Annotated in this window: 98 protein-coding genes (2 of these 98 cut by a window edge); 39 read left to right on the top strand and 59 right to left on the bottom strand. The window is 54.2% G+C overall.

Annotated elements, in window-relative coordinates; genetic code table 11:
• Nucleotides 1-347, bottom strand: partial view of a Gfo/Idh/MocA family oxidoreductase gene (locus OS190_RS13725; protein WP_267159286.1) — the 5' portion only. Its footprint begins 844 nt before the window's first position; the window shows 347 of its 1,191 coding nt (coding positions 1-347); it begins with the start codon at nucleotides 345-347; the stop codon falls past the left edge of the window.
• Nucleotides 337-1,293 carry a PDR/VanB family oxidoreductase gene (locus OS190_RS13720; RefSeq protein WP_267159285.1) on the bottom strand — a complete coding sequence of 319 codons (957 nt, stop codon included), beginning with the start codon at nucleotides 1,291-1,293 and terminating at the stop codon, nucleotides 337-339. The genes OS190_RS13725 and OS190_RS13720 overlap by 11 nt, the downstream gene beginning before the upstream one ends.
• A gap of 112 nt (nucleotides 1,294-1,405) precedes the next feature.
• Here OS190_RS13720 and OS190_RS13715 point away from each other — a divergent pair, with 112 nt between their 5' ends.
• Nucleotides 1,406-2,668, top strand: coding sequence for a Rieske 2Fe-2S domain-containing protein (locus OS190_RS13715; protein WP_267159284.1), 1,263 nt, complete (start codon nucleotides 1,406-1,408; stop codon nucleotides 2,666-2,668).
• Between the two features lie 50 nt (nucleotides 2,669-2,718).
• On the opposite strand, the gene OS190_RS13710 is transcribed toward OS190_RS13715, so the two are convergent.
• The 16 genes from OS190_RS13710 to OS190_RS13635 all read right to left on the bottom strand — a co-directional run bounded on the left by OS190_RS13710 (nucleotide 2,719) and on the right by OS190_RS13635 (nucleotide 20,631).
• The gene (locus OS190_RS13710; protein WP_267159283.1) at nucleotides 2,719-3,873 is read right to left on the bottom strand and encodes an acyl-CoA dehydrogenase family protein; all 1,155 of its coding nucleotides are present in this window, start codon (nucleotides 3,871-3,873) and stop codon (nucleotides 2,719-2,721) included.
• Between the two features lie 206 nt (nucleotides 3,874-4,079).
• Nucleotides 4,080-4,868 carry an SDR family NAD(P)-dependent oxidoreductase gene (locus tag OS190_RS13705; RefSeq protein WP_267159282.1) on the bottom strand — a complete coding sequence of 263 codons (789 nt, stop codon included), beginning with the start codon at nucleotides 4,866-4,868 and terminating at the stop codon, nucleotides 4,080-4,082.
• 30 nt (nucleotides 4,869-4,898) lie between these two features.
• Entirely contained in the window at nucleotides 4,899-6,446 is a 1,548-nt protein-coding gene (locus OS190_RS13700) for a class I adenylate-forming enzyme family protein (protein ID WP_267159281.1), read from the bottom strand.
• 53 nt (nucleotides 6,447-6,499) lie between these two features.
• Nucleotides 6,500-8,056 carry a class I adenylate-forming enzyme family protein gene (locus tag OS190_RS13695; RefSeq protein ID WP_267159280.1) on the bottom strand — a complete coding sequence of 519 codons (1,557 nt, stop codon included), beginning with the start codon at nucleotides 8,054-8,056 and terminating at the stop codon, nucleotides 6,500-6,502.
• Nucleotides 8,049-8,693, bottom strand: a complete 645-nt coding sequence (locus OS190_RS13690) for a TetR/AcrR family transcriptional regulator (RefSeq protein WP_267159279.1) — start codon at nucleotides 8,691-8,693, stop codon at nucleotides 8,049-8,051. Before OS190_RS13690 ends, OS190_RS13695 begins: the two co-directional genes overlap by 8 nt.
• 37 nt (nucleotides 8,694-8,730) lie before the next feature.
• Nucleotides 8,731-10,014, bottom strand: coding sequence for an alpha/beta hydrolase family protein (locus OS190_RS13685; protein WP_267159278.1), 1,284 nt, complete (start codon nucleotides 10,012-10,014; stop codon nucleotides 8,731-8,733).
• A gap of 26 nt (nucleotides 10,015-10,040) precedes the next feature.
• The gene (locus OS190_RS13680) at nucleotides 10,041-11,384 is read right to left on the bottom strand and encodes a TRAP transporter large permease (RefSeq protein WP_267159277.1); all 1,344 of its coding nucleotides are present in this window, start codon (nucleotides 11,382-11,384) and stop codon (nucleotides 10,041-10,043) included.
• A gap of 1 nt (nucleotide 11,385) precedes the next feature.
• Complete coding sequence (locus OS190_RS13675) at nucleotides 11,386-11,931, bottom strand: TRAP transporter small permease (RefSeq protein ID WP_267159276.1); 546 nt, start codon at nucleotides 11,929-11,931, stop codon at nucleotides 11,386-11,388.
• Nucleotides 11,932-11,994: 63 nt separating this feature from the next.
• Nucleotides 11,995-13,068: a C4-dicarboxylate TRAP transporter substrate-binding protein gene (locus tag OS190_RS13670; protein WP_267159275.1), complete on the bottom strand. Its 1,074-nt coding sequence runs from the start codon at nucleotides 13,066-13,068 to the stop codon at nucleotides 11,995-11,997.
• A 237-nt stretch (nucleotides 13,069-13,305) separates the two neighbouring features.
• A complete protein-coding gene (locus OS190_RS13665) occupies nucleotides 13,306-13,926 on the bottom strand; it encodes a 3-isopropylmalate dehydratase small subunit (protein WP_267159274.1) in 621 nt (206 codons plus the stop codon).
• Nucleotides 13,923-15,350, bottom strand: coding sequence for a 3-isopropylmalate dehydratase large subunit (locus tag OS190_RS13660; protein WP_267159273.1), 1,428 nt, complete (start codon nucleotides 15,348-15,350; stop codon nucleotides 13,923-13,925). The genes OS190_RS13665 and OS190_RS13660 overlap by 4 nt, the downstream gene beginning before the upstream one ends.
• Before the next feature lie 5 nt (nucleotides 15,351-15,355).
• A complete protein-coding gene (locus OS190_RS13655; RefSeq protein WP_267159272.1) occupies nucleotides 15,356-16,522 on the bottom strand; it encodes an enolase C-terminal domain-like protein in 1,167 nt (388 codons plus the stop codon).
• A 45-nt stretch (nucleotides 16,523-16,567) separates the two neighbouring features.
• Nucleotides 16,568-17,503 carry a ketopantoate reductase family protein gene (locus tag OS190_RS13650; RefSeq protein WP_267159271.1) on the bottom strand — a complete coding sequence of 312 codons (936 nt, stop codon included), beginning with the start codon at nucleotides 17,501-17,503 and terminating at the stop codon, nucleotides 16,568-16,570.
• A gap of 34 nt (nucleotides 17,504-17,537) precedes the next feature.
• The gene (locus tag OS190_RS13645; protein WP_267159270.1) at nucleotides 17,538-19,049 is read right to left on the bottom strand and encodes a tripartite tricarboxylate transporter permease; all 1,512 of its coding nucleotides are present in this window, start codon (nucleotides 19,047-19,049) and stop codon (nucleotides 17,538-17,540) included.
• A 42-nt stretch (nucleotides 19,050-19,091) separates the two neighbouring features.
• Nucleotides 19,092-19,586: a hypothetical protein gene (locus tag OS190_RS13640; protein WP_267159269.1), complete on the bottom strand. Its 495-nt coding sequence runs from the start codon at nucleotides 19,584-19,586 to the stop codon at nucleotides 19,092-19,094.
• Nucleotides 19,587-19,653: 67 nt separating this feature from the next.
• Nucleotides 19,654-20,631, bottom strand: coding sequence for a Bug family tripartite tricarboxylate transporter substrate binding protein (locus OS190_RS13635; RefSeq protein WP_267159268.1), 978 nt, complete (start codon nucleotides 20,629-20,631; stop codon nucleotides 19,654-19,656).
• 119 nt (nucleotides 20,632-20,750) lie between these two features.
• Between OS190_RS13635 and OS190_RS13630 the strand changes: the two genes are divergently transcribed.
• Nucleotides 20,751-21,875, top strand: coding sequence for a LacI family DNA-binding transcriptional regulator (locus OS190_RS13630; RefSeq protein WP_323370711.1), 1,125 nt, complete (start codon nucleotides 20,751-20,753; stop codon nucleotides 21,873-21,875).
• Between the two features lie 45 nt (nucleotides 21,876-21,920).
• On the opposite strand, the gene OS190_RS13625 is transcribed toward OS190_RS13630, so the two are convergent.
• The 7 genes from OS190_RS13625 to OS190_RS13595 form a co-directional block, all read right to left on the bottom strand.
• On the bottom strand, nucleotides 21,921-23,081 hold the full coding sequence (locus OS190_RS13625) for an acetyl-CoA C-acetyltransferase (protein ID WP_267159266.1): 1,161 nt from the start codon (nucleotides 23,079-23,081) through the stop codon (nucleotides 21,921-21,923).
• Nucleotides 23,082-23,300: 219 nt separating this feature from the next.
• A complete protein-coding gene (locus OS190_RS13620; RefSeq protein ID WP_267159265.1) occupies nucleotides 23,301-24,491 on the bottom strand; it encodes an acyl-CoA dehydrogenase family protein in 1,191 nt (396 codons plus the stop codon).
• A gap of 577 nt (nucleotides 24,492-25,068) precedes the next feature.
• Complete coding sequence (locus tag OS190_RS13615) at nucleotides 25,069-25,368, bottom strand: PAAR domain-containing protein (RefSeq protein ID WP_267159264.1); 300 nt, start codon at nucleotides 25,366-25,368, stop codon at nucleotides 25,069-25,071.
• Between the two features lie 131 nt (nucleotides 25,369-25,499).
• A complete protein-coding gene (locus OS190_RS13610) occupies nucleotides 25,500-25,700 on the bottom strand; it encodes a hypothetical protein (RefSeq protein WP_267159263.1) in 201 nt (66 codons plus the stop codon).
• The gene (locus tag OS190_RS13605; protein ID WP_267159262.1) at nucleotides 25,697-26,509 is read right to left on the bottom strand and encodes a hypothetical protein; all 813 of its coding nucleotides are present in this window, start codon (nucleotides 26,507-26,509) and stop codon (nucleotides 25,697-25,699) included. Before OS190_RS13605 ends, OS190_RS13610 begins: the two co-directional genes overlap by 4 nt.
• A 39-nt stretch (nucleotides 26,510-26,548) precedes the next feature.
• Nucleotides 26,549-28,666: a type VI secretion system Vgr family protein gene (locus OS190_RS13600; RefSeq protein ID WP_267159261.1), complete on the bottom strand. Its 2,118-nt coding sequence runs from the start codon at nucleotides 28,664-28,666 to the stop codon at nucleotides 26,549-26,551.
• Nucleotides 28,667-28,869: 203 nt separating this feature from the next.
• The gene (locus OS190_RS13595; RefSeq protein WP_267159260.1) at nucleotides 28,870-29,817 is read right to left on the bottom strand and encodes a glucokinase; all 948 of its coding nucleotides are present in this window, start codon (nucleotides 29,815-29,817) and stop codon (nucleotides 28,870-28,872) included.
• Between the two features lie 69 nt (nucleotides 29,818-29,886).
• Between OS190_RS13595 and OS190_RS13590 the strand changes: the two genes are divergently transcribed.
• Nucleotides 29,887-31,215, top strand: a complete 1,329-nt coding sequence (locus OS190_RS13590; RefSeq protein WP_416237409.1) for a cytochrome-c peroxidase — start codon at nucleotides 29,887-29,889, stop codon at nucleotides 31,213-31,215.
• Here OS190_RS13590 and OS190_RS13585 read toward each other — a convergent pair.
• Entirely contained in the window at nucleotides 31,212-32,699 is a 1,488-nt protein-coding gene (locus tag OS190_RS13585) for a CRTAC1 family protein (protein WP_267159259.1), read from the bottom strand. The genes OS190_RS13590 and OS190_RS13585 overlap by 4 nt on opposite strands.
• Nucleotides 32,696-33,958, bottom strand: a complete 1,263-nt coding sequence (locus tag OS190_RS13580; protein ID WP_267159258.1) for an ROK family protein — start codon at nucleotides 33,956-33,958, stop codon at nucleotides 32,696-32,698. The genes OS190_RS13585 and OS190_RS13580 overlap by 4 nt, the downstream gene beginning before the upstream one ends.
• Before the next feature lie 226 nt (nucleotides 33,959-34,184).
• Here OS190_RS13580 and xylF point away from each other — a divergent pair, with 226 nt between their 5' ends.
• The 5 genes from xylF to xylA all read left to right on the top strand — a co-directional run bounded on the left by xylF (nucleotide 34,185) and on the right by xylA (nucleotide 40,170).
• Nucleotides 34,185-35,219 carry a D-xylose ABC transporter substrate-binding protein gene (gene xylF / locus OS190_RS13575; RefSeq protein WP_267159257.1) on the top strand — a complete coding sequence of 345 codons (1,035 nt, stop codon included), beginning with the start codon at nucleotides 34,185-34,187 and terminating at the stop codon, nucleotides 35,217-35,219.
• Nucleotides 35,220-35,374: 155 nt separating this feature from the next.
• Nucleotides 35,375-36,670 carry a sugar ABC transporter permease gene (locus OS190_RS13570; protein WP_267159256.1) on the top strand — a complete coding sequence of 432 codons (1,296 nt, stop codon included), beginning with the start codon at nucleotides 35,375-35,377 and terminating at the stop codon, nucleotides 36,668-36,670.
• On the top strand, nucleotides 36,670-37,419 hold the full coding sequence (locus OS190_RS13565; protein WP_267159255.1) for an ATP-binding cassette domain-containing protein: 750 nt from the start codon (nucleotides 36,670-36,672) through the stop codon (nucleotides 37,417-37,419). Before OS190_RS13570 ends, OS190_RS13565 begins: the two co-directional genes overlap by 1 nt.
• Nucleotides 37,419-38,852, top strand: a complete 1,434-nt coding sequence (xylB, locus tag OS190_RS13560) for a xylulokinase (RefSeq protein WP_267159254.1) — start codon at nucleotides 37,419-37,421, stop codon at nucleotides 38,850-38,852. Before OS190_RS13565 ends, xylB begins: the two co-directional genes overlap by 1 nt.
• A 22-nt stretch (nucleotides 38,853-38,874) precedes the next feature.
• Nucleotides 38,875-40,170, top strand: a complete 1,296-nt coding sequence (gene xylA / locus OS190_RS13555; protein WP_267159253.1) for a xylose isomerase — start codon at nucleotides 38,875-38,877, stop codon at nucleotides 40,168-40,170.
• A 143-nt stretch (nucleotides 40,171-40,313) separates the two neighbouring features.
• Here xylA and OS190_RS13550 read toward each other — a convergent pair whose 3' ends face one another.
• Genes OS190_RS13550 through OS190_RS13540 form a run of 3 tightly spaced genes read right to left on the bottom strand, consistent with a single transcriptional unit; the run spans nucleotide 40,314 to nucleotide 43,214 of the window.
• A complete protein-coding gene (locus tag OS190_RS13550) occupies nucleotides 40,314-41,621 on the bottom strand; it encodes a TRAP transporter large permease (RefSeq protein ID WP_267159252.1) in 1,308 nt (435 codons plus the stop codon).
• Complete coding sequence (locus OS190_RS13545) at nucleotides 41,611-42,156, bottom strand: TRAP transporter small permease (protein ID WP_267159251.1); 546 nt, start codon at nucleotides 42,154-42,156, stop codon at nucleotides 41,611-41,613. Before OS190_RS13545 ends, OS190_RS13550 begins: the two co-directional genes overlap by 11 nt.
• 11 nt (nucleotides 42,157-42,167) lie before the next feature.
• Nucleotides 42,168-43,214: a TRAP transporter substrate-binding protein gene (locus OS190_RS13540; RefSeq protein WP_267159250.1), complete on the bottom strand. Its 1,047-nt coding sequence runs from the start codon at nucleotides 43,212-43,214 to the stop codon at nucleotides 42,168-42,170.
• Between the two features lie 249 nt (nucleotides 43,215-43,463).
• Here OS190_RS13540 and OS190_RS13535 point away from each other — a divergent pair, with 249 nt between their 5' ends.
• On the top strand, nucleotides 43,464-44,225 hold the full coding sequence (locus tag OS190_RS13535) for an IclR family transcriptional regulator (RefSeq protein WP_267159249.1): 762 nt from the start codon (nucleotides 43,464-43,466) through the stop codon (nucleotides 44,223-44,225).
• A gap of 24 nt (nucleotides 44,226-44,249) precedes the next feature.
• Complete coding sequence (locus OS190_RS13530; RefSeq protein ID WP_267159248.1) at nucleotides 44,250-45,383, top strand: alpha-hydroxy acid oxidase; 1,134 nt, start codon at nucleotides 44,250-44,252, stop codon at nucleotides 45,381-45,383.
• A 32-nt stretch (nucleotides 45,384-45,415) separates the two neighbouring features.
• On the opposite strand, the gene OS190_RS13525 is transcribed toward OS190_RS13530, so the two are convergent.
• From OS190_RS13525 to OS190_RS13515, 3 genes are all read right to left on the bottom strand, one after another.
• Entirely contained in the window at nucleotides 45,416-45,790 is a 375-nt protein-coding gene (locus tag OS190_RS13525; protein WP_267159358.1) for a MarR family winged helix-turn-helix transcriptional regulator, read from the bottom strand.
• A 97-nt stretch (nucleotides 45,791-45,887) separates the two neighbouring features.
• Entirely contained in the window at nucleotides 45,888-46,322 is a 435-nt protein-coding gene (locus OS190_RS13520; protein WP_267159247.1) for a MarR family winged helix-turn-helix transcriptional regulator, read from the bottom strand.
• Nucleotides 46,323-46,392: 70 nt separating this feature from the next.
• On the bottom strand, nucleotides 46,393-46,815 hold the full coding sequence (locus tag OS190_RS13515; protein WP_267159246.1) for an acyl-CoA thioesterase: 423 nt from the start codon (nucleotides 46,813-46,815) through the stop codon (nucleotides 46,393-46,395).
• A 475-nt stretch (nucleotides 46,816-47,290) separates the two neighbouring features.
• Here OS190_RS13515 and OS190_RS13510 point away from each other — a divergent pair, with 475 nt between their 5' ends.
• The 8 genes from OS190_RS13510 (at nucleotide 47,291) to OS190_RS13475 (ending at nucleotide 56,854) form a co-directional block, all read left to right on the top strand.
• A complete protein-coding gene (locus OS190_RS13510) occupies nucleotides 47,291-48,319 on the top strand; it encodes a TRAP transporter substrate-binding protein (RefSeq protein WP_267159245.1) in 1,029 nt (342 codons plus the stop codon).
• Nucleotides 48,320-48,321: 2 nt separating this feature from the next.
• Nucleotides 48,322-48,840 carry a TRAP transporter small permease gene (locus OS190_RS13505; protein WP_267159244.1) on the top strand — a complete coding sequence of 173 codons (519 nt, stop codon included), beginning with the start codon at nucleotides 48,322-48,324 and terminating at the stop codon, nucleotides 48,838-48,840.
• Complete coding sequence (locus tag OS190_RS13500) at nucleotides 48,840-50,153, top strand: TRAP transporter large permease (protein ID WP_267159243.1); 1,314 nt, start codon at nucleotides 48,840-48,842, stop codon at nucleotides 50,151-50,153. Before OS190_RS13505 ends, OS190_RS13500 begins: the two co-directional genes overlap by 1 nt.
• 109 nt (nucleotides 50,154-50,262) lie before the next feature.
• On the top strand, nucleotides 50,263-53,775 hold the full coding sequence (locus OS190_RS13495; protein ID WP_267159242.1) for an indolepyruvate ferredoxin oxidoreductase family protein: 3,513 nt from the start codon (nucleotides 50,263-50,265) through the stop codon (nucleotides 53,773-53,775).
• 49 nt (nucleotides 53,776-53,824) lie between these two features.
• Nucleotides 53,825-54,520, top strand: coding sequence for a fumarylacetoacetate hydrolase family protein (locus OS190_RS13490; RefSeq protein WP_267159241.1), 696 nt, complete (start codon nucleotides 53,825-53,827; stop codon nucleotides 54,518-54,520).
• Entirely contained in the window at nucleotides 54,517-55,164 is a 648-nt protein-coding gene (maiA, locus tag OS190_RS13485; RefSeq protein WP_267159240.1) for a maleylacetoacetate isomerase, read from the top strand. The genes OS190_RS13490 and maiA overlap by 4 nt, the downstream gene beginning before the upstream one ends.
• Before the next feature lie 38 nt (nucleotides 55,165-55,202).
• Complete coding sequence (locus OS190_RS13480) at nucleotides 55,203-56,288, top strand: cupin domain-containing protein (protein ID WP_267159239.1); 1,086 nt, start codon at nucleotides 55,203-55,205, stop codon at nucleotides 56,286-56,288.
• Nucleotides 56,285-56,854, top strand: a complete 570-nt coding sequence (locus OS190_RS13475) for a maleylpyruvate isomerase N-terminal domain-containing protein (RefSeq protein ID WP_267159238.1) — start codon at nucleotides 56,285-56,287, stop codon at nucleotides 56,852-56,854. Before OS190_RS13480 ends, OS190_RS13475 begins: the two co-directional genes overlap by 4 nt.
• Nucleotides 56,855-56,888: 34 nt before the next feature.
• Here the strand turns inward: OS190_RS13475 and OS190_RS13470 are convergent, their stop codons facing one another.
• The 4 genes from OS190_RS13470 to OS190_RS13455 all read right to left on the bottom strand — a co-directional run bounded on the left by OS190_RS13470 (nucleotide 56,889) and on the right by OS190_RS13455 (nucleotide 63,366).
• Entirely contained in the window at nucleotides 56,889-58,649 is a 1,761-nt protein-coding gene (locus OS190_RS13470; protein WP_267159237.1) for a SulP family inorganic anion transporter, read from the bottom strand.
• A gap of 104 nt (nucleotides 58,650-58,753) precedes the next feature.
• Complete coding sequence (locus OS190_RS13465; RefSeq protein ID WP_267159236.1) at nucleotides 58,754-60,382, bottom strand: alkaline phosphatase family protein; 1,629 nt, start codon at nucleotides 60,380-60,382, stop codon at nucleotides 58,754-58,756.
• A 72-nt stretch (nucleotides 60,383-60,454) separates the two neighbouring features.
• Nucleotides 60,455-61,486, bottom strand: a complete 1,032-nt coding sequence (locus tag OS190_RS13460; RefSeq protein ID WP_267159235.1) for a TAXI family TRAP transporter solute-binding subunit — start codon at nucleotides 61,484-61,486, stop codon at nucleotides 60,455-60,457.
• A gap of 20 nt (nucleotides 61,487-61,506) precedes the next feature.
• A complete protein-coding gene (locus OS190_RS13455; RefSeq protein WP_267159234.1) occupies nucleotides 61,507-63,366 on the bottom strand; it encodes a TRAP transporter permease in 1,860 nt (619 codons plus the stop codon).
• Nucleotides 63,367-63,481: 115 nt separating this feature from the next.
• Here OS190_RS13455 and OS190_RS13450 point away from each other — a divergent pair, with 115 nt between their 5' ends.
• Nucleotides 63,482-64,261, top strand: coding sequence for an IclR family transcriptional regulator (locus OS190_RS13450; protein WP_323370710.1), 780 nt, complete (start codon nucleotides 63,482-63,484; stop codon nucleotides 64,259-64,261).
• A gap of 113 nt (nucleotides 64,262-64,374) precedes the next feature.
• On the opposite strand, the gene OS190_RS13445 is transcribed toward OS190_RS13450, so the two are convergent.
• Nucleotides 64,375-64,875 (bottom strand): MarR family winged helix-turn-helix transcriptional regulator, encoded by a 501-nt coding sequence (locus tag OS190_RS13445; RefSeq protein WP_267159232.1) that lies wholly within the window; start codon nucleotides 64,873-64,875, stop codon nucleotides 64,375-64,377.
• Nucleotides 64,876-64,991: 116 nt separating this feature from the next.
• On the opposite strand from OS190_RS13445, the gene OS190_RS13440 reads away from it, so the two are divergent.
• The 4 genes from OS190_RS13440 to OS190_RS13425 all read left to right on the top strand — a co-directional run bounded on the left by OS190_RS13440 (nucleotide 64,992) and on the right by OS190_RS13425 (nucleotide 71,449).
• A complete protein-coding gene (locus OS190_RS13440) occupies nucleotides 64,992-65,531 on the top strand; it encodes a VOC family protein (RefSeq protein ID WP_267159231.1) in 540 nt (179 codons plus the stop codon).
• Between the two features lie 68 nt (nucleotides 65,532-65,599).
• Nucleotides 65,600-66,955 (top strand): homogentisate 1,2-dioxygenase, encoded by a 1,356-nt coding sequence (gene hmgA, locus OS190_RS13435; protein ID WP_267159230.1) that lies wholly within the window; start codon nucleotides 65,600-65,602, stop codon nucleotides 66,953-66,955.
• A 45-nt stretch (nucleotides 66,956-67,000) separates the two neighbouring features.
• Complete coding sequence (fahA, locus tag OS190_RS13430) at nucleotides 67,001-68,251, top strand: fumarylacetoacetase (RefSeq protein ID WP_267159229.1); 1,251 nt, start codon at nucleotides 67,001-67,003, stop codon at nucleotides 68,249-68,251.
• A gap of 306 nt (nucleotides 68,252-68,557) precedes the next feature.
• Nucleotides 68,558-71,449, top strand: a complete 2,892-nt coding sequence (locus OS190_RS13425; protein WP_267159228.1) for a response regulator — start codon at nucleotides 68,558-68,560, stop codon at nucleotides 71,447-71,449.
• A gap of 139 nt (nucleotides 71,450-71,588) precedes the next feature.
• Here OS190_RS13425 and OS190_RS13420 read toward each other — a convergent pair whose 3' ends face one another.
• Nucleotides 71,589-72,272 (bottom strand): hypothetical protein, encoded by a 684-nt coding sequence (locus OS190_RS13420; RefSeq protein ID WP_267159227.1) that lies wholly within the window; start codon nucleotides 72,270-72,272, stop codon nucleotides 71,589-71,591.
• 384 nt (nucleotides 72,273-72,656) lie between these two features.
• Between OS190_RS13420 and OS190_RS13415 the strand changes: the two genes are divergently transcribed.
• Nucleotides 72,657-73,148: an MgtC/SapB family protein gene (locus tag OS190_RS13415; RefSeq protein ID WP_267159226.1), complete on the top strand. Its 492-nt coding sequence runs from the start codon at nucleotides 72,657-72,659 to the stop codon at nucleotides 73,146-73,148.
• Between the two features lie 71 nt (nucleotides 73,149-73,219).
• Here the strand turns inward: OS190_RS13415 and OS190_RS13410 are convergent, their stop codons facing one another.
• Nucleotides 73,220-75,733, bottom strand: a complete 2,514-nt coding sequence (locus OS190_RS13410) for a cation:proton antiporter (protein ID WP_267159225.1) — start codon at nucleotides 75,731-75,733, stop codon at nucleotides 73,220-73,222.
• Nucleotides 75,734-75,851: 118 nt separating this feature from the next.
• On the opposite strand from OS190_RS13410, the gene OS190_RS13405 reads away from it, so the two are divergent.
• Both OS190_RS13405 and mgtE read left to right on the top strand, forming a co-directional pair.
• On the top strand, nucleotides 75,852-77,513 hold the full coding sequence (locus OS190_RS13405) for an alpha/beta hydrolase (protein ID WP_267159224.1): 1,662 nt from the start codon (nucleotides 75,852-75,854) through the stop codon (nucleotides 77,511-77,513).
• A gap of 53 nt (nucleotides 77,514-77,566) precedes the next feature.
• Nucleotides 77,567-78,898 carry a magnesium transporter gene (mgtE, locus tag OS190_RS13400; protein WP_267159223.1) on the top strand — a complete coding sequence of 444 codons (1,332 nt, stop codon included), beginning with the start codon at nucleotides 77,567-77,569 and terminating at the stop codon, nucleotides 78,896-78,898.
• A 27-nt stretch (nucleotides 78,899-78,925) separates the two neighbouring features.
• Here mgtE and OS190_RS13395 read toward each other — a convergent pair whose 3' ends face one another.
• Complete coding sequence (locus OS190_RS13395) at nucleotides 78,926-80,200, bottom strand: MFS transporter (protein WP_267159222.1); 1,275 nt, start codon at nucleotides 80,198-80,200, stop codon at nucleotides 78,926-78,928.
• A gap of 118 nt (nucleotides 80,201-80,318) precedes the next feature.
• Complete coding sequence (locus OS190_RS13390; protein WP_267159221.1) at nucleotides 80,319-81,602, bottom strand: MFS transporter; 1,284 nt, start codon at nucleotides 81,600-81,602, stop codon at nucleotides 80,319-80,321.
• A gap of 510 nt (nucleotides 81,603-82,112) precedes the next feature.
• Between OS190_RS13390 and repA the strand changes: the two genes are divergently transcribed.
• From repA to repC, 3 genes are all read left to right on the top strand, one after another.
• Nucleotides 82,113-83,312: a plasmid partitioning protein RepA gene (repA, locus tag OS190_RS13385; protein ID WP_267159220.1), complete on the top strand. Its 1,200-nt coding sequence runs from the start codon at nucleotides 82,113-82,115 to the stop codon at nucleotides 83,310-83,312.
• The gene (gene repB, locus OS190_RS13380; RefSeq protein WP_267159219.1) at nucleotides 83,312-84,280 is read left to right on the top strand and encodes a plasmid partitioning protein RepB; all 969 of its coding nucleotides are present in this window, start codon (nucleotides 83,312-83,314) and stop codon (nucleotides 84,278-84,280) included. The genes repA and repB overlap by 1 nt, the downstream gene beginning before the upstream one ends.
• 234 nt (nucleotides 84,281-84,514) lie before the next feature.
• Nucleotides 84,515-85,567, top strand: coding sequence for a plasmid replication protein RepC (gene repC / locus OS190_RS13375; RefSeq protein WP_267159218.1), 1,053 nt, complete (start codon nucleotides 84,515-84,517; stop codon nucleotides 85,565-85,567).
• A gap of 999 nt (nucleotides 85,568-86,566) precedes the next feature.
• Here the strand turns inward: repC and OS190_RS13370 are convergent.
• Nucleotides 86,567-89,062 (bottom strand): hypothetical protein, encoded by a 2,496-nt coding sequence (locus OS190_RS13370; RefSeq protein WP_267159217.1) that lies wholly within the window; start codon nucleotides 89,060-89,062, stop codon nucleotides 86,567-86,569.
• A 41-nt stretch (nucleotides 89,063-89,103) separates the two neighbouring features.
• Nucleotides 89,104-89,625 carry a hypothetical protein gene (locus tag OS190_RS13365; protein WP_267159216.1) on the bottom strand — a complete coding sequence of 174 codons (522 nt, stop codon included), beginning with the start codon at nucleotides 89,623-89,625 and terminating at the stop codon, nucleotides 89,104-89,106.
• A 108-nt stretch (nucleotides 89,626-89,733) separates the two neighbouring features.
• Between OS190_RS13365 and OS190_RS13360 the strand changes: the two genes are divergently transcribed.
• The 10 genes from OS190_RS13360 (at nucleotide 89,734) to OS190_RS13315 (ending at nucleotide 103,636) form a co-directional block, all read left to right on the top strand.
• Nucleotides 89,734-90,315 carry a tetratricopeptide repeat protein gene (locus OS190_RS13360; protein WP_267159215.1) on the top strand — a complete coding sequence of 194 codons (582 nt, stop codon included), beginning with the start codon at nucleotides 89,734-89,736 and terminating at the stop codon, nucleotides 90,313-90,315.
• A 20-nt stretch (nucleotides 90,316-90,335) separates the two neighbouring features.
• Complete coding sequence (locus OS190_RS13355) at nucleotides 90,336-91,088, top strand: hypothetical protein (RefSeq protein ID WP_267159214.1); 753 nt, start codon at nucleotides 90,336-90,338, stop codon at nucleotides 91,086-91,088.
• Between the two features lie 360 nt (nucleotides 91,089-91,448).
• Nucleotides 91,449-92,948, top strand: a complete 1,500-nt coding sequence (locus OS190_RS13350; RefSeq protein ID WP_267159213.1) for a hypothetical protein — start codon at nucleotides 91,449-91,451, stop codon at nucleotides 92,946-92,948.
• 114 nt (nucleotides 92,949-93,062) lie between these two features.
• Complete coding sequence (locus OS190_RS13345; protein WP_267159212.1) at nucleotides 93,063-96,746, top strand: hypothetical protein; 3,684 nt, start codon at nucleotides 93,063-93,065, stop codon at nucleotides 96,744-96,746.
• Between the two features lie 33 nt (nucleotides 96,747-96,779).
• Complete coding sequence (locus OS190_RS13340) at nucleotides 96,780-99,905, top strand: hypothetical protein (RefSeq protein ID WP_267159211.1); 3,126 nt, start codon at nucleotides 96,780-96,782, stop codon at nucleotides 99,903-99,905.
• 136 nt (nucleotides 99,906-100,041) lie between these two features.
• Nucleotides 100,042-100,251, top strand: coding sequence for a hypervirulence associated TUDOR domain-containing protein (locus OS190_RS13335; protein WP_267159210.1), 210 nt, complete (start codon nucleotides 100,042-100,044; stop codon nucleotides 100,249-100,251).
• A 482-nt stretch (nucleotides 100,252-100,733) separates the two neighbouring features.
• Nucleotides 100,734-101,663 carry a DUF1403 family protein gene (locus OS190_RS13330; protein ID WP_267159209.1) on the top strand — a complete coding sequence of 310 codons (930 nt, stop codon included), beginning with the start codon at nucleotides 100,734-100,736 and terminating at the stop codon, nucleotides 101,661-101,663.
• A gap of 118 nt (nucleotides 101,664-101,781) precedes the next feature.
• Nucleotides 101,782-102,249 (top strand): antitoxin Xre/MbcA/ParS toxin-binding domain-containing protein, encoded by a 468-nt coding sequence (locus OS190_RS13325; protein WP_267159208.1) that lies wholly within the window; start codon nucleotides 101,782-101,784, stop codon nucleotides 102,247-102,249.
• The gene (locus OS190_RS13320) at nucleotides 102,246-102,731 is read left to right on the top strand and encodes an RES family NAD+ phosphorylase (protein WP_267159207.1); all 486 of its coding nucleotides are present in this window, start codon (nucleotides 102,246-102,248) and stop codon (nucleotides 102,729-102,731) included. The genes OS190_RS13325 and OS190_RS13320 overlap by 4 nt, the downstream gene beginning before the upstream one ends.
• Nucleotides 102,732-102,916: 185 nt before the next feature.
• Nucleotides 102,917-103,636, top strand: coding sequence for a LuxR family transcriptional regulator (locus OS190_RS13315; protein WP_267159206.1), 720 nt, complete (start codon nucleotides 102,917-102,919; stop codon nucleotides 103,634-103,636).
• Between the two features lie 44 nt (nucleotides 103,637-103,680).
• On the opposite strand, the gene OS190_RS13310 is transcribed toward OS190_RS13315, so the two are convergent.
• The 15 genes from OS190_RS13310 to OS190_RS13240 form a co-directional block, all read right to left on the bottom strand.
• The gene (locus OS190_RS13310; protein WP_267159205.1) at nucleotides 103,681-104,181 is read right to left on the bottom strand and encodes a hypothetical protein; all 501 of its coding nucleotides are present in this window, start codon (nucleotides 104,179-104,181) and stop codon (nucleotides 103,681-103,683) included.
• A gap of 51 nt (nucleotides 104,182-104,232) precedes the next feature.
• Complete coding sequence (locus OS190_RS13305; RefSeq protein ID WP_267159204.1) at nucleotides 104,233-104,850, bottom strand: 4'-phosphopantetheinyl transferase family protein; 618 nt, start codon at nucleotides 104,848-104,850, stop codon at nucleotides 104,233-104,235.
• 3 nt (nucleotides 104,851-104,853) lie between these two features.
• A complete protein-coding gene (locus OS190_RS13300) occupies nucleotides 104,854-105,594 on the bottom strand; it encodes an outer membrane lipoprotein-sorting protein (protein WP_267159203.1) in 741 nt (246 codons plus the stop codon).
• Nucleotides 105,587-106,801, bottom strand: a complete 1,215-nt coding sequence (locus OS190_RS13295) for an ABC transporter permease (protein ID WP_267159202.1) — start codon at nucleotides 106,799-106,801, stop codon at nucleotides 105,587-105,589. Before OS190_RS13295 ends, OS190_RS13300 begins: the two co-directional genes overlap by 8 nt.
• Complete coding sequence (locus OS190_RS13290; protein ID WP_267159201.1) at nucleotides 106,798-107,523, bottom strand: ABC transporter ATP-binding protein; 726 nt, start codon at nucleotides 107,521-107,523, stop codon at nucleotides 106,798-106,800. Before OS190_RS13290 ends, OS190_RS13295 begins: the two co-directional genes overlap by 4 nt.
• Nucleotides 107,510-108,127 carry a hypothetical protein gene (locus OS190_RS13285; RefSeq protein ID WP_267159200.1) on the bottom strand — a complete coding sequence of 206 codons (618 nt, stop codon included), beginning with the start codon at nucleotides 108,125-108,127 and terminating at the stop codon, nucleotides 107,510-107,512. The genes OS190_RS13290 and OS190_RS13285 overlap by 14 nt, the downstream gene beginning before the upstream one ends.
• Entirely contained in the window at nucleotides 108,124-108,594 is a 471-nt protein-coding gene (locus OS190_RS13280; protein WP_267159199.1) for an acyl-CoA thioesterase, read from the bottom strand. The genes OS190_RS13285 and OS190_RS13280 overlap by 4 nt, the downstream gene beginning before the upstream one ends.
• The gene (locus tag OS190_RS13275; protein WP_267159198.1) at nucleotides 108,591-111,005 is read right to left on the bottom strand and encodes a beta-ketoacyl-[acyl-carrier-protein] synthase family protein; all 2,415 of its coding nucleotides are present in this window, start codon (nucleotides 111,003-111,005) and stop codon (nucleotides 108,591-108,593) included. Before OS190_RS13275 ends, OS190_RS13280 begins: the two co-directional genes overlap by 4 nt.
• Nucleotides 111,002-111,751 carry an SDR family NAD(P)-dependent oxidoreductase gene (locus OS190_RS13270; RefSeq protein WP_267159197.1) on the bottom strand — a complete coding sequence of 250 codons (750 nt, stop codon included), beginning with the start codon at nucleotides 111,749-111,751 and terminating at the stop codon, nucleotides 111,002-111,004. Before OS190_RS13270 ends, OS190_RS13275 begins: the two co-directional genes overlap by 4 nt.
• 12 nt (nucleotides 111,752-111,763) lie before the next feature.
• Nucleotides 111,764-112,426: a hypothetical protein gene (locus tag OS190_RS13265; RefSeq protein WP_267159196.1), complete on the bottom strand. Its 663-nt coding sequence runs from the start codon at nucleotides 112,424-112,426 to the stop codon at nucleotides 111,764-111,766.
• Nucleotides 112,427-112,452: 26 nt separating this feature from the next.
• Nucleotides 112,453-113,529, bottom strand: coding sequence for a 3-oxoacyl-ACP synthase III family protein (locus OS190_RS13260; RefSeq protein WP_267159195.1), 1,077 nt, complete (start codon nucleotides 113,527-113,529; stop codon nucleotides 112,453-112,455).
• Nucleotides 113,529-113,816, bottom strand: coding sequence for an acyl carrier protein (locus OS190_RS13255; protein WP_267159194.1), 288 nt, complete (start codon nucleotides 113,814-113,816; stop codon nucleotides 113,529-113,531). Before OS190_RS13255 ends, OS190_RS13260 begins: the two co-directional genes overlap by 1 nt.
• Before the next feature lie 100 nt (nucleotides 113,817-113,916).
• Entirely contained in the window at nucleotides 113,917-114,357 is a 441-nt protein-coding gene (locus OS190_RS13250) for a 3-hydroxyacyl-ACP dehydratase FabZ family protein (RefSeq protein ID WP_267159193.1), read from the bottom strand.
• Complete coding sequence (locus OS190_RS13245) at nucleotides 114,354-114,800, bottom strand: hypothetical protein (protein ID WP_267159192.1); 447 nt, start codon at nucleotides 114,798-114,800, stop codon at nucleotides 114,354-114,356. The genes OS190_RS13250 and OS190_RS13245 overlap by 4 nt, the downstream gene beginning before the upstream one ends.
• A 22-nt stretch (nucleotides 114,801-114,822) precedes the next feature.
• On the bottom strand, nucleotides 114,823-115,343 hold the 3' portion of the coding sequence (locus OS190_RS13240) for an acyl-homoserine-lactone synthase (protein ID WP_267159191.1). It continues 154 nt past the right edge of the window; 521 of the gene's 675 nt are visible here — the last part of the coding sequence; its start codon lies beyond the right edge, outside the window; the stop codon is at nucleotides 114,823-114,825.

Raw genomic sequence — 115,343 nt, 5'->3', positions numbered from 1 at the left:
CCGGCCCGCGCCGCTGTGATGATACGGCCCCCTTCGGAAAGGTTGATGGCCAGCGGTTTGTCGACCAGAAGATGTTTGCCCGCCCCTGCCGCCAGCACTGCGTGATCGCCGTGGAATTCATGAGGGCTGGCAATATAGACCGCTTCGATGCGGGGATCTGTGCAAAGCTCTTTTATGTCGGAATAGGTTTTGCCGCCGAAATCTGATTCAAAGGCACTGCGGCTTTCGGCGCGAGGTTCGGCGGCGGCCACAAGCCGAAAGCGGGGATCGGCGCGAAACGCGGGCAACATCAAGACAAAAGCCCGGCCCAGCCCGACAACACCCAGACGGATCGGTTCAAAGGTCAAGGACCAGACCTCCTGATTTTGCGCGCGAAACGCAAATCATGATGTGATCTTCTTTCTCTTCCTCCATCAAAACCATGTCGCGATGGTCCACATTCCCGGCCAGAAGCTTGCACTTGCAGGTGCCACACGTACCGCTTTCACAGGAGCTGACCGTTGGAAGTCCGGCATTTCGCAAGGCTTCAAGAATCGACAGGTCTTTGGGAATGGTGACCTTTTTCCCTGATTTCTTCAATTCCACCTCAAAAGCGGTGTCGTCGGCCCTGACAACTTCGACAGGTTTGAAATCCTCAAAATTCACCTGACCTTCAGGCCAGTGCCCAGATATGGCGCGGATTTCTTCCATCAGGGGATTAGGGCCGCAACAATAGACAAGCAGTTTTTTGGGTTCTTCAAAATGATCCCAGAAATCGTATATCTGTTCGGGGTCGCCTTCGTCGTGGTACACCATCAACCGGCCTTCAAAGGCTTTGGTCAATTCAGGCAGATAGGCGGTTTCGGCCGCCGAGCGGGTGCAATACAGAATCTTGAATGGTTTGTTCTGGCGTGCCAGGGCATGCGCCATGGCATAGATCGGCGTAATGCCGATCCCCCCCGCGATAAGCAGATATTCCGCCCCCTCGCCCAGTTCAAAACTGTTTTCTGGCGGGCTGATCCGCAACTGGGATCCTACATCCGCCATATCATGCATGGAGCTGGAACCGCCACGGGACTGCGGTTCCCGTTTCAGGGCAATCTTGTACTGGCTCAGGTCTTGGCAATCGCTGGCCAATGAATAACGGCGCATCGCACCCGAAGGGGTTTGCACCGTGATATGGGCACCGGCGGTGAAAGCAGGCAACAGATTAGAAGTGACAGGTTCAAGGGTGAACTCACAAATTTGCGCCGTCAGGTCGCGGCGCGCGGCAACCCTGACGTCAATCATACCTGATTGGATTTCCGCCGTCATGTTATCGTCCCGATGATTCATCTTGCAATTACTTAGGATCCTAAGTAGTTAGAGTCAATAGGCGAGTTGATTCAGATCATCGATAGCCCGATTTTGAGACTTGGAGAGATCAATGCTGACACGCGAAGAAAACGACCTGCTGACCTCTGTGACGAAGGATGCACCGATGGCTCAGTTGATGCGCCAGCACTGGACTCCGGTTTGTCTGATTGAAGAAGTTGCCGAAGCGGATGGTAAACCTTTGAAGGTTGAGGTGTTGGGAAACAGTTATGTGGCCTTCCGTGATACCAAAGGGCGTTTGGGCATGCTTGATGAACTCTGCCCGCATCGAAAGGCATCACTTGTCTTCGGGCGGAACGAGGATTGTGGTTTGCGGTGCCTCTATCATGGCTGGAAGATGGACGTTGATGGCAATGTGGTGGCCATGTCTTCCGAACCTGAGGGCAGCCCTTTGATGTCCAAGGTCAAGGCGCGGGCCTATCCGGTCAAGGAATGGGGTGGTTTTGTCTGGGCGTGGTTGGGCGAACCGGATGACGTGCCAGCGTTCGATCCCCCTGCTTTTGCCCCCCGTGAAGACACCCCGATCGCAATTTTAAAAATCCGCATCCCCGCTAATTGGGCGCAGATTCACGAAGGCCAGATTGATAGCGCCCATTCCTCGTCGCTTCATTCTTCAGATATGAAACCCGCACGGGTAGAGGGCGCGGCTGCTGATGAAAAAGCCTGGTATCGCCCTTCGACGGATAAATCGCCCAAGATGCAAACCCAGACAACCAGCTACGGATTTCATTATGCAGCGATCCGCAAACCGATCAAGAATGCCGCGACCCATAACTATCTGCGCATCACAGAATTCGTAGCCCCCTATTATTCCCTGATCCCGCCGAACAACAACTATAACGTTGCCAGTGTCATCGTCCCGATCAACGACACTGAAACAGCCTTCCATTTCATCGCATGGGGCGATCGTCACACACCCACCACAGAGGAATGGCGCCGATTCAATCATGCAGTTCCCGGCGAAGATCTGGATGAGAAATGGCGTAGCAAACGCACCCTGGATAACAATTTCCTTCAGGACCGTCAGGCCATGAAGGACGGAAACTTCACGGGAGTGCCGGGCATCCCGAACCAGGATATCATCATGTGGGTCAGCATGGGACCACGGGTTGAACGCAGCACAGACATTCTGGGCGCATCCGATCTGGCCATCGTGGAATTCCGTCGCTTGATGGTAGATGCCGCCCGTAAGGTTGCCGAAGGCGGCACAGCTATTGGAACCGGATCAGAGCGGGTACGGCAAGCCTCTATCGCTTCCCATGAAGGGGTTTATGCCAAAACCGTTGACTGGCGCACGCTGGTCGGTTCAGAATAGACAAAACCGTTGCAAGACATGCTGGGTTTCGGCTCCGTCGGTCAGCGACGTTACTTGCGCCGTTCGTCCAGCCCCATGGCACGGCCGATAATCTCTTTCATGATCTCAGAGGAGCCGGCATAAATCCGACTGATCCGCGCGTCACGGTAGTGGCGGTTTATTTCATATTCATCCATGTAACCCGCCCCGCCGTGAAGCTGTAAACACGTGTCCACCACCTGCGCTTCCACGTCCGAGGTAAACAGTTTCACCTCCGCCGCCATTTCCGCGCTGAGGTTCTTTTCAACATGTTCGATCACGCAATGATCCACCATCGTCCATGCGGCATCAAGCTGGGTGCGCATCTCAGCCATTTTGAATCGCGAGTTCTGGAAGGTGCCGATAGGTCTGCCAAAGGCTTTACGCTCCATGATGAACTCTTGCGTGATTTCAAGCGCCCGTTCCGCGCGGGCCACGAATTGTATGGCACCCCCCAGTCGTTCTTCGGCCAGATTGATCATCAAAGCGCGAAAACCTTGCATCGGATCGCCCAACACATTTTCCTTGGGGATTTTCACATCCTGAAAAAACAGCTCGGATGTGTCCTGCCCGCATAAGCCCAGCTTCTTCAGATTCCGGCCACGATCAAACCCTTGCATACCGCGTTCTACCAGAAACAATCCTATGCAATGAGTCGCGGCGGGATCGGTGCGTGCCGCAACCACAACCAGATCGGCCAGTTGTCCATTGCTGATGTAGGTTTTTGCACCATTCAGAAGCCAATGATCGCCCCTGTCTTCTGCCCGGCTTGTCAGACCAGCAAGGTCAGAGCCGGTGCCCGGCTCCGTAAGGGCAATCGCGAGGATGCACGCGCCTGACACGATTCCGGGCATGAAACGGCGCTTTTGGTCCTCACTGCCTAGATTATGGATATAAGGAGCCACAATGCGGCTGTGCAGCGCCATCTGGAAGCTGCTGTCAACGCGGGTCAACTCCTCGATCAAAATCTGGTCAAAGCGGAAATCATCCAGCCCGAGCCCGCCATATTTCTCTTCTGCAAACATGGCAAGATAACCCGCCTCACCCGCCTTGAGCCAAATTTCCCGATCCACCATGCCTTGCGCGTGCCAGTGATTGATGTTGGGACGGATATACGCACCGATCCATTTGCGCACACTGTCACGAAAAAGGACATGCTCTTCATCAAAGATGCGCCGCCGGATCATGTCGCCAGCTCCCTGGCGATCGAACAAGGCCATGAGACCTGTCTGCTATTTGCAATTGTCAGACCCCAGGGCGTAGGCAGCGAGGCGTTGTTGGTGACCTTCTTCATTCCGGTTTCGTTCTCCATTGCGCTCCCAGACACTCAGCTTGACCTGCGTTCGCGCATCATCTGATCTGCGTTGCCGAAAGGCGGTGCCCGTCAGCAAGGCTATCGCGCGCTATAGCCGCCATCCATGACCAGTTCGGTCCCCGTCATGAAACGGGATTCATCGGAGGCAAGGAACAAAGCGCCGCTTGCAATCTCCTCTGCCTGCCCGATGCGTCCAATCAGGTTGCGCGTTTTCGACATTTGTTTATGCGCTTCTCGGGTCATGCCGCGCTGCGCGAGATTTTGATCGAACATCGCGGTTTCGGTGCTGCCGGGATGCAGCGAATTGCAACGAATGTGCAAACCGCGCTCCGCCACTTCCACGGCAACGGATTTGGACAAAACGCGCACGCCTCCCTTTGTCATGGTGTAAAGAGTGGTATTGGCCGTCCCGATCATCCCTGCCGTAGACGACACATTGATGATCGATGCCCAGGGCAAATCCCCATCGCGCTGTTTCATATGCTCCACAGCGGCGCGGCAACCCAGAAACACCCCCTTCAGATTGACCGCCACCAAACGGTCAAATTCTTGTACTGAAGTGTCTTCGATGGGCGCTACGAACAACAGTCCGGCGCAGTTCATCAGCACGTCAACCCGTGCAAAGCGCGTCAGGGCAGACTGAAACGCTTCCCGCCAGCTGTCAGCCTTGGTCACATCTAAACGCAGGGCAATGGCCGCACCGCCCTTGTCACGAATGGAGCGCGCAACCTCCTCTGCACCTGCGTGATCCAGGTCGGCGAGCACCACTTGTGCCCCTTCCTCGGCAAACATCCGGGCGCTGGTCGCTGCGATACCACTGGCGGCGCCGGTAATCATCGCTGTACGCTCGTCCAGTCTGCCTGTCATATTGGAGTCCTTTCCCGCGCGGACATCGTGTCAGGCATCCTGCTTTATCGCGGCCAGATATTGCGCCCGCAGGTCTTTTTTCACGATCTTTCCGGCAGCCGATAACGGCATTTCGCTCACGAATTCATAACTGCGCGGCACCTTGTACCCGGCGATTTGCGAACGGCAGTGGGCATCCAGCACTTCTGGAGACAACAACACGCCCTCGTTTGGCAAAATCGCGGCGTGAACCCGCTCCCCCCATTCTGCGTCGGGGACACCGATCACCGCACAAAGTGACACTCCGGGATATTTGGACAGTACGTTTTCAACTTCAATCGAATAGACATTCTCGCCCCCCGAGATGATCATGTCCTTGACTCGATCAACCACATAGAGAAACCCGTTTTCATCAAAACGTCCCGCATCGCCGGTGTGCATCCAGCCGTCTTTCAAGGCTGCTTGGGTCTCTTCCGGCTTGTTCCAGTAGCCAAGCATGACCGTAGGACCGCGCACCACGATTTCACCTACCATCCCCTGTGCTACTTCCTTGCCTGTCTCATTGACAATCTTGATCTCTGCGGTGCTGATGGGACGCCCCGCAGAGCGCATCTGCGCAGCGTCCGGGTCGGCAACATGATCCTGTGGCGCGAGAGTGGTCACCACCGGGGCGCATTCGGTCTGCCCGTAAACCTGCAGGAATCCCGCTTGAGGAAATACGTCCATGGCGCGCCGCAAGAGTGTGATATCCATGGGTGCCGCCCCATAGCGGATTGATCGGAGTGAAGACAGGTCGCGCGTGGCAATATCGGGGTGGTCCACCAGCCAACGTAGCATCACCGGCACCACGAAAATATCGCCGATTGCTTCCCTTTCAATCAGGCGCAGGGCTTCGCCCGGATCATAATGGGATGTGGTGACCTGCGGTGCTCGGCGCAGGGCAAATTGCCAGACGGCCGCCAGCCCACCCACATGAAACAGTGGCGCGATGTGCAGCCCGGGAGCGTCCTTGCCATGATCTGCGGCCGCAGTCAGGGCCAGTGCATCAGCGACCAGGTTGCCATGGGATAGCATAACACCTTTCGGGGCACCTGTAGTACCTCCTGTGTATAAAATAGCGGCCAGATCCGTACCCTGGCGTATTTCATCAGCCAGGGGCTGCGTCTCCGCAATCAGGGTTTCGTAATCTACCGCCTCTGCCACAGGGGTTTTGTCCAAACGGATAATAGTCAAAGGAACGTTGCACAGAGCTCGCAGGGTTTCGACCATTGGGGCAAAGCTGTCATCGACGATCAGGATTTGGGTGTCGCTGTCGTCAAGAGAATAGGCAATCTCGCGTGCGCTCCAGCGGGTGTTGACAGGATTGAGAACCCCACCGGCCCAAAGCGTGGCATAGATATATTCCAGAAAACGGTCGGAGTTATGGGCCAACATCCCCACACGCGCGCCAGGGACAAGACCAAGCCCGCGCAGACCCCCCGCAAGCAATTCCACCCGGCTTACAAACGTCTCATTGCTTTGACGGCGATCCCCGTGGATGGAGAAAATCCCTTGGGGGCATTCGCGCCGTGCCTTGTGCAATGGTTGCGTCAGATACATCTCACACTCCTTTGTTTCCTGATCCGACGACGATTGACCCCGCCGCCGCAGCGTCACACGTTCAGCGAGGATGCAAAAGCCTCTCGCATTTCCCGTTTCAAGACCTTTCCCAAGGCATTTCGTGGCAGATCCTCAACAAACCGCAGGTCATGGATACGCTGATATTTTGCCAGACGCTGGTTGGCCCAATCCTTGATCTCATCGGCTTGGCTTTTCATCTCGCGGGCGGGAATGACAAAGGCGACAGGCCGTTCGCCCCATTTCTCGTCAGGGCTTTCGATCACGGCAACGTCACGCACATCCGGATGTTCGCCCAATACGGCCTCAAGATCGGTTGGATAGACATTGAGACCACCCGAAATGATCATGTCTTTCTTGCGATCAAGGATCTGGACAAACCCTTGGGCATCCATTCGTCCAATGTCGCCCGAGCGCATAAAGGAACGCCCCATGGGATCACGCCAGATGGCGCTTTCGGTGGCCTCGGGTCGATTGTAGTAATGGGTCATCAAGCCGGGGCAATATCCGCATAACTCGCCATCGCTTCCCGGGGGCAGAACCGCTCCGTCCGGCCCGATCACCACAAACTCCGTTCCCAGAATAGGCGCGCCGACAGAGTTGGCACGGGTTGCGTGATCTTCGGGCCGCAGCAAGGTGGCTGCCCCTTCGGTAAAACCATACAGCTCGTAAAATGCGTTCCCGACGAAATCGATCCAGCGCCGCTTAACATCCGGACGCAGGGGTGATCCGGCGGACAAGACGGTGCGCAGGGAAGATACGTCATGTTTTTTAAGATCGTCTTCTTGAAGAACCATCAAGATCTGGCTTGGTACCAGAAAGGTATGGGTGATCTTTTCCTCTGAGACATTGTGCAAAAGTTCTGCCGGATCAAACCCCGCCAGCAACCTGACAGTGCCACCGGCAAAAAGCGTGGGCACAAGCATGATCCATGACGCAGCAGTATACAGCGCCGTGCTGATCGCGGTGCGGCTGTGCGGCCCGAACCCCATCTCTACCGCGTTCGAGATTGCAAAGAAACTGCGCGCCCGTTGGGAATGAACCACACCCTTGGGCAGCCCGGTAGTGCCCGAACTGTACATGATGCTGAAAGGATCGCCCGGCGCAAACCGGATCTCGGGGGTTAGAGGGCTTGCATCCCTGATAAACCTGTCAAAAGCCACCCAGCCATCGGCCTGCCACCCCAGCGCCACGCGCCAGTCTTCGGCGAGATCGGGCAGATGCCGCGCAACCGCCTTGACCTGTTCCTGAAACTCGGCCGAAGCGACCAATGCCCGTGCCCCGGAATCCCGCAGCAGCACCGTAAGCTGGTCATCGGTCAGCATCGTGCCACAGGGAACCAGTATCGCGCCTGCTCGAACGCAACCAAACATTGTGGCAATACATTCCACCGACGGACCCATGAGAACCGCGACCCTATCGCCCTTTTGCAATCCGTCGCGCAGCAACGCGTTGGCGATACGGTTCATCAGGGTATCGAACTCTTCCCATGTCAGGCTGGCATCGTCACAGACAATCGCTGATTTTTTCGGGCTGCGCCGGGCGTGACCAGCAAATACATCCGTAAGAAAGAGATGAGCGTCGTCAAACATGGTCGTTCTCTTGTCTTGGCGGGACATGGGACGCATGAGGTGGGTGGATTCCGTCACGCAACTGACGCACCGTTCGTCGTGCGATGGTGGTCGGGTCAAGACTGCCATCGGCCTGAAACCAAGCGGTGGTCCAGTTCAAAGAGCCCAAAAGCTGCATTCGAAAGATGAAAGGATCAATATGGGCTGGCAGGTTAAGCTCAGAGATCAGTCTTTTGATGATGGTCTCATAACTGTCCCGTTGCTGCACCAGTCTGGCACGTACGTCATCTGACACGTCGGGGAACTGGGGCGATATGATCGTGCGATAGCCTTCGGTGCACAGCAGGGCTTCGCAATGGGCAACCGCCGCCGCCTCTAACTTGTCCCATGGATCACTGGCATCCATCGTTGCAGCAGCCGTGGCCGTCAAGGCCGAAATGATCCGCAAGCCCCGCTCGTGAGTAGCGCAAAACAATTCCTCCTTTGACAGGAAATGATGATAAAGCGCAGGCGCTGAAATGCCCAGTTCTGCCGCGATCTGGCGCACCGATGTGCCATCATAGCCTTTGGCGCCGAATATTCTTGCTGCGGCGTCCAAAATCTGGTCGCGGCTCGAGGGTGGCGTCTCGGCCGTTGTTGTAGTTTCTGAATCTTTCATCTCGTGGTCCATGTCTCTTGTTTCCCGTCCAGAGCGATCAAGCGGCAACGCGCTCTTGAACCCATGGCAGCAGCCGTTCCATCAGCGCGTCTAACGAGGCGCTGTCGTTCTGGCCCTGTTCGGGTTCAAAATAATGCAGTGCATTCGGGAAATCCCAATAGTCTTTGTCCTTTGCGCCGAGCGACTCCAGAATGCTACGCGAATGAGTGTTGGGAAACACGTCGAGATCTTTACCCGCATGGATAACCAATGATGGGATCGTCACCTTGGGCGCGGTGAGATGGGTGTTGGCATTGGATGAAAGGCCCGACCAAGTGGACAACCATGCGTGCGGGGTCTGGATACGAGCAAAGCCACGGTGCTGGAAATTCATCAGGTCGGGGCGCTCACTCAACAGTGAACCGTAGTCCCTCGGCGATGGATCGAGACTGTTGTCAACATAATGCAGGTTTGCCATGGTCCGGTAGATGATCATCAGCGGCTCGAAAGCCTGCTGGCGCATTATCTGGCGCTGCATATCAGGATCGAGCCGGTTGAACCCCGCGTCCTGATGCACCGCCTCGGCCTGCTGGGCCTCTGCGATCATCTCATGGGCCAGATTGTCGAGCCTGCGAACCCGTTCCAGTTGTGCTGTGCGGTAGCGCTGCACAAACTCGGGAGAATAGCGGTTCCATTCGGGGGCCGGCTTGAACCCGTTGGCAGGGTCATACATATCCAGCGATCTGTCCGTAAGCATGGGGCGGCTTTCGTCGATCACCGCAGGGTCAATGGTCTCGTTTATTATCAACCCCTGCCCTGTATGGGCAGCCATATAGACAAGGGCATCACCCTCGGGCATTTCCGCGTCCACAAGTCCGGTCGGGCGGCCTCCGGGTGTGTATGCGATACGGTCCTTTGGTGCGGTGCTTGCCTGCGACTGGTAGAACGAAAACAGCGAACCGCCTCCGGAATTACCCAGCAACAGGATACGTTCAACTCCGCAATCCTCTTTGAGCCAACGCATATAGCGCGCAATATCAAGCAGGAGCTTTTCATGCACGCAATCCATGTCATTATTCACAGAACGAAGATTGGCACCAAGACAGCCATACCCGGCCTTGAGAAAGGCCGGATAGGTGTGATGGGTGGAAAAGTCGACCCGTGGATGGGCCGCAATGACCACCGCTTTGGGGCGCGGGTTTGACTTGGGCGTCCAGAAAACGCCGCGAATATCGGCACCATCCACTGCGTTCAGGCGAACCGGCGTGCCCGTCACATCCTGGGGTGGGATTCTGAACCGGATTTGTGAGCCGTTCCAATAAGTCTTGGACAGGAGCCGCATGATCTATGCCTCCACTTCTTTTGCGTTCAACGCATGGTTAACGGGATGGTGAGCGAGATGATCGGGAATGCCACCAACAAGGCCAGAACGATCAGATCTGCCACAAGAAACCGGGCAATTCCGGCAAAGATCGTATGGGTCTGAATCTGGTTGCCAATGACACTTTTGATAACGAAGGCGTTGAGCCCGACAGGCGGGGTGATCAGGCCGATTTCCAACAGCTTCACAACGATCACGCCAAACCAGATCAGGTTCAGGTCCATGCCTTCAACCAACGGGATCACGAAAGGAAGGGTTAAAAGCAGAATGCCGATGGGATCAAGAAACATTCCAAGCACCAGATAGATCAGGCAGATGGCAAACAGCATTTGCCATTGTTCAAGATCGAGGCTTTGCATCAGGTCTACGGACCATGGCATGATCCTTGTCAGGGCGACAAAGGACACGAACATCTTGGCACCAAAGGCGATCAGAAAGATCATTGCTGTCTGATAGGCCGTTTGACGCAGCGAATCCACGAAGGCGGCCCAGGACAACCGGCGCAGCACAACCCCGATCAGTACCGCCGCGGCCGCACTGACTGCCGCCGCTTCGGTGGCGGTGAAGAAACCCCCATAGATGCCGCCCAGAATGATGCCAAAGACTACAAGCGCGGGCCAAGTATTATAGAGCGCCTTCATCCGTTCGGCCCGTGTGAAGGTTTCTTCTGACATGGGTGCCTCGGCAGGATTGATGCGGACCCAGACCAAAACGACAATGACAAAAGCCACCAGGGACAATAGCCCTGGCAGTATCCCGGCCATCAGAAGTTTGGCGATGGATTGCTCGGTGAAGATACCATAAAGGATAAACGGGACGCTGGGAGGAATAAGAGAGCCGAGCGTGCCCCCCACCGCAACCGATGATGTGGCGATGCGCGGGCCATATCCGGCGCGCAACATCTCTGGTGTGCAAATCCGTCCCATGGCGGCGGCGCAAGCAACGCTTGACCCCGTCAAAGCCGAAAAACCACCACAGCCAACGATCGAGGCAATGGCCAGCCCGCCCGGAAGCCGGGACATCCAAATGCGGGCCGCATTGTAAATATCCGTCGTAATCCCCGAATGATAGGCAATATGGCTTAACCCGATGAACAGGGGCACCATCGACATTTGGAAAGAATGTACAAAGTTGAAACTATTGGCCGTCAACAGCGGAACAACCGCGCGAAAGCCAAATGCAAAGTCCACTTGTCCGCCCGGTGGCCACGCATAAAACAGGAAGGTACATCCTGCCGCGACAGCTCCGAGAGAGAATGCAATGGGCACGCGAAGGATCAATAGGACCAGAACCAGAACCATACCCATCCCGCCGAGAACAAAAGGATCCATATCAGTTTGCCTGTTCGTGTTTGGGCCCGCGTATTGCAAGCACTGCGTCGGTTGCAGCCAGAAAGACGAGTCGGATGGACATCAGCAGGAATGCCACGAAAAAGGTTGTGCGAGAGGGCCATTGTGGCCAGTGCAACAGCCCATCGTAATAGGTCATGATGATGATCGAGTGTTTCGCCATGGTCCAGGAAGCCCAGCACAGGGGAAAGATCATCATCATTCCCACCAGCGATGCCAGCAGACGCAACATCGCTTGGCCCCGCTCACCCACCCAGTTGGTAAAAACTTCAACCACGATATTGCCTTGCGTTGCTGTGACCGTTGCCCAGGACAGAGCGACGATAGCAACCACAAGATCGCCGATCATGATGTTGTCGTCGGGAATCGCGCGTCCTGTGAGCATACGCAACGAAATGGAGAAAACTGCCAGCGCACCCAAAATGGCAACCGAGGTTGCAGAGAACCAGAACGCCAGATTTTCAAAAATTCGAAGAATAGAATTGGCACGGGGAAAAACCGAATTGGCATTTGTATAATCAAGCTGCATGATCGCACTCCCACTGCGAAGGTTGGTCAAGAGACCGCTTGCGGACCAAGCGGTCTCTTTGGATCATCTTTCCCAGGGATAGCCTTTGGATTTCAGCTCGGCGTCGTATTTTTCCACCAAAGCCTTGAAGTTGGCGAATAGATCCTCTGCCGGATAGCCCGCTTCGGTAGTTGTTTCCAGCCAACCTGCGTTATAGACTTCACCCGCCTTGGCTAGCGTCGCAATATCAGCCTCCCCAAGCTCGGTAACCTGCATTGAAAAGTCGCTGTCAAGGGTGTTCATCTTTTCAAGGTTTGACTCTACGTCCCCCGCAAGTCGCTCGCTGTAATTGTCAACAAACTCCGAGCCGGCTTCACGGACGATCTTTTGCTGTTCCGGGCTGAGCCGTTCAAAACTGTCTTTGTTCATCACGATTCCGAAACCAAGGATTTGGCCGAGATTCAGCAGGATAATCTGATCGGTCACTTCGTGCTGGCGATAAGGAATGACGCCCTGAACATATTGCTGATTACATTGGACCAACCCGTTGTCGAGCGCCGAATAGACATCTTCCTGACTCATTGAAATGACATTGGCGCCAAGCGATGACAGCACTTCACCATAAGACCCCGATGCGCGGATTTTCACTTCCTTGAGATCCTCCAGTGTCTTGATGTCGGCTCCGTTGCAGATCAGTTGGACCGGACCGGTGGACTGATTTGCGATGTAAACGAGGTTCAATTCGTCAAACATTTTTTGCAAAGTAGGGTTTGTGGTGGCCAGCTCATACATGGCCCGCATACCGACCCAAGGATCAACGCCGACCAAGGGCAGATCCCCCACGCTATAAGCTGTAAGTTCCTTGGGCGTATAGGCCGCGATAACCTGTCCGATGTCCGCAGCCCCGCTGCCGATGCCCGATACGTTCGCCGCATGCCCCATCAGGGCACCCCCGAAGTAAAACTGGAATGAAATTTCTTCGCCGGTTCGCTCTTTCACCTGGTCCGCAAACCAATGATAGGTTGCCGCTCGCGACCCGCGATCGGCGCTTCCTTCGGTCCATCGCAGCAAGGTCTCGCCAGTAGCGGTTTGCGCCGCTCCAAGTGCAACCGCCAAGCAAAGTGGGGTTAGATACCGTCCTTTAAGCAGATTTAACATCGATTCCTCCCGTTCGATTAGAACTTATTAATAATTCACCTTAACAAGCGTTAAGTTGACTGCCAAGTAACTTGTTCACAGTTCCAGTGTTTATTTATTTTTCAATTGCTTAAACAAAGATAAGTTGTGCCGCTCCAAGGTGAAGCAGCCTTTATCGCCGACCAGATTCTGCGCAGTCCTACAGCTTAAATCGGTAACTTTTCCTCTTTGGCGCAGGGGTGTTCCTATTGACGGGGCTCAGGTCGTCCCTGTTTTGATCGGATTGATTACAGGCAATTCTTGTAGCTTTGTGCGAGTATGTTCCGCTGCGTCCAACAGAACGTTAAGGGAATCCCATGACCCACTGACCAGGCGTTGCTTGCGCCCTTCTTCCAGCGCCGCCGAAAATTGCCTTTGGCCCGCGAAGATGACCCCTTTGGCAATATCAACAGTGATACACTGAGTTGGAAATTCACGGCATAGATCTTGTAACTTCGCTTCATCTTTTGCGGCGACCTCTACACAGGGAAGCCCGATGGACAGGCAATTTCCAACAAAGATTTCGCCAAAGGATTGCCCTATGATGGCGCGGATCCCATACCGGTAAAGCGCTTGCGGCGCATGTTCGCGCGATGAGCCGCATCCAAAATTGCGCCCCACCACCAGAACCGATGCCTCTTTGTAGCGCGGATCATCAAAAGGATGGGGCGTCGCGCCCGCAGTCCGGGCCATTTGCCTGAGACTTTCAAAGACATGGGTCTCCATTCCCTGAAAACTCGTCAACTTGAGATAGCGGGACTCTATTATTTGGTCCGTGTCGATATTATTTCCCGGAAGCGGAAGGCCGCATCCCGTTACCGCAAGGATGGGACCTGTCATTTGTGGCCTCCTGAACCGGGTTCGGGCATCCGTCCATCAGTGATTTTGCCAGCAAGGGCAGCCGCCGCAACCATCACAGGAGACATGAGATAGGTGCGCCCCATGGGGGAACCCTGGCGCCCGCGAAAGTTCCGGTTGGACGAAGAAGCGCAAACCTGTAGCCCCACCAGCTTGTCGGCATTCATGCCGCAACACAGCGAGCACCCGGCGTCACGCATCTCAAACCCCCTGTCAGCAAAGAGCCGGTCCAGACCCTGCGCAATCGCCGCTTCACGCACGTTGCGAGACCCCGGCACAATCAGAGCCCGCACGCCAGATGCGACGCGGCGATCACTTTGCCGCAAAAAATCCGCCACCGCTTCGAGGTCGGACAACCGGCCATTTGTGCAAGAGCCGATGAAAGCAATATCAATAGGAATTCCCATGACCGACTGGCCAGATGCCGCCCCCATAAAATCCATCGCCGCGCGCCATCCGTCGATTTCTTCTCCTGCCTGAGCAAGATCAGGCAGGGGTTCATCCACCGGAACCGACTGATCGGGGGATGTGCCCCATGTTACCATCGGGCGGATGTCTTCGGCGTGGAAAACAACTTCGTCATCCCAATAGGCTTCCGGGTCTGAGGCAAAGCTCAGCCAACGGGCCGCCGCTTGTTCCCATGTGGCGGCACCAGGCGCATAGGGGCGGTTGCGCAGATAGACCAGGGTGGTTTCATCGGGGTTCACATACCCACACCGAGCCCCCCCCTCGACGGCCATGTTGCAAAGGGTCATACGTTCGTCCATCGAAAAGCCTGAGATGGTCGTGCCGCAAAATTCATAGGCATAGCCCAGCCCACCCTTGGCCCCCAGTCGGTGGATGATATGCAAGGCCACATCCTTGGCAAAAACTCCTGATGGAAGTTTTCCCTCCACCGCAATACGGCGCGTTTTCAATTTTTCGGCAATCAGGCTCTGGCTCGCCAGCACGTCCCGCACCTGAGATGTCCCGATGCCAAAAGCGATAGTGCCAAAAGCTCCATGGGTGGAAGTGTGGCTGTCGCCACAGGCAATCACCATTCCCGGCTGTGTCAAACCCTGTTCGGGGGCGACAACATGGATGATGCCATGTAGCCCTTTCATGGGGTCGAAATAGGTGACTTCATTTTCCTGCGTGTTCCGGCCCAACAACTGGACTTGGGCCTCGCACAAAAGGTCATCGAACTTGCGTACATCGCCACCGGTAGAGATCGAGTGATCCGCACAGGCGAAGGTGCGATGCGGCGCGGCCAGGGGCAGCCCCCGCTCACGCAGTTCGTCAAAGGCTTGCGGGCTGCTGACCTCGTTCACAAGGTGCAGGTCGACAGCCAGTTGATATTGATTGTCGGCCACTTCCCGCACCACATGGAGGTCAAAGACTTTTTGGTAGAGCGTTCTTGCCATCATTTTTCCTAAGCCATCAAACGCCGGATTGCCGCGGCAATTTCCGGTTTTTCCTCCAAGCCAAAGCCCGGCGCATCACTGGGTTGCACGGTTCCATCCGTCACGGGACAACTGTCGGGGTAGCCCCCGAACGGTTTGAATACGCCGGGATAGGCTTCGCATCCGCCAAGGCCAAGCCCGGCCACGATATGCAGGTTGATCAGATGGCCGCCATGGGGAAAGACCTGTGCGCGATCAAAGCCACGGCTTTCCAGCAACTCCAGAATGCGGAAATATTCGGTCAGCCCATAACTCAGTCCCGCATCCATCTGGAAAATATCCCTGCCCGACCGCATGCCTCCGAAGTTCAGCAGATTGCGTACGTCTTGCAGCGAAAACAGGTTTTCCCCAGTTGCGATCGGTCCATCATAGCAATGGGCCATTGCCTGATTGAGCGCATAATCCAGTGGGTCGCCGATCTCTTCGTACCAGCGCAGGTTATAGGGCGCAATTCGCCGTCCGAAGGCCAACCCACCGGGGAGATCAAAACGCCCGTTGGCATCCACCGCGAGATGGGCACCCGATCGGGCCAGCTTGAGCGCTTCTTCAATACGTGCCAGATCCTCAGACTCTGTTGCCCCGCCCACCTTGATCTTGAATGCATCAAAGCCAAGATCGAGATACCCCTGCAATTCATCGCCAAGGGTTTTGCCTGACCCGGTGCCGTAATAATAGCCGCCCGCCGCATAAACTGGGACAGGCACCAATTTGGCCGAGCGTCCGCAGGCCTCTGCAATGGCGGCATATGCAGGGCGGTCATCCAGCTTTGCGTTCAGATCCCAGACCGCCAGTTCCAGCGCACCTACAGCCGAGGCGCGATCCCCATGTCCGCCGGGTTTTTCATTCTTCATGGCCACCGCATAGACTTTGGCCGGATCAAGTTGACACCCGTCCTCCCCTAGCAGGCTATCCGGCGTGGCCGCCAGAATCCGGGGGCGAATCCGGTCAAGAAGGATGCCCCGTTGTGCGTATCTCCCGATCGAGTTGAAGCCAAAGCCCACCACGGGGCGGCCACCGCGCATAACATCACTGACAATTGCTACAAGTGAAACGTCGTGATCATCAAAAGAAACAACCGCATTAGAAATTGCGCCCTCCAGCTTGACACTGTGGGTTCGGATATCGGTGATTTTCATGCGCGAGTTCCCAGTGCCGGATGATGGCTCGATCCGGCCGACTGCTCAAGATTTCTGATTGGCGACAATTTTTCGCTCCTTCATCCTGACGAGCCGGGTCAGAGTCTCATTCACCGGTGCCTGCAGGCCCAGTTTGGCCGCCTCGCGCGGGATCGCACCGTTAATATAATCTATTTCGCTCAGCCGCCCGGCTTCGTGATCCAGCAACATGGAGGGCTTTGCCAAAGGCATACGCCCAGCAAAAGCGCGCACATGTGCAACAGGATCTGGTATGTCGATTGCAATCCCGCGTGCGATTGCGATCTGGGCAGCTTCAATCGCGGCGGCGCGGCTGATAGGCCCGAGTTCGGGGTCGTCCATGGCCTCGCCCACGGTCAGTCCTGTCAGAGCGCAGGGCGCGCTATAGGCGACGTTGCAGATCAATTTGTCCCATTGCATTGCAGAAATGTCCTGCGCCGCCTCTGTGGTGAAACCGGCACGTTGCCAAAGATCGACGACTTGTTCGATCTTTGCAAAAGCAAGCCCGGCATAAGCACCGATGCGGATAACCTGCATTCCATTGTGATGGGCCTGTCCCGGCCCAAGCAAGGCAGCGCCGAAACCACCCGCAATGCCAACCATAAGGCGATCGGGATCAAGTGTTCGGACAACATCATCTGCTGCCCCCAGGCCGTTTTGGATCGTCAGAACAAGCGTATGCTCACCTATCAGAGTTTGCGATATCCGCGCCGCTTCGCCAGCAGCGGCGGATTTCACTGCAAGAACCATCAGATCCACGGTTTCACCCTGTGGCGCGGTTTCAAAGGCGCGCACCTGCACCTTTCGATGACCGCTCGCACCGTCTACAACAAGACCGTTACGGTTAATTGCCTCTACGTGATCAGCCCATTTGTCGACTACCAGAACATCATTCCCGCAATCGGCAAGAAGACCAGCATAGATGGAACCCATGGCACCACATCCAATCACTGCAATCTTCATTTTCAGTCCTCCTTAAAACAGGGTGTACGGCGCCTCAGGGCGTCGCCCTCCCGCGGTCGCGCAGCACGCGGATAATTGTCGTTACCAAACTGAATCCCAAGAGTGAGAGAAGCACGAGAGACACAGGACGTGCTAAAAAGATCCACAGGTCTATCCGACCGAAGGTCTGATAGGTGCGCAGCAGTTCGGCATCGAGGATCGGACCCAGAACAATGCCCAGAACCACCGCAATCAGCGGGTAGTCAAAACGCCGCAACAGGATGCCAAGGGCGGCGAAAATCGCCATCAGCACCACATCGAACATCAGCAAGTGCACGGCGTAGGTGCCTGCAATAGAAAATATTGAAATCACCGGAATCAACACCTGCGTCGGAATGCGCACGATCTTCGCTGCCCAGAATGACACCAACAGCCCCATTCCCATCAGACAGATAGAGGTCACAAACTGCGCCAGCATTACCCCGTAAACCAGATCCGGCTGTTCCATGAACAGGCGTGGACCTGGGATGAGCCCTTGCAACATCAGGGCGCCGATCAGAACAGCCGTTGCCAGACCGCCGGGAATACCAAGCGCCAGCATCAACGCAAGCGCGCCGCCCTCAGAGGCATTATTGGCCGCTTCCGCACTGATCAAGCCCTCTGGTGCGCCCTTGCCAAACTCCTCTGGTGTGGCAGAGGCTCGTTTGGCTTCATTATAGCTCACTACGCTGGAAATCGTCGCCCCCGCACCGGGCAAGGCACCGATAATTACGCCCAATCCGCACGAGCGCAGCAAAGCCGCGGGATAGGCAAATGCGGTACGAAACCCTCTCAACAACTGGGAGAGCGCCGACCCAGGCACATTCATATCCCCATCGGCCTTTTCGGTCACATGGGATTTTTGCAGCATGTAAAACAGTTCCGAAAACCCGATCAATCCGATCAACGCCGGGATGATCGAGATGCCATCCATCAATTCGAAATAGCCAAAGGTTCCCCGGATGGCACCGGTTGAAGACATGCCCGTTGTACTGATCAGTACACCAAACATTCCCGCGATCATCGCTTTGAGAAAACTCTTGTCCAGTGAGGCAATGATCGTCAGTCCCAGCACCCCTACAAGGAACATTTCGGGCGGCCCGAATTTCAACGCCAATAACACGATCAGGGGCATCACCAGAATAAGGAAGAAGGAACCGACCAGATTTCCCGTAGCGGACGCCGCAACAGAAGTGCCAAGGGCCTCGTAAGCGCGCCCTTTCTGGGTCATTGGATAGCCCTCAAGCCCTGTCATAATGGCTTGAGGTGAACCGGGAATATTCAACAGGATTGCGGAGATCGACGCCCCGAAGTTTCCGCCCGCATAAACCGCCGTCAAAAAAACAATGGCCACAAGCGGACTCATCGGGAAGGTCAGAGGAAGCATCACACTGATCGCAAGGGGCGTACTAAAACCGGGTATGGCACCGGTCACAATACCAAACAGCAGACCCAGAAGAAGCATTCCGAACAAATGCCACTCCATCAACAGCGAAGCGCCCGCACCGATGGACCCAATATCAAACATTGAGTTCTCGTTTATTATTACAAGGGCGCAGGGGGACGGGCATCAGAACAGCATCCCGGTCGGCAGGCGAAGGTTAAGGTAATGTTCCATCCCCACCCAAAGGGTGCTGACCAAAATGCTTGGCGTGAACACAAGAACCAAGGGCGATCTCACACCCAGGGCAAGCAGCAAAGCCAGACAATAAGCGAAAGTGGTTGTGACAAAGCCAAACTGGGGAATGCCCCAGATACAAACGGCGGTCAGTACTACAAAGGCGACTGACTTCACCGGATCAACAACGGTTGACGGATCGGCGGGACTCTCGCGGTAATCGCTTTGGCTGGTGCGCAGAATTTCCAGCAGGCGAAACCCAGCGAAAGCCAGACAACACAGCAAAAGCAGCCAATAGACCGGACCAATCAGCAAAAGATTTGTCTCCGGGCGGGGCAGTCGTGCGACACTGATGTAGTATTGGGACGCATAGCCAAGCAACAACACGGGAACGATCATTTCACCGGCAAACCGCAGCCACGGGTTTTGAGATTTGGACTCTGTCATAATAGCCTCGTCAATCTATCGAACTGCTTCGGGGCTGGAACGCCCGAAGCAGAAGGTATTGCATCAGTTACTTATTGGTCAGGACATCCTTGAACCGAATAACAACGGTTTCCATGGATTTTGCCTGCTCTGTCGATGCATCCGGTCCCATATAACCAGAGATCACATCCGTTCCGGTTTCCTTCAGATAGGTCTGATAGACTTCACTTTCGAAGGTGGATTTGTAGCTCTCGACAAGTTGCGCAAAGGCTTCGGGTTGTTCTTGTGCAAATGTGCCATGAACCGCCACGAACCGGCTATCACCAATTTGCGGGATATTCAGCCCTTCAAAGGCTTTGGCCACCGGTGCTGCCCCGTCAAGTCCGGGGAAAGGTTCAGGGGAAGCAACCGCAAGAACCTTGACCTGATCCCCCAGAGATCTGTCTCCATAAGCGCCTGAAATCGTCGCATCGCTGTGGTTGCCAAGCATGTTTGTGCGCAATGCACCACCACTGTCAAAGGTGACGATACGAACGTCCAGATCAAGTTCTTGCAGCAAGGCCAGCCCAAACAACGAGGTACCACCGCCAAGGATCATCGCCACCGATAGCTCTCCGGGTTTTGCACGGGCTTCGGATACGAAATCTTCAATCGTATTGAACCGAGAAGAAGCGCTCACCACGACATCGCCAAAGTCACGCTGTTCAAAATTGACAAAGGCGAAGTCATCCAGGGAAAAATCCGCGTTCTGAACTACGGTATTCATACTTAGTGTTGGCTGAATCCCGACAAACAAGGTGTGGCCGTCCGCAGGCGCGTTCAAAAAGGTCTTTGCCCCCAGTAACCCGCTGGCACCGGGGCGGTTCTCGACGATGATGGACACCCCATCAAGGTTGTTTTCCCAATGCTGTGCAAGACCCCGCGCGAAACGGTCGATCGAACCTCCCGCGCCGAAGGGAACGATCATTGTGATATTCTTGCTTGGCCAGCTCTCGGCAAATACCGGGCCTACCATAGACATAATCCCAAACACCGCGGCAGCGGCTAATCCCTTTAATTTAAACATTGCTAAGTTCCTCCCATTCAGCATCACTTCGCAACCAAAATGGGTCGCAAACTAACGTTGCTATCATATGCACACGTGTGCATTGCTTTCAATATCCCTAGCCATCATGTTGTGTCAAGATGGAAACGCGAACCGATCTCAGCTTTGAGGCGAGAAGAAGAAGGCAAATAATGACCGACAGCGGCAGACGGGTTACAATCAAGGACATTGCGCAGCGGCTTGGCGTTTCCCACGCAACGGTATCACGCGCATTGAACGCATCGCCTCTGATCAGTGAGGACACCAAGGAACGAATCCGCAATATGGCCGCCGAGATGGGCTATGTTCCGGATACCGCAGCGCGGGTTATGCGGGGCGAACCATCCAATATCGTCGGCTTCATCCTGCCCGATGTGCAGAACCACTTTTACAGTGCAATTGCAAAGGTTCTTGCCGAGGCCGTCTCGGCCATGGATTTGCAACTGGTACTTGCCATTTCCGAAGATGATCCGGAACAGGAATTGCGGCATGTTTCCGAATTGCGCCGTGCACGGGCGCGGGGGATCGTGATCACCCCGGTCGCCGGAATGTTGGCTGAAACGGCTGCTATGTTATCGGAAATGCCGGTAGTGCAGCTGGTACGCTCCCACCCGAATATTACAGCAGATGTGGTGACCGCGCAGGATGAAAATGCCACACGCTTGTCAACGCAACATCTTCTGTCACTTGGTCACCGGCGGATCGCATACCTCGGTGGAGGCCTCGAAACCCTGAGTACCGGCAATCATCGAATGGAAGGCTATCTTGCGGCCATGGGTGCGACCGACGGGGCGGTAGCAGAATTCCGACTGGTGCCACCACATCCTGAAGCGGGATATCATGCCGCAATGGAACTTTTACGCCAGCGCCCGCCGCCCAGCGGTCTAGTGATTGGCAGTTCGCAACTTGCACTTGGCGCGCTGCGTGCGATTCGTGAATGTGGCCTGTCGGTCTGTGATGACATCTCTTTGGTCAGTTACGACGATCCGGATTGGCACCAGCTTTGGGGTCCCGGCATCAGCACCATTCAACTGCCCATTCGGGACATGGCTCTTTTTGCGGCGGGATTGGTCTGTGCACCGCAAACACCACCCGCAAATGCCGAAGCCAGTCGGGTCGAGCAATTGACCAGCGGTCGGCGATTTTCCTTTCCGGTAAAGCTGGTTGAACGAGGCAGTTGCAAAGTCCAGACTGCGCCCAGGACCGCCATGGTTGACCGCCCCTAAAAACAGCGCGGTTCCCTTGGCGCGCAGGTCACGCCCAGATCGGAATCACACTGCTTCGAGTATGGTGACATTGGCAATTCCGCCACCCTCGCACATGGTTTGAAGCCCGAGTTTCTTGCCCCGCGCATGCAATGCGTGAACAAGTGTGGTCATCAGTTTCGCCCCGGACGCCCCCAGGGGATGACCCAATGCAATGGCGCCGCCGTTCACGTTCAGCTTTGCTGGATCGGCACCTGTCACCTGAAGCCATGCCAGCGGCACCGGTGCAAAGGCTTCGTTGACCTCGAACAGGTCGATGTCGTCGATTTTCATGCCTGCACGTTCCAGCGCCCGCGCGGTGGCGGGAATCGGTTCTTCCAGCATGATGACCGGATCACCGGCGGTGACGGTCAGATTTACGATCCGTGCAACCGGCGTCAGGCCATACCGTTTCAAGGCCGTTTCGCTGACCACCAGAACCCCCGCTGCGCCATCGCAAATTTGCGATGCATTAGCGGCTGAAATGACACCCCCTTCCTGCAGCAAGCGGACACTACCAATGCTTTCCAAGGTCGCATCAGCACGAATACCTTCGTCCACACTATGAAGTCCTCCATCCACCGCGAGGGGCAGGATTTCCTTGTCAAAAGCCCCTTGTCGGGTCGCTTCCGCCGCGCGTTTATGGCTTTCCAGAGCAAAGGTATCAAGAGCCTCCCGGTCAAACCCATATTTCTGCGCGATCATCTCGGCACCAATGAACTGGCTAAAATCCCTGGTGCCAAAACGCTCAGCGATCCGGCCAGAAAACGGCCCCTGCCCCAAGCCCTCTTTCTGGTGCAGCGACACGTTAGAGAACATTGGCACCCGCGTCATGCTTTCGACACCCATGGCGATCACTACATCCTGTGTGCCTGACATGACCGCTTGCGCGGCGAACTGCACCGATTGCTGCGAGCTTCCGCATTGCCGATCGATGGTCACCGCAGGTACAGATTGGGGCAAACGGGACGCCAGGACGCAGTTGCGGCCAAAGGCGAAGGCTTGTTCGCCAGCCTGTGTTACACAGCCTACGATCACATCATCCACCGCTGCGGGATCAATACCAGAACGGTCCACGAGGGCATTGATCACTTCTGCCCCCATATCCGCCGGATGCCAACCCGCCACAGCCCCCCCGCGGCGGCCCCCTGCGGTGCGCACTGTCTCTACTATGTAGGCTTCGGCCATTTTAATTTCCTTTCATGTAACTTGGTTTACAGTGCGCAAGAAACGCGCGCACCCCACGAGGCGGCTTGTTTGAATATAAGATTGGATTGCGCCTTTAAGTAAAACACCTCAAGGGCCCCCATAAACCTTTGGCATTCCGGTTCATCCAGTGATCCAGCGCCCTAACATCGAATGCACAACCCATGCAGGCCGCCGTCACCCCGGTATTCGTTGCCGTGGTCATGACGGGTTCTTGCTTTTCCAGTCCCGTTTGATTTTCTTGGCGAGGGACCATTTGTGTACCTCTGTTGGGCCGTCATAAATACGAAATGCGCGGATCTCGCGAAACACCTGTTCGACGATTGTATCTTCGGTCACGCCCTGCCCGCCCATGACCTGAACACAACGATCCGCCACCCGCATCAATGCTTCGGAAACGGCAACCTTGGTCATGGAGCTTTCAGCCGTTCCCAAGACACCGGTGTCCAGTATATCCGCGCACCAATATATCATCAGTTCCGATTGTTTCAGGTCGATCAGGTTCTCAGCCAGCATGAAACCAACACCTTCGTGATCGACAAGCTGTTTTCCAAAGGCCATCCGGCGATTGGCATAATCGGTAGCGATCTCATTGGCACGAATGGCAGCGCCCAGCCAGCGCATGCAATGGGTCAGACGTGCCGGCGACAGGCGTACCTGTGCATAGCGAAAGCCTTCACCACTTTCACCCAGCATCTGACTGGCGGGCAGCCTCAGATTGTCAATCGTCACAACAGCATGTCCGCCGGGCATGGAACTGTCGATGGTGTCCATAACCCGATCAACCCGGATGGCCGGGTCCGGCAGATCGGTCAGGAACATACAGGCCCCCTGATCGGATTTCGCCATGATGATACCCATTCCAGCACCCATGGCACCGGTGATAAAGCATTTGCGCCCGTTAATGACCCAGTGATTGCCATCCGGATGACAGGTTGTCTGCATCATCATGGGATCCGACCCCGCGCCTCCGTCTTCGGCAGGTTCGGTCATGAAGAAGGCAGAACGTATCTTTCCAGCGACCATCGGGTCCAGAAAACGTGTTTTCATTTCGCCAGAGGCAACTTTGCCCAGAAGGTACATATTGCCCTCATCCGGTGCGCTGACGTTGCAGGCAACGGGTCCAAGCGGGGAAAGACCGGAACGGATCAAAACACAGGCTGTTTCACGGTGTGTCAGATGAGAGCCATCCGCGAGGATATTTGGCGTGAGCACCCCGGCGGTGCGCGCGGACTCTTTCATTTCATTGGCCAAAGCGTCACTGGGACCATGCCCGTCACGGCGCCGGTCTTTCTCATAAGGGACGATTGTCTGACGCACAAAACTTTCAACCCTGGACGCAATGTCCAAGGCTCGATCTGTCATGCCGGAATTTTCAAGTGTAAAGCTCATTCTGGTGCCATCCGTATTGCGCCGTCCAGACGGATCATCTCGCCGTTCAGCATGGGGTTTGTGATGATGGGCTCCACCATCTGTACAATTTCCTTGGGATCGCCAAGGCGCGGGGGGAAGGAAACTGCTGCCCCAGCCTGCTTGGCAGCGTGGCCAAAAGCGGTGTCAGAAACAACCCCGGAATGAGTGTCATGACCCGATTAGGGATCCTCGCATTAATCTCGTTTCTTGGAAGGGTTGTGGTATTGGAGATTGTGTCTGCCATAAAGCGATCTAACGACAGGCATATTCGAAAGACGGCCTTGCCGAGAAGTACTAACAATACCTGACATGTCATCGACGCAACCACAGTCCAACGAACATGCGTATGCATTTCAGACGCCAGTTTTTGAAGAATTGACCTGAAACCCCTCCTGATGTCGTCGGGGAGCGCAGCGGTTCAGTTCATCGGGGTGTGATCCGATCTTGTCTTGCAAGGCGTTCGGCCAGACGGCGGAAAAACAAACGAACTGTCACCACAGGGCTTTCCCTACAAATGGGTGTAGTGGCTCAACCCTCAAAACTTTAGGCCAATCCCCTAGTCGCCAAAAAACACATCGCCCGATCCAACAGTCGCACTGCCGCCGCAGGAAATACCGTCACCGACGCGCCCTGCAGGTTTTCCATTTACGAATACCGTTCCCGATCCGCCGGACAGGCTACGCGCATGCGGTGGTGCCGGACAGGTGGCGCATCCGTGCGGCGCATAGGGGTCGCCTTGCCGTACAACCGCGGTACTGTTTGCAAAGACATCCGGCGACGCGCCAATCGACTCTGTCGGTGGAAAATGACAGGAATGGCCTGAACCTATATCACCAAGGCGGGTAACTTTGGGCATGAATTCTCCTGTTTCGACCGGGTCACAAGCTTCAGGTTTAGACTCTGCCTAAATTGGTTCACCAAGATTAGCAGCTCTAACCCAAAGTTCAAATCCGACTGTAGCCCCGTTACCTGTCACATTGAATGAGCCTAGCGTCGAAACAACAACAAGGGCCCCAGAGCCGCAACCAGCACAGCCGGAACGAAGATCAACCAGACCTTAAGCGGTGCGCTCTTGTAGTCCGCAACCTCTGGTAGAGAAAAAACCACGACAATCATCGCAATACAAATCGCACCCACCAAGAGCACACGCCAGGCAGTAGAAAACAAAAGTCGCAAAAGCTTCTTCATGGTCCGAACTCAATCGTTTCATTCTGCGGCAGGTTGTTTAACGCTTCCGATGGGGAGGTGAAATATTCCTCGAGCCAAATCACAACCCGATTGATCAGCGCATATTCAGCATCATCAATCTGAATCGCTTCCGGGTGTTCCCGCAGATGGGCAATCAGTTGAAAATAAGTGGGCGGCCCAAGCATATGGGCAAGATTGAACATGGTGTCATCCCCTGTCAGCAGCGCATTTATCAGGAAATGCGGACCAACGATATGACCAGTCAAATCACCCTGCGTCCGGTTTTCAGCCACTGCGATGCATGCGCGCACCGCTGCACCGGCCATTGAAGCAAAAAAGTTATGCGATGCAAGCGCAGCCTTGGTGGCCAGGTTCGGGGCCAAACGGCCACCAAAGGAATATATATTGAAGGACAATATTGTCCCGCCAACCTGCCGCGCTGCGAGTTGCCACAGTAGTTTGCTGCGTAGATCTGTCTCATAGTAGAGCAGTAGCATCTGGATCGCTATTCGGCGGTCCGAGGCGCGGTGCAACGAGGCCGCGTTGTCCATAAAGATACGCGCAAGTCCCTCTGCATTTTCCCGGGGTCGGGTCGACCATATATCAAAAGCCCCCATGCGCGCGGCCGTGTACCACCAGGCGACATTCACGTCGATAGGATGACTGACTGCTGCCCGCATGCCGCTGCCAACATAATCGACCGCCCGGTCCAGCAGTGGTTCCGCCTGGCTACGCGCGGCGTCGATAATGAAATCATCCTCTCCTATGGTAACCGTGATCGTCCCGCCGTTGTCTGTGGGGATTTCCACGACAAGCTCATTCCCGCCATCTCCGCCCATGCTGCCCTCTTAGTTCAGATTAATCTTGGTTGCCCGTACGTTCACATTACCTCCGGCTGTGAGATTCATGTCGCCGCGTGCGTCGAAATGAACGTTGCGGCCGCGCACGTGGACATCACCCTGCTTTGTAATGACGATACGCGCGTTTTCGGTGTTCACATAAATGTCGCGGCCTGATCGCAACGACACGGATTTACCGGCCGTCATATCCAGATCACGGGTTGCGGACAGATCGATATCATCACCCGCTTCCAACTGAACATCCTTGCCTGCATGAGCACGCACACTTTTTGACGCACGCAACATGACACTCGCCCTTGAGACAATCGTAAGCATTCCCTTTGCCAGAATACTGAGCAAACCACCACTCTTGGGGCCGTCGAAAAGGGTTTTCGACTTGGACAACAACGGATCCCGCAACCCGTCTTCACCCAGATTCAAATATTGCTGTACATCCATATCCGCGGCACTGGTGCCAACCGAAATGATGGCGTCACCAAGGACGCGATTGGAAAAATCGCCTTTGATCGTTTCACGGCTGTCATGATGGACTACCTTAATATCGGTCCCTCCGATATTCTGGACCCTGTTCTCGCGAACCCGGACCGAAAAGTCCTTTTCTGCCCGCAAGTATACTTCTTCCAATCCGTTTTTGTCCTCAAATCGCAATTCGTTAAAACCCGTACCTTGATGTGTGTCTGTCTTGAATGTGGAACGGGTCTTATGTGCTGGCAGGGTGTAGGGCACTTCGTTCGCTCCATTATAGACACACCCCGTAACCAGTGGTTTGTCAGGATCGCCCTCGAGAAATTCGACAACCACCTCCATGCCGATGCGCGGGATGACCATCCCGCCCCACCCTTTCGAAGCCCAGTTCTGAGAAACACGACACCGCATGGAATAGGCTTTTTCCAAATCCCAATGGAAGTGCACCAATATGCGACCATATTCGTCGCAATCAATCTCGCCCTCGCCAACCACCACGGCGGTTTGCGGGCCGTACACCACCGGAACATGCGTCTTGCGTTCGGGTGCCAAGGGCACTGTCACAGGCATTAATATATATTCACCGGTGTAGGCGTAGTTCACCTCCGCAGATGCCCCGCCTGATCCATATCCGTCAGAAGTATAGGTGTGTCGCGCCACGAGACACAGTGAATTCGTTCCTGTAACCCCTTCAATAAGATCGCCAGTCAGAACCACTGTCATGCCCGCACGCAAAGAAGTACAATCACCCAAGGCGCGGTGGCGTGCACCTTGCCCGCGTTCTTGTCTGAGGCGCAGCCCCACAACGACACTGCCACGTTCCGGATCAAGATAATCACCGGGCCAGTCATAGCTTTCGGTTTGACCCTGAGCATAGGCCGCATCACCCAGACGATCTACTTCCTGAGCGGTACGAGGCGTCTTGAAATTATACTCCGTCAGGCGCATCGCACCGGTTGTCATCCTGCGTTCGGGCTGCCATTCCCAAAAATGTTCATGCCCCGTATTGGCCGAACCCAATGCAGGCTTATACTCTCGCTCAACACCTGGCAGAGGATCGTGACTTTCAATCGTGTCGGTTAAAACCAGAGTATGCGACCCCAATTTGTGGGAAAAATGATAGGAAATTCCAAACCGCTCCATCAATCTGGTCGCAAAAGCCAGATCGCTTTCTCGATATTGCACAGTATATTCAAGGCTAGGGTAGTCGTTGACCAACCGCACCAACATGGCCGGATCACCCAGACCTCGATAAGGTAACAGCAATTCCTCGATGATCTGAACCACCGTTTTGTTATGAAATATCCGCTGGTTTCGTCGTTGTCCCGCAATCCAGATCCATGGCCGCAGGGTCAGAACATACCGTTGACCGTTCTCTTCCACGCCCAACCAGCGAGTCTGTGTAACAATGCCGTCAAACAGTTGCGTGCTGTCATTCTGGCTGTCGATCTCAATACTGGCATGGGTGCCGATCAACTGATCAAAATCAATATTGGACTGCAACGACAGAGCTTCGACATGATATTCAAACAGGCCATTGACATAGTCGGACCCGTCAAAGCGCAATAACACCAACACATCCTTGCCAAGATCCGTTGTCAGGCGCCCAATCCGGGTATCCTGTTGAAAGAGGGCAGTCATGTCAGAACCTCGTCAATCAATTTAGCTAAAGTTCAACAAAATCTTATCAGTATGAAAGGTAATATCCACCTTCGGTTGCGGTGTAGAGAGGTTTTTGCCATCAGATGCAAAAGTCGACCCAGATTGCGGCATCATTTCAACCCTTGTGCTGAAAACCAGAAATCCAGTTCTCTCTATCATGGCTGGGCAACGACCGCGGATATTCAGAGGAGTTCGACCTGATCTAGTGCTGCCAGACACCCAATGAGAGCGGCGGCATCATCCAGGACAATCGCCTTTGGTATGGCATGATTCAAATTGCCTACCTTACCCGCGTTTGCATCGCTCTTTGTCAGGTTGGCGTGAAACTCTGGCCTTAAAACACCACGCGCCACACTTCCGGCAAAGTAGACGCCATTCATCGGCATATAATAATAGGCCAGTTCATTGCTAAGTATGCCCAGCAGCTCTGAATAGAGCGTCAGAGTATTTTCAGCCGCCTGATCCCCGGCCAAATATGCCTCAACGATGTCTTTCGCGCTTTTGGCTTCTTCTTTGCGTGCCTGATGAAATGACGCAAGACCTCCACCGGAGAACAGATGTTCCAATGTAGCAAACCCATCCGCGGCTTTGCCAATCACATCTTTCAGCGCAACTTTCAGGGGAACGGGCAGTGCGGCATGGCCCATCTCTACTTCCAGACAGGCCACTGTCCCGTTGCGCTGATGTTGGACCGGACAGAGATTAAACCCCGTACCGATCCCGACCACCAGGGACTGCCCGTTTGACACAGCCCCAATGGGACCGGCCAAGGCATTCAGGCTTTCTTTCGGCAGGCGCGGCAGGGCATGACCCAAAGCGGTGAGATCATTCATCAACAATGCCTTTGAACACCCGAATTCTGTTTGGATTTGGGTTGTTGCAATATGCCAATCGCGGTTGGTCAACCGCCCTTCTCCGCCGCGAACCGGCCCCGCCATCGCCACACAACACTCCTCGATCTGAGGTAGCTTTAATGAGTCTACATACTTTCTGATCAGGGAATAAAAGCTGCCAAAGTCAGCATTTCGATAGTGCCGCACGTTTGCAGCTGTACCATTTTCAGCAACAGCCACACGGGTATTTGTCCCACCCACATCAGCCAGCAACAGTGTCTTTGCACCCGGCGTCATGCGCGATACACTCCGCATGCTCTGATGCGAAAAAAGACAGACCATAGTTTTACGGATTCATACCACATCATGCGTCATGCCCTTTTGTTTCCCGTTCTGTTTCTGATCGCTGGAATGAGCGTTGCTCTGGGCGATCCGCTGCCTGCGCCGATCACTGACGATCTCTTTGCCCCCATTGATCCGGCTGAAGCCGCATTGGGCCAATTGTTGTTTTATGATCCGATCCTGTCGGGCAACCGCAATATCGCCTGCGCAACATGCCATCACCCCAAATTTGCCACCGCTGATGGTGTGGCGCTGGCAATTGGTGAAGGTGGCATCGGCCTTGGGCCAGATCGACATGCCGACCCAGCGCATATGCCTGACGAACGCATTCCGCGCAATGCACCCGCCCTGTTCAATTTGGGAGCCCATGAATTCACCACAATGTTCCACGACGGGCGCCTGCAAGCTGACCCTGCCCAACCCGGTGGATTTCGTACGCCGATGGACACAGATATGGTCACTGGTTTTGCGTCGGTTCTGTCGGCCCAGACCATGTTCCCGGTGCTGAGCAGTGCCGAGATGGCAGGCAGTTTTCGCGAAAACGAAATTGGCCGCGCTGTACGCCAGGGGCTGATCACCGGCAAGGGCGGTGCCTGGGATTTGATTGCGCGGCGGGTGGCCGATGTGCCTGCCTATGCACAACGTTTCCGGGCGCTTTACCCGCATATCAACAGTGGAACGGACATTGCCTTTACCGACATTTCCAACGCAATAGCCGCCTTCATGGCGTTTGAATGGCGCTCCGATACTGCTCCTTTTGATGCGGTTCTGCGCGGTGAAACCAAACTTGACGGTGCGGCTTTGCGCGGCATGAACCTGTTTTACGGACCTGCCAATTGCGCCACATGCCACAGCGGCCCATTCCAGACCGACCACCGTTTTCACGCAATGGGTGCGCCCCAGATCGGTCCCGGCAAAATCGCCCCTTTCGAAAACCATCATGGTGACGCGGGGCGCTATCTTGTTACCGGTGATCCCGCCGACATGTTTGCATTTCGCACACCATCCCTGCGCAATGTCGTGTTGACGGCGCCCTATGGTCATGCAGGCGGCCATGCAGAACTGCGTGATTTCATTGCCGCTCATGCAGATCCCCTGAGAGGTTTGCAAGAGTTCGACCCGGCCAATGTTCACTTGCCTGATCTGCCCAGTGATGATTTCACAGTGATGCAGGACCCCGAACAGGTCGATGCCATCGCCGCCTCTGTTACAACGCCCGCTGTCACGCTCACCTCGCAAGACATCGATGACATTCTGGCATTTCTTGATACCCTCACCGATCCCGTCGCCATTCGTGGACGGCTTGGTATCCCTGCGGCGGTACCCAGCGGTTTGCCTGTACCACGCCATTAACTGCCTTTCTCAAGCGTAGCGGTCTCGCCGGCCTGGACACGATAGGCACCGATGGAACCATCGGGCCATCTGACAACCACCTGCGCTGCAACGCCCTGCCCCAGACCGAAATGCAGCGGAAGTGCCTGACCTCCTGCATGCCCACCGCCGACCAGTTTTTGCATCGATTGAATGTTTTCACCAACAAACAGGTCCACCCGTGCTCCGACAGCGTCACGGTTTCCACCAAGCTGTTTCAATTTGATCCTGACCCAGTTTCCCGCATCAGGTGTTTTGTTGCGGTACAATTCCATCGGTGCACGCCTGTTCATGACCAGCAGATCGAGCTTTCCGTCATTGTCGAAATCCGCCAATGCGGCACCGCGTGACCGGGCCAACGACGCAACGCCTGCTTGGGCGGCGGCTTCAACAAAGGTTCCACCTGCTTGTTGCATCAACAGGTTGTTGGGATCACGCATCGCCATTCCTGGCATCTGGTCAACATTGCCTTTTGCAATGAACAGATCAGGCAAACCGTCATTATTCACATCCCCGAATTCCGCATGCCACCCCGTTGAAGGTCGCCCGTCACCGCCCATGTGGGGGCGGTGGGCATAGGTGCCAATGTCGAAAGGTGCAGCGCGATAACCATCGCTCTTCGCAAGTTGCAAAAGTTGATCCCCCATTGAAGTCAGCACAATTTCGTCACGGCCATCTCCGGTGATGTCGCGCGATGCGATGCCCATGCCCCAAACCGAAAGGTCTGGCCAACCGTCTTCAGTGGTCAGAAACCGCTTTTCAGCGATGTCCCACATCTGTTCTTTTCCGCCGGATACATAATAATGCCGGTCGTTGGAAAACCTCAGCCGGTGCAACCCCCAGGCATCCCGCGCTGCCAGAAGGGACAAGGTACAATAACCGGGTGACAGGGGGCTGCTCACATACCCCTGCGCAGCAGGCGTCAGAAGCGTATTGTCGTCACAAGCCTCAAAGGGCCCGTTGGGGTCCAGTCGATCGACATAATTGCCAACCGCCATTTGTGGGCGGTCGCCTCCTTCTTTCCACCAGGCGGTAAAGGCCGTGCTCCAGCGGTCTTCAGCCACAAAACCCATGGCCTGCGTCGCATTTTCGAAACGACAATCACCCTTGCCGCGCAAAACGACATTTGCACCCACCCGCAGAACAAAAAGATCCATGAACCCGTCCGCATCAATATCCAGTGGATAGGCACCACTCACCCCGGTCAGCCTGGGCGATGCAACAACCTCAAACTCAAAGTTCCCATTGTTATGCATCAATCTTGCCGGTTGCGTGCCACCAGCTGCATACAGGTCTGGCAATGCATCACCATCACAATCAAAGACCGCGACACCGCCGCCGACGAAATGTTCCCATCCGCCAGAATAGATATGCTCGGGCAATCCCTCTGAGCGATCCTCAAACTGAACCTGTGCAAAGGCCATTTGCCCCAGCATGCAAAGCGTGAATATGAACCAATTTCTCATATTGCAGCCTCGGTCTTGAAAATGGCGTCTGTGACCTGTGCGAGGGCGCGCGCGGTAGCACCGCGTGCCCAATCCAGATCAGCATGAGGATGCACTTCTACCAAACAAGGCATGTCGCCGCGCGATAACGTCAGAGCCTGCACATCCCGTAAAACATCACCATCATACATGAAATCATAGGTCATACGCTCACCTGACAGGATAACCAGGGCCGGATCAAACAATTGAACCACGTTTGACAATCCCAACGCCAGAAACCGGCCTGCCCGTTGGAATATCTTTTGTGCCGCGGTATTGCCTGCAGCAGCTTCGTCAAAAAGCGTCCCTAACAAGGATTGAAAGCTGATGTTCTTATCCAGGGGCAGATTCAACGCTGTTGCCGCCTCCCGTACCAAGGCATAATCTGAAATATAGGCTTCGAGGCAACCGCGCTCACCACATCTGCAAAGGGCACCATCCAGCTGGACCTTGGTATGACCCAGCTCCAATCCCATACCAAATGAGCCGCGATAGAGTCTGTTGTTCAACACCAGGCCCATGCCCACCCCATTTTCAATCGTAATAACGGCAAAGTCACTTTTTGCGCGCCCCGACCCAAACCACAGTTCCGCCAAGGTCAACATATTGGCGTCATTTTCAAGCACCACAGAACGACCAAAGCGTGCTTCGGCCGCTGCACCGAACGCCTGATCACGGGAGTTAAGCAAGGGTGACCAACGTACCAATCCATGCGCATGATCAATCAGGCCTGCCATACCAATGCCAATACCTTTAACCTTGTTCATGGGCGTATTGGTCTGCGACAGCAACATGTCAATCAGTCTCGCAACCTCGTCCAACAGCGTTGTTGCCGGGCGGCTGGTGGGCAAGGAAGGTAAACTGGCATTACTTATCATCGCACCTGTAAAATCAGCCAGAACCGCTGTGTGTCCTGTATCCCCCAGTTTGATCCCGATCACAAAACCCGCTTGAGGCACAATCTCAAGCGCGACTCGCGGGCGTCCCCGGCTATTGTCACGCTCAAGCCCTGCCACTTCGCGCAGCAACCCTGCGCGGATCAGATCAGCCGTCAATGTGGTCGCCGAACCTGGACTGATTTCAAGCGCGCGGCTGATATCACTACGGGCAGTATTGCCCTGCGCACGAACATATTCGAACACTCTTTGACGCAGTGGCTTTTGTTGGTGCGACTGATTGCCTAGCATGGGGCCACAGCCCTCAAGTTGAGTTTCGGCTGCGAAATCGCTTGTACCGCTCATAAGTTTCCCAACTAAAATAAATATCGGTGCATATGACAAAAGAAGCCAGTTCCTTGCAGATATTGATCTGAAATTCGTCGAAAAGAAAGCATTTTTCTCGCGGATTACTAAGTGCTCGTCATTTTTATTTTGACAACTGAAATAAATAAGACATTGTTAACCTAACCGGGCTACCGACTCGGGCTCTCTCCCCCCTTGGGAGGGAAAATGATTCTGGGAGGAACACATGAAAAAATTTATTGCAGCAGCTGCCGTGGCTGTCGCGGGCTTTGCGTCCGCCGCATTTGCTGACGGCCACAGTCTGACAGTCGGGGTCAGTTGGTCCAATTTTCAGGAAGAGCGCTGGAAAACCGACGAAGCTGCTATCAAAGGTGCACTCGATGCCGCCGGTGCCGCATATTTGTCCGCAGACGCGCAGTCGTCTTCGGCCAAACAGCTTTCCGATGTAGAAAGCCTGATCGCCCAGGGTGTTGATGCCTTGATCATCCTCGCGCAGGACAGCGCAGCAATCGGCCCTGCCGTCGAAGCCGCCGCAGCAGAAGGCATCCCCGTGGTCGGCTATGATCGCCTGATCGAAGACTCTCGGGCCTTTTATCTGACTTTTGACAACGTCGAAGTTGGTCGCATGCAAGCACGCGCCGTTCTGGCTGCTGCGCCAAAGGGTCGTTATGTCATGATCAAGGGCTCGCCGACCGATCCGAACGCTGACTTTTTGCGCGGTGGACAGCAGGAAGTGTTGCAGGCTTCAATCGACGCCGGTGACATCACAATCGTTGACGAAGCCTATACCGATGGCTGGCTGCCCGCCAATGCACAACGGAATATGGAACAGATCCTGACCGCAAACGACAACGGCGTTGATGCGGTCGTAGCCTCCAACGATGGCACCGCCGGCGGTGTCGTTGCTGCGCTCACGGCACAGGGCATGGAAGGTATTCCAGTCTCAGGCCAAGATGGTGATCATGCGGCCCTGAACCGCGTTGCTCTGGGAACGCAGACGGTTTCAGTTTGGAAAGATGCCCGTGAATTGGGCAAGGCCGCGGGTGAAATTGCTGTGGCTCTGTCAAAGAACGATGGCGACCTGACGTCAATTGACGGCCATGTTGTCTGGGAATCCCCGGCGGGCACGAAACTGACTGCCAAGTTCCTCGCCCCGGTCCCCGTGACCAAGGACAACCTGACCGTCGTGACAGATGCCGGATGGATTGACCAAGACAAACTGTGCCAAGGTGTCTCGGACGGCCCGGCACCCTGTAACTAAAGCCAAAAGGGGGCGGCCAATTTGCGTCGCCCCTATCCGGCCATGGTTCCAAGCCTGTACCAGACAGCCCCAGGCCTCTCCAAATCCTTTCCTGCATTTCAATCGCCCCTGGTTCCTATGGGGATCCTATCGTGCACAACTGCAAGGCCAGCCCGATGACTGATCAGACCTCTGATACAACCACCTCTGCCCCGCGCCGCAGCCTCCTTGCCACACTAGAGGTAGACACGCGCCTGATGGGTATGATCGGCGCCTTTATTCTTGTCGCTGTGGTGTTCAATATCCTCACCGATGGCAGGTTTCTGACGCCGCGCAACATTTTCAACCTGACAATCCAGACAGCATCAGTCGCCATCATGGCTACCGGCATGGTGTTCGTAATCGTTACCCGACATATCGATTTGTCCGTTGGTGCCGTGCTCGCCGCCTGTTCGGCGCTCATGGCGATGACACAGGTGCGTTTTCTTCCCGGTATGGGGTTCGAAATTGGCCATTGGGCCATTCCATGGATCGCCATTGGAGCGGGATTGATCCTTGGTAGTGCAATCGGTGCCTTCAATGGTTGGCTGATCGGCTATCAGGGCATTCCCGCCTTTATCGTCACACTTGGCGGCTTTCTGATCTGGCGCAATGTCGGTTGGTATCAAACCAGCGGCCAAACCATAGGGCCGCTCGACAAGACATTTATGACCTTCGGTGGCATCAACGGCACTCTTGGCGGTCCATTGAGTTGGGGACTTGGTATTCTTGCCATTCTTGCGAGCCTTCTGATGATTTTTCGCGCGCGCCAAACAAAGATCGCCCATGGTTTTCCTGTCAAACCTATGTGGGCGGAGCTAAGCCTTGCAGCCTTCTGTACGATCTCTATCGCGGGCTTTGTGGCGATTCTAACAAATTATTCCGTCCCCGAACGTGTCGTCGCCCGTGACCCTTCCAAATTCGGTTGCGAAGTCGCGGAGGGTTGCACGCCTGTCTACGGCTTGCCCATCTCGGTTCTTTTGCTCGTCGCCATTGCGATCATCATGACAATTATCGCACGACGCACCCGGTTTGGTCGCTACATTTTTGCTACCGGTGGCAATCCTGATGCCGCTGAATTGTCAGGCATCAACACGAAAATGTTAACCGTGAAAATATTTTCACTCATGGGTGCCCTATGCGCCATCTCGGCGGTAGTGGCCTCGTCACGGTTGGCCAACCACTCTAACGATCTGGGCACCCTGGATGAATTGCGTGTCATTGCCGCCGCGGTGATTGGCGGCACCGCGCTCTCTGGCGGGATCGGCACCATTTACGGCGCAATCCTCGGAGCACTCATAATGCAATCCTTACAATCGGGCATGGCCATGGTTGGCGTTGATGCCCCGCTACAAAACATCGTTGTCGGTGCCGTATTGGTTTTTGCGGTGTTTATCGACATTCAATATCGCAAACGCACAGGAGCAAAATAATGGAAACGCCCCTTGTCGAAATGAGAAATGTCTCAATAGCCTTTGGCGGTGTACAGGCGGTCGATAACGTGAGCATCAGTCTCTACGCAGGCGAAGTTGTCGGTCTGTTGGGTCATAACGGTGCAGGCAAGTCGACCCTGATCAAAATGCTGTCTGGAGCCTACAAGATGGACAGCGGCGAGATTCTGATCAACGGCAAGAAGGTTTCCATCACTAGCCCCCGCGATGCCCGCAACCATAATATCGAGACAATATACCAAACGCTTGCCCTCGCCGATAACCTGGACGCTGCCTCCAATCTGTTTCTAGGCCGCGAACTTACGACAACCCTCGGGTTTGTAGATGATGACCGGATGGAGGCCGAGACCCGTAAGATCATGTCCCGCCTCAACCCGAATTTCAAGAAATTGAAAGTGCCTGTCTCGGCGCTTTCGGGCGGCCAGCGCCAATCAGTCGCCATTGCCCGCGCAGTTTATTTTAACGCCAAGATCCTGATCATGGATGAACCGACAGCCGCATTGGGTGTACATGAAACCGCCATGGTTGCCGAACTAATCCAGGAATTAAAAAACCAGGGGCTCGGCATATTCCTGATCTCTCACGACACACGCGAAATGATGGATCTGTGTGATCGTGTTTCGGTGATGAAAAACGGCAGAATGGTAGGCACCGAACGCGTCGCAGACGTGACCGAAGACGACATCCTGTCAATGATCATTCTTGGCAAGAACCCGAAAGTGGCAGCCTGATGTTTATCGGTCTCGATCTGGGTACTTCTTCGCTCAAAGCGATCCTGATCAATGATGAACAGAACATTCTGGCTGAACATACTGTTCCCCTGACAGTTCAACGCCCACATGATGGTTGGTCCGAACAGGATCCTGCCAGTTGGTTCGATGCGGCCGAGAATGCCCTGAATGCCTTGGCCGCGATCACTGACTGCCGCACCGTCACTGGGATCGGCCTGTCGGGCCATATGCACGGCGCCACCCTCTTTGATGCTCAGGACGTGCCTTTGCGGCCCTGCATGTTGTGGAATGATACCCGTAGTTATGTTGAGGCCGATGAAATGGACAACACCGCATTGTTCAGACAGACAACCGGAAACATCGTTTTTCCGGGTTTCACGGCACCAAAGGTTGAATGGCTGCGCAGGAACGAACCCGATATTTTTGACCGGGCAACAAAAATTCTATTGCCAAAAGATGCATTACGTCTGTTCCTGACTGGCGAAAGCGTCTCGGAAATGTCTGACGCTGCTGGGACTGCCTGGCTTGATACGGGCAAGCGGGACTGGTCTGAGGCCTTGCTGGATGTCTGTCACCTGACCCGTGCCCATATGCCCGCCCTTGTCGAAGGCTCTGCACCTTCAGGCAAGCTGCGTCCTGCTCTTGCCGCAATCCTGGGTGCGGATAATGTCACAGTCGCCGGGGGTGCAGGGGACAACGCCGCCGCGGCAATCGGTGCTGGAGTGATCGATGACGGCACTGCTTTCCTATCACTTGGTACTTCCGGGGTGCTGTTTGCCGCGAATAATGCCTATCGCCCCTCTCCTGCCAGCGCTGTTCACAGCTTTTGCCATGCTGTTCCGGATACATGGCATCAGATGGGTGTTATTCTGGCTGCGACCGATGCTTTGGAGTGGTTGGCGCGATTGACCGGCCAGACGACCATGACCCTGACTGAGGATCTTGGTGCGCTAAAAGCGCCTGCACCAACCCTGTTTTTACCCTACTTGGGCGGCGAACGCACACCGCATAACAATGCACAAATCAGAGGGCAGTTTCTTCATCTGGATCACGCAACTGACGCTGCCGCTGCGACACGCGCTGTTCTTGAAGGTGTTGCATATGCCTTTGCCGATTGCCGCGATGCTCTGGTCGGTACAGGCACCCGACTCCAAAGTGCGCTCGCGCTTGGTGGCGGTGCAAAATCCGATTATTGGTTACAGGTATTGGCGACCGTACTGGACATTGAACTACATCGCCCTGCCGCAGGTGAATTCGGCGCGGCTCTGGGCGCTGCCCGATTGGCCATGATGGCAACAATCGGAGCCGACCAAAGCATCGCTACGATGCCACCGATCGCATCCAGTTTCGAACCTAATCAGACTCTGAAACAGGCGTTTGCCGAGGCGCACCATCGTTACCAATCTGCTTACTCGGTCGTCAAAGACCTCTGACCTACTCCAAGGAACCCTTTCCATGAGCCATTTTTTTTCCGACCTTGCCCCTCTGACTTTTGATCCAAATGCCGATGGCATTGCCTTTCGTCACTACAATCCGGACGAGATCGTTCTGGGAAAACGGATGGAGGATCATTTGCGGTTTGCCGTAGCTTATTGGCACAGCTTTGCCTGGCCCGGTGGTGATCCCTTTGGTGGGCAGACCTTTGAACGCCCCTGGTTTGGCGAGACCATGAAGGACGCCCGCCTCAAGGCGGACATCGCATTCGAAATGTTCGACATTCTGAATGCGCCGTTTTTCTGTTTCCATGATGCCGATATCCGGCCTGAAGGAGCCAGTTTTGCTGAAAGCGAACGCAACTTCCGTGAAATCACTGATATTTTCGCATCAAAAATGGAAAACCACAAAACCCGTCTGTTGTGGGGCACTGCAAATCTGTTTTCCAATCGCCGTTTCATGTCAGGTGCAGCATCCAATCCTGACCCCGAAATCTTTGCATGGTCGGCAGCAACGGTAAAGCTTTGTATGGATGCAACACATGCCTTGGGTGGCGAGAATTACGTGCTCTGGGGTGGTCGCGAAGGATATGAAACCCTCTTGAACACCGATCTTGCACAGGAAACGGAACACATGGGCCGTTTTCTCAACAAAGTGGTAGAATACAAGCACAAGATCGGCTTCAAAGGGGCGATCTTGATCGAGCCTAAGCCGCAGGAACCGACCAAACACCAATATGATTACGACGTGGCAACCGTTTATGGTTTCCTAAAAAGGTACGGGTTGGAAAACGAAGTACAGGTCAATATCGAACAGGGTCATGCCATTCTTGCGGGCCATAGTTTCGAACATGAAATAGCCTTGGCTAATACCCTGGGAATCTTCGGGTCTATCGACATGAACCGTAATGATTATCAGTCGGGTTGGGACACGGATCAGTTCCCCAATAATGTACCTGAGGTGGCACTGGCTTATTACGAAATTCTCAAGGGCGGAGGTTTTACCAAGGGCGGCACAAACTTTGATGCCAAACTACGGCGTCAGTCCCTGGATCCGAATGATCTGATTGCCGCCCATGCAGGAGCAATGGACGTTTGCGCCAGAGGTTTCAAGGCGGCCGCCGCAATGCTGGAAGATGGCCTTCTCGAAGCGGAGCGCGGCAAACGCTACGCCGGCTGGAAAACACCCGAAGCCGCAAAGATGTTATCAATGGATTTAGAAAGCGTCGCGAAACTTGTTGATGTTGATGGTCCCGGCCCGCAACCGCGGTCCGGACGACAAGAGATCCTCGAAAACATCGTCAACAGATATGTGTAGCAAAGAGGCAATCTTCCTCTTTCCTACAGGCTGTCAATGTTTCCATTTTCTCTGATCAAACAAAGCACTCATTGGGTTAAACAGATCTGCTCACGACATCGGCCCGGAACGATACTGTGCATTTCCATTTCTCGATCAAGACCTTAACCAAGGCCAAGCCAGTTTGGAAGCCATACGACCAATGCAGGCAGGAACAGGATCAAGACAACACGCACCGCATCAGCCGCGATAAAGGGTAGGATGCCGCGTGAAACCTTTCCTATGGTCAAGGTTGGCGAAACACCCTGGATAACAAAGAGGTTCATGCCGATAGGTGGCGTTATCAGTCCGATTTCCACCACCGAAACCAGGAGGACCCCAAACCAGACCGGATCATAGCCAAGACCCGTTACAACGGTGAATGCAGGGACAACTGTCAGCAGGATCATAGACAGACTGTCCATAAAACAGCCCAAGACCAGGTAGAACAGGAGCAAGATCAGAATAACACTTATCGGGGCAAAGCCCTGAGTTGTGATCCAATCGACCAAGGCCTGCGTCATGCCACTTGCTTCAATGAAAAAATTGAATAACGCTGCTCCGATCAGGATAAGGAAAATCATTCCCGTCATGGATGCGGTCTCAAGCATACCTCGACGCAGGACATCCAGCGTCAATCTCCCGCGCAGCGCGGTGAAGAGCACAGCACCACCAGCACCGACAGCGGCAGCTTCGGTCGGCGAGAAAATGCCGGCATAAATACCGCCGATTACCAGAACAATCAGTGCGACTGCGTCCCACATTTGCAGCAGATAAGGCCCGCGTTTCGCCCAGGCGATACGTTCGGTTTTCGGGCCGAGTTCCGGCTTGCGCCACACCTGCAAGCGGATCGATAGAACATAGAGTAACGCAGCCATGATGCCAGGAATCATGGCTCCTGCGAACAGCGCACCGATGGATTGCTCGGTCATCAATGCATAGATCACCAAAAGGATCGAAGGTGGAATAAGCACGCCAAGCGTTCCGCCTGCAGCAACGGCGGCACCCGCGAGGCTATCAGAATAATGCCGGCTTGCCATCTCTGGCAAGGCGACTCGCCCCATGGTCGCACAGGTGGCCAAGGAAGAGCCGCTGATCGCGCCAAAAACTGCGCAGGCACCGATGGTCGCTGAGGCAAGACCGCCGGGACGGTGACCGGCAAAGGCAACGATCCCTTTAAACAGGTTTTCGGAAAGGCCCGAATAGCTGGCAAAGACTCCCATGAAAATGAACAGCGGCACCACAGAAAGGCCATAGGGCTCAATCGCTTCGAAAGGCAGGCTGGCCATCACATAATTTGCGGTGGTCCAGTCTTCGAGAAGCAAGACACCAATTACACCAATGCCCGCCATGGCCAGTGCGACGGGTACCCTCAGCAAAACCAGAACAAGTGCCGCGAGGAAACCCAGGAGGCCAGACAGTTCAAGCGCCATCAATCGGCTCCTTTGCAACAAGAAGTTTGGCTGCACTCAGCAGACACACCAGAACTGAGAGAAACAGACCGATAACCAATGCGCTCCAATACAGGATCATCGGGATCGCAAGATCCTGGGATACATCGCCATAGGTATTGATCTCGACCGCCCGCCCCCATGTCAACCAGAGAAGAAATGACAACAGCACAGCCCCAAACAAGGCAGCGCAAACGTCAAGAAACACCTGCATCCGTTTGCTGAGAAAATTGCCCAGCAGATCGACCTTTACATGAGCACCTTTCATGAAGGCATAGGGGATGGACAGTGAAGCAGCGACAACAACACTGAGTTGTGTCAGGTCTACGGCACCAATGAACGACCCTCCCCCGATCCTGCGCCAGATAATGTCACCGACAACCACAATGATCGCAATCGTGAGCACGGTAATGCCAAACATTGCACCGATCATCGTGATCCTCTCAAGCAACCGCTCGATCCAGAGGATCGCCGAAAGTTTCGGCGATCCCGGTTCAGTCAACTGGGGTTGGGTCATCCTGTCTCTGCCTACGCCGCGTCGAACTGTGCAATCAGTTCTTGCGCACGCGCATAAATTGCGTGTGGGTCGGCAACGCCTTGGTCTTTCAACCCGTCAAGGAAGCTGTTTGTCATCGGCTCCAGGCTCGCCTTCCAGGCGGCACGGGTTTCTTCATCAACTGCGATAATCTCATTACCCCGGGCAATGGCATCTTCGCGGCCGCGTGCATCCCAGGCATTCCACCAATCGCCCATCTTTGCGACCAGCGCATCACCCGTCATATCGTCCAATACTTCGCGCACATCATCTGGCAACGAGGCATAGGTTTTCTTGTTCATCACAATGTGGAAACCAGCGGCGTAAGCATTCGCATCCGTATGGTACTTTAACAGTTCGTTTGCACGGATTGCGCCAACAAGATCCCAAGTGGTGATTGCACCGTCCAAGGAACCTTTTTGCAGGTTCTCATAAATCGCCGAAGGTGGCATCCCGACTGGCGAAGCGCCGAGACTCTCAAGCATGGCGGAAACCGCCGGGCTTGGCGTACGCAAGCGCAGGCCTGCGAGATCTTCGAGCGTCCGGACCGGTTTATCCGTGGTATGGATCAATCCGCCATTGTGGACCATCAAACCAAGCAGGTGGAAATTGTCATACTCGTCGCCAAAGGCACCTTCTTTGTACAGTTCCCACATCGCTTTGGAACCGGAGCCGGCGCTTTTCACAAGGAAAGGCATCTCCATGATCGAGCTCGCTACAAAGCGGTCACGTGGAATACCGTTCAAACCCAATGCAATGTCGACAACGCCGGCGCGTACCTGATCTGCCTGGCGATCAATCTTGCCAAATGCAGTTGTCGCATCCAGAACCTCGACCTCAACCTTGCCACCTGTCCGCTCCGTCAGCTCTGCGCCGAAAGGCGCCATGAAATCCTTGGTGAAACCGTGCATGGGCGGCAGGTAGTTGCTCATCTTGAGTTTGATTTCTGCCTCGGCAAATGCCGGCCGGGCGATTGCGGCAACGGCCAAGCTGGCTGCACCTGTTTTCAGCGCGGTTCTTCGATTCATTCTGAGTGTCATGGGTCTCTCCCTGTTCTGCCCCTTTTATAGGGTTTCAATTGTGCTGCTGCGGGGATGCAACAGACCGGTTCATGTGGCGTGACGCCGGTGCGGGTGCCCGATAGCAAGGTCACCTAATATTCGATGCATTGGCTGAAAATCCATCAATGAAGAATCTCCTCGCAATCTCCTCTAGCATTGCGTAATGTATATCGCAATGCGTAATCATTTTTCAGTTTCAATTTGGCAAGGCAAAGAGTTGGCAACACGATGGGCAAGAACCTGCAAACAGATAACCGCCGTAGCAGCGTCCAGGCGGTAGACGTCGCCGCAACGGTTCTGAATGCAATGTGTGACCTTCGGCGACCGGCCCAGTTGAAAGACATCGCCGAAATAGCCGGGCTTCAGTCGGCCAAGGCACACCGTTATATGACCAGCCTCGTCGCTGCGGGGCTTGCCAGCCAGAACAAGGAGTCGGGGCTATATAGTCTGGGGCATATGGCGCTACGCCTTGGCGTTGCAGCAATCGGTGGAAATGATCTCATTCGCCGCGCAACAACAGCCCTTTGCGAACTGTGTATTGAACACCAGACCTCCGGCCATCTGGCCGTCTGGGGCGAAGGCGGGCCTGTGCTGGTGCGCAATGAGCACGGCGGGCCACCAATCATCCTAACTGTTGGGTTAGGCGCTACGATGCCCTTGCTCCGGTCCGCATCGGGGCGGGTTTTTCTGGCTTATCTGCCACGAAAAGCAACCGAAGCACTGATTGAACAAGAAATGCGCTCACTTGACCTCAGCGACGCCAGCGTCAACGAAATTTGTACCCAGACGCGCAAACAGGGATATGGTGAAACGATAGGTGGCTTGATACCTGGTTTGAATGCTGTTGCCTTTCCGGTGTCGGGGATTGACGGAAACATTCAATGCACCCTGTCCTTCCTTTCCACCAATCCCGATTTTTTCGCACCAGAGCAGGGCAACCTCAAAAAGCTATTGGGCGCCGTCCAAAAATTGTCTGACCCGATGGTTTGATGTGGTCACGATCCGGGGGTTTGGATGAGCGGCATCATTGAAGCGCAAGATTTGGAGCTCGCAGCGCGAAAACGTCTGCCAAGATTTGTGTTCGACTTTGTCCATGGCGGATCAGGTCAGGAAAATGCCCTGCGCAATAATGCCGCCGTGCTCAAAACCATCCGCTTTGTGCCAAGGATGTTGAGCGGCAACACAGACCAATCGACATCTGTCAGCCTGCTGGGCAGGAGCTATGCAGCACCCTTTGGCATCGCGCCAATTGGGATGTTGGGATTGGTACGCAATGGAGCCGAGATCATGCTTGCCCGCGCTGCGCGTGCTTCTGACATTCCGATGATACTCAGCACCGCAGCAACACAATCCATCGAAGAGGTCGCCAAGGTTGCTGGGAAGAATTTCTGGTTTCAATATTATCCGACCCAACTGCAGTCCTTGAACCAAGAGTTGATCGAACGATCTCGCGCTGTAGGATGTCAGACCTTGGTTCTTACCGTGGATACACCCGTGCCGGGCCGCCGATTGCGCGACCTGCGAAACGGCTTGCAAATCCCCCCTCGCCTTACGACCAAAACGGTTGGCCAACTTGCGATGCGTCCACGCTGGGCCCTTGAACGTGCCATTGCAGGCGCTCCGGAACTTGCCAACCTCGCTGGCCTGCACGGCAGGACCCAAAGAAGCTTTGCCGAAACAATGAAATTACTCAGCGCTCCGTCGCTCACATGGGCGGAGGTCGCAAAACTACGAGATACCTGGAAAGGACAATTGGTTGTCAAAGGTGTGCTTCATCCCAAGGATGTCATGCGCTGCAATGAGCTGGGCGTTGACGGCGTCATTCTATCAAATCATGGCGGACGCCAGCTTGATAGCGCAGTGTCACCGATCGAGGTGCTTGCCGCCTGTCGTAAAAGTGCCGGCAAAAAACTGACCATTATTGTCGATGGTGGACTTCGGTCCGGCGACGATATTGCAAAATGTCTCGCGCTTGGTGCGGATTTCGTGCTGCTTGGCCGGCCCTTTGTTTATGCCGCGGCAAACGGGGAAAAATATATTGCGCAGCTTATAGATCTTCTCATTGCCGAACTGAAAAATACCTTGGCCTTGACCGGTGTTTCCATGGCGGAGCTGTCGCAAGTCATGGCGAATGATATGGCCCTGTAGATTGTGACGCGCAGCCACCCTGTGAAAGCTGTTCAGATCTTGTTCTCCCGCGTCTGCGACATCATCTGTTGCAAGACGGAAATGCAGGTCCGTAAATCACGCCGATCAATCTTTTCGGTGAGCGCGCCATAAAGCGGGTTTATGACCGCTGCAACTTCGTTCAGCTTTGCTACACCCTTCGTCGAGAGAGAAACCGTCCGCATCCGTTGATCCTGTTTACTGATGTTGCGTTCTGCCAACCCTGCGACCACCAATTGTTCGACCGCCCGGCTGACAGAAGATTGCTCTGTTACAGCCAGGATCGACAATTCGCCTATTGTCAGTTCGCCAAATGCAGAGAGACAGGAAAGAAGCCGCATGTTCGTGCCTTTGATGTCGAGGGGGTAAAGCCTTTCATCCTGATTCAATCGCCAACGATGCGCGAGTCTCGCAATCAGATAAGGAATGTACTGTTCCAACTCTTCAGGTGAAGAAAACGGAAGAGCAACAGGCTCCAAATCGCAATTATTCAACTTTTTGGCCTTTCAGTTTGAGTTTTCCTGCAAGTTTTCTAAGCGGCTCTGTGGCCTCTATCACCACGTCTTTTTCAACATCTGCCATCAATTTGGCCAAGGTGACTTGATGAATTTCCATTGCCGCCTGAAAGGTCTCCAACCCTTCGTTGGTCAGCTTCGCAGTAAAAGACCGACGATCCGATGTAGACATTTCCTTGCGAACCAAACCATCTTTGACCAGACGGTTCACCAGCCCGGAAACATTCCCGTTCGTTACCTTGAGCGCTGTGGAAAGATCACTCATGCTGATCCCGTCACGATGTCGCGCCAGCTGGGCCAACAGGTCAACCTTTGCAAGACCGATGCCAGCGTTTTCGCGCAGGTTTCTGTTCAACTCGGGAAAAATGGTGTTATGAACGCGCAGCAAGCTAAGCCAAAACCGCATTTCCCGTGTGCGTTGATCGTCGGGCGGAGATTTAATATTCAAATCCTCGATTTTATGTGAAGTTTTGCCGCTATATATTTGATGTTGCATAGGCTAACAATGCGTCTTTGATGTCATGCGGGATCTCGATGGATTGGTGGGTCTCAAGCGATGTCGTAACAATTGTGAAATCCCCCCTAAGGGCTTCGGTGTCACCTTTCATCGCGCAAAGCTCCAACTGGTAGGATTTGCGGCCGACCCTGCCAACCGAAACAAAAACCTCAACTTCTTCCCCCATCATGCAGGGGGTAAAAAAAGTTGCACTTGTCTGGACATATCCCAATCCGGTGCGCCGGCGACCCAGGATGTCATAATAGTTGATGCCAAGGCGCTCGCAAAAAAATGCTTCGATCACTTGATTGAAGACGTTGAAGAATTCCGGTGTGTAAACAATGCCTGCCGGATCACATTGGCCGTGTCGGAAGATTACAGAGCGCGACCAGGCATTCTTCAAGAAATCCGCTTTGGTCTTAGGGGCTGGATACAAAGAAGCAGATTGTGCTGACGTTTTCACTGGCTTGGTTCCTCTTGCTTTTGCCTGGGTGCCGCCGGCGCCCCTTCATTTATGCGCACAGGCAAAGCAGTGTTCCCGATGCCATGTGGCGTCAGGCTTCGTCGCCTTGCTTTATTCCACGACCGACTTTTGCAGAGCGGTGAGCCTGTCGCCCTCACGCACCTCCGAAAGGTTGACGCAGAACCCAACGGGATTGCTGGAAATATATCTATGGTAAATCATAGTTTTATATGTAAAGTAAATTGCGAAATGCATACCAACGGCGACGATTCGCGCAAAGGGTAAGAAAATGAGGATATAGTTTTCAAGAATGCACTTGGAAGTAAGTGCATGAATCAAAACACGAATCCAAGGAATTCCGTTGCAGTGGCCTTGATAGGATCAAAGGCCAACCCAACAAACAGGAGAGAGAAAAATGATGAAGGCAAACAAATTGAAGGTGGTCGTGGCCGCCGCTGCTGCAGCGCTATGCTTTACCGCTGCCAATGCTCAGGAAACGACACTGACGATTTCATCATGGGCACCACCCACACATGGGGTGAACGCCAAAATGTGGCCCGACCTGATCAGCCGCATCGAAAAGGCAACGGAAGGTCGGGTGACCGCCGAAATCAAATACAATCTTGCTCCTCCGCCCGCTCAGGCAGACATCATTTCGGATGGTGTCGCGGATATTGCCTGGGTCGTTCATAATTATACCGCTGGTCGCTTTCCTTCTGCAACCATGGCCGAATTGCCCGGGTTTGGTGGCGACACCGAAGCCTTTTCCGTCGCATACTGGCGGACATTCGAAAAGTTTTTCCAACAGGCAAACGAACATCGCGACCTCAAGGTATTGGCGCTTTACTCCCATGGCGATGGCATGTTGCATTCATCTACCAAGGTGGAGACGCTGGACCAGATCGCGGGCATGAAACTTCGTATTGGTGGTGGCGTTGCCGGGAAGGTAGGAGAGGCCCTTGGTGCATCATCCATCAATGTCCCTGCACCACGCGTTTATGAAACCTTGGATTCAAATGCGGCAGATGGCGTTTTGATGCCAATGGAATCCAAGCTGGGCTTTCGTTTGACAGAGGTTGCCGAACATTCCTACGCCATGCCAAGCGGGTTCTACCGTACGTCAATTGCGACGGTAATGAACCAGGACAAGTTCGACTCCCTCAGCAAAGCGGATCAGGCAGCGTTGGATGAACTTTTTGGGGAAGAACTTTCTCGCATCGCAGGTGCACTTTGGGATGAATTCGACGCAGAAGCACTGGCGGCTTTAGACGGTGCAGGGAATACCCTGACAATGGCCACCGAAGCGGATCAGGCAATCTGGGCCGATAAAAGCAAAGTGATCATCGACGAAGTCATCGCTGACATCAGTGAAAAGGGCATCGACGCTGCTGCTGCATATGAATTCTTCCAAGCGGAATTCAAACGTTTGAATGCAGAAAAATAAACATGAAAACGCTAACGCATGTTTCGCGGGTGGCGAGTCTGGCCAACAGGCTTGCCATCGGTCCCGCATTTATCGCCGGGGTCGCGCTGTTCTTCATGATGGTACTGACCTTCATTGATGTGATCTCGCGCAGCGTATTTTCTGCGCCTTTGAGCTACTCCGCAGAACTGACGGAAATGGCAATGGCTGTCATTGTTTTTGCCGCTTTGCCTATGGCTACTTTGAAGGGCAACCATATCGTCGTCGACTTGTTCGACGGGTTCTTCAGCACCCGCGGCGCGTTCCTTCGCGATTTCCTTGTCGATCTGATCTGCATCGTTGCGCTGGCTTTCCCGGCCTACCGCGTTTGGACAATTGGCACACGCAGCAAGAGTTACAATGAAGTGACCGAAATATTGAACATACCTCAGTATTACCTGATCTACTTTGTTTCCATTGCTCTGTTCTTTTGCTGCGGCATCTACTTTTTGCAAATCATCACACGTTTTGCAAAATCCCCCAAAACTGAAGAGGCCCTCTGATGCTCATTTCCGTTATCGGATTTTTCATGGTCCTGGCACTTTCCTTTTTGCGCATCCCGATTGCCTTTTCGATGGGGATTGTGGGGTTCTTTGGCACCGCCTACATGATCAATTTGAAAGCATCCCTATCGCTGACTGGGCGCTTGATCATCGACACTTCGCAGGATTACGGGTTGTCGGTTGTCCCTCTGTTCATCTTGATGGGCCTGTTTGTGAACAAGGGCGGGTTGTCACGGGAGCTATACCGTGCCGCTTATGTTTTTCTCGGCCATATGCGCGGTGGGCTCGCCATGACGACAATCACGGCCTGTGCGGGCTTTTCTGCCATCTGTGGATCGTCCTTGGCAACGGCAGCCACCATGTCAAAGGTGGCGATGCCCGAAATGCGGCGCATGGGCTATGCTGACAGCCTGTCGACCGCATCCATTGCAGCAGGTGGCACACTGGGCATTCTCATTCCTCCCAGTGTTATTCTGGTGATTTATGGTCTGCTTACGGGAACCAGCATCGGCAAACTGTTTATCGCCGGGATCATTCCAGGCCTCATCGGGGTTCTTTTCTATCTGCTGGCGGTTCAATACACGGTACGAACCAAGCCTGAAACAGGCCCTGCGGGTGAACGCAGCACTTGGGCGGATCGATTAACCGCATTGCGCGACATCTGGATGGTTCTTGCGTTGTTCTTTGTAGTGATCGGCGGGCTCTATGGTGCCTTCGACTTTTACCCGATCCATTTGACATTCTCCCCGACCGAGGCGGCGGGTATGGGTGCTGCGGGTGCTTTTCTCATTGCGCTCGCTCGCCGCGCCCTGAACCTTGCCTCCATCAATGAGGCCTTGCTTGAAACTGCGGTTACCTCGGCGGGTCTTTTCGCGGTCCTGATCGGTGCCTGGATGTTTTCGAATTTTGTCAATCTCGCAGGATTGCCTGAAGCCCTGCGCGCCTTTGTGCTCAGCGTAGGGGCCTCGCCCATGACGGTCATGTTGGTCATTATCGCCATCTACATCGTTCTCGGCTGTGTATTCGAAAGCCTTTCTATGTTGCTTTTGACGGTGCCGATCTTCTTCCCGCTGGTGACATCCCTGGGGTTCGATCCTGTCTGGTTCGGAATTATTGTTGTTGTTGTCACGGAAATCAGCCTGATCACACCGCCCGTGGGGCTGAACGTTTTCGTCTTGAAAGGTGTTGTCCCGGATGTGTCGACAGCAACAATTTTCAAAGGTGTCACCCCATTTTGGATCGCCGACATTTTCCGCCTGATCCTCCTCCTTACCTTCTCCGGTCTGGTGCTCTTCTTACCGAACATGATGTGAAGAACAGGGCGATGGCAGGGGCGAGATTGAGACAAACAAGATGGTTCTGCAGCAGCGATGCTCGGGTTTTTGACGGTCGGCATCCAGCAACCATTCAAGGAGCAGTGTTGTGACAAAAGCGGACAGGGTAAACCAGACCGATGCGGAGCGGGTCAGCACGACCACGAAGAAAGAAAACCGGCAGTTTCTAACCGGCAACGATGCCCTTGTGCGCCTGCCCATCGAACAGCTGCGCCGCGACAAGGCCAACGGTCTGCGAACCAAGGGGTTCATCACCGGTTACCCCGGATCACCCATGGGCGGTTACGACATGGCGTTACACCGCGCCAAGATCGCGCAATATGACATCATTCACCACCCTGCACAAAACGAAGAACTTGCCGCCACATCGCTTTTGGGCACTCAGATGCTTGACAATTTCGAAGCCGATGACACCGATGGAGTCCTGGGGATCTGGTACGGAAAAGGACCGGGTGCCGATCGCTCGGGCGATGCATTCAAACACGGCAATTTTGCAGGAACCAGCAAGCATGGTGCCGTCATCATCCTGAGCGGGGAAGACCATGAAGCGAAATCCTCGAGCGTTCCCTATCAACAGGAATTCGGGTTCGAGCATAGCGGCATTCCAGTGCTGTACCCTGGATCAGTGGCCGAGTTTCTCGACTTTGGATTGCACGCCGCCGCAATGTCCCGTTTCAGCGGTTGTTGGGTGGCGATGAAGCTTGTCGCGCCCCTGTGTGACGGCGGCGAAGTAGTTGATTTGGACCAGCTCGCTGTACCGGTCCTGCCGCAAGGCTTCAAAGTCGAGGGGCGCGACTTTGCAAAATCGACCGATTTCAATTTCTTCCCCGTAGTGAATGTGGGCACTGAGGCCAAACTCTACAACGAACGCCACGAAGCGGTTCTGGGCTATGCGCGTGCCAATGACCTTAACCAGATCGTCGAAATCTCCGGTACGGACAAGATCGGGATTATCGCCGCTGGCAAATCCTTTTCCGATACTCGTGCAGCATTGGCCAATCTGGGTCTAGACACTGCAACACGCGCCAAAAGGGGCATCCGCATGGCCAAGGTAGGTCTGTTGACCCCTCTCGACGAAAACTTTTTCCGGACCTTCGCCGAAGGGCTGGATCTGGTTATCGTCATCGAGGAAAAGCGCGATTTCCTGGAACGTCAGGTGGCCAAGGCTATCGCCGGCCACTGCAAAGCAAAAATTATCGGCAAACGTGATCTCGACGGCGCGCGGCTGTTCCCTATTGAAGGGGGCATGGATGTGGATGTCGTATCCGACCGTCTTGCCCGTGTTCTGGAAGTTGGAACACCTGCCCCAAGGGGTAAAGCCACGCCTGTACCGCAATTGAAACCGGCCAGCGCGCCAAGATTTGCCAATCGAACCCCAAACTATTGTTCGGGATGTCCGCATAACCGTTCAACCAGATTGGGCGAAGGACAGATTGCATGGGGCGCACCCGGTTGCCACGTCTTTGCTGCGATAATGGAACAACCCGAAAAACGTATTGAAGCCATGACACAATACGGTGGCGAAGGTTTGCCCTGGATTGGCCTGTCACACTACACCACCAAAAAACACATGGTGCAAAACGTAGGCGACGGGTCGTATTACCACGCAAGCCATCAGAACATCCGCTATGCCGTGGCCACGGACCAGACAATGACCTTTCGGATCCTGTACAATGGTGTGATCGCAAACACCGGTGGACAGGAATATTCCGACCACAACAGCATTCAGAACATGTGCCGCAAATTGGAGGTCGACGGCGTCAAGAAGATCGTCCTGGCAACCAAGACACCACATGCCTATCGCGGCACGGGCCTGCCTGCGATTGTGTCGCTGATCGGTCCAGATGCCATCCCCGCAAGACTGCTTGAGTTGGAAAAGACCAGGGGTGTGACCGTCCTTATTTATGACGGTGAATGTGCCAACGAACGGCGGCGACGGCAAAAGCGTGGCAAACTGGCCAAGCCCAGGACCTTTACCATCGTCAATGAAGATGTCTGTGAAAACTGCGGCGATTGCGGTCAGAAAGCCAACTGCATGTCACTGCAAAAGGTTGAAACACCTTTTGGGCGCAAAACCCAGATCCACCAATCTTCCTGCAATCAGGATACCGCCTGTATTGCGGGCGATTGTCCCTCATTCATCTCCATCCACGTCGACGAAGGCGGCGGCCCCGGCAAGGTCTCTCCACCCGCGCTGCCAGAGGTATTCCCGGAACCGGTTCTGCCCAACCTTGAGGGTCCCTTTTCGATCTATATTCCCGGCGTTGGTGGTACTGGGGTGCTTTCGTTGAATGCAATGCTGGCGCGGGCGGCGGTCAAGGACGGTCTGAACGTCAAAACCTATGATCAATCAGGTGCCGCGCAGAAATGGGGCGCTGTTTTATCGAGCCTCATCCTTGCCAAACCAGAAGAAGAAATCCTGAGCAACAAGGTGTCCCACGGCCAGGCAGATCTTTACCTGGCACTCGACATGGTTGCGGGCACAAATCCTGCAAACATGGCCGTCTGCGACCCCGCAAGGACCGTTGCTGCAGTCAATGCCGAGATGCTGCCGACGGGAGAAATGGCACGGGATGTGTATTTTCTGCCCGATCAAGCGGGCATGCAGAAACATATCAAAGACGCAATGCGTGGCGATGGATATGCTGCGGTACCCGCGCTAAGCATCGCCGAAGGATTGTTTGGCAACTATATCCTGTCCAATATGATCATCGTTGGCGCAGCTTATCAATCTGGCTTTCTGCCGATTTCCGCTGAAGCAATCGAGGAAACCATCAAGACGTCCGCCACTGCGCCTGCGTTGAATATCCTCGCCTTTCGCGCAGGCCGTCTGGCGGTCAACGATCCCGCAACGATGAATGATCTCATGCAGCGTGGTCCAAGAACCCTTGCCGACAGAACGTTCGAAGCTGAAGCACGTGTTGCACCAGATGTCGAAGACGCAGTGATGCGGATTACGGCCAAGCTGGAAATACACAGCGACGAAACGCGCGCGCTGATCATTGGATTTGTAAGGGATCTGATCCTTTACCAAAATCCAGGCTACGCCGAAAAATACCTGGAACAGCTCATGCCTCTCTGCCGTGCAGAGCAAGGTACGACCGGCGATACCCGTCAACCACTTTTGCAGCTTGCGGCACGTAATCTACACAAGGTCATGGCCTACAAGGATGAATACGAAGTTGCGCGATTACTGACTGATCCGGTCTTTGAAGACCGTATGCGCCGCGCCTTCCCGGGGCTCAAATCCTACAGTTACAACCTTCAGCCGCCCGCGTTGCGCTGGCTTGTCAAGGATCGCAAAATCGCGATTGGATCATGGTTCCGACCGGTAATGGTGTTGCTCGCACGGATGCGCGGCCTGCGAGGCACGGCGTTTGACCTGTTCGGCTACAACCACGGTCGGCGCGCAGAACGTGCCGCGGTCGAATGGTATGCTGATGTGTTGTCCAAATGCGCCGCGCAGCTCTGCCCCGAAAATGTTGACACCGTCACAGAACTCCTGCGCCTGCCAGAAAACATCAGAGGCTATGAAGAACTCAAACTCACGTCGCTCGACCGCGCCAAAAGGCGCGCGGAAGAGTTGCTGCAATCGATCTGAAACTTTGCGGCCCATCGAGACCGCCTGTAACACTTGGAGACTACAAAAAATGAACTATGTGTTCGACCCCGCCCCGATTTCCACTGTCGCTGTTCATGGCAGTGACAAACGCATTCCAGTGCGCCGCATTTTCTGCATCGGCCGCAATTATGCAGCCCATGCCCGTGAAATGGGTAAAGATCCTGATCGCGATCCGCCGTTCTTTTTCCTGAAGCCCGCCGATGCGGTCGTGGATGACGGCACGACAATCCCCTATCCGCCGCAAACCGAGAATTTCCATTTCGAGGCCGAACTGGTGGCCGTGATCGGCATAGGTGGCAAGAACATACCAGAAGAAAAATCACTCGATCACGTCTGGGGCTATGGGGTCGGCAACGATCTGACCCGCCGTGACCTGCAACTCAAAGCGCGCGAGCAAGGACGCCCCTGGGATTTGGGCAAAGGCTTTGACCGTTCCGCGCCTGTTGGTCCGATATTCCCCGTTGCTGCCGTCGGCCACCCAGACAAAGGTACAATCAAGTTGACGGTCAACGGCGAGGTCAAGCAAGAAGCAGATCTTGCAGACTTGATCTGGTCGATACCCGAGATGATTTCGACCCTGTCCCATTCAATGGAACTGAGACCCGGTGATCTGATCATGACCGGAACACCCGCCGGGGTTGGCCCTCTGGTCGAGGGTGATACCTGCGTTGTCTCAATCGAGGGTCTTGGTGATCTGACCACTTACATCGGGCCAAAAGAATGACATTGAAATTGCACAATTTCTTTCGTTCCTCGACCTCAACGCGGCTGCGTGCGGCACTGAACCTCAAGGGGCTGGATTATGAGTATGTCCCCTATGCCCTGCGCAAGGGCCAGACGCGTACACCGGAATATCTTGCCATGAATCCCCAAGGGCTGGTGCCGTCGCTTGAGCGAGAGGACGGTACGGTTTTGACACAATCGCTTGCGACCATTGAATGGCTGGAGGAAACCCATCCAGAACCGCCGCTTTTGCCTACTGATGCCGACGGGCGGGCAAGGGTCAGAGCTTTGGCCTATATGATCGCCTGCGAAATCCACCCCCTGAACAACCTGAGAGTCCTGTTCCGGTTGGGGGACCAGTTTGATGCGGATGAAGCGGCGCAAAAGGAATGGTTTACCCATTGGGTGACGCTGACCTTTGATGCGCTGGAGACAATGCTGGCTACCAGCCGCGATACGGGCCGCTATTGTCACGGCGACACACCAGGCCTCGCTGACATCTGCCTGTATGCGCAGGTCTGGAACAACCGCCGCTTTGACATAACAACCGACGCCTGGCCGACGATAGCGCGCATATATACCGAATTGGACATGCTGCCTGCTTTTCATCAGGCCGCACCACCCAATCAGCCGGACGCATCCTGAAACGTGTAACGTACACTATCCTGCAGAGAGGAAATGACATGGACCACGGAACCGACAATGTAATGCTCCCCGAAGAGACCCCTGAACTGAAGGCACTTTATGAAGGCTTTGAGAAAGAAAGCATCATCCCGCTTTGGACCCAGCTTGGGGATCTGATGCCCGTTCATCCCAAATCCAAGGCAGTGCCACATGTCTGGAAATGGTCCAAGCTGAATGCCCTTGCCGAAAAATCTGGTGATCTGATACCGGTAGGGCGGGGTGGCGAGCGTCGTGCACTTGGTCTGGCCAATCCAGGCTTGGCACCCAACGCATATATCAGCCCGACCCTCTGGGCCGCGATCCAGCATCTTGGGCCGCGCGAAACTGCACCAGAACATCGCCATGCCCAAAATGCCTTTCGCTTTGTTGTTGAAGGTGACGGGGTCTGGACCGTGGTCAACGGTGATCCCGTGCGCATGTCGCGCGGTGATCTATTGCTGACACCGGGTTGGCATTTCCACGGCCATCACAATGATACTGACCATACCATGACATGGATCGACGGTCTTGATATTCCATTCAGTCAACAAAACGACGTGGGCTTTTTCGAATTTGGCTCTGACCGTGTGACCGATTATGCCACACCGAACTTTTCTCGTGGTGAGCGGCTATGGTGCCACCCCGGTCTGCGCCCCTTGTCGGGGTTGCAGGATACGGTCAATTCACCGATCGGGGCCTATCGTTGGGAATTCACCGATCGTGCCTTGACCGAACAATTGCTGCTTGAAGATGAAGGCCATCCCGCCACGGTCGAACAGGGCCACGCCGCGATCCGCTATAGCAATCCAACCACTGGTGGCGATGTGATGCCAACAATCCGTTGTGAATTCCACCGGTTGCGGGCGGGTACTGAAACCCCGATGCGTCGTGAGGTCGGATCAACGGTATTCCAGGTATTCGACGGTGAAGGTGCTGTGGTCCTGAATGGAGAGACCCATAAGCTCGACAAGGGTGACATGTTCGTCATTCCCTCCTGGATCCCCTGGTCGCTTCAGGCTGAATCGCAATTCGATCTGTTTCGTTTCTCGGATGCTCCGATCATGGAACGGCTTGGCTTTATGCGCACTTTGGTGGAAGGTGCATGACCCTTTCACCAACCGAACAATCAGCACGTGACGCACTGCGCGCTCGTCAAGGTAAGGGCGCGCGCTATGACGCGCCCGAAGCCCCACATGACGACCTGCTCCTCGCACGCCGCGGGGCTGCGTTTTTTGCACGCAAACTCGGAGAACTGAGGGATGATGACCTGAGCGCGCCAAGCCTGCGTGACGGATGGACCCGCCGCCATCTGATTGCGCACGCCGGTTACCATGCCCGCGCGCTGGCCCGTCTGGTAGAATCCGCACGCATCGGAATTGAGCAGGCCATGTATCCATCAGATGCCGCAGGCCGCACCGAGATAGAATTGGGTGCCACATTGCCCGATCGCGCCCTGCGCAGTTTGGTCTATCACGCAACGATCCATCTGGATGTTGAATGGCGTGATTTGAAGAATGACCAATGGGTTACCCCAATAAAGCTGATTGACGGCACGCAGATTTCAGTACGGGACACACCACGCCTGCGCGCAAGGGAAGTCTGGCAATGCGCAGTAGATCTGGGCAACGGCGCACGGGCAACACATATCCCGCCTGAATTGAAAAGACGCTAAATACATCGGCAGGGAAGAAATGGTTTTGGCGGAGCTACGCGCCCGGCTTCTTCGCGCACTCCAGAAATATCCGTACCTTGCACGCTCTGCAAATGTTGTCATCCGCATCAAGAACCGCGGCGGCAATGGCCTCGGCCTTGTTGTTGTGAAGATTGTTTTCTCCAAGTTCATCAAAAACACGCAACCGGTTCAGCGTGGTCAACGATGGGGCATTTGTTGTAAAGATATGAAAGTCCGCCCCGGCCCTGCGCGCGCGCCTGATTTCTTTCAACAAGAGACTCGCACCGGACAGATCAATTTTCCACAAGCCCTTGAGACCCATAAGTTTGGTCTTGGGTACACTATTGCTGGCTTCCGCCTGTCGGAATTGTTGCTCCACGTTTTCAACCGAAGCAAAAAACAATGGCCCATCAACGCGTATCACTGAAATCTGTGGACATTCCGGCAAATTGTAGGTTGCGGCATTCTTGAACACCCGCCTGCCATTGACATCGGTAGGAGACCCGATAGCGACAACCGGATGCGCGCTGTCGTAGAGAAAAACGCAAAGCGACGTGATTACCCCAACGACAATGGCAAGGTCGAGTTCGGTAAAGATACCGGTCAGAAACGTAGCAGCCAAAATAGCCGTTTCGCTCTTGTTGGATGTCAGGACGTGACGAATTTCTTCGAAATTGATAAGACGGTAAGACACAAAAAGAATTACACCAGCCATGGCTGGCACCGGGACGAATTCAAGATAGGGTGCCAAAACCCAAAGCAATATGATCAGGAACCCAGCGGCAAAGACTGTTGAAAACGGCGTTTGCGCACCTGCCTCAGAGTTAAGCCCAGAGCGCGTGAATGACCCAGAGCCGGCGTAGCACTGAAAGAAAGATCCAACCGCGTTCGAAAGCCCCTGCCCTACCATTTCCTGACTGGAATCATATGCCTCGTCCCGACGTAGTGCAAAGGAACGGCCGATGGAAATCGCTTCAAGCAGGCCGACAAAGGCGACGGTAGCTGCGGCCGGCAGCAGTTCTGCCACCAACCCAAAGGAAAGCTCGGGTGCCCCGATGCGCGGGATGATCGACTGAAGAGGGGCAAACATCGCCACGCCCCTGTCGGATGCGCCAAGCAAAAAAGCCACCCCCGATCCAAGCGCAAGCGCGATAATATAGCTTGGCACTTTTTTGCTAAATCGCGACAGCACGACCAGCGACAGGATCGTTACACCCGAAATGATCACCGCAATTGTGTTGATCTCGCCAAGTTGCTGCGCCACATGCCACAAGCGTTCAAACACACCCCCGCCCCGGCCACGTTCAAGTCCAAGAGCCCCGCCAAGCTGACTTGCGGCGATTAACAAGGCCGCTGCAGCCGTGAAACCGATCAGCACGGAATGCGAAATGAACGAAATCAAACCGCCCATTTTGAAGATACCCGCGATGATCTGGATCGCGCCCACCATAAGCGTCAAGGTCAAAACCATGGCAATATATGTCTCTGACCCGGGCGGAGCGAATTGTGACATGGAGGCAAAGATCACCGCAGAAATTGCAGTTGTAGGGCCGGACACCATCACCATGGACGATCCCCAGATCCCCGCGATCAAAGCGACGACAACGGCTGTAAACAGCCCGAATTCAGGAGGCAGGCCAGCGATGATGGCAAAGGCGACGCCCTGCGGCAACACAATCGCGGCATTGGTCAGGCCCGCAATCGCATCGGTCTTCAATGTATTCGAATTCACCAACCCGAACCAGGGCCGGACCGGATTAAGCGAAGACAAAAGAGCGGTCAGTTGATGCTGCATACATAAAATCCTGAGCGCTCGCGATTGGTATTGGTCTTTCGACGATAATGGGCAGGGCCAAAATTTATTGAACTGTCGTTGGCGTATCTCCCAAACGAAGATGCCTACACTTGTTTGCGAACACGCTCTCCTGCAAGTGCTGCGTGATAATCTTCTTCGGTGGCAAAACCGATCACGATTCCTGCTTTGGCTTCGTTCAGATCCGCGCCGCGAATTTCAACCTGGGCGTCGGATATGGTGGTGCGCTGACTGGTGCGGCGCGTCCACTGGAACAAAAGAGTTTTCAATCGATCACATTCGTCGGCAAAATCAGGGTTATCCCCCAGATCGCTCAGTTCCAGTGGATCCCGGTCTATATCAAACAACATCGGACGGAACCCCTCGGCAAAGATGTACTTCCACCGACCGTCAAAAAGCATGGTCAGCTTTGCATCGCTGATTTCGACCCCCAGACGACGGCGTGCTTGCCTGAAGGAATAATCATATTCTGAAATGACAAAGTTTCTGACCTTCTCCCGTTTGCCATGCATCAGCGGCAAGAGCGATCGCCCCTCGATGATATGGCTCACCTCTTGCCCGCCAAAAAATTCCAAAATGGTCGGCACAACGTCAATCGCTTCGACCATCGCGGTCGAAACCGTCCCGCGTGTTTGATCCGCTTCTTTGCTTGGGTCGACGACGATCAAGGGTATGCGCGCTGATTGATCGTGAAAGAGTTCTTTTTCTCCCATCCAGTGATCGCCAAGATAATCTCCATGATCAGAGGTAAATACGATCAATGTGTCATCGGTCAGGCCCTTTGAATCAAGGAATGACATCAATTCACCCATCTGGTCGTCAATCTGTTTGATCAAGCCCATATAGGCGCCAATGACCTTGGTACGCGTTGTATCATTGGCAAAGGCCTGTGAGACACGTTCATTCATAAACGCACCGAAGACGGGATGCGGGTTCTCTTGTTCCTGATCACTGCGCACAACGGGCAAATGCGTTTCAGGCGGATACATATCGTGGTAAGGTGCCGGCACGATATAGGGCCAATGCGGCTTGATATAACTCAGATGCAAACACCATGGGCTGTCACCGGCCTCATTGATGAAATCCATCGCACGCCGGGTGATATAAGGTGTTTCGCTTTCTTCATCTGCGGCACGTGCCGCAATATCGGAGTTATCCAGAAACCAGCCACTTAGGATGTTACCGTCGGCGTCCTCGCCGCTATTGGCAACACTGTCCCAGGGGTTTTCCTCTTCCCAGCCGCGTTCTTTCATGAAGGCATCGTAATTCTTGTTACGTTTGCCATATTTGGAATTCGGATGCAGACCATCATCGCGCTCATAAGGCTCGAATCCGCATTCCGACACCAAGGCACCAATCCGGCTGTCCGGCGCAAGGCCAAGACGTTTCATACCCTCAACATCAGCGGCCATGTGGGTCTTGCCACATAATGCCGTGCGAACACCCAGCGGGCGCAGATGGTCGCCAAGAGTCATTTCGCCGACTTTCAGCGGAATACCGTTCCAGGTTGAACCATGCGAACTGACATAGCGCCCTGTATAAAATGACATGCGCGACGGTCCACATATCGTCGATTGCACATAGGCGCGATCAAAACGCACGCCACGTTTGGCCAGTCCATCGATGTTTGGCGTTTCCAAAGTGGGGTGACCAGCGCAGGACAGATAATCCCAGCGCAATTGGTCACACATGATGAAAAGCACGTTTTTCGACATGGAATTTTCCAGAGTTGATATGGTTTTTTTGAGTAGCAAGGTCGGGGCCATGCCGGCCCCGACCCTTCTGGCTTAGCTTTTGGCCGCGTCTGGGATCTCGACGCCCAGTTCGGTCAAGGCACGCAATGCACCGGGATGCAGCGGCAGGTTGATGTCCTGAACCGCAGCCTGAGGTGTGACCGCCTTGAGCCAGGGTGCGCTTTCGCCTGCTTCGGCAACGCCGGCATAGAAGGCTTTGGTCATTTGATAAACCATTTCTTCATCGGCATTTTCGTTCGAGACGATGCCGACCGTAACACCCAAAGTGGTGACGTCGCTCTCGTTCAATTGGTTCGCACCATAGGTACCCGCAGGCAGGGTCGCTGCGCTAAAGCCGGGGCGGCCAACCAGTTTCTGCACAGCTTCTGATTCAAGCTTGTCGGCAGGAATACCCAGGAAGCGGATCTGGTTCGTGACCGTGATCTGGGTCAACGCAGGGCTTGGAGCGTTGGTCGGGTTACAATAAACATCAAGGTTACCATCCTGAAATGCCGCTGCTGCTGCGTCCCATCCCAGCTTGACCGCTTCATAGTCTGTGCCTTCCTCAAGGCCGCCCACAGCTTTGAAAAGACGTTTCATGGTGGCAAACGCCGCACCGCCGGGAGGTCCAAGGAAGACGCGCTTGCCTTTGGCGCCTTCTATCGAGGTGATCCCGGAAGACCCATAAACAGCGATATGATAGACGCCCATCGGAAAATTCAACACGGTGCGCAGTTTGTTCACCAGTTCAGGCGCTTGATCAATTTTGGCAAACATCGCTGCCTTGTTGCGCATCAGCGCATGAATGGCAGGCGAGGACATGCAGAAATCGCTGCGACCCATGGCCACCTCGAGCACATGACGTGTTGCGGCACCTGTCGCGTTCAGCTGGATTTCATAGTCGGGCAGCGATTTGTTGATGATATTTGCAAAAGTCGTCATCACAAGGTTCGGGCTGGTCCCCGGTCCAAGCGTCGACATGCGCAGCAGTTCTTTCGCAAAAGCCGCGCGTGGCAGACCCGCAAGTGCGGCAGCAGCTGCGGAACTCGCAAGAAGCGAGCGACGTGTTAGGGTTGTGTCAGTCATAGATGAATCCTCCTTATGGATTATGAATTTTCAGGGATCATTAATTTTCCGAACCTGACCGCCGACAACAGCGCAACCGCCGCAATGACAGCGATCCACGAAACCAGGGGTCCGAAAAACAAGAGAGCAAATGCGATGCCAAGCCCAATCGGCGCGTAACGCGCCTTGCCTTTGGCCGGATAGCAAGCGCGCGAGATCAACAATACGGCCAGCGTGACAAACAGAATGGACTGCGCCGAAGCCTTAAGATCGTATCCGGTACCAAGCAACATGGCTGGCTGATAGATAAATGCAAAAGGGATCACAAAACCGGGCAATGCCAGTCGCGATGCCTCAACCGCGGTGCGCATCGCTCCGGCGCCTGCAATTGGTGCCGCTGCAAAGGCCGCAAGTGCAACGGGTGGTGTGACCGCAGACAACACGCCGAAATAAAGCACGAACATATGCGTGTGGATGATCGGCACGCCAAGTTTCTGCAAGGCCGGACCCATCACCAGGACAATGATCAGATAGGCAGGCACTGTCGGCATTCCCATGCCAAGCAACAGACAGGCCAAAGCCATGAGAAGCAACGAAATGACCAACTGGCCATCTGCATAGCTTGCCACCAGTGAAGCAAAACGCAGCCCCACTCCCGTCAGGTTCAAGATGCCGATAATGATACCTACGGCACCTACAATCACCACCAGTTGCGCCGAAATCATACCAGCCGAACGGATAAATTTCAGCCAGGATGGCACATTGATCAAAAGGCCGGGTTTCAACGCAAAGCCAAGCACGACGGCAAAAGCAACGCCGATAAAGCCGGCATATGCAGGCGAAGAGCCACCAACCATGGCAACAACAATCGCCGTGAGAGAGATCATGAAGACGATGATCTGCGCCACTTCACGCCAAGAAAAAGTCAGCTTTGGCGGTTCGACAATATCCAGGTCCATGTCTCTGGATGCGCTGGAGATTGCCATGAACAAGCCGGCATAATACAGGATCGCAGGCACAGTAGCCGCAAGGCAAATTGTCAGATAGGGCTGGCCAGTTACGTCCGCCATGATGAACGCCACAGCGCCCATAATGGGGGGTGTAATTTGTCCGCCGCTGGATGCTGCGGCTTCGACGGCTCCCGCAAAATGCGATTTGAAGCCGCGCTTCTTGATCAGCGGTATGGTGATCACGCCTGTCCCCACGACGTTGGCAACAGCGCTTCCTGAAATTGTGCCGAACAATCCACTGGCCACCGTGGCTGCCGCGGCAGGCCCAGAGCGCACACGACCAGTAGCTGCCAGCGCAAGCTTTACCAGCACCAGATCGATCATAAGAAATTCCAGCACCGCACCAAAGATGATGAAAATAAGGATGGTTGATACAACCGTTGCCATGGGGCGCCCGAAAACACCGTCAAAGGAGAACCACAATACCTGAATCAATTCTTCGGAGGTCATGCCAGCATGGCGCATGAACCCGGGTGCGAGGTGACCAAAGGCACCGTAGATCAATACCACCGCTGCGACGCCCGCCATAACCATGCCGACGGATCTGCGCGTCAATTCGATTACAGCGATCAGACCAAGGGAACCCAGCCAAATGTCGGCAGAAGTCAGAAAATAGAGTCCTGTCTCGATCTCGGACGCGGCGCGAAAGTACTGATAGACCGCGACGCCCAGACAGGCGGCAGTAATCAACGCAAGGATCTTTCCAACCGGGCTTTCGGTGCTTTCGATCTGCGATAGCAAGATCAACAGACCACCTACAAGCAGCATCCCCACGCGCAGGTAAGATTCGCTGAAAACGCCAAAGACAGAGACATAAAAGACGACAACTATGATCAAGGCGGCCAAAGCCAGGCTCAACCCGTAGACGGATTTGGAAAGCATATTTTGCATCGTTTCCCCGTAATTCCCACTGACGGGGCAACACGCCTGCTGTCCTCCCCCTCCTATTAATAGATAAGCTAGACAGTGATCGTTTTTTGGTCGAGCATGCGTTTCACCAGGTGGAATGTATATGACGAAATTCAATCGTTCTGTTGAACGGAGCATGAAGATAATCGAAGTCATTTCGGGTAGCGGCGTGACTTCACTCGCTTTTTTGGCAGATCAAACGGGATTGCCCAAAGCAACGATTCTGAGAATTTGTGCCACGCTGGTCAAACAAAGATGGCTCACCCAAAGCCGCAGTGACAGCAGATACCGAATCGGCCCCAGTTTCCCCCGTCTGAGTGCAACGCCAGATTCGGTCGATGCGATAATCGACGCAGGTAAATCCGAGATCGTCGCATTGACTGAATCCACTGGACTTGCCGTCGATCTTGCCGTGTCGATTGGAAACGGCCGTGTCGAAATCGTCGATACGACGCGGCATTTCATTCAGCACGGTATTTTCCCTGACACCATCGGCTATCGCCCCTCGCCATTTCGGTCCGCATTGGGGAGTGCCTTCCTTGCGGCGCTGGATGCAGAGGAATTAACCACCTATTCGACAAAACTGGCCGAAAACACGCGTGGAAAAGACCGCGAAGCCGCGATGAATTTCCCGAAAAGGCTGCTAGAGGTTCGAAAAAACGGCTTTGCCTCTCGGGAAGAAGCCTATTGGGGTCGGGCCGTCGATTATGGTGGTACGCCAAGCGCGATTGGCGTTGCCATCCAGGCTGACAAGAAGGCACTAGGTGCCATGAGCCTGGTTTGGCTTGCCGAGAAACGAACAGTAGCTTCGGTTGTGGAGGCCCATCTTGACCAACTTTCCATGGCTGCCGTTTCTATCGGACAGCAGTTGAGTTGAGATGCTGCTTCATCACGACACCGGCTTTGACCAATAACCGCATCAGCGGACTTATTAAGCTGAGACTGCGGTCAATTTGCCGTTAAAACACCCCGAACCCCGGATCTGACGGTTCATTTTACCAAACCTCTGGGCCGGCCATCGGCGCGGGGTTTGCGTGGCATTGCATCTGGATACTTGTCCAGTTCATCATGCAACCGTTCAAGCAGCGCGTATAGCTGTGTGTTTTCCTCTGTGGAAAACGAACTCAGAAGTTCTTTCTCATATACCAAGGCCTTGGGGGTAATGTTGTTCAGCACCTCAATGCCGTCTTTGGTTAATTCAATATCGACAAGGCGGTGGTCGTCTTCGCTTGTCGATTTGATGAGCAATCCCGTCGCTTCAAGCTTGGTCACCGCCCGGCTAACGGCCGGTTTTTCAAGATTTACGCACTTATGAATGTCACGCACAGACATTTTCTCACGCCGCGCCACATGCACCAGCACCCGCCATTCAGGGATCGAAAGCCCGTATTGTTCGCCATACACCTTGGACAGCAACCGGTTCATTCGCGCCGATAGGACAGATAGCTGGTATGGTAAAAAATCATCCAGGTTGAATTCATTGGATTTCATCAGCGTATCCTCTCAAATTTTTCGTTTCAGATGAAATGATCTTGACATGAGCTTTCCACAGAACGATATTCGTTGCAAGTGAAACGAAATTGAGTTGCACCTGAAGGGATGGATAAATGAAAATCGAACAAATCCATCATGTCGCCTACCGGTGCAACGATGCTAAGGAAACCGTTGAATGGTACGGTAAGATGCTGAACATGGGCTTCATCTTGGCGATTGCAGAAGACAAGGTGCCGTCTACTCATGAACCTGATCCTTACATGCACTTGTTTTTGGACGCAGGAAACGGCAATGTGTTGGCGTTCTTTGAGTTGCCAACCAAACCTAAGATGGGCAGTGATCCGAACACACCCGCATGGGTTCAACATATCGCCTTCAAGGTCAAAGACCGTGATATGCTGATCGAGTTCAAAGAGCATCTTGAAGCGAATGGCGTCGAGGTTCTGGGCATTACAGATCACTCATTGTTTCATTCGATCTACTTCTTCGACCCAAGCGGCCACCGAGTCGAGCTGGCCTGCCCCGACCCCGAGGAAGAGGCGATGTTTAAACGGATGGACAGTGTGAAATGGGACATGCTTGAAGAGTGGTCCCGAACCAAGAAGGCCCCGAAACACGCCGATTGGCTGCATGCCAAAGAGCTGGGAAAATAACCTAAACCGACTTGGCGTGCGCCTGACCCCAACATGCACACGCATTACTGATTGAACGGAGTGTCACGATGAAAGATCTAGACAACAGCAAACTGGTGCAAGCAGACGGAACGACCACAACGCCCGGCTACATGCCCGGTTTTGGCAATGACTTCGAGACAGAGGCCTTGCCCGGTGCCCTTCCTCAGGGAATGAACAGTCCGCAGAAATGTAACTATGGCCTATATGGTGAACAATTGTCCGGCACTGCGTTTACCGCGCCTAGCCACCAGAACGAACGCACATGGTGTTATCGCATCCGCCCGTCGGTCAAGCATTCCCACCGGTACGAAAAGATCGACCTACCCTATTGGAAGACAGCCCCGAACGTTGTGGAAGATGTGACAAGCCTGGGTCAATACAGATGGAACCCGGTGCCGCATACAGATGAACCCCTGACCTGGTTGACGGGCATGCGGACAATGACCACGGCGGGCGATGTAAACACCCAGGTCGGCATGGCCAGCCACATTTACCTGGTCACGGAAAGCATGGTCGACAGTTACTTCTATTCCGCAGACAGCGAATTGTTGGTGGTCCCGCAAGAAGGGCGGTTGCGCTTTTGCACTGAATTGGGCGTGATCGACCTGGAGCCAAAGGAAATCGCCATTTTGCCCCGTGGTCTTGTTTATCGGGTTGAGGTTCTTGAAGGACCTGCGCGTGGTTTCGTCTGCGAAAACTATGGTCAGAAATACGACCTGCCGGGTCGTGGACCCATCGGCGCCAACTGCATGGCAAACCGGCGCGATTTCAAAACACCGGTTGCCGCCTTTGAAGACCGCGAGGTGCCATCAACCGTGACAATCAAATGGTGCGGCCAGTTCCATGAAACAAAGATCGGACATTCACCCCTGGACGTAGTCGCATGGCATGGCAACTACGCACCCGTCAAATACGACCTGCGCAATTATTGCCCCATCGGGGCGATCCTGTTCGACCACCCGGACCCGTCAATCTTTACGGTGCTGACTGCTCCCTCAGGTGTCGAAGGCACAGCGAACATTGATTTCGTGTTGTTCCGTGAACGCTGGATGACAATGGAAGACACTTTCCGCCCACCCTGGTACCATAAAAACGTCATGTCCGAGATGATGGGCAACATTTATGGTCAGTATGATGCCAAACCAGACGGGTTTGCACCCGGCAGCATAAGTTTACACAACATGATGTTGCCACATGGCCCGGACCGCAATGCATTTGAAGGCGCATCCAATGCCGATCTGAAGCCTGAGAAACTGGACAACACCATGTCTTTCATGTTCGAGACACGCTTCCCGCAACACCTCACAGAATTTGCAGGCAAAGAGGCCCCCTTGCAGGACAACTACATCGACTGCTGGTCCGACCTTGAAAAGAAATTCGACGGCACACCGGGTAAGAAATAAGCGTCTGCGTCGACGACAAACCTGGCTCTACCAAAAGGAATACCAATGACAAAGCTTAACGGCTCCTGGGTTGAAACCGCCAATTCGCCCGATACCGATTTTCCGCTCAACAACCTGCCTTACGGGGCTTTTCATTTTGCAGGAGGAGATCTGCGCGCTGGTGTCGCCATTGGGGATCACATTCTCGATGTGACCGCATTGGAAAAGGCTGGCCTGCTTGACCTGCACGAAAGCAATGTCTTTTCGCGAGGTACCTGGAATGATTTCATGGCGTTGGGATCAGGTGTCTGGGAAGGTTTCCGAGGTTTTCTAACCTCCGCATTGAGTGAAGGCGCAAAACAGCAATCCGATTTTGAACCTCATCTCGTGGCGATGGCGGATGCGACGCTTGAAATGCCATTCTCGGTAACCGAATTCACCGATTTTTATGCCGGACGCCACCATGCCTTTAACGTCGGCTCCCTGTTTCGTGACCCCGCGAATGCCTTGCCGCCAAACTGGTTGCATATTCCTATCGGGTATAACGGACGCGCATCTTCCGTGGTGGTCAGCGGTACAGACATCACCCGCCCCAATGGTCAGTTGAAATCACCCGACATGGATATGCCTGTGTTCGAACCCAGCAAACGGTTCGATCTGGAACTGGAAATGGGGGCAATCGTCGGCAAACCTTCAAAGGGGCGTGTTTCGGTTCAAGAGGCCGATGACATGATCTTTGGTTACGTGTTGTTAAACGACTGGTCTGCACGGGATATACAGGCATGGGAGTACCAGCCGCTTGGCCCCTTCCAATCCAAGGCAACGGCGACCACCATCAGCCCATGGATCGTGACCAAAGCCGCGCTTGAGCCGTTTCGATCTTCGACTCCTGCGCGCGAAAAGGAACTCTTGCCATATCTCCAAGAACCCGGCCCGATGTTGTATGATATTGATTTGGAGGTCGCCCTTGCACCTGAGGGCAAGAAGGAAACGATCCTGTCGCAAACCAATTACAATGTGATGTACTATTCGGCTGCCCAACAACTGACGCATCACACCACAAGCGGCTGCCCGATGCGGGTTGGTGATTTGCTGGGTTCGGGCACAATTTCGGGGCCAGAGAAAAACAACCGGGGAAGTTTGCTTGAACTCAGTTGGGGCGGGAAAGAACCCCTGACCCTGGATACCGGTGACAAACGCACGTTTCTGGAAGATGGTGATACCCTGACCTTGCGCGGTGTCGCCAGAGGCGACGGATTTAGAATCGGCTTTGGTGAATGCCGGGGCACTTTGCGCCCGGCACCGCCCCTGGATTAAGACTGCGCCGCAGCCTTTTGGCTGCGGCAAATTTTCAAAACTCAGTAGGAAAAATAGCCACGCGTGTTTGACGAAAACAAACCCGCGACACCTCGGCGACCATCATCCACAATTGAACCCGAACCGGAATGCCCACAAAATGGTTGGCTATTCCTTGCCCCGTGAAGCCAGCAGCGCACCTGATCTAAATTGAAACTTGCATACAACGCCAATTGATGCCTGAAATGTCTAAGCTTTACAGTTGGTGTCAGTTCACCCAAAGGCTTGAGCAATTATAAATTCGTAAGGTATCTGGAGGCTCCTGAAATGCGGATCAACCTTGACGCCTTGTTTGCGGCAGCACCGTCACCCTATGTTTTGCTTGACCCAGAGCTAAGAATCGTCTGGGCCAATGATGCCTATCTTGCTGTTACAAACCGGGAACGAGATGCCCTGATAGGTCGTCTATTGACCGAGGAATTTCCCGCACCTGCCGACTCGGTTCCCGACAAAATGTTGCGCGGTTCATTTCGCCGCGTGTTTGCGACCGGAAATGCCGATCACCTTCCTCTGATCCCCTACCCGATTGAAACATCGCAAGGCAAATTTGAAGACCGTTTCTGGAGCATAACGCAAAACCCGATCCACGATTCAAGTGGCACGCTGGAATATATCTTGCTCAATGTTATGGATGTCACCGATCTATATCTTGAAGAGAAATCCGCAAATGTGACGGAATTGCCGCAACGTGCGGCCCTGACCCAAAGAGCCGAAGCCGTTGCCACCGAAAATCTGGCACTTGGCCAAATGACCGATTTCTTTCAATCAGCCTTTGATCAGGCACCGAGTTTCATGGCGATCCTTAACGGACCGGAACATATCTTTCAGATTGTGAACCAGTCATATACCGACCTTGTCGGCGGAAGGGATGTCACAGACCAGCCGGTGCGCAGCGCCCTGCCTGATATAGAAGGCCAAGGTTTCTACGACTTGCTCGACAAGGTTTACCAAACGGGAAAACCGATTTCGATCAAAGGAATGTCCGCCCAACTCCAATCAAAAACCAGCAATAAACCCGAACAACACTTTGTCGACTTTATTTGTCATCCCCTCAAGGACGAGACAGGCGCAACAATTGGCATTTTCTTACAGGGTCATGACGTCACCGGTCAGCAAGTTGCGGAATCCGCCCTGACGGCTACCCGTGAAAAATTCAGAACCATGGCGCAAAGCATGCCGAACCAGGTCTGGACCGCAGACAGTGATGGCGGGTTGAACTGGCTCAATGACAGAACATATGAATTTACCGGATATGCCAAAGGCGAGCTATTCGGGAGCAACTGGGCGCGGGTGGTCCATCCCGACGATCTGGAAGCAGTTGTGGCACAATGGCGCAACGCCACTCAGCAGGGCAAGGGATATGAATCTGAATTTCGCATCCGAAAGGCTGACGGCAGTTTCCGGTGGCACCTGGTGCGGGCCTCACCATTACGCACAGAGGACGGTACCTTGGCCGGCTGGGTTGGCACGAACACAGACATCGAAGACCGCAAGAACTCAGAAGCCCACATTGCCAAACTCAACGCAACTCTGGAAACAAGAGTTGCGGCACGAAATCGGGAACTGGAAGAGTTGCACGCCACCCTCCGCCAAAGCCAAAAGATGGAAGCCATTGGCAACCTTGCCGGCGGGATTGCGCACGATTTCAATAATTTGCTTCAGGTAATCGCCAGCAATCTGGAATTGGCATCACGCGAAATGCCAAATGACTCTGCCGGCCGGACGCGGCTTGATCAGGCAATGAAAAGTGTCATGAAAGGCGCAACACTTGCGTCCCAGCTTTTGTCTTTCGCCCGTAAACAGCCCCTTGCCCCTGTTGTCCTGAACCTGCGCAACCTGCTGGAAAAAAATGACGAAATCTTCCAAAGTGCCATTGGTGATGGCGTCGCCCTAGAGTTTATTTTCGACAACGATCTCTGGAATATCAACGCCGATCCGAACAACCTTGAGAACGCAGTTTTGAATCTGGCGATCAATTCGCGTGATGCGATGGACGGACAAGGCAAGCTGACGGTCACGGCCCGAAACGTCGAACTGGATGAAACAACCGCGAAAAACCACGCCGAAGCAGCGCCGGGGCAATATGTGGTGTTGTCGGTAGAGGACACCGGAAGCGGGATCGACCCAGATACGTTAGAACATATATTCGAACCGTTTTTCACCACCAAGGGCGAGGCCAAAGGGACCGGGTTGGGCCTATCTATGGTCTATGGCTTTGCCCGACAATCCGGCGGCCATATGACAATTGACAGCAAGTTGGGTGTCGGTACCACGATGAGCATATATTTACCCCGCTCGCTGGAAGACATTGCCGAACTGAAGTCTCCCGAAGAAGGGGGGCTCTCAGGCGGCACGGAAACGATCCTTTTGGTCGAAGATGACGATGAAGTTCGTGAGACAGCCGTCTATCTGTTGGAAAACCTGGGGTATAATGTTCGACAGGCCGCCAGAGCGGATGCTGCGCTGGACATGCTTCGTGCCGATCCTCACATCGACCTGTTGTTCACAGATGTTGTTATGCCGGGAGAATTGAACGGACATGCGCTTGCCAAGAAGATGCATGAAATAAACCCTGACGTACCTGTGCTTTTCACCTCGGGATACGCGCAGGATGCGATCGTTCATGACGGACGGTTGGACGAAGGTGTGCAACTTCTCAGCAAGCCATACACGCAAATCCAGCTTACCAAAACGATCCGTGCCGCGCTCGGAAGGAAAGGAACACCCTTAACGGATATGCTGTGTGATCAGACACAGGACGAACAGGAAAATCCCTTGGGCGACGCGATCGTTTCCGAAGGCTTGGGTATTCTGGTTTGCGAGGATGACGTTCTCATTCGGACCGACATGGCCTTGGGCTTACAAGAAGCCGGGTATAAGGTTCACGAAGCAGGCAGCGCCCACAAGGCGCTCGAGATCCTGAATTCAGAAACCATTCACCTGCTTGTCACTGACATCGGGTTGCCTGATCGCACGGGTGAAGAACTGGCCTGGGACGCGAGAGGAATTAACCCCAGTTTGCCGGTGGTCTTTGCGACCGGTGGTGTCGATGTTTCCAGTGCGGACGCACTGGGTAACTGCAAGGTCCTGGCAAAGCCGTTTCGCGATTCAGACCTGTTGGATGCGGTTGTTTCAATGGCAAAAAATACCCAGAATTGATCACACGAAAACGCCGCCCCTCTTTGTTGGGACGGCGTCTTATCTCAAGTATCGATCAAGTCAGCAATGCGAGCAGGATAATAATCCAAATCGGCACGCCGATCAGCCAAAGCAGAATCGCTTTCATCTGATTGTCCTCCTATGTCCAGCGCCCGAAACGGGCGAATACGCGTTTCTCATCACGATGTTGGCCACCCATACCTGCGGCCCAATATGCGCCTGCCGCAGCCACCATCAGTGCCGCCGCCAGAACAAAGGCCGAAATTACCGAATATTTACGCGCCATCTCTGTAGCGGCTTTGGCCTCTGCTTCGCTTACTTGCGGTGCTTCGGGGGTGGTTGTCGCTGTTTGGGTCGACTCATTTGTAACAGTATCAGCAACTGTAGCGACAGCAGTGGCTGTTTCAGTGGTCGCTTGAACCGCTGTGTCGGCACTCGATCCCAAAAGGAACGCACCCAACAACACTGCCGCACCCCAAACAGCCAACCCATGAATGCCGTCACGAATGCTGACTTCATCGGCGCTGGCACTATCAATGCGGCGACGCATGCGCCCTGCGATATATCCACCTGCCATAAAGCTGGAAATTGTCGTCCACAGCATCCAGGTTCCAACAGCGATCAATGCCGCCAGTGCAGAACCTTCGCCCTCATAGGGCGAAATCAACGCAAGTCCCAAAGCCGTGCCAAAAGTAGTAAAGACAAACGCGATCGCCGATGCGACAACGGTGCCTGCAAGAATGGATGACCAATCAATATAACTGCCTTCATGGTGAAATGCAGGGGCAGATGCCTGAGTCATCGTCTCTGTTCGTTCTGTCATGTTAATGTCCTCCCGGTTGCTGAAATTGATAGGTTTAACCAAGGCCGATTAGAGACAGAATCGCCATCACGACGACCACGAGTCCAACGAGGTAAATTATTCCGTGCATTGCTATTCTCCATCACAATTAATTTGTTGATCGCCGTTTTTGATCCGGCTCCTGTTACAACCCGCTGATCACAAAAAAGTTCCCTCAAAGTGAAGCCGCCTCTTTAGTGGATGGATTTTACCAAAGATTTCTGCGGCCCATTTGGCTTTCGCGACGAAATTTCGGAACCATCAGGATGTTGAGCGCTTGTTTCATTAGAGCGCCTGTTGGCATCATCTTGGGTACAAATTCAGTATAGCCGACACACGCGACCAACCGGAAAGGGAGTTAAATCCATGTGGGATGAAGTAATGAACGAATTTGCTTTGTCACCCAGTTTGCCTGTTACCGTCATTCTGGCGCGTATGATGGCCACGGTGGTATTTTGTGGCCTGATCGGTCTGGAGCGGGAATCGGCTCAGCGCGCAGCAGGTTTGCGGACGCATATGTTGATTGGGCTAGCCGCTTGTATCTACTGCCTTCTGACCCTTGCCCTCCTTGCGCGCGCTGAAGAATTTGGAGATACAGTCCGCATGGACCCGCTGCGCATCATCGAGGCGGTAACAGGTGGGGTTGCTTTCCTGGCGGCTGGCATGATCGTGTTTTCCCAAGGCAAGGTTAGAGGGCTGACAACAGGCGCGAGCATGTGGGTAGCCGCGGCCATTGGTGTCGCCTGTGGTCTTGGCGAATGGGCTATTTCGGCGATGACCGCAGTTTTAACCCTGATCATCATTGCCCTTGTGCGCAAGCTGGAAAAACGGGCTGGTACCTACCAAAGCGATGACTAAACTCAGTCAGCCGTTAAATCGGCTGCTGTCATTCGTTCGGCCAGCCCTCTCCTTGCGGGTTGCGGCGGTATTCAAGCTGTCTTCCTGATTTCATCCAGCAATTTTTCAGGGTCAATCCCGCGCTTTTTACAGCTTTCTCCGACTGCGTCTTGCAGCGCAGCACTTTTTTCCAGCAAGGCGCGAAACCGGGCAATATCCAGCACAAGCAATGTCGTCGGGGCAATCGCACGCACCTCGGCACGCCGGGCATTCTTCATCAGCAGAGCAACCTGCCCGAACATTTCACCTCTGCCCAGTCTCCATGTTTGTCCAGCACTCGCCAGTTCGACCGCACCAGAAGCGATGAAGAAAACGTTCTTCATCGGGTTATCTCGACGCACGATAATATCGTCAGGGCTGACATAGCGGAATTTCAGCGCACGATCGAGCCTGCGCACGGCCCTGTCATCAAGATCCGCGAACAATGGGAATTGTCTGACCAGTTCCAACCTTTTCAGGCTGATGTCGAGTGATGGCCTTGCTTCCGCCTGTGCACGGCGGTTAGTGAGATCCTGCATAAGGGTGGTAAACACCTCCACCCCGATCAAACCATCTTCGCGCATTGATGTATATTCTCGCTCTTCCAGCCGCAATGCCGTGCGACGGATGAATCGACGCTCCAGTTCTTCGGCATAACCCGGATATTGAAGACGCAGACCTTCCAGACCGGTTTCAACCATTTCAATCCGCCGCAACAACAATTCGCGCAGCAATTCGGCAACGCGTCGACCGTGGATGCGTCTGATGCGTCCGTCAATGAAAGCATCCAGATCACGCAAAATCAGACGTTTTGACAACAGATGCTCAAACCGGTCCGCTGTCATTTTTACCAATGGGGACGACAGGCCAAAGCGCGCATGCAAGACCACCGCCACGCGCATCGCCCGGCTATAGGCCACTGATCGTCGCGCCGCCCGCTGATAGCCGCTGCGTCCGCCAACCCGTGCACCTTCGATCAAGCGGTCTGAATCCAGCAGGATCTTTTCTGCCATACGGGCAGAGATTGTGCGCTCGCGTACCTTTTGCAGGATCTTGTCGCGTTCAAACCCGGCAAGCGCCATCAGACCCAAGGTAATGCGATCCCGGTCTAGAATATCATCACTGTCCTCTGCCGCCCTCACCGCGTCATCCAATCGCTCACCAAACATCTTGGCTTCTGTCCGCACGACATCATGGGTCAGCGCGTAGTCCTCGGTCGTTCGTGCCACATCTTCGCGCACGGTTTGCAGCGCAACCGCGATTACCTGGCGCGACATTGCTTCATCAATCGGAGACAGACGATCAAGACCAAGCCAACCGATAACACCGCGTAGTGATGCCCCCTGAACGAGTAGTGTAAAAAGTGTGAAACCAGTGGCGAGGATACCGACAAGCCGCTTCACATCATGGGGCACCCGAATACTTTCTGTCACTGCCAGTGCCAGCGCCAATGTGACCGCACCGCGCAGGCCACCCCACAGGATTGCCGTGCGATAGGGGCGCTCGATCATCGGCGACAAACGGAAGGCGGTGAGCAGCGGCAGAATGCCAAAAAGCATAAAAGCCCGTGCCGCAACCGCTGCGATCACAACGACACCGATAAGAACAAAGTCATTGACCCGAACATCTTCGAGCAAACGGGGAATCAACAATGCCGCAAGGATAAAAATAAGGGCACCCGCCCAATGGGCCAGGAGATCCCAGATTTCGCGCAGGTTGACCCAAGACTGTGGTGGCAATCGACCCGGACCGGCCAGGTTCAGGGTAAGGCCCGCCGCAACGACTGCGATGACACCCGATGCACCCACCATTTGCTCAGCGCCGATATAGGCCAGATAGGGCAAGGCCACCGATACCGAAATCAATGCAAGTTCATGCGCACCGAACAAGGCCATAATCCAGATCGCAATGCGCGCAGCGAGCCATCCGGTCAGGACGCCACCGGCGATCAGAACCGGAAACTGGGCGAGCGCGCCGCCAAGTTCAGGGTTCGGAACACCGATCATCACATAGCCCATGAACAGACCGAACAGCGCGATGGCAGCGGCATCATTCAGCAGGCTTTCGCCTTCAATGATCCGCGACAGCCTGCGCGGTGCTGAAATCGACCGAAAAATCGAAACCACCGCCGACGGGTCCGTTGTAGAAACAATAGCTCCGACCAATAGACAGGCGGCCAATGGCAATTTAGAGGTCCATGACAGGGCAAACCCGACCCCCAGCGTTGCGACGACAACCGCCAGCACAGCCATGACGATGATTGGGACCCAATCATCCAGCATGCGCCGCAAATTCATCCCCAAGGTTGCCTGAAACAACAGCGTCGGAAGGAAGACATACAAGAAAACATTCGAACGGATGGGGAGTGCAAGAATGGCTTCGGCTACGGGGTTCAGCGCGTCGGTCAAATCGGTGCGCAAAAAGAAAATTGCCGCTGACCCGATGAAAATACCCAGCAAGGCAAGGATCACGGTAAAAGGCAGACGCAGGCGCACCGACAAAGGCTCGGCTGCACCGATCACCAGAAAAAGCGAGGCAATGATCGTTGTGATAAGTACAATGTCCATAAAAGCAGCTAACCTGTTTTGCCAGGCCGTGAACAGGTCTACTTGACAGGACTTGCATCGAGTGGCCCTTGGCCGGGCTTTCGAATAGGCTCAGGGTATTAGTTTTGGAACATGTGACATGATGCAACTTCCTGGGCGAACCGGTCTCTATGTCCTGCCTCTTTGTCTTGGGTTGGTGTTTCTTGCCGCATCGCTCACACCCTCATTGATTCCGCGGGATTGGCTGGTTCAAGGGATCCTCGGCGGTATTGTCATGGCCTTGGGCTATCTGATCGGGCGGACCTGCATTTCGATTTGGCGGCTGCTTGAGCTTCCTGAATTCCATGGCCGAATTGCATTTATCACGCGGGTCATTGCCTGTGTACCTACAGCCATCGTGCTGTGGCTATGTCTTGCCAATACCCGCCACTGGCAGAATGGCATCCGCGAACGCATGGACCTGGAATTGCTCGAAAACGCCCACACGATCCGGATGATGGCGCTGGCTTTGGCAATCTTCACAGTGCTGGTGTTGCTCGGCTTTGGTCTGCAATGGCTTTTTGATCGGGTCAGATTTCGCCTTTACCATATCATGCCCGCGCGCACGGCGAATGTTGCCGGATTTTTAGTGACGGCACTTGCCCTGACCATTCTGGCCCGCGATGGCGTGATGAACCGTGTCATCACGGGATTGGACAATTCGGTGACGGTTGCCCAAAAACTTTTTGCTGATGCCCCTCCCCCACCCGCTGCGCGCAATCTGACAGGGGGAGAGGCATCTCTGGTTGACTGGGGAGCACTCGGTCAGCCTGGGCGTGACTACGTACTGAACGGGCCAACGGCCAAGGACATCACCAGTTTTACCGGACGCGACGCCCTTACACCCATTCGCGTTTATGTCGGGCGTGCGCAGGCCGATACAGCGCAGGAACGTGCTGATGTGGCACTGGCCGAACTGATCCGGCAGGGCGGGTTTGACCGTGAAATTCTGATTGTTGCAATGCCTACGGGCACCGGCTGGATGGATCCCGGCGCGGTCGACACCGTGGAGTATATGCACGGCGGTAACGTTGCGACGGTCGCGGTGCAGTATTCCTATCTGCAATCCCCTCTGGCGCTCATTCTTGAAACACGTACCGGACTGGATCAGGCGGAAGCCCTGATCAGCACCATCCATACCTATTGGCGCGACCTGCCTGACGAGGACCGCCCACGCTTGTATGTTCATGGACTCAGTCTTGGCGCGTGGTCATCGATGCACGGCACGGATATGTTTGCATTGCTCGACGATCCCATCAATGGCGCGCTTTGGGCAGGCCCGCCTTTCCCGTCGATCCGCTGGCAGAACGTGGTCGCCTCGCGCAATCGCGACAGTCCCTACATTGCACCGCTTCTTGGAGAAGGGCGGTTGGTACGCTTTGCCTCGCACTTTCAAGATGCAGGAGGGCCAGAAGGTTGGGGCAACATGCGGATCATATATTTGCAGTATTCCAGCGATCCCATCGTTTTTTTCACATCCAGCTCACTGTTTCGCAAACCCGAATGGATGAAGGAACCGCCTGGCCCTGATGTCTCGCCGGATATGCGATTTATTCCAGTGGTCACTCAATTCCAGCTTGCTGTCGACATGGCCTTGGCAAATACCGCACCAGACGGACATGGCCATTCATATTTCGGCGCTGATTATGTCGGTCCCTGGGTGGCTTTGACCGATCCTGACGATTGGACAGAAACAGATACAGCACGCCTGATCGCTTATTGCAGGTCAGGGGTGAAACAAGGCTGCGATCACCTCAATTGAATTGTCAAACATGGGCCACTGGCGGCAGCATTTGACCACCTCAGAAAGTTCCGATGATGTCATCAGACCAATTCCCACATCCAACTGACGCCAGTGATGCCGGCATTCGCAAATTCCTGGACACGGCGCATCTCATCGACGTGGTCTCCTGGTTCGATAAATTGCCCAGTGCACAGGTCAGGCATCACCTTGCAGAACTGGGCCTGCCAAAAAGGGCGATGATCTTTGACAATCTGCCTCTTGAGATGCAGGTCGAAATCGCAATGGCACTCCATCTGTCTGATCTGACCGCTCTGGTGACGGCGATGCATGCCGATGACCGTGCGGATCTGTTCAGATTGCTGTCCAACAATGATCAGATCCGTTTGATCAAAGAACTCAACCCGGATGTCGCGGCTGACATCCGCTGTCTGTCGGCGCATAGCGCAGAATGTGCCGGTGCGCTGATGACATCGGATTATGCGACACTTGAAACCGACATGACAGCGGCGAACGCACTTGCCGCGCTTCGACTTCAGGCCCCCCAGACCGAGACAATCTATCGTTCGTATGTTATCGATGATGCCCAGCGTCTGATCGGTTCTGTCAGGCTGCATACGCTCATTCTCGCGACTGACAATACATTGATCCGGGATCTCATGGAACCTGAACCGATCTCCGTCACGCTCGAAACTGATCAGGAAGATGTCGGGAAACTGATCGCGCATTACAACCTTCTCGCTATTCCGGTTGTTGATGCGAGTGGCCGTCTCGTTGGTATAGTTACCCATGACGATGCCGCTGATGTGATGCAGGCCGAAGCGACAGAGGACTTTCAAAAGATGTCCACCGTTGTTCCCTTCTCACAGAGCATTCGCAAAGCCGGGATTGGAATACTTTATTCCAAGCGCATCGTCTGGCTGGCACTTCTGGTTTTCGGAAATCTGTTTTCTGGCGCTGGCATCGCCTATTTCGAAGAAATGATTCTTGCTTATGTTTCTCTGGTGTTTTTCCTGCCACTTCTGATCGACAGTAGCGGCAATGCCGGGTCGCAATCGGCCACTCTTATGGTGCGTGCTCTTGCCACCGGAGATGTGCAGTTGAAGGACTGGGGCACGCTGATTATCCGCGAACTGGCTGTCGCAGCTGCGTTGGGCGCAACAATGGCGGCAGTGGTCTTTCCGGTTGGCGCGTGGCGTGGCGGGACGGAGGTAGCCCTGACGGTTGGTCTCACCATGTTCGTGGTCGTGCTGATCGGAAGCCTTGTCGGCATGTCGCTGCCGTTCCTGCTCAACAAATTGAAACTTGACCCAGCAACGGCAAGTGGACCGCTGGTGACAACAATTTCGGACGCTCTCGGCGTGCTGATCTATTTCTCTATTGCACGTGTCGTTCTGAGCCTCTGAGCGCAGGTGCCTGCCCTCACGCCTGCGCTATCTTTGCTCTGCTTGCGAAGGGTGGCGGTTTGGTTCGGTGCGCGGGTCTAGCGCCATGGCAACCGGCGATATGTCAGGCAAGGGTACAAATTTCTCACGCCCTTCCACAGGTAATTCTGGCCCTGTCTTAACTATGACAAGGACAAAGAACGCATAAGCCACCGCAATCGCAGATTCGAAAAGAAAGAACGATCGCGGACCATATAGCGACATTAGAAATGAGGCGAGCAATGGCCCGGCCGTTGCGCCCATGGAGTAAACCATCAGCAATCGGCCTGATGCCGCAACATAATATTTCCGGTCCAGCCGGTCGAACGTCTGGGCCACACAAAGTGGGTAAACGCTGCTAATCGCCCCGCCGAAGGCTACTGCCATAGCCATCAACAGGATCAGTGGAACGTCGCCCGGGATCGAAATCGACAACAGCCCCCATGACGCCCCAACAGCGATCAGAATACAGGACATCACGATCCGGCGATCAAACCTGTCTGCCAGCATGCCAACCGGCACCTGCGCAGCAAGCCCGCCAAGCACTACCGTGCTCATGAAGATCGCGGCCTCCGAAACGCTCAACCCGATCTGTCGGGCAAAGACGACTCCAAGTGCATAAAAGGATCCGACCAAAATACCGGCAACCCCTGCCCCGATCACACCAACGCGCGAGGCTTCGAACAGCTTTTTCACACCCAGAACGCGAAGCTCGCTCAGGTTGGGTTCGCCCAAGCGAGTGAGAGCGATCGGAATAAGCGATAACCCGATCAACACAGCGGCGATCATCAAAAGGTCACTACCCTCGACGGGAGCGATGTTCACCATCGTTTGTCCAACAGCAATCGCAAGATAAAAGACCAGCATGTAATATCCGAGGACGCGGCCACGCGTTTCGTTGCTGCTGCGATCATTCAACCAGCTTTCAACCGAATTGGTCATGCCGGCGATGCAAAACCCGTTGATCATCCGTAGGATCACCCAGGCCACCGGATTGAAAAAGAACGCATAAGCCAGACATACAGCCGCTGTCAGCGCCGCAAATGTCGAGAAAGCCCGGATATGTCCGATCCGCAGAATTATGTGTTTTGCCTTGAACCCGCCAAAGGCCAGCCCCAGGTAATACGCCGCCATGATCAAACCGGTCAGCGCAATTGGATATCCGGCGGCCTCCATCCGAAGCGGGAGTACCACACCAAGCAAACTGTTCCCCGCCATAAAGGCTGACGTACCGCCAAGAAGCGATTTGACCGGGGCAAGCAGCATGCGCAGGGATTGGGCCATAGTATATCTGTCCGGTGATCTGTCCTTAAGCGCGGACGGGTGGGATTAACCTCCCCTCTGTCTAGCAGAAGTCGGCACTTACATGAACACAACAAAGTTGGGTCACAGGCTGGGCGACTCAACCATCGATGTCCTCTAGGCCTTTGGTAACAATTATTGACGCAAACGCCATACAGGCAAAGATCAACAGCGTGGCTTTGGCCCCCGCCAGGGATGCCAGCGCTCCAAACACACCAGAGCCCAACAAAACGATCCCGATCATCGTGTTCGAAACTGCCGTATATGTTGCCCTGTTATGCTTTGGAGCCATGTCCACAAGATAGATTACCCTGCCCTGACGGACCCCATGATAGGCAATCATGAGAACGAACAACACCAAGGGAAGAACCCAAATCATCTGGGTGGCACCGGCAAGATCCAGCACAATCGCTGCACCCAAGGCCAAACCACCGAGCATTCCGGAAAACATGAGCACACGTCGGCTGGAACTGTCTGCAAGACGCCCCCAAACCCACGAACTCAAGAATGAGGCGATCGAAGAGGCAAGCACCAGCGCCCCGAGCCTGTCGAATGTACCCTGCCCGGCCTGGGCACCCAACAAGACAATATAGGGTGGCGCAAGCGCAGTGGACGTCAATAACCCGCGCGCCCAGATAAAGCGGCGTAGCTGTGGATCATGAAACAGGATTTTCAACTGCGCAAATGTCGCTGAACGCTTTTCCCCCGGCACAGGCTCTTCCCACAGCGTCGAGAAAACGAGACCCGCCGCCAGCCACAAGAGAGCGGCAAGACCGATAGCCACCACGACGAGCACTGCGCGTTCGACCAGGCCCGACATCAAAAGGAGGGCGAACAGAACAACAGCCCCTGCCCCAAGCGATGTCGCGGTACCCGTCGCGGCACCGCGACGCGACTGGCCCACGGTTTTGCCCAGTACATCGCTGTAACTCACCGAACAAACCGAGCGCGCCACTGCCAGTACAGCCAGGAACGCACAAATCAGAGCACCGGCAGCCTCTGCTGACAAGGTCAATGCAACCAGAACAATACCCGCCGCCGCTGCACCCTGACCGATACTTCCGGCTACCCAGGCCCATTTTCGGCGCCTCATCGCCTGTACGCGCGGCGCAGTGAACAGTTGGGGTAATAGAGCACCTGCTTCTCTGATTGGAACCAGCAGGCCGACAAAGAACGAAGATGCGCCCAAGTGTGCAAGAAGCCATGAAAGCACCAGTTTTGGATCAATCAACCCATCGGCCACCTTATTCATGGAGAGAGAAACCGCATGGCGCAGAAAATTCGCCGGTTCTCGTTTCACCTGTGCCTCAGACAAGCCACCCGAGGTCGTGGTGTCCTCAACCAATGCTTTGAACAATCTTTTTTCCAGCTTCGTTACAGGCATACGCAGGTCTCTGGGGTTGGGTGTTGTCAAGCGGACAGGACTTCTACCTTAGAGTAACGATTTGCAGGCAAAACAATACCATAAACGCAGATCTGGCCGGCCGCGTAGAATGCAGATTGTAAACGGAGTAGCAATCACGCGAATCTTAACTTTCGCGCAGGATTACAAACCTCGTCCGGCCTTCAAACGTCGACCCCTTCAAAGAATCAATAGCATCAGAGGCCCAAAATCGCTGACATGCGGCGAAAATCAAATGAATCCTGTTCGAAGGAGTTTTAAGCCTCCGGCGGTAAGAATTCGCAGAAAAGTTATATATTTCAATTATCTAACAACTTCTTTCTACAGGATACCCAACTTGGTCTGTGGATAACTTTCAGTTACCCTATTGTTTTTTGTTGCCGGACTCACTCTTTCATGGCATTTCCATTCTGACGGCAAATCGCGTCAGGCGCGCCTTAGGCCGTCAGAACAACAAAGAGCCTTAGCAAAGGCCATGACAGGCGGCAGTAAATGAATGAACAGATCACAGGGAATCCGCAAGGTATAGGTTCTACTGATATAGGTGCCTTTGCGGACAATCTTGCCGGGTCTCTGGACCGGCAGATGAAGATTGCCTTTCAACCCGAAGAGCGAAAGTCGCTCAGACGCTTCAGTTCCACCGAAGTTGCGTCTCTGCTGCGGGTCAGCACATCCAATTTACGCAATCGTCACAAGGACGGAAGTTTCCCTGAAGTGTTTACCGATGGCCGCGGTCACCGGTTCTACACGGCAGAAGAGATAGGCAAATTGAGGAACATTCTGGCGCGCACCGGAAAAAACGCTGAATCCTATTTGCCCGGACGCCGCCAAGGAGATCGTCTTCAGGTAATTTCAGTCGTCAATTTCAAAGGTGGGTCGTCCAAGACCACTGCAACGATCCATCTTGCCCAACGCTATGCACTGCGTGGGTATCGTGTCCTTGTGCTTGATCTTGATCCACAGGCCAGCCTTACAACATTCTTTGGTTTTCGGCCCGAACTCGAATTTGCCGAAGGTGGCACGATCTACGACGCATTGCGATATGAAGATCAGCTCCCGCTGGGACAGGTTATTCAAAAAACCTATTTTCACAATCTCGACATGGTTCCTGCGGGTCTGATGCTCTCTGAATATGAGACCGAAACAGCCAATGCGCTTGCCCGTAGAGTACAGCCAATTTTCGCGGAACGTCTTTCCGTGGCTTTGGAAGAAGTCGAAGCCAACTACGACATCATCTTGATTGATTGCCCGCCTCAATTGGGCTTTCTCACGCTGACTGCATTAGCCGCATCGACAGGCCTTCTTGTCACTGTTGTTCCCGGTATGCTTGACATCGCGTCGATGAGCCAGTTCCTCAAGCTTGCCTCGGAAACGATCAAAGCCGTCGAAGAAGCCATTGGACGCAGGGTCACCTGGGATTTCGTCAAGTTCCTTATCACACGCTACGAACCATCTGACGGGCCTCAAACCCAAATGGCAGGGTATCTAAGATCAATTCTGGCGGGGCAGGTCATGACCGAACCGATGTTGAAATCGACCGCCGTTTCTGACGCAGGCATGACCCAGCAAACAGTTTATGAAGTTGATCCAACCCAATTCATCCGTAAAACAATTGATCGCGCGCTATCCAGCGTTGACGGTGTCGCGGATGAACTTGAGCAGACCATACAATTGGCATGGGGGCGGCGCTGATGGCACGCAATATATTCAACCAGCCGCCAATAGACGACAGCCAAGTCGCACCGCCCTCCCCTGCCCCGGCACCAACCACGAAACTGCCCGGCTCTGTCGGTGGACTTCGTGACTCCTTGCGCGAAATCACGGCCAATTCTATCCGGGATCTTCATCCTGACCAGATTGAACTGGACGGGCTGCGCGACAGGCTTGTTTTGGAAGACAGCAGCATTGATGAACTTGCCGAAAGCATTCAAAAGCATGGCCAGCAAGTACCCATCATGGTTCGCCCTTCGGCACAACATGACCGCTATCGTATCGTTTACGGACGACGCAGGCTTGCGGCAATTCGAAAAATTGGCGGTACGGTCAAGGCAATCGTGCGCACCCTTGACGACGATGCCTCGTTGATTGCTCAGGGGCAGGAAAACAACCTTCGCCTCGATCCGTCATTTATCGAAAAATCTCTTTTTATCAAAGAGATGAGCGAATCAGGCTATAAACCAAGCATCATTCAGGATGCCTTGGGCTTGACCCGACAAGGGGTTTCGAACCATCGCGTCGTGATCGAACAGCTACCGGATGAGATCGTCCACATGATCGGACCTGCTCATGGTGTTGGCAGACGACAATGGGGAGAACTGGCCGCATTGGCCAAGAAAGTCGCCCTTGTCGAGATTGCGAAAGAGACTTTGCCGTCCTTGCCTGCCGATTCCTCAAGTGCAGAGAGATTTCAAGCGGTCTACACGGCCTGCCTTCAGCGATCGAGACCTGCAGTTAAGCAGGCCGACCAGGGCGTCAAATCTGTCGTAGAAGACCGGAACGGCCGCCCCCTTGCCACGCTCGCAGTGGATGGCAAAGCCATTGCCATCAAGGTCGCCCGCAAGAACAATCCAGAATTCGGCCAATGGCTGGAAGAGCATGCAGAGGCCACAATTTTGCAACTCTTCGATCAATGGCAGAGTGAAAAAGGCCCGGCGTCCTGATCGGGTCAGAACTGAAACACGAGCAGAGGAGACAAACGAGACCAGAAAGAAAAGAGCCCCCCAAAGTATCCTTCGGAGAGCCCTCATCAGTAGTTTTGCACCTTTGATGTAGCAATCTCCAACACAACGGTCAAGAGTCACCATTTCGGTGGACGGCTTTTTGTTGTCTTTTCGCGCGGTACAATGTGCGACGAGCGGATAACCTGTGGGCCATACGGTCTTTGTCAATACATTATGGGATTCACAAAACTTTCCGTCAAAAACGCCGCGACACCCGCAGCGGGCGATTTAGCGCCACACGACACAGATCTCTGGGCAATCTTCAGAGCGCTCAGAGATGCGCGCAGCCTTTTCAACCTACGCCCCGGCCACATCCAGACACTCCAGGCAATGCTCAGCTTCTTGCGACCCGGCCACGGTGATACTGTGTTCGCCTCCAACAATGAAATTTGCCGCCGCGTTGGTGGAATAGACGAGAGAACACTGCGCAGGCATATCGATCGCTTTATCGAGTTAGGATTTATGAAGCGTGAGGACAGCCCAAACCGCAAACGCTATCGCGTGCGGTCTTCGGGCGGGTGTGCCATCAGCTATGGCCTGTCGCTCTCCCCTTTTCTTGCCCGTGCGAATGAACTATTTGCCGCTGCTCAAAAGGTCGAAAATGATCGGCGTGATAGGGCATTTTTGCGCAAGCAGATCCTGACAAAGTTGGTGTGCCTGGAAGGTCATGCACCAGAGCACCTTCTGCTGACAGAGGTGCGCAAAACACTTCGCAGAAAACTGACAGTAGCCGAATATCGTGGGTTGCTAACCAAGATTGACGCGGAAACCAATGAAATGTCCACCGCGGTGGACACACCGAAAACGATCAAAATGCCCGCCAATGACGGGCAAATTGTCCGCCACCATTCTAGGTCTATAAAAAAACAAAAAGAATTAGAAAACGATTTATCGGATAAAGCACCCGCAATCGAGAAACTAATGTCAATTTGCGATCAAGCAATGGCATTCACAACCAAACGACCAGATAATTGGACTGAAGTTAGAAATCATGCACGAACCCTGGCTCCAATGATGGGCATTCACACAACACTCTTTGACAAAGCAATTGAAGCTATCGGTGAGGAAACTGCATCAAGTGCAATCTTTATCGTCCTTCAACTGGGTGACCGTGTCAGAGACTTTGCCGCATATTTTCACAGTATCACACTTGGGAGACGCGTGATGAATTTCAACCCAACCCGGGCACTTGAAAAGCTGTCCATGCCGTCAACAGTCAGCACCTAATGTCCACCGCGGTGGACAAAAGAACAAGGACCCACATGAGAGTCGCAATCAATCATTCGCTATTTCGTAGTTTATCAAGTGGGTCTGACTCCGGTTCATTCACAGTGAAAGTTCGATTTGCTTCGAGCCAAACTCCGGCAGAATGCTATCGCACTACCTCGTAACAAGGCTGGCCTTTTGGGCGCCACGCAACCTAATACCAATTTCAATCAAAAGCATCGATCAAGTATTTTGCCGGAACCGATCAAAGGGCAGGGCAAGATAAGATGGGCGGACGAATGCGCAATATAGAGATATAACATTTCAAGCGACGGGGTAGGGGGCAACACCCCGTGTCTGCATCAAGAGAAAGATCTCTCTAATCAAGATCGGAGTTTTGTAGTCATGGTTTTCGACCCAGGCTTTGCGCTCATTCAGATCAGAGATAATCAACCGGATCTATATGCCAGCCATTATCAGGGGGAAGCAAAAGCAGCATCGCCAGGTACGTGCCGTGAACCTCTTTTCCCAGTTCATATGATCAGGCTTTATGTACCAATGGTCGGATTTCTATCATAGATAGGCGAACCCCCTCACCTGTGCCGCATCAAACAAATGTGTGCTACTTTATCCAGGGAACAAGGTGCGGCGGTTATCATGGCTATTTCCCATCAAAAGCGCCGCGTCACGATTGTATTGCGACAAGCCGATGGAGGTGGCGCGCAATTTAATTCGCTTATGTTTGCCGCTTTCATGTTGGAAATTTAAATGATTTAGAACAGATTGTTAATGCATCTAGCACTGTCTCGACATTTGGTTGAATGTGATGGATATGACCGGGTTTTATTTCCTTGGATCGTTTTGAACGTGGGCAAAATTCGGCAACCCCGTTTCGTACCAAAAACCCTGGCCCAGAACGGCAGCGACCTCGGCCTAAAGCAGGAAAAGATCATTTGGTCTTTAACAAGGCGTCGGTAATCCTAACCATCTTGCTACAGGGTAACATCATGCAGGGGCCGACTAATCACATGCGACATGCGCCCTGAACTCTGCTTTGATCAGGTGTTTTTCGTCCGCTAGTCCACCAAGCGCCGCAACTGTACCAGATAAGTTGCCCCGCACATACGAAGAGTGCAGACCTGTATTTTGTTCGCTTAGCATCAATGTTCCTTGTCCACCAAGAAGGCTGGCCGCCATTTGCGGTTTGACCGCCGTTCTGGCGTCACCTGCGGGTGATGGTGCACTTTGCATGGTTTCAACAAAGATCTCTGGCACATCAAATGTTTCAAGCTTACTGTCGCGAACGCCTGGTCCAGTGCGAAATCCAAAGGATTTCAAGTCGCCCTCCGCGCTTTCTCTCAACCGAAACTCAAGTGAAAGAAAATCACGATTGCATCCGCCAGATAGCTCCACGTTGTCGCCGGAAAGAATGTAAGAACCTGATCCTTCGGTACCGAGATGTACAAGGAGAAATGGTTTTCCAGATTTATTCAACTGGTGGCCTTTACGCCGCTCGTCTTCTGGGTTGGACAGAGGTGCGTTCTCTACAGCGTGTGCTTCAGTTTGCGTCGTTGCAAACAAATTTGGTGTCGTGCCGGATTCGGTCGCTGGGTCTGATTTACCGGAAGCATTGGGTTCCATATCAACACTCTGCCTCGGATCGATCTGAGGATCTAACGAAGTCGAACCGTTCCTGCGCAAATCGGAAGTTTCCCCTTCGAGGCATTCTCTGACATCAAGAACCTTTCCAACACCCATCGGTCGTTCGTGACGCAGGCTGAACTTCACCTTTATTTCCAGGTTCTTCAATTCTGCGGGAAAGTCTACCGGCGTACCGGAAATCCACGCACTATCATAGCGTCGTGTACCTGCAATCCGCACACTCCCGGTGATCCAACGCGGTGTGATCGCATCGATCGTCAAGACGCCGCCTCGGGCACTGAATTGCTGACGATAACCCTGTGATAGGGCGTTGGCCGCGCCGATAACAAAGCCGGCTACGGGTTGGTTTGGATAATCTTCTGGAGACAGGCTGCCATCTTCGCCAATTGTCGCAAGGATGTATTCGCCGGTTGTTATGGGCCCGTCATGGTCCAGTTCAAACCCGAGCGAATCCCGCGTTATCGTGTTCCATAAATCTACTCGTAATGCGCAGGGGTCGGATAAACCGGCCGCAAGAGTATCGTCAGTCACATAGGGAGCAAGAAACGCGCTTCGTTTGTCAAAACTGATCTCGACTGGCTTGTCGATATCGGCAGAGCTGGGACCGTCTATGTCAGCTTCGCCAATTACGGCGTATTCACTGTACAAAGTGACAATCAGTCGGAAATCACGCGACCGATAGTCTATGGGTGTCTTAGATGCGTTGACGACACGGATCAAATACTTCTGTCCGACATTTCCCGGTTTCGCCTCTCCGATCTGATCTGAATAGAAGACATTCCGATCACCATCAAATCCGGTCGCGGCGGTATCGTAACGTTGATCGTCTACGATCAGATGAAGCCCGTCTGTGTCTGGTCCAGATAGTCGGATTTCAAGCGCGCTATTTGCGAAATCGAGAACAGTCAGACTAAAGGGTTCAGCCGCTAGCGGTCTGACCGTGCCATTGACCTGTAGGTTTGCGTCCCCCAACTCACGTCGAACAATCATCAAATTTGAGGAAGACTCGCTTGCGGATAGTGATTTGTAACGTCCTTGGTGGGAACCGAATTCCGCGATGAAATCCGGGTAGATGTCATACAATCCGGCCCCGGTCACCTTCAATAGCGCAATGTCCACCAGTTCCATTACCGACTTACTGTCGGGCAATTCATTGACGACATTGAAAAAGTTGTGAAAAAAACCGACGCCACTTGAAGTTGCCCCACCGTACTTTTTTGCCATGAAAGCCCAGAACGGGTAGGTGGCGTATTCTCCGGGTCCGCCACTTGTCGACTGCAAGTCATCGATTGGAAAATCAAGGTATGGCAATCCGCTGCCAACGTATTGTGCACTTCCTGATTGAAGCCATTCAACCGCAGTGGCTGTTCCTTCCGTAACCCACTTGGTCTGCTTGCCAGAACGCAATAGTTTTCCGGTCAATCCATAACTTTCCTGTACCGCGTGAAAAAGCTCATGGGCAGCGGTCCCGGAATAGCCGGATGAATTTGTGTCGAATGCAAAAAACTGACTGTAGTCCACCCACAATGTGCGAACATCAGGGCGATAATAGCCAGCTGCGTGAACGCTGTCGGCAAATTTGAAAAGCCCGTCCTGAAAATAGGCGAGATAAGGCGCTCCCACTGTATTGTCGGGGCGCGTGATCATTGAAGGAGGTAACAATCCAGCACGTGCCAGAAATTGACTGGCTTCACGCAATTGAGTGAGGAAAACGTCAACACCTTCGTCATTCGGCTTGCCGTTTTCGTCGACCTGGCAAATCACAGCGTCTTTGGCGCATTCTGCGACCCACTCGGTTGTTGGCCAGCCGTGACCTTGAGCTTCAGCAATTTGGAACTGCAATAAAAACGCCACCAGAGACGCCAGACAACAGCGCTGTGAAGACTTCCACATTTTTATCGTATCTGGATCTGAGTATCAAAACTGCCAGAAATATCTTTGCAGACGTCAAGATCCGGATCTGCGTACAATTCCTTAACCAGACACACTTTGGATTTGAACGTCCCCTTCACGGTGCCGATACTGTCTTCAGCTTCAAGCAACTCAATATCAACGGACATCGCGTCGGTCACACCTTCGCTGGTATAAAAAGGTTTTCGCATCCCATCGGTTAGATAAATCAACTCGGTCGTCATAGGGGCCTTTCCAGCCTCGTATTCGCCAAGAAAGCTCACCGAAATACTGAGAACACTTTTCGAAGAGAAGCGCGGCTGCGGATGAGCCTGAATGCTTAAATCAGAAAGAGTCTTACCCTTTCTGAAAGAGGCGGAAGCGGCCATGTTTTCACCGGCACCATCCGAGATCGTAAACCAATCTTGTTGTTCCCCATCCAAAACGGCGGAAACACTTCCGAACTGTTCTGCCTGTGCAAGGCACGGCGTACCAAACAAAGCTACCAGTGCAACAACCAACCTCATGTCAAGATTCCAGTTCACCTAAGGTAAAGTGAAACATTGACATAAGCGCCCCCCCGAGGTCAATCTAAGCATGTTTTTACTCTGGTCGTCATTCTGGGGAGATGGGACGTGCGGTTGAACAAAGTACACGTGCTCGCCTTGTTGTTCTTGACCCATCCAATTGCGGCTTTCTCACAAGATGCTTTTTCTCAACAAACTTCGAAAGCTCATGGCGGGGATATTGAGGCGCAGTTGAGCCTAGCCCAAGCATACCAATACGGGATTGGGACAGACAAAAGTGTTCCAGATGCAATTCTCTGGTACGAGGCCGCCGCAAGTCAGTCCAATCCACTTGCGATGTATGAACTTGGCAGCCTCGTCTATGCGGGTGTCGACCCCGAAGACAAAAGTGATGCAGCCAAGGAAGCGGCCGCTTTGTCGGTTACTTGGTTCACCAAGGCAGCGAGGCTCGGCTTTCCACAGGCGCAAAGTACGCTGGGTCTCCTCTATGCGTTTGGCGACCGTGTGGAAAGAGACCGGGCGCACGGGCGCATGTGGATCGCAGTTGCTAATATGAACGGCTTCGATACCAGCAAAACGATGCTCAACATGCTTGAAAAGCAAATGAGTGAAGCGCAAGTCAAACTTGCAATCGACCAGGCCGAAGCTTGCATTCTATCGAAGTATGAAAATTGCAAATCGTCCAACTGATTGGGTTGATTGATTTTATAATGAAGAAATTTATGAAATTCCTTACTCTTTGTGTTTGTGTGCTCTTGTGCAGCCGTACACTCAGCTATGCGCAGGACGTTTCTTCGGGCGAGTTTTGTGCATTGTCGCCGCTTCAGATGCTGACGCAACTGGACGGAACATGGACGCTGAAACAAGGAGCCGGCGGTGCCGCGACCTACCGTGGAATAGGCGTACCGCTCCCGCCTCAAAAGCCTATTGGGCTTAAACTGACTTACAATGAAAAGAGCGGTTTCGTCGAAATGCTCAGTGCATCTGGTGACAACAGGGCCGTTTTGTTTCCCTCGGAGAATTCAGATAATAACTGGGCTGCTGAAATGATCCAAAAGTTTCCTGAGAGTGCACCAGAGAATGCCGGATGCACTTGGAGCGAAATGCCTGTTTTCATTGGCACAAACGTGTATGATCTAAGCGGGCATAGCGGCGGTGGGGTCCACACATTGGAAACAATCAAAGATGGCTTGTTTGATGGACCACTTTCTTATAGCGAATGTAAAAACGTCGTCGAAATCGGTGGCCGAAAAGCGGCGCGACCAGAACATCAGCCTTTCTTTGACGCGGAATTCAAAAAGTGCGAGAGCCTGGTCGGCCAGTTAACGCCCGGCACGATGGTAATGACAATTTTCGCGCGTTTTTTGAATGCCGATACCGCTTCAGGAACAGTGACTTTCGAAGGCGAGCAGGGCGGGTATTGGTTTGCAGCGGCAGCGCCTCTGAAATTTAGCCGAAACTAGAAAGAGAACCGCCGACATTTGCAGCCATGTTCGAACGGGCGAGAAGGGGCGGTAGCATTGGGAAACTGGGGTAGCTAAGCGTCAGGAAGTTGCCTTGGCTCTCGCAGCTTCGAATCCGTCTATGGTTGTTTTGATTGATCGCAAAGGGTGGGTGGGTCGTGCCAATGGGGACGAACGCTGGTTGTCGATCGTATTATGTTCTGGCGTCAAACCAGCCGACGATCCAAGCCTTTGGCCGGATTTGGTGGATTGATCCTTTCCCCGCAGTCGGCTTGACGCATTCAATTCGACCCGCCAGACTGCCCTAGCGTAAATGGGGTATATTGTCCGTGGAGCAAATTTTTTAGACGGGGAAATTTAATGGGTGAATTTTCGGTTGAGGGGGAAGAGCTAAAAAAGCTTATCAGGGTAGCAAAGCAACGTCCGCTTGCCTTTGCAGCCAGTCCTGGCAAGGATGAGGCAGATTTTGTCTTTGCGCTTCACAAGAAACGCGCACCGGATGCTTTGAGCCGGGCGGTCAAGAAGGAAAGCACCACCAACAAGGTTGCCTACGGGCTTTGCGCTGTTGACGGCAAGCTGATGAGTCTGACCTGTGAGCAAGAACTGCCGGGTCTGGCCAAGAAATTGAAGAAATGGCTCAAGAAGCAAAAGGCACCATATAATATCAAGATCCTCGATGAGAACGGGAATGTTATCGAGGATGACATTGAAGACCTGCCCGATGATCCCCTTGATGAGGATGGTCATGAAAGCGACGCAGTTGACCTTTTTGATGATAGCGCACAGTCGGACCCGAGGGTCGAGGCCCTGCGCCAGAAGGTCATCAAACTGGTACCTCAAATCCGCGCACTGAGCGGGCCTGCACAGGCAAAACTGCAGGCGGCTGCAAAATCCGCCCTTGAGATGATCAACGCAGGAGAGCTGGAGACAGCGGCAAAGTTGATTGCGGCAATTGCGGCTGGACTGAAGAAAGCCGCTGGCACGCAACCGGCCAGTGAGGATGCAAAAAAGGCAACAGCCGATTTGGCGGACAAACTAAAGACCCTACGGCCGAAATGTTTGGCTGCGCCGGCTCCTGCAAATGAAAATCTCATGAAAGTCTGGGAGATTGCGGCGCAAAAGCTGCGCGGTCAGGATTTTGGCGGGGCAAGGGCGGCGATCAAGGGCATTGAGGATGCGCTGGCAAAACAAGATGACCAAACAGTTGTTGATCCACTGCAAAGTCAATGGGAGGCGCTTTGGGCGCGGGTATCGCCGGTGGTGCTGAAAGCCCTGAACGCGGATGTTCCCAACGCACAAAGACTGCGTGCGGTGATGATGGCGGCAGATGAGGCTGCTGCCAATGGTGACTACAAGAAGGCCATCACCATAGCGCAGCGGCTTGAGGTGGCTGTCAAGGAAGCACTGGAGGCGAAAAAGCAGCAGGCTGCTGAGAGACCCGTCAGTCTGACAGTCGACTTTACAAAAACCCGTCTGATGTGGGGTCGTGCGAAGGGGCAATTGCGCAGCGAAATGGCCCGTCTTGGCGACGCTATTGTAGCATCTTGTGACGGTGACGATTTTGAAGGGATCGAAACTGCGGTAAAGGACCTGCAAGCCTATCTCGACCCCATTGATGAGACATTGGAAGATGCTCTGGATGCATTGATACAGGAAACCGAAGCGGCCAAACGCGGTGATCTGAGGCAGAAGTGTCTGAGTGCGATCAATACGTACCGCGCCGAGATAAATTCGGGAATTTTTCTGGTTATTGACGACAAAAATGGATTTCTATCAGGTTTGAAGGTCAGGCGGACCGCGGTTGCAGCGCTGGATGCTGTGGCAAAGGAGCTTGAGAAAGAAAATTTACAAATAGCCTGATTTAGAAGGCTGCAGAGATTTTAAAACAACTGCTTTTGAAACTGCTTGCTGTTGTAAAGAATTGAAAAAACATAGCGTGCGTCTGCTCGCACGGTGCCCAGGGGAGGCGGGAACATGCCTGATGACGATGGTCCGATCACCGTAAATGAACTTGATGCCGACAAGCTTGTATTTCTGTCGAAATGGCTTGGCAAGAACGCAATTATCTCAAGCGGCCTGGCCAAAAGGCTGCGGCGAAAGATGGTCAGCAAAAAGAAGGTTCGAGAGTTTCAGACCAACATCAAAGAACAATACGTCATATATGTGAATAAGAAGAACGAGGTCGAGACCAAAGCCCGAGCACTGAGAACCGATTTCGCGGGCTATTGGGATGAGATGGACGACCTCAGAATTCGTTTCGAAGGTGTCGAGGGTGACATCGTTGACATAGATTCAACAGTGGTAAATGCCCAGGCCGATGATCCAAAATTCGATTGGGGCACTGATGAATTGGTGCTTCGCGACATTCGTCTATCCAGCATCCGAGATCGGGCACGTCAGACAGCCCAGATCATTGATGCACGAATGGAAGCACTGGCGGACGAAGTTCGGATCAAGACGCTCCAGGATAAGCTTCTTGAGCGGATCTTGGCCGCGAAGACCTCCTTGTCCGCGCTTGAAAATCTGGACGATCAAGGCACGTTGAGCCCTGCTTTGATCAAACAAGGCCTGGGCGATGTGGAACTGGACGGTACCCGCAGCTCAGCGGTTGATGGTTTGGCAGCCGCGCATGGGGCGCTAAAGGTCAAGCTAACGGAATTGCGTGTTGCGGCAGGCGCAGAGGATGTGAACGAAGACACACTCGTCACGCTTGGTGCCGAGTTGTCAACGGCCCTGGATGCCTGCGAAATAGCGCGTGCACCGTTTATCGAAACCTTACTCGAATTGGTCGAGGACATGCGCGACGCCGCGCTGGATGCTCTGGCGGAACTTGCGGCATCTGATCCGGTTGCCGGACGCGAAGTGGTACGTCAGGACAAGATCGATAGGACGACTGAAAATCTCGGGCGCGGAATCGATGCGCTGGCTGTCGAAATTGCCACCCTGACCCAGAAACTGGCTGATGCGGAGGGGTTCAAGGAAAAGCAGCGTCTTGCCAAACAGATAGGGGAAACCAGGGATCAAAAAGCCGCTTTAGAACAAAGACGCACGCAGTTGGCGGCCTATGAAAAACAGGCGGCGGATCGGTTGGAAAAAATCAAGGAGATCAAATTCGAGGCGGCTGAGATGAATCTTGTCATGGCCGGTATTCGAGACGGACGCCCCTCGACCGAAGAGGCCTTACAAGCCTATCTGGACACAAAGCCCGATGGCCAGCGGGTATTCCCTGAAGTGGCACCATCAGACAGTGATAGCAGCGCCTACAGGGCCGAGGCCATCAAAAATATCGAGGCGGACAAGGTCACTTACCTGGCCTCTTCACGAACCATCGCATCGGATGCAATACTGTTCCTTGGCGAGCCGCAGGTTACACAAATCAACGATGCGCAGCTTGCGACGCTCAATATGATTCTGGACAATGCCATCACATTGGCGGGGCAAGGGAAGTACAGCGAAGCGGCGCTTTTGCGCCAGGACGCGGCGAAGTTGCACCTTAAATTCAAGGGTTCGCGCAGCTTTGCACTGCCACCACCTCCTGTGCCGCCGGTTGATCCGTTCGAGGCCTTTGACCGGACGCTTAAATCCGTCAGCGTCTTACTCGACAAGCATTGGGGCAAAGGCGGGGACACTGATGGTGCGTTGCGCGCACGGTTGGACGAGGTCAAGGCGCTACGCGATGCGCAGACAACCGAAACGCCACCTGATTTATCTGCTGCAGATACGGCATTGGCCAGCCTTGAAAGCGATATTCTGGATGCGGATATTCCTGCCGTTGATCCGGCAATCAAGGAAGCAGACGATGCCGCCAAGGTTGCCGCACATGAAAAGGTAGACGCCATAAAACGCGAGTTGTTGGTCATCCACGATGCTCGAGAGATCACAGACCTGAGCCGTTTAGCAAACATTCCTGCAGATCACGTGCTGACAATTGAAGGAGCTGACGGCGAGAAAAAGTTCTACGAAATCGGGATGAAAGAGGCATCCGACAGTGCGCTGATGGTCGATAAGCGTGGCGCCGGTTTCAAGGACGTACCGCGCGCGGAAATGGCCAAGCTGCGCGAAAAAATGCAGACGCTTGAGATGCTCGCAGAGCTTGAGACACCGGGTTCAGCAGCGTTGATCGAGGCCGCGACCGTAGAGGCGCAGGAAATGCTGGATCAGGTCAAGGACGGCGATGCCTATAAAGCTGCGAAGGACGCAATCAAGGCTGTGGATGACTATCTGGCCAAAAAAAGTGTCAGGTCAATCTATGCCGAGTGGAGACCGGAAGGTTACGGGGCTGATCTTGACGCTTTTGACAAACTCAAGTCCGGCTGGGAGGGATCGAAGAAGCCAGCGGATGTCGTATCGGCGGTTGAGGCCTTCCTGGCAAAATTCGAAGGACCCCACAAAATTGCGGCCGAAAAACTGCGGACCGATCATGCCGCAGCGACCGAAAAACTGGATCGGATTGAACTGGATCTTTCTGCCAACAAGAAAGGTACCGAGGCAAATGTCGGTGCCAAGATTGCACAGCTGACCAAGATGACGCCGGAGGAACTTCTCCGCGGAAACATCATTAATCTCAATGGAAAGTCCGACGCGGAACAGGAAGCACTGCGTCAAGCAACAGAGACGATCAGGACCTCACTTGCCTATCTCAAGACCGCAGACAAGAATTTTGCCGGTGCACAGGGTAAATCACGCGAAACCCTGATGGCGTTACGCAAGGAGCTTGAGACGCGCTCACAACCGACCGTCGATCAGGTGATCAACAAAGCTGATAGGCTGATTGACGAGCTTTCCACTGCGCTGGTGGCGCTTGAAAAAATGATCGCTGAAAAAGGCACCAATCCTGAAGCTTTCTTGCTCGGCTTGGCGCGTTTTCTGGGCGAGGCAAGGGCAGGGACCGAAACCGCGACGGCAGACGCAGCCGACGTTATTGAGCAGAAACGGCTATGCAAAGAGGAGCGCGCCAAGGTCAAGGATTGGATTGATGATAATGTCAACAAGACCAGGCATCGCAATTACAAAGAATACAAATCCATCTTCGACGGGCTTGAGACCGCCTATAAAGCCATCGGAAAGAACCTTGAAACTTCTCACGACAACAAGCGTGCGGCACAGGAGTATAAGGACAGCGCCAAGAACTGGCGTGATCTGCATGCGGATGTGACTGACACGCAAAAGGAATCTGCAGGCGAATGGTTCTTTGATTTTGACGGCACCCAGGCAAAAATCCGGGCATCGGTAGCCAAGATCAGCGCCGCCGCTGCGAAAGTGCAGCAGATGCTGACAGAGAAATTTGCAGATGATGACCGTCGCGAAGACGATGAGGCGCAAGCAGCCGTTGCGGCAGTCAATCAGGTGCTGGCCCTCTGCCAGGGCGACAAGAACGGGTTTTTGGTACTGGATGGCACAGCAAAGACGAAGCTGGCCAATCTGAAAGATCCCCAGCACCAAATGGGACAATTGCCGGATAAGGAAAAGAAAGCAATCGTCGGGCAACTGCGCGAAGAGACCCTCAGGCAGTTGCGACGCATCCGGACCAGACTTGAAAGCGATCCGGCCTTCGAAATCTACCGCAACAACCCGATGGACCGTGGCCAGACCTGGGTGCAGCTGACAGCAACACTGCTAAATTTTGAAACGACCATTCTGAAAAACCTCGCTCCTTAGCGGTCGGTGCAACATCAGGTGGGGGAGTAAGACATGCCACTGACTGAAAACGAATTCGATTGGATCAAATACGTATCTGGCAAAAACCTGGATGACGAAGCCTATGCCTCAGCCGTTCAGAAAATGGCTGATCGCGAGGAGTTTCTATCGGGGATGGATGGATACCTCGATGATGTCCGCGATGAGATCATGGCAAGCCAGGACCTGATCATCAAGAATGATAACCACCCTTGGGCTATCACAAAGGCATGGCGCAAACTTGCCGGAACTGAAGATAAGAATTTTACCGAAATGCCCTGGCGGGCGACCGAAGAGGACTTGGAAGACGCAAATCTAGGTAAATGGGCGATGCTGGTTGACGTCGAAGTTGATACCATCGCTGACATCGGTGAAGACACCGGAGCGATTGATCCCGCTGTTATCACCAAGCTGAGAGAAGGTTACGAAAAAGCCCTGGTCGCCCAGCGAAAAATGGAAATGCAAATTGGTGCGGATGGAATGCCGCTCTTCACCGATGACGATATCCGCAAGGAGGTTTGGACACCCTTGGTGCGTGCTGGTGTGATCCCAGACAACATTGTCCCCGATAAATTCTCGGAACATGCTATCGCTTTCAATGGCGCGGCTGAGTTCTATGAAAAGAAAATCGAAGCCTTTTCGGCAACCACCACGACTGGGCGCGAGAACTTTAAGCTGGGGATGAAGATTGCCAAGGAAAGCGTGCAATTGGCGGGAACATTGACTGCCGGGGTACTGTCCGCCAAGGACGCGATGAACGTTGCGGAGACCAAGCAAGAAGTTATTGAGCTAAAAGCCGCCAAAGACGTAGAGACTGACCCGGTTAAAAAGGCTGAAATCGCTGCGCAAATCTCATCCAAGAACCGAGATATTGCTATCGCGGGCACCGATGAAATGATCGCCAAGGCGGCAACTGCAGTCGTTCTGGGTGGTCTGTCCTCTGCTGAATTGGTTGCCGATCATAGGCATTCCACCGCACCGCCGATCGACAAATGGACTGCGACGATAGGCAAGGCTTTGACCATTGCAGAAAGCATGACGGTTTCGGTTGTGCAATCGGCGATGGTGGCCAGCCAGGAAAACCCAGCCGACAGCCAGAACAAGGCCAAAGTTGCCTTTACCACCGCTGCCATCAGTACCGCGTTCAAAAGTGCCAAGGTGCTTCCACAGCTGGTTGTGATGGGACAGAAGTTTCACGAACGCAACTACGAGGGTGGATTTGACGAGATCATGAAGATCGTTTCTGGCCTTGGGGATGCAATTGCCACAGGGATCGTGGCGGCGGCAAACAAATCCGTGGCTGATATCAAAGAAAGCGATTACCCGGACAAGAATGCCTTTGACGATGCACTTGGGGAACAGCGCGACTATCTCGCGGCACAACAGCAGTTTGCTGCCGCGCTGAAACTGGGCATAACGTCGGGTGCCAACATCAAGGCGATCGGCAAGGCGATTTTTATCGACAAAAATCCCGGTCAGGCCGCGCCGCTTTTGGTGAATGGGTTGTTGTCGGGGTTCACCATCGGATTTAGCGAACAGATGTATGATGGCCTGCGCGCCGACATGACCGCAGAAGAGGTTGAAGAGCTCAAGCACTTTCAACGGGCGTATACCGAATCCGGCAGCGAGCGCGCAGTCGATTCAGGCACGGCCAAGGTCATGGGCGATGTTACAAATGCTCTGGGCAAGCTCAACTCCGCGTCTTCTGTCATGAAATCCGAGGATGAGGCCGCAGAGCTTGGCCGTGATCTTGAGGAAGAGATCGCGCTTGATCAGGAAATGACGGCACTTGCAGAACTTGAAAATGTCTTTTCCGAAGAAGGCATGCAAGCCATGCTGGAAGAAGTCGATGAAGAGATGGTCGGCTTTGAAGAGATGTATTCTGAGGCCTTCCCCGATCCGGAGATTACCGGCAAAACTGAAGAAGAACTTGTTCGCGCTCAAGAATGTATCGACCGGGCGATGGCCAATACCACCAAATTGCGCCAGCGAGCCGAATTCTGGAACAACTTGACCGCAGGTTCGCTCAGCGTCGTGGCGGCGATTGTCCCCGGGGCGGGCCTTGCCGTGGCTGTTCAAAAGCTGATTGTTGACTTTCTGAAGATGCGTAAAGCGGCTGAGGTTCACAACGCCTGGGTTGACAGCATGAAAACCGCCTTTGCCGCGAGGGCAGGCACGGCACCTGCGATTGAGAACACGCTTAACAATTGCTATGTTCACCTCAACCACGCAAGGATCAAAGTGGTCTTTGACAGCATCTCAGTCGGGGCGGAAACAGCCAAAATCTTTGACCCGTCCGGCGTTTCAAGCATTGTCGCCACCTCCAACAACATGGCCTCTGCTGTGGTTGAGTTCGGCTACAAGATGCATGCTGAGGTTACGATCAAGAAGGGGTGGAGCGCTTACCTCAAGGCGCGCGACAACCCCGGAAACCGCAAGGCAGCGCGGGCTGCATTGCGCATGAATTCCACGCTAGCCAAATGTTGCATCGCTTATGGTGCGTCGATCATGGGAGATGCATCGGCCCAGAACGCCCTGCGCACTTCGGGCCTGTCGGTGGAGGCGTTCAAGAACGATAAAGACATTTGCATCAAACTGATCGCCTTTCTTGAGAATGAGCTACAGGACGACCCAACCGTTTTGGGAGTAGAGAAGAAAATGGACGGCAACTGGCATCCGGGCAAACCGGCATTGACCGTTACCAGTTGGACAGCGTTCAAAGCTGCAGCAGAGAAATCCGCGACACCGAGACTGGACAGGGCCAGCCTTGCCACGCCGGCCATTGATCGTTGTCTGATTGAGTTGTCCAAACTCGAAGAATGGCAGAACGGCGATATCTTTAAGGCTGCCCGCGATATAGATAAAAATATGTCAGAGGATGAGGAGCCCGAAGCGAACGCGCTGATGCAGGAACAGGCCCAGTTGGTCGACAGGCTTGAGAATGCAGTCGATCTTCTGGAACGATTGGATGCCGCCGCAACAGAGTACAAACCACTCAACGATGGAAGCAGTACGGAAGTGCATCAAGGTATGCAGGCGGTGGCCAAGACCTTTGCAGCCCTGGCGCGTGGCAGGGCTGCGGGCACGCGCAAGAACGCTTCCTTGGTCAAGAAGTTCCCCGATCAGATCGCGCTGGCCTAGATTCCGAATGCAATTGTGTTTGACGTGTTGAATAGTTCAGGGCCGGAAAACCTCCAGTTCAAAAAATGTGAATTTGATTGGCTTTGCGGAACCTTCCCATGATGAGTTTCGTTTCTCTAACAAAGGAGGAAGACCAATGGCGAAATTCAAGATCGGTGATCATGTGAAATGGAATTCCGAAGCGGGCTATGTGACCGGTAAGATCAGCAAGATCCACACCAGCGATTTCGATTACAAGGGCCACACCCGCCGCGCCTCGGAAGATGATCCGCAGTATGAAATTGAAAGCGACAAGACCGACCATGTGGCCGCTCACAAGGAAGGCACGTTGACTAAGATAGATTGATGGCGGAAGGGTTTCTCTCGGTTGGCCTCATTTCCGTTCATGAGGATGTAATCCGGAAAAATACCGCGATGCCCGAACATATGTTCGATAATCTTCCACAGACAAGGGATTGGAAACGGAAACAGCGTGAATGACTGTCTTTGAGATCTCGCTTGGACAAGCGATCTGAAACTTGAACCACATTCGGCGGCCCTGACGTAGTTCCAGCATTCCTCGGATTGATGAAGGTCGTAGATTTCAGCGTCAAACTTGATGAACCCAGCGATAAGCGGTCGATCTACCGACAGTATTGTTGCGTTCAACAAGAAGATCGGCGACATTTTGATGGGGAAGCAGATAAAATGAGTATAAGCGCAGAGCACAGGGATGATATTTGAGCGGGGATTTACGCGGGATGTTGAACATCAAAAGGCCAAAACCGGCTTGTTTCACAATTAATGCAATGGTCCCTGACTTTGCGATCGTCGGCTAATGGCGAAACCTTGAGAAGCCAAACCAAACTTCCGGCTTGGGTTACCTCGGGACGCGCTGAAACCCTTGAAACCGTGGCTTTTCGATCCGGATCCGCGCTGACCCTGCTGGACGCATTGATGACCCATCCAGAGCATGGTGTCCCTGTGAAGCTTTTTGCGAATAGTCTTGCACTAAAGGCAGCCACAGCCACCTCGAAGCTGGAAGGGCGCCTGGCTCGGGAAGTTGACATTCGCGATGCGTTTCATCTGACACCGCCAGGTGATGCGCAGGGACCTGATGGTCAGCTCCTGGCCTTTTGGCGTGATGCAGCGCGGGTGCCATTGAAGGGCCTAGACAGACATGCCGCATGTTCTGTTCTTGTCGGCAAAGCAATGGCAGCCGATTTTGCCAACTGGTTGGAAATCGGGCAATCGCACAGTTTGACTCACGGTCCTTTGGCGGCGTGCGTTGCGATCATGCGTGCGGTTCTCGCCGTGGATGAGCGGGCCGAACGGATGGCCTGCCTTGCCTCGGATATGGTGCTTGCGCGCTATTTGAACTGGCCAAAAATCCTGCCTGTCTCGGCTCGGTATCTGACCAAAGCAATGTTGCGTGAATTGGGTGACGACAGGCAGCGCGGTGATCTTGTTGCTCAACAGTGTATTTTGCGCTCTGCCGAAGCGGGTATTCAATTGGCGCGGGATCTGGCTGAACGCAGTTGGGCACTTCGTGCGATTGCCCCAAAACTGCGGGCAAAAGGCGCAGCGCATGCGGTCTGCGTGTTTCTCTCAGAGGATGCAGTTGCTCCATCGGCGATGTTGTCACCGGTCATTCAGGGAAGCGATACGCCAATGACAGATCGTGCAGCACGACGTTTTTGCGACCGTCTGGTCGAACTGGGGGTGGCGCGTGAGCTTACAGGGCGTCCCACCTTCCGATTGTATGGAATTGCAAGTTAGGCGTTTCAGCCAAAGGTAAGGCTGTGCAAGGGTAGGGCGTCTTGCCTGCTCCCAGCTTGACAAATCGTCACATGACGTCTATTTCTGCGTCATGTGACTGGGACAATGGAACATTAAAATGGCTGCATTAGAAGCTTACATGACACCGGAGGCACTGCCGGGAACTGAATCCGGTCGAATTGGTAAACTGCTGGGTCTCAAAGCGAAGAGCCCGCTGGACGACATAGGCTTGGCTGACCATATTGCACGCGGTCTTGCCGTATCGGCTGCCGAAACGTTGAGCCTGGCTTTAGGGCGTGCCGCTGTTGTTGGCCCTCTTATCCCCGAAGCAACGCTGCGAAGGGCAAAAAAAGGTCGCAAAGCACTGTCCCGCGAGATGAGTGAGCGCCTGTATGAGGTCAGTCGCGTTGTCGATGCGGTCAGTCGTCTGTACCATGGGGACGAGGCCGCAATATCGCGGTTCTTGAACAGGCCACACAAATTGCTTGCCGGACGAACGCCTATGGAAATGGCGCAGTCTAATTCTGCCGGGGCGGAAGCTGTCATCAACATGTTGAGACGGGCGGAGTCCAGCTTCGCAGTATGACACGTGATCGAAAGCTGGAACAATCCATGTCTGCCTACCGCATTGGAGATCCCAGGGGCGAATTCCCAATCTGGGACGATGGCGGAGCGAGGTTGACGTCAGGCCGTTGGCACGAGGCAGGTGCAGCGGTCATTTACGCGTCAGAATACTATTCGACAGCACTATTGGAAAAGCTTGTTCATTACCAAGGCGAGATTCCATCTGGCCAGCACTTTGTCGAAATTTCAATTCCTGTGGGGATAAGCTATGAGGTCGTCAATACCGACCTGATAGAAGGATGGTCCGCGCCTGATGGTGAAACCGCAAGAAGATTCGGACGCAGCTGGTATTCCGAGAAACGCTCAGCGATTTTGATCGTCCCATCTGTGGTGGCGCGCATGGAAAAAAACATCGTGTTCAATTCGTTGCATGATGATTTCAAGTTGATTTCGGTCGGCTTGGAAATCCCGATTTGGTGGGACGAGCGCCTATTTGCCCAATAACGGCCATTGGTGACCCCTAGGTTGAATAGGAACAAGTTAAATAATGTCCCGCCGCGCTCGTCCCGTTTGATAAACCATGGAACCAGACCAATTGAAGTTTATTGGCCCATGAACGATATTTACATCTGATTACATTGCGGCTAACTCTGAGTTGCTCTCTCCGGGCAAGAAACAACTGCAAGTGAATGTTGGCCATCGATTCGAACGACGAATATAATGAGGTTCTCCCCGCTTTATTGAGAAGCAATTCGGTCTCGGATGCAGTCAATGAAGTGCGCGACTTGCTGAAACTGGATCATATCACCTATCATCTGGCCCACAAGATTGGTGACCCCTTGGACAATCCCTTTGTCCGAACCACCTATCCGCCTGAATGGGTTTCTCATTATTTGCTGAACAATCTCGCATCCATCGACCCGGTTGTTCAGGCTGGTATGACCTCGGCCGATCCTTTTTTCTGGTGTGATCTGGAGACAACGCCTGAAGCCGAAAAGATGTTCGTCGAAGCGTCGAAATTCGGTATTCCTTTGAACGGCTATTCGGTACCGCATCAAGACTCCAAAGGTCGCGGCTCACTGTTTTCGGCAACTCTCGGCGTTGAAAACGGGATGGAACAAGACCGGTTGAGGTCTCTTGCCGAGGTCTTGCAATTATTGGCCAAAGATTTCCACATCAAGGCGATTGCCGAGGTATATTCAAACGACGTCGATATGCCGCAATTGCCACCACGCGAGCTGGAGTGTCTCAAATGGTGCGCCGAGGGTAAAACCTATCTTGAAATTGCAATGATCCTGGAACTGTCCGAGCATACTGTGCGCTCCTACCTCAAATCCGCACGCTTGCGGTTGGATTGTGTGTCTTTGGCACAGGCCGCCAACAAGGCATCAAAGCTCAAGATCATCTGATCTGTCTTGAATGTCATGCCAACGGCCTGGGCGGTAAGGACAGGTTATTCGGCAGGGACCGGTGACATGGCGGCCGAGGGTGCAAGAGCCACCTGTAATGCGCGCCCCAGCAGACTGCCTGAAGCAAAGGCAACCACAACGGCATATACGACCTGGTTGGAAACCTGGGTGATCACATCCGGTGCAATGGCGCGGGTAACGCCATAGGCAAAGTTGCTCCAGAAGAGGATCATCACGACAGCAAAGGTCAGCCATTCACCTTTCAAGGTTACACGGCGATCGTGTTTTTCAACCAGCCAGCGCCGCTGCAGACCAAATCCCGCTACCGCAGCAAGGGCATATGCCGCCACATATGCGATCCAGACGGATTGTCCGCCCGGGGCGGTGATGATTGTCTTGAGCGTGATCAGACCCAGCAATGGCACAAGATAGACAGGCCAGACAGAGGTATCGCGATCCCGGCTGGCACGGATGCCATAACCGATCAAGAAAGCCAGCAAGGGCCAAACCCAGATCGGGGTTCCAAAGATGATGGCAAGAAACATGAAAACGTCCTTTCAGGTTGGTGTAACCGTGTTTTCGCAAAAGGATGGTAGTCACTCAATCCGAACAAATGAGTGTATTGACAGGGGGGGCGCAGCAATATCGACACAGGCGGCGGCCTGCAATCTGTGGGGAAATCCGTCAAAGTTCAGATCCAAAGACCCCAAATCCAGATCATCCACCCTTTTGCCGCCATCACGGGCACCTGGTTCTGTGCTGCCCTTGAAGAAAAACGACGGACCAAAGGCAAAGCCATATTCCAGCGCCTTGGCCCAGGCTTCGGCGCGCACAAAGGTCGCCATAGGATCGGGTGATCGTTGATCGAGGTATTCTGCCTCGATGATGTCATACCGCATGAGCCTGCTCGTGCGGGTCAGTTCCAGATCAACGCCGATCGAACGCCAGTCGGAACTGACAGCGATCAAGGCAAAGGGCCCGCTATAGCTGATCGACACAGGCGGGACCGGACTGCCATCCAGCGCGGCACATAACCGTTTGCCACTGGGCAAGCGCAAGGATTGCCAGCCGAATTTTTCAAATGTGCGCTCCACCGCCCCAACCAGACGCCTGCGTGCCGAAGGGCGGTGGCCACTTTGGGCGTCATATATCAAATGAAGTCCGCCTGATTGTTGGTGACTATCGACGACAAATTCAGATTGGTGTGCGGTCATCTACTATTCCTTTTCGGCTACAAGGGCTGTCGGGGTAAAATATGTTGGCGCAAATCCGGTGGATTCAGGCGGCGCATAGGTCAGTTCCGTAAAGACATCTGCCTGGGTAGGGTCCACAAATCTTGTGCTCAGGATCATTGCACCGGCCGGCGTTGGCTGTGGCGGATCAAAATTCAGAATCTTGAACGTCTTGCCGCTGGGAAATAGGAGAGAGGCACGGACAGGTGCCCCGGTTTGTGGATCGATCCAAAGGGTGATGTTATCGACCACCTGACCCTGCATATGAGCAGCCAGAACTATTCGGATCAATCCATTCTCTTCATTCCAGTTCTGTGCCTGGTAATCCTCGGCAAATCGCAGATTGCCAATATCGCCAAAGCTGGCCTGTCCCAAAACGCGTTGTAGCCGGTTCAGCCGCACCGGCTGCTTGATGCCTGTCATATAGAGCCAGTAGCCTTCTGGTGTTAGCAACACCCGTTGACCCTTGCGCGCCCCGCCAAGTGTCTCGATCCGGCGTTCGCGCTTGGCTGAAAATTCTATCCGCATTGGCAGGGTGCGGCTGCGAATGCCGTTCTTGACCAAGGTGATCCCGGCCAGGACGCGCCCTTGTTCCAGCGGCATGCGATAGGCATCTGCACGTTTCAAAAGCGATTGGATTTCGACCTTGGTCCATATGTGTTGCGCCTGGCCGGGTTGAGCCAGCAACATACAGGTCAGCACAAGAGAAAACAGATACTTAATCATGGCCCAAAGCTTCCACGATCGGCAAGGATGTGCCTTTGCGCGAGGGCCAGATAACGCCAAGCACGCCACTCAGCACCATCACCATCGCCACACCGGCATAGATCCGAAGGTCAATAAAGAAGATCAGCGGGTAGGGTGCGGTGCGCCCCGGTGCTGGGGGCATTTCGACACCTGCGACATTGATGGCAAATGAAAGTACCGCCGCCAGTGCCAGACCAATCAGCGCCCCCATCAATCCAATCAGCGCCCCTTCGATAGAAAACCCAATGCGCATTTCGAATTTTGAGAACCCGATGGCCCGAAGGGTGCCGATTTCGCGGATGCGTTCCATCACTGTCATCATCATGGTGTTTGATACAGACATCAAAACAACCAAGACGATGATCAGGCACAGGATCCCAAAGATGTTGGAATAAAGCGTCACAACCTGTTCGTAGAAAGGGTCAAGCTGCCGCCAGTCCCGCACCTCAAGTTCTGGCAAGGCCGATTGCAGTCTGGTCCGTACAAGGTCGGTATCTGCCGTGTCGTCCAGCACGACCACCACGCGACTCACGTTTTCCGTGTCCAGCAAGGCCGCTGCCACATGCAGGGGCACCATCACGGCACGGGCGTCTTTTTCAGGGACGCCGGTACTGTAGGCACCGGTGCTCAGCACATCCACAGCATTGATCGAACCACTTTCTGTAGTGCCCACAAGAGTCAGCAATTCGCGCGGTGCCCATTCAAGCTTCTGCGCCAGTCTTTCGCCAATCAGGGCCTCGAAATGAGTGCCTTCCACGGACATGAGCTGGCCTCGGGTGATCGGGGCAAAAATGCCGGACAAACGCATTTCCTGTAGCGGTTCCACACCACGTCCCACAATGGCAATGGTGCTTTCACCTTTGGACGTCAGTCCATCAAACAGGATGCGCCGCATGGAGAACCTGACACCCTCTGTCCCTGCGAGAACCTGTGCGATGTGGTCTTGATCTGTAGGGGTCAGGCCGTTGGCGATGTCCGTGTCGGCATCGAAACTACCGGGGGTCGTAATCTGGATATGTCCGACATCAGCACGGATCGTGCTTTCACCAAGGCCAAAGAATGTCGCCAACATAAAGCATAGTGTCATGGCCATCGCCGTCGTTCCGATGGCTACAACGGTACTGGCCATCAACGTCCGTCGCCGGTTGCGCAACACATTGCGCAGGGCATGAGCAAACCATTTCATGGTAAAATTCTCCCATCTTCAAGCGAGATAATGCGGCTGAACCGATCCATCAGGCGATTGTCATGTGTCGAGGTGATGAAGCTGGTGCCGATCTGTCTGCGCATGTCATCCATCAAATCCATCAGCCCAAAAGCCGAAGCCGCATCCAGATTTGCGGTGGGTTCATCCGCAAACACCAGACGTGGCTGGCGGACCAGCGCACGTGCCACAGCCACACGTTGCTGTTGTCCCCCTGACAACTGGTTAGGGCGGTGGTTCAACCGCTCGCCTAATCCCACGAGGTCAAGCATCTCGGAGGCCTGTTTTCGTTTCACGCCCGCCTTCATGGGCGCATGGAAAAGCGCCATTTCAACATTTTCGACAGCACTCAGGGTTTGTACCAGATTGAAACTTTGGAAGACGAAACCAAAATGTTTCTGGCGCAGGCTACGCACGGTTTTTTCGGATGCGCCCTTCAGCGTTTGACCGTCAAAAAAATATGACCCGCTATCAGCCTGGTCCAACAATCCAAGAATATTCAACAAGGTACTTTTGCCACTGCCCGACGGGCCACTGAGTGCGCAAAATTCGCCTGACTGAATGTGCAAGGTAATGCCATCCAGGGCCTGAACCCGACCTTCGCCTTCACCAAAACCTTTTTTGATCTCGGTGAGGGCCAGCAGGGGGAATGTTGTACCTATCGGCCCAACATCACTGGGGGCACATGAACTATGAGCGTTCATCGAACACACTCTGCGCTACCTTGGCGTTTGCCGTTTTGGCACGTTCCAGCAGAATTTTCGCGGATTCCCCGTTGCCGTCCTTATTGGCATAGGCCGCTGCGATCGACAGTGCCTGGGCGCGCAGCTCGGGTGCCAGGTCATCAAACCGGGGATGCTCAAGCAGTCTTGAGATGATCTGACGGGCCAAGGGTTCACGTTTGAACATCGCGGGCAGGCGTGCGTTGGTGAAACCGGCAACCATCAGGATTTCCAGCTCCGGGTCCAACCCGTGCGAAGGTGCGCCGGTCGAACTGGCCACGGCCTCGTCCAGCAATTCCAGTCCGACGTTCACATATTTCAACTTGTTCCACGGCATCAAGGCGTCGCCCCCCACCATGGTCAACAAACTGCCCTTGTAAGCCAGCGCCACGGCGTCACTGGCGTTGGATTTCAGCATTGCCTCGGCAGAGCCAAGGGCGCGCTTCACCGCGTCCCCGCGCTCCTCGACAGCGGTTGCATATTGGGTGCTGAGAGTCATGTAATTGGTATCCTTTGCGAATGTCGGCGTAGCGCCGGTCAAGAGAGCTGTGAGCAAGAGCGCGCGTGTTGAGGTCACTAAATTCATGATGGCTCCGTTGGTTGAGTGAGCGTTGCGATCCGCGCCGCCAGGTCCGCAGGCATGACGCAGGGCTCTTTGGTTTTGGTGTCGAAACAGGCTGTTGCCACGTCGATATTGGCTGCCAGATGCGCGCCTACATGCAGTTGAGATCGCCACCACACTTGACTGGCACCAGATTTCAGCACCTGCGTCGTCACCATCGCCGTTTCATGCAGCAATACGGGTCGGCGGTAGTCAGCGCGGACACGGTTTACCAGCAACCAGATGCCGTGTTCTGCCTCAATCTGACCCAGATCAATGCCCGCAGAGGCGACGAATTCTGTACGGCTGCGTTCCGCGATGTCCAGGTATCGTGCGTGATAGACTACGCCCATCGCGTCAGTATCGGCATAGACGACCTTGAAGGGCATTGGCTCGATCGGAAACGCCTGGGACAGACGGCCTAGGTTTTTCACCTCGTGAACTGGGCTCATGTCAGGTCCTCCGCAATGCGGCTGACCACGGCGGCAAAGGCCACGCCTGTAATGTCCAGACCAGCACACAGGACGTTATGCGGTCGGCTGTGATCGGGCAGACAGGCTTCGGCCACAGCACTTGCCCCAGCGCCAAGAATGGCAATCGGGGTATGTGCCGGGCCATATCCGTTTCCTGTCACAGGGCTAAGCCGTTTGACCTGAGCCTCATCGAAACGCGCGAGCGCCGTCAATTCCGCCTTGGCGAAATAGCCCGGTCCGGTGCCCCCCGCGACGACAAGATCAACATCTGCATCGCCCAATCCTGCCTGCAGCAATGCCGCGTCAATGGCACGGGTCAGTGCTGCACCCTTGCGGCCAATACCCAGATAGGTGCCATCCTGTCCTTCGGACCAGCCGGTTATCTCGGCCATTGGTGCGGTCTGCCGCTTTGTCAGGGATGCCTCGCTTTCAAAGAGAATAGCCGCCGCACCTTCACCAAAATTGATGCCCGGTTGATCGTCAAAAGGTGTCACAGGTTCCCCCGCCAAGAGGCCCGCATGATCATAGAACTGATCCAACAGGTCGGTGTGTTCATCCGCTGCTGCGCTGATCACGCGGTCCTGACGTCCATTGGCAATCAGTTCGATGGCATAACCCATACCCCCCGCCGAACCACAGAGCGTCGTGTTGTACCCTTTCAGTCCATAGGCGATTGAAACTTGGCCTGCAGGCGCATTGTTGGTTGTGTTGGGAAACTGGGTTGCGCTGGCAAAGCCGGGACCATCGATTGCAATGGATTCCATGTATTTTTCGGTAGATTTTTGCGCGCTGGTCACAACGGAATAGATCAATCCGGTTTCCGTCCGCAGGTCGTCGCTCAATCCTGCCCGGTCCAAAGCCTCACCCGTGGCCGAAACTGCAAATTTCACCATCGGCGAGGTTCGCCCGATCTGTCGCTTGAACGCCTTGGGCAGGCGATCATCCGTAACTTTGTAGATAGTGTTTTGGGGTTCATCCTGCGCGAACATCATGTTCACCAGATCTTCTGAACCGACCCGTCCTGAGGCGTTCACCGTGCTTTTGCCGGAGATAAAAACGCGGTTTTGTCTCTGTTTTGCAGATGCGCCGCGCACCTTGCGCGACACAGATCGCTGCAACACCACAGAGGCATTGTTCCCTCCAAAGCCATAGTTGTTGCACACAAAGGTATCGACCTGTCTGGCACGGGGCGCGTTTGGTACAAAGTCAAGGTCTTCGCAGCCTGCGCGCAAACCGCTAAAGCCCAGAGTCGGGGGGATCATGCCTCTTCCTGCAGCACCCAAGGTCAAGGCTGTTTCGATCACACCACTGGCCCCCAATGTGTGACCAAAGATGGATTTGGGCGTGGAAAGAGGCACTCTATTGCCAAAGATCGCAGCGGTGGCGCGGCTTTCGGCAACGTCGTTTGCATCCGTGCCGGTGCCATGGGCAGAAAGGTAATCCACCTCATCCGGAGCGACGCCCGCGTTTGCCAATGCAGCATTCAGAACACGCGCGATGCCGTCGCCATCATCATCCGGTGCGGTTGCATGATGGGCATCTCCGGATAGCGCATACCCCAGTATTTCCGCCTGTACCCCCGCACCACGCTCTGCAGCCTGGTCAAGACGTTCCAGGATGAACACCCCGGCACCTTCGCCTAATGTTATTCCGGGATTGGTGCCAAAGGGCGAACAGCCATCCGCAGCCAAGGCCCGCAGGCTGTTGAATCCTGCCAGTACCGCCAACGAAACAGTATCGGTTCCCCCCGTTATTACGACATCTGCCCGGCCGGAACGGATCAGATCAGCCGCCGAACCCATCGCCCCGGTAGAGGAGGCACAAGCAGAAGAGATCGTGCGGCGTACGCCCTTTGCGCCGGTTGCAGCTGCAACAGCGGAACAGATGTGGCTCGCCGGAATCGCCAGAACGCGCCGCGGATCGGTCTGTGCAAGTGTCTTGTCGCGCGAGGCTTCGAACAGATCCTCTGTGGTGACGAGTCCTGAATGGGAAGTGCCCAGAACAATCGCCACGCGTTCGGGATCATAAGATTTCAGATCCAGGCCAGCATCATCAAGTGCACGATCAAGCGCATCGAGAAGATACCACACAGCCCGGTCCATCCAAGAACGGCGCATGCTGTCTGGCATTGAATTGGCGTCATCAGCCAGATCAAAAGCACAGGCCAGATCGGTTTCACACCAGTCGGTGTCAAATCGATCGATCTTGCGAAAGGCGTTCTTGCCGGACAATGCCTGATCACACAGGCGGTCCAGATCATCGGCAACTGGCGTGACGACACCGATACCGGACAGAACCGGGCGACACTGTGCCGCTTCGAAAGGCAGGAACACTTCTTGTGCACTGTTCTGCGCTTGTTGGAAGGTTTGGTTGTTTGTATTCAAAGTCATCTGTGGAATCCCCCATCGATACGGATCACCGAACCATTCACGTAGCTCGACATCTCTGACGCCAGAAAGGCAGCAGTCTTGGCCACATCCTCGGGATTGCCCATGTCGCGCAGGGCAGTGCTGTCGAGAATGTGGGAATAGGCGCTTTCCGGAAGCTCATTGACCATGTCAGTGCGAATGAAGCCCGGCGCGATTGAATTGACGCGTATGCCATCCGTGCCCAGATGCCGCGCCAACATGCGGGTCATGCCGTTGATTCCGCCCTTGGTGGTGGAATAGACAACCTGACCCTCTTTGCCGGATACAGCTGCGAGCGAGGAAAGGTTCACAATATTGCCGCGTGTCTTGCGCAGCATCGGCACCGCCGCTAGTGCCAGACGTATTGTGCCCAACAGATTGGTATCGACAACAGGTTCGTAATCCGCCAGTTCCAGCGCGGCAAAAGCCCCATCAAAGGTCCGGCCTGCGTTGTTGATCAAGGCGTCCAACCGACCAAAGCGATCCTGAACAACACCCAATAGTGTTTTCGCGCCTTCGGAACTGGTCAGGTCAGATTGCAGAACCAGCGCTTCGGCTCCTGTTTCGGCCAAGGCTGTGCGGGTTGCTTGCGCAGCGGTTTCGTCGCCACGATAGGTCACAGCAAGTTTCGCACCGTTTCGGGCCAGATATTCGGCAATTGCGCGCCCAATGCCACGGGTGCCGCCTGTCACAATGCAGACGCGGTCCTTTAGAAATGCCTCAGACATTCGTTTTCTCCCTTATGAAGTGAGGTGGCCCTGCACGATACCCGTGCCGGTTCCGATGATGTTTCCTGAAAACTGCAGTTTCCCAGTGCCGACAAAATCGGTCAGCATATCGGCCACAGCGCCTGCGTCATTGGGCTTGTAGCGCATGGCATATGACTTCAATTCGGCCGAGGCTTTACGAAACATCGAAGCCGTGCTGGGGTCGGAAACCGGTTGTACCAACATCGAATTGACCGAAATTTTCATCCGAGAGTACTCTTTGGCAAGCGATCGTACTGCCCCGGCCCGGGCCTGCGCACAGATTGGCGCACAGGGGGTTTCCAGATGATAGGCAAAGCTGTCATCAAAGTCGGCAACCCAGAACTGGCCGCCGCCACGACCCATCAACAATTGCAAAGCGGCCTGGGCCTGTGTCAGGAACGCCTTGGTCTTTTTTCCGACCATTGCGATCAGGGCGGATGTGTCGGCGTCCAGCAATGCCATTTCGTCATGCATATAGGGGGTGAAAATGACCCGCAGCTCACCTTCGATCAGATCACGACAGGCGTTCAGGTCAACCGCTTTGACATCGGCGTCGAATTCAATGACCTTGTGGCCCTGGGCTTTTAGACTGGCGATCTGGCAGGCTTTCAGCGTGCCGGTCTCCCCAATGACAATTACAGTTTTAACAGACATGGATAAGGGTCCTTTTAGATTGAGGATCAGGCAGCCAGCTCAGCAACCGCATAGTTCCAAGAGGTTGTTTCAATGGAGAGAATCCCGATTTTGTCGCCGGGTTTGATACGCCCGCGCTCGCGCGCGAAATCCAGGGCCATGAACATGGCTGCTGCAGGAATGTTGCCAGTTTCATTGCCGTAATAGCAAAAGCCCAATTCCTCGGGAGAACTGCCCGCATCGGAAACTAGATCCACCATTGACTTGTTGACCTGCGGTATGATCGTGACATCAAATTCACCCGGGCCGCGGCCTGTGTGCTTTGACAGTTCTTCATAGCCACGGGCGACAACCATGGGCAGCGTGGCGCTGATGGCTTTGTGGTTATGACGGGTCTCGATCCGGCCATCTGATTTGGTGTGGAGCGAAAAGCCTGCCTTGTGATCGGCAAAGCAGGACTGCGTGCCGGAATATCCAATGATAAATCCGTCCTTGTCGCGCTCTTTCGCAACCGAAGACGCCTCGACCACGACGGCACTCGCGCCATCTGCAAAAAGCAATCCGTTTACAACATCGTTAAAACGCGGCTCCTCCATTTCGCGCAGCTTCTTGAGATAATATTGGCTCGTGCATTCCGAACTGACGATCAGCACATTTCGTGCCTTGCCAGTTGCCACCAACATCTGCGCCACATTCAGTGCCTGAATGGAGGCTGAACATCCGCCGCGTACATCGAGTAACTGTGCATTTTCAATGTTCAGACGTCGTTGCAGTTGCAGCGCAAAGGGCGGCAACATCCCATCGGGTGTGGTGGAATTGGTGATAATCGCGTCCACATCCTGCGCCACGAGGCCGGCAGATTTCAGCGCAACCAAAGCGGCCAGCGCGCCCATTTCTGTGGTGGTGAGTTCGACCTCATCACCATTTTCTGCAGTGACCTTGCGGCGTGCCCCTGTTGCGGGGTCCAGTACATAATGGCGGGTATCCACACCAAAGTACTGGTGAAACATGTCAATGGGTAGGGTCGGCATCGCCTGGGAAAGCTGGTCAGATCCGACCGGCTCCCCCGGAAGATACCGGCCCGTACCGGTGATCAATGCGGTCTCTGGTACGGGGCGTATCATTATGCGGCCACCTTCTGGGCAGAACGCTCGACAAAGGAAACAAGTCGGTCAAAGGTGCCAAGGTGATCTTCGAAGAACTCTTTGTTGGGGGCTTCGACATCAATGTTGAAATGCCGCTTCAACAGAGAAACGATTTCCAGAGCATCGACGCTGTCCAAGGCCAGACCGTCATCTCCGATGATGGTGACAGTGTCGGTGATTTCTTCCAGATCGATCCCGAGATCGCCCAGTTCAAGGCCGGTATACAGAACGTCTTCTTTCAGGATGTCAGCAATAGATTTGGTCATGAATTTTGTCCTAACTGTTGGTTGAGTTTATTTCGGGCCGGCACGACCCAGGTGGTTTAAGGGTTAAAGGTTGCGGTTGAAGGGTGGGCGGGGGTCTTCGTCAGGCCGCGGTGGCGGCCTCACGAATGGAGAGTTGAACATCAGCACGCGCCGCACGTTGGCGACCGATGAACGCGGTGCATTTCGCATTGGCAAAACCGGTGGTCAGTGTCTGATCCGTGTCCAGCAACACCGCGCGAATCCGCAGGTCCTGCGGCGGAATTACCGGCTTGGTAAATCGGGCTTTGCTGACTCCGGCCATAAGACCCGCTTTGCGTTCGCCGAACTGATGGGCCAATGCCACCCGCGCTGCCTGTGCCATTGCTTCGATGATGAGCACCCCTGGAAAGACCGGCTCTCCGGGGAAATGGCCTTCAAAAAAAGGCTCTGCACCGGACACATGGTAAATCGTTTCAATCCCACCGTCCGGTAGCGGCTCATATGAGTTGACAAAAAGGAAGGGCGGACGCTGACGCAGCAGCGAAAGAATGGGGGCATTCATTGGGGGTCTCCGGCGTTGGATCGGGTGGTAAAATCGACAATTGAAAGGATCTCGCCGTTTTGGCGCACCGTTCCGGTCAGCGAAAAAAGTGGAAATGAAATCTTGTGTATCCGAACTGAGAGTTCCGCGGGTGTATGGGGGTCAAGTGTACCCAACCATCTGGCATCCTCGACCGAAGCCAGGACACCTCCGGCGCGTGAATTGGTAAAGTTGCGCAGCAACAAACTCGACAATTGCGCAAGTGCCTCGATCAACAGAGGATTGCGAGAGGGCGGCAGGTAACGCTCCGGATGGGCAAAGGTCACAGCGCCCAGAATCTCGGTAAGGTCATCGGATACTGCACAGACTTTATCGACGTAAAGAAAAGGCAAGGTCTGGCGCAGTTCGCCGATCATCGTGTTCAGTTGATCCAGAGTGGGCGGGGAAGAGGCAGTCAAGGTCATGGTTTTTCCTTCACTCCAGAAATCAGGCCGCAAGGCGCGGGGACCGAGGTTGATCGATGCCAACGGCACGCAGGAAACCTTCGGGCTGGCGGAACAGGGGGAACGGGATACCGATCTTTTGCTGCATCTGTGCAATCACTGCGGGGGTCACCTCAAAGGAGGCACAAAAAACCGGTTTTTCCCCATAGCCATCCGCCTTGCCATGCAGGTCATAGCGAAGCCCGGCGCGACGGTAGATCCGGCTCATGCAGGCCTCAAAGTTCGAGACCAGCTTTCGAATGCCCAAAGCATTTGCAGCCTCGGCAAGACCCAGAAACAGGCGGTTGAAGGCTTGTGACGCGTCAAGACCAAAATCACGCTGGATCGCGGTTTCGTTGATGCACATGCGGGTGCCTTCCCAGACATCATCCGCAATCAGATCGGTGCTGCTATCGTGGGTGGCATGGAACACATCATGGAGCAATGTCGGCCCGGTCGTGACCATCAGACGCACCATGCCATACATGGTTTCACGATCCTCAGAGCACCAGACAACATAGGACG

It is taken from the genome of Sulfitobacter sp. F26204, from assembly GCF_026410305.1.
GTDB lineage: Bacteria > Pseudomonadota > Alphaproteobacteria > Rhodobacterales > Rhodobacteraceae > Sulfitobacter.
This window is presented reverse-complemented; position numbering and strand designations above follow the sequence as displayed.

What these genes read in the sequence shown, in the direction of transcription:
- OS190_RS13720 (WP_267159285.1), bottom strand. Translation starts at nt 1,293, where the DNA reads ATGACGGCGGAAATCCAATCAGGTATGATTGACGTCAGGGTTGCCGCG.
- OS190_RS13715 (WP_267159284.1), top strand. Translation starts at nt 1,406, where the DNA reads ATGCTGACACGCGAAGAAAACGACCTGCTGACCTCTGTGACGAAGGAT.
- OS190_RS13710 (WP_267159283.1), bottom strand. Translation starts at nt 3,873, where the DNA reads ATGATCCGGCGGCGCATCTTTGATGAAGAGCATGTCCTTTTTCGTGAC.
- OS190_RS13705 (WP_267159282.1), bottom strand. Translation starts at nt 4,868, where the DNA reads ATGACAGGCAGACTGGACGAGCGTACAGCGATGATTACCGGCGCCGCC.
- OS190_RS13700 (WP_267159281.1), bottom strand. Translation starts at nt 6,446, where the DNA reads ATGTATCTGACGCAACCATTGCACAAGGCACGGCGCGAATGCCCCCAA.
- OS190_RS13695 (WP_267159280.1), bottom strand. Translation starts at nt 8,056, where the DNA reads ATGTTTGACGACGCTCATCTCTTTCTTACGGATGTATTTGCTGGTCAC.
- OS190_RS13690 (WP_267159279.1), bottom strand. Translation starts at nt 8,693, where the DNA reads ATGAAAGATTCAGAAACTACAACAACGGCCGAGACGCCACCCTCGAGC.
- OS190_RS13685 (WP_267159278.1), bottom strand. Translation starts at nt 10,014, where the DNA reads ATGCGGCTCCTGTCCAAGACTTATTGGAACGGCTCACAAATCCGGTTC.
- OS190_RS13680 (WP_267159277.1), bottom strand. Translation starts at nt 11,384, where the DNA reads ATGGATCCTTTTGTTCTCGGCGGGATGGGTATGGTTCTGGTTCTGGTC.
- OS190_RS13675 (WP_267159276.1), bottom strand. Translation starts at nt 11,931, where the DNA reads ATGCAGCTTGATTATACAAATGCCAATTCGGTTTTTCCCCGTGCCAAT.
- OS190_RS13670 (WP_267159275.1), bottom strand. Translation starts at nt 13,068, where the DNA reads ATGTTAAATCTGCTTAAAGGACGGTATCTAACCCCACTTTGCTTGGCG.
- OS190_RS13665 (WP_267159274.1), bottom strand. Translation starts at nt 13,926, where the DNA reads ATGACAGGTCCCATCCTTGCGGTAACGGGATGCGGCCTTCCGCTTCCG.
- OS190_RS13660 (WP_267159273.1), bottom strand. Translation starts at nt 15,350, where the DNA reads ATGATGGCAAGAACGCTCTACCAAAAAGTCTTTGACCTCCATGTGGTG.
- OS190_RS13655 (WP_267159272.1), bottom strand. Translation starts at nt 16,522, where the DNA reads ATGAAAATCACCGATATCCGAACCCACAGTGTCAAGCTGGAGGGCGCA.
- OS190_RS13650 (WP_267159271.1), bottom strand. Translation starts at nt 17,503, where the DNA reads ATGAAGATTGCAGTGATTGGATGTGGTGCCATGGGTTCCATCTATGCT.
- OS190_RS13645 (WP_267159270.1), bottom strand. Translation starts at nt 19,049, where the DNA reads ATGTTTGATATTGGGTCCATCGGTGCGGGCGCTTCGCTGTTGATGGAG.
- OS190_RS13640 (WP_267159269.1), bottom strand. Translation starts at nt 19,586, where the DNA reads ATGACAGAGTCCAAATCTCAAAACCCGTGGCTGCGGTTTGCCGGTGAA.
- OS190_RS13635 (WP_267159268.1), bottom strand. Translation starts at nt 20,631, where the DNA reads ATGTTTAAATTAAAGGGATTAGCCGCTGCCGCGGTGTTTGGGATTATG.
- OS190_RS13630 (WP_323370711.1), top strand. Translation starts at nt 20,751, where the DNA reads ATGGAAACGCGAACCGATCTCAGCTTTGAGGCGAGAAGAAGAAGGCAA.
- OS190_RS13625 (WP_267159266.1), bottom strand. Translation starts at nt 23,081, where the DNA reads ATGGCCGAAGCCTACATAGTAGAGACAGTGCGCACCGCAGGGGGCCGC.
- OS190_RS13620 (WP_267159265.1), bottom strand. Translation starts at nt 24,491, where the DNA reads ATGAGCTTTACACTTGAAAATTCCGGCATGACAGATCGAGCCTTGGAC.
- OS190_RS13615 (WP_267159264.1), bottom strand. Translation starts at nt 25,368, where the DNA reads ATGCCCAAAGTTACCCGCCTTGGTGATATAGGTTCAGGCCATTCCTGT.
- OS190_RS13610 (WP_267159263.1), bottom strand. Translation starts at nt 25,700, where the DNA reads ATGAAGAAGCTTTTGCGACTTTTGTTTTCTACTGCCTGGCGTGTGCTC.
- OS190_RS13600 (WP_267159261.1), bottom strand. Translation starts at nt 28,666, where the DNA reads ATGACTGCCCTCTTTCAACAGGATACCCGGATTGGGCGCCTGACAACG.
- OS190_RS13595 (WP_267159260.1), bottom strand. Translation starts at nt 29,817, where the DNA reads ATGACGCCGGGTGCAAAGACACTGTTGCTGGCTGATGTGGGTGGGACA.
- OS190_RS13590 (WP_416237409.1), top strand. Translation starts at nt 29,887, where the DNA reads ATGCGTCATGCCCTTTTGTTTCCCGTTCTGTTTCTGATCGCTGGAATG.
- OS190_RS13585 (WP_267159259.1), bottom strand. Translation starts at nt 32,699, where the DNA reads ATGAGAAATTGGTTCATATTCACGCTTTGCATGCTGGGGCAAATGGCC.
- OS190_RS13580 (WP_267159258.1), bottom strand. Translation starts at nt 33,958, where the DNA reads ATGAGCGGTACAAGCGATTTCGCAGCCGAAACTCAACTTGAGGGCTGT.
- xylF (WP_267159257.1), top strand. Translation starts at nt 34,185, where the DNA reads ATGAAAAAATTTATTGCAGCAGCTGCCGTGGCTGTCGCGGGCTTTGCG.
- OS190_RS13570 (WP_267159256.1), top strand. Translation starts at nt 35,375, where the DNA reads ATGACTGATCAGACCTCTGATACAACCACCTCTGCCCCGCGCCGCAGC.
- OS190_RS13565 (WP_267159255.1), top strand. Translation starts at nt 36,670, where the DNA reads ATGGAAACGCCCCTTGTCGAAATGAGAAATGTCTCAATAGCCTTTGGC.
- xylB (WP_267159254.1), top strand. Translation starts at nt 37,419, where the DNA reads ATGTTTATCGGTCTCGATCTGGGTACTTCTTCGCTCAAAGCGATCCTG.
- xylA (WP_267159253.1), top strand. Translation starts at nt 38,875, where the DNA reads ATGAGCCATTTTTTTTCCGACCTTGCCCCTCTGACTTTTGATCCAAAT.
- OS190_RS13550 (WP_267159252.1), bottom strand. Translation starts at nt 41,621, where the DNA reads ATGGCGCTTGAACTGTCTGGCCTCCTGGGTTTCCTCGCGGCACTTGTT.
- OS190_RS13545 (WP_267159251.1), bottom strand. Translation starts at nt 42,156, where the DNA reads ATGACCCAACCCCAGTTGACTGAACCGGGATCGCCGAAACTTTCGGCG.
- OS190_RS13540 (WP_267159250.1), bottom strand. Translation starts at nt 43,214, where the DNA reads ATGACACTCAGAATGAATCGAAGAACCGCGCTGAAAACAGGTGCAGCC.
- OS190_RS13535 (WP_267159249.1), top strand. Translation starts at nt 43,464, where the DNA reads ATGGGCAAGAACCTGCAAACAGATAACCGCCGTAGCAGCGTCCAGGCG.
- OS190_RS13530 (WP_267159248.1), top strand. Translation starts at nt 44,250, where the DNA reads ATGAGCGGCATCATTGAAGCGCAAGATTTGGAGCTCGCAGCGCGAAAA.
- OS190_RS13520 (WP_267159247.1), bottom strand. Translation starts at nt 46,322, where the DNA reads ATGCGGTTTTGGCTTAGCTTGCTGCGCGTTCATAACACCATTTTTCCC.
- OS190_RS13510 (WP_267159245.1), top strand. Translation starts at nt 47,291, where the DNA reads ATGATGAAGGCAAACAAATTGAAGGTGGTCGTGGCCGCCGCTGCTGCA.
- OS190_RS13505 (WP_267159244.1), top strand. Translation starts at nt 48,322, where the DNA reads ATGAAAACGCTAACGCATGTTTCGCGGGTGGCGAGTCTGGCCAACAGG.
- OS190_RS13500 (WP_267159243.1), top strand. Translation starts at nt 48,840, where the DNA reads ATGCTCATTTCCGTTATCGGATTTTTCATGGTCCTGGCACTTTCCTTT.
- OS190_RS13490 (WP_267159241.1), top strand. Translation starts at nt 53,825, where the DNA reads ATGAACTATGTGTTCGACCCCGCCCCGATTTCCACTGTCGCTGTTCAT.
- maiA (WP_267159240.1), top strand. Translation starts at nt 54,517, where the DNA reads ATGACATTGAAATTGCACAATTTCTTTCGTTCCTCGACCTCAACGCGG.
- OS190_RS13480 (WP_267159239.1), top strand. Translation starts at nt 55,203, where the DNA reads ATGGACCACGGAACCGACAATGTAATGCTCCCCGAAGAGACCCCTGAA.
- OS190_RS13475 (WP_267159238.1), top strand. Translation starts at nt 56,285, where the DNA reads ATGACCCTTTCACCAACCGAACAATCAGCACGTGACGCACTGCGCGCT.
- OS190_RS13470 (WP_267159237.1), bottom strand. Translation starts at nt 58,649, where the DNA reads ATGCAGCATCAACTGACCGCTCTTTTGTCTTCGCTTAATCCGGTCCGG.
- OS190_RS13465 (WP_267159236.1), bottom strand. Translation starts at nt 60,382, where the DNA reads ATGTCGAAAAACGTGCTTTTCATCATGTGTGACCAATTGCGCTGGGAT.
- OS190_RS13460 (WP_267159235.1), bottom strand. Translation starts at nt 61,486, where the DNA reads ATGACTGACACAACCCTAACACGTCGCTCGCTTCTTGCGAGTTCCGCA.
- OS190_RS13455 (WP_267159234.1), bottom strand. Translation starts at nt 63,366, where the DNA reads ATGCAAAATATGCTTTCCAAATCCGTCTACGGGTTGAGCCTGGCTTTG.
- OS190_RS13450 (WP_323370710.1), top strand. Translation starts at nt 63,482, where the DNA reads ATGTATATGACGAAATTCAATCGTTCTGTTGAACGGAGCATGAAGATA.
- OS190_RS13445 (WP_267159232.1), bottom strand. Translation starts at nt 64,875, where the DNA reads ATGAAATCCAATGAATTCAACCTGGATGATTTTTTACCATACCAGCTA.
- OS190_RS13440 (WP_267159231.1), top strand. Translation starts at nt 64,992, where the DNA reads ATGAAAATCGAACAAATCCATCATGTCGCCTACCGGTGCAACGATGCT.
- hmgA (WP_267159230.1), top strand. Translation starts at nt 65,600, where the DNA reads ATGAAAGATCTAGACAACAGCAAACTGGTGCAAGCAGACGGAACGACC.
- fahA (WP_267159229.1), top strand. Translation starts at nt 67,001, where the DNA reads ATGACAAAGCTTAACGGCTCCTGGGTTGAAACCGCCAATTCGCCCGAT.
- OS190_RS13425 (WP_267159228.1), top strand. Translation starts at nt 68,558, where the DNA reads ATGCGGATCAACCTTGACGCCTTGTTTGCGGCAGCACCGTCACCCTAT.
- OS190_RS13420 (WP_267159227.1), bottom strand. Translation starts at nt 72,272, where the DNA reads ATGACAGAACGAACAGAGACGATGACTCAGGCATCTGCCCCTGCATTT.
- OS190_RS13415 (WP_267159226.1), top strand. Translation starts at nt 72,657, where the DNA reads ATGTGGGATGAAGTAATGAACGAATTTGCTTTGTCACCCAGTTTGCCT.
- OS190_RS13410 (WP_267159225.1), bottom strand. Translation starts at nt 75,733, where the DNA reads ATGGACATTGTACTTATCACAACGATCATTGCCTCGCTTTTTCTGGTG.
- OS190_RS13405 (WP_267159224.1), top strand. Translation starts at nt 75,852, where the DNA reads ATGATGCAACTTCCTGGGCGAACCGGTCTCTATGTCCTGCCTCTTTGT.
- mgtE (WP_267159223.1), top strand. Translation starts at nt 77,567, where the DNA reads ATGATGTCATCAGACCAATTCCCACATCCAACTGACGCCAGTGATGCC.
- OS190_RS13395 (WP_267159222.1), bottom strand. Translation starts at nt 80,200, where the DNA reads ATGGCCCAATCCCTGCGCATGCTGCTTGCCCCGGTCAAATCGCTTCTT.
- OS190_RS13390 (WP_267159221.1), bottom strand. Translation starts at nt 81,602, where the DNA reads ATGCCTGTAACGAAGCTGGAAAAAAGATTGTTCAAAGCATTGGTTGAG.
- repA (WP_267159220.1), top strand. Translation starts at nt 82,113, where the DNA reads ATGAATGAACAGATCACAGGGAATCCGCAAGGTATAGGTTCTACTGAT.
- repB (WP_267159219.1), top strand. Translation starts at nt 83,312, where the DNA reads ATGGCACGCAATATATTCAACCAGCCGCCAATAGACGACAGCCAAGTC.
- repC (WP_267159218.1), top strand. Translation starts at nt 84,515, where the DNA reads ATGGGATTCACAAAACTTTCCGTCAAAAACGCCGCGACACCCGCAGCG.
- OS190_RS13365 (WP_267159216.1), bottom strand. Translation starts at nt 89,625, where the DNA reads ATGAGGTTGGTTGTTGCACTGGTAGCTTTGTTTGGTACGCCGTGCCTT.
- OS190_RS13355 (WP_267159214.1), top strand. Translation starts at nt 90,336, where the DNA reads ATGAAGAAATTTATGAAATTCCTTACTCTTTGTGTTTGTGTGCTCTTG.
- OS190_RS13350 (WP_267159213.1), top strand. Translation starts at nt 91,449, where the DNA reads ATGGGTGAATTTTCGGTTGAGGGGGAAGAGCTAAAAAAGCTTATCAGG.
- OS190_RS13345 (WP_267159212.1), top strand. Translation starts at nt 93,063, where the DNA reads ATGCCTGATGACGATGGTCCGATCACCGTAAATGAACTTGATGCCGAC.
- OS190_RS13340 (WP_267159211.1), top strand. Translation starts at nt 96,780, where the DNA reads ATGCCACTGACTGAAAACGAATTCGATTGGATCAAATACGTATCTGGC.
- OS190_RS13335 (WP_267159210.1), top strand. Translation starts at nt 100,042, where the DNA reads ATGGCGAAATTCAAGATCGGTGATCATGTGAAATGGAATTCCGAAGCG.
- OS190_RS13325 (WP_267159208.1), top strand. Translation starts at nt 101,782, where the DNA reads ATGGCTGCATTAGAAGCTTACATGACACCGGAGGCACTGCCGGGAACT.
- OS190_RS13320 (WP_267159207.1), top strand. Translation starts at nt 102,246, where the DNA reads ATGACACGTGATCGAAAGCTGGAACAATCCATGTCTGCCTACCGCATT.
- OS190_RS13315 (WP_267159206.1), top strand. Translation starts at nt 102,917, where the DNA reads ATGTTGGCCATCGATTCGAACGACGAATATAATGAGGTTCTCCCCGCT.
- OS190_RS13310 (WP_267159205.1), bottom strand. Translation starts at nt 104,181, where the DNA reads ATGTTTCTTGCCATCATCTTTGGAACCCCGATCTGGGTTTGGCCCTTG.
- OS190_RS13305 (WP_267159204.1), bottom strand. Translation starts at nt 104,850, where the DNA reads ATGACCGCACACCAATCTGAATTTGTCGTCGATAGTCACCAACAATCA.
- OS190_RS13300 (WP_267159203.1), bottom strand. Translation starts at nt 105,594, where the DNA reads ATGATTAAGTATCTGTTTTCTCTTGTGCTGACCTGTATGTTGCTGGCT.
- OS190_RS13295 (WP_267159202.1), bottom strand. Translation starts at nt 106,801, where the DNA reads ATGAAATGGTTTGCTCATGCCCTGCGCAATGTGTTGCGCAACCGGCGA.
- OS190_RS13290 (WP_267159201.1), bottom strand. Translation starts at nt 107,523, where the DNA reads ATGAACGCTCATAGTTCATGTGCCCCCAGTGATGTTGGGCCGATAGGT.
- OS190_RS13285 (WP_267159200.1), bottom strand. Translation starts at nt 108,127, where the DNA reads ATGAATTTAGTGACCTCAACACGCGCGCTCTTGCTCACAGCTCTCTTG.
- OS190_RS13280 (WP_267159199.1), bottom strand. Translation starts at nt 108,594, where the DNA reads ATGAGCCCAGTTCACGAGGTGAAAAACCTAGGCCGTCTGTCCCAGGCG.
- OS190_RS13275 (WP_267159198.1), bottom strand. Translation starts at nt 111,005, where the DNA reads ATGACTTTGAATACAAACAACCAAACCTTCCAACAAGCGCAGAACAGT.
- OS190_RS13270 (WP_267159197.1), bottom strand. Translation starts at nt 111,751, where the DNA reads ATGTCTGAGGCATTTCTAAAGGACCGCGTCTGCATTGTGACAGGCGGC.
- OS190_RS13265 (WP_267159196.1), bottom strand. Translation starts at nt 112,426, where the DNA reads ATGTCTGTTAAAACTGTAATTGTCATTGGGGAGACCGGCACGCTGAAA.
- OS190_RS13260 (WP_267159195.1), bottom strand. Translation starts at nt 113,529, where the DNA reads ATGATACGCCCCGTACCAGAGACCGCATTGATCACCGGTACGGGCCGG.
- OS190_RS13255 (WP_267159194.1), bottom strand. Translation starts at nt 113,816, where the DNA reads ATGACCAAATCTATTGCTGACATCCTGAAAGAAGACGTTCTGTATACC.
- OS190_RS13250 (WP_267159193.1), bottom strand. Translation starts at nt 114,357, where the DNA reads ATGAATGCCCCCATTCTTTCGCTGCTGCGTCAGCGTCCGCCCTTCCTT.
- OS190_RS13245 (WP_267159192.1), bottom strand. Translation starts at nt 114,800, where the DNA reads ATGACCTTGACTGCCTCTTCCCCGCCCACTCTGGATCAACTGAACACG.